Origin of the sequence: Mycetohabitans endofungorum (genome assembly GCF_002927045.1) — a bacterium.
Classification (GTDB): domain Bacteria; phylum Pseudomonadota; class Gammaproteobacteria; order Burkholderiales; family Burkholderiaceae; genus Mycetohabitans; species Mycetohabitans endofungorum.
On the sequence record NZ_PRDW01000012.1, the window covers coordinates 1 to 106,439 of the forward strand.

The 106,439-nt window shown below is 60.8% G+C and carries 106 protein-coding genes and 21 pseudogenes; 76 read left to right on the plus strand and 51 right to left on the minus strand.

The genetic code is table 11. The features are described from left to right. The 5 genes from B0O95_RS11725 to B0O95_RS11745 form a co-directional block, all read left to right on the plus strand. Positions 1 to 1,588, plus strand: a 1,588-nt coding sequence (locus B0O95_RS11725; protein ID WP_146064062.1) for an alpha/beta fold hydrolase, incomplete at its 5' end; no start/stop codon positions are given. Continuing rightward, a complete protein-coding gene (locus B0O95_RS11730) occupies positions 1,575 to 1,895 on the plus strand; it encodes a pyridoxal-dependent decarboxylase (RefSeq protein WP_146064063.1) in 321 nt (106 codons plus the stop codon). The genes B0O95_RS11725 and B0O95_RS11730, both read left to right, overlap by 14 nt. Before the next feature lie 52 nt (positions 1,896 to 1,947). Next, positions 1,948 to 2,277 carry a DUF3597 domain-containing protein gene (locus tag B0O95_RS11735; RefSeq protein WP_323073526.1) on the plus strand — a complete coding sequence of 110 codons (330 nt, stop codon included), beginning with the start codon at positions 1,948 to 1,950 and terminating at the stop codon, positions 2,275 to 2,277. Positions 2,278 to 2,377: 100 nt separating this feature from the next. Further along, the gene (locus B0O95_RS16585) at positions 2,378 to 2,839 is read left to right on the plus strand and encodes a rubredoxin (protein WP_104078060.1); all 462 of its coding nucleotides are present in this window, start codon (positions 2,378 to 2,380) and stop codon (positions 2,837 to 2,839) included. Positions 2,840 to 3,018: 179 nt separating this feature from the next. Further along, entirely contained in the window at positions 3,019 to 3,402 is a 384-nt protein-coding gene (locus tag B0O95_RS11745; RefSeq protein WP_104078061.1) for a DUF4399 domain-containing protein, read from the plus strand. Positions 3,403 to 3,498: 96 nt separating this feature from the next. Here the strand turns inward: B0O95_RS11745 and B0O95_RS11750 are convergent, their stop codons facing one another. The 5 genes and pseudogenes from B0O95_RS11750 to B0O95_RS11770 all read right to left on the minus strand — a co-directional run bounded on the left by B0O95_RS11750 (position 3,499) and on the right by B0O95_RS11770 (position 8,235). Continuing rightward, the gene (locus tag B0O95_RS11750; protein WP_104078139.1) at positions 3,499 to 4,836 is read right to left on the minus strand and encodes an ATP-binding protein; all 1,338 of its coding nucleotides are present in this window, start codon (positions 4,834 to 4,836) and stop codon (positions 3,499 to 3,501) included. Positions 4,837 to 4,839: 3 nt separating this feature from the next. Beyond that, positions 4,840 to 5,000, minus strand: a pseudogene (locus B0O95_RS17225) (winged helix-turn-helix domain-containing protein); the annotation flags it as partial. A 313-nt stretch (positions 5,001 to 5,313) separates the two neighbouring features. Further along, positions 5,314 to 5,626: pseudogene (locus B0O95_RS11760) on the minus strand (hypothetical protein); the annotation flags it as partial. A 1-nt stretch (position 5,627) separates the two neighbouring features. Beyond that, the gene (locus tag B0O95_RS11765; protein ID WP_104078063.1) at positions 5,628 to 6,824 is read right to left on the minus strand and encodes an amino acid aminotransferase; all 1,197 of its coding nucleotides are present in this window, start codon (positions 6,822 to 6,824) and stop codon (positions 5,628 to 5,630) included. Between the two features lie 31 nt (positions 6,825 to 6,855). Beyond that, positions 6,856 to 8,235: an amino acid permease gene (locus tag B0O95_RS11770; RefSeq protein WP_104078064.1), complete on the minus strand. Its 1,380-nt coding sequence runs from the start codon at positions 8,233 to 8,235 to the stop codon at positions 6,856 to 6,858. 186 nt (positions 8,236 to 8,421) lie between these two features. Between B0O95_RS11770 and B0O95_RS11775 the strand changes: the two genes are divergently transcribed. Continuing rightward, positions 8,422 to 8,892 carry an Lrp/AsnC family transcriptional regulator gene (locus tag B0O95_RS11775; protein WP_104078140.1) on the plus strand — a complete coding sequence of 157 codons (471 nt, stop codon included), beginning with the start codon at positions 8,422 to 8,424 and terminating at the stop codon, positions 8,890 to 8,892. Here B0O95_RS11775 and B0O95_RS11780 read toward each other — a convergent pair. The 3 genes from B0O95_RS11780 to B0O95_RS11790 form a co-directional block, all read right to left on the minus strand. Then, positions 8,858 to 9,802, minus strand: coding sequence for an alpha/beta fold hydrolase (locus tag B0O95_RS11780; RefSeq protein WP_233203320.1), 945 nt, complete (start codon positions 9,800 to 9,802; stop codon positions 8,858 to 8,860). The two genes, B0O95_RS11775 and B0O95_RS11780, sit on opposite strands and share 35 nt — an antisense overlap. Before the next feature lie 7 nt (positions 9,803 to 9,809). Continuing rightward, positions 9,810 to 11,414, minus strand: a complete 1,605-nt coding sequence (locus B0O95_RS11785) for a benzoate-CoA ligase family protein (protein ID WP_104078065.1) — start codon at positions 11,412 to 11,414, stop codon at positions 9,810 to 9,812. A 114-nt stretch (positions 11,415 to 11,528) separates the two neighbouring features. Continuing rightward, positions 11,529 to 11,996, minus strand: coding sequence for a DUF4863 family protein (locus B0O95_RS11790; RefSeq protein ID WP_104078066.1), 468 nt, complete (start codon positions 11,994 to 11,996; stop codon positions 11,529 to 11,531). 181 nt (positions 11,997 to 12,177) lie between these two features. Here B0O95_RS11790 and B0O95_RS11795 point away from each other — a divergent pair, with 181 nt between their 5' ends. The 5 genes from B0O95_RS11795 (at position 12,178) to B0O95_RS11815 (ending at position 18,124) form a co-directional block, all read left to right on the plus strand. Beyond that, positions 12,178 to 13,143 carry a helix-turn-helix transcriptional regulator gene (locus B0O95_RS11795; RefSeq protein WP_104078067.1) on the plus strand — a complete coding sequence of 322 codons (966 nt, stop codon included), beginning with the start codon at positions 12,178 to 12,180 and terminating at the stop codon, positions 13,141 to 13,143. Between the two features lie 117 nt (positions 13,144 to 13,260). After that, positions 13,261 to 14,931: a 2,3-epoxybenzoyl-CoA dihydrolase gene (gene boxC, locus B0O95_RS11800; protein ID WP_104078068.1), complete on the plus strand. Its 1,671-nt coding sequence runs from the start codon at positions 13,261 to 13,263 to the stop codon at positions 14,929 to 14,931. Between the two features lie 50 nt (positions 14,932 to 14,981). Next, positions 14,982 to 16,409: a benzoyl-CoA 2,3-epoxidase subunit BoxB gene (boxB, locus tag B0O95_RS11805; protein ID WP_104078141.1), complete on the plus strand. Its 1,428-nt coding sequence runs from the start codon at positions 14,982 to 14,984 to the stop codon at positions 16,407 to 16,409. 22 nt (positions 16,410 to 16,431) lie between these two features. After that, positions 16,432 to 17,643 carry a benzoyl-CoA 2,3-epoxidase subunit BoxA gene (gene boxA, locus B0O95_RS11810; RefSeq protein WP_104078069.1) on the plus strand — a complete coding sequence of 404 codons (1,212 nt, stop codon included), beginning with the start codon at positions 16,432 to 16,434 and terminating at the stop codon, positions 17,641 to 17,643. Positions 17,644 to 17,845: 202 nt separating this feature from the next. Further along, positions 17,846 to 18,124, plus strand: a complete 279-nt coding sequence (locus tag B0O95_RS11815) for an HU family DNA-binding protein (RefSeq protein ID WP_104078070.1) — start codon at positions 17,846 to 17,848, stop codon at positions 18,122 to 18,124. 39 nt (positions 18,125 to 18,163) lie between these two features. On the opposite strand, the gene B0O95_RS16590 is transcribed toward B0O95_RS11815, so the two are convergent. Next, positions 18,164 to 18,367, minus strand: coding sequence for a hypothetical protein (locus B0O95_RS16590; RefSeq protein ID WP_104078071.1), 204 nt, complete (start codon positions 18,365 to 18,367; stop codon positions 18,164 to 18,166). 201 nt (positions 18,368 to 18,568) lie between these two features. Here B0O95_RS16590 and B0O95_RS11825 point away from each other — a divergent pair, with 201 nt between their 5' ends. After that, a complete protein-coding gene (locus tag B0O95_RS11825; protein WP_104078072.1) occupies positions 18,569 to 19,270 on the plus strand; it encodes an ABC transporter ATP-binding protein in 702 nt (233 codons plus the stop codon). Between the two features lie 109 nt (positions 19,271 to 19,379). On the opposite strand, the gene B0O95_RS11830 is transcribed toward B0O95_RS11825, so the two are convergent. After that, a complete protein-coding gene (locus B0O95_RS11830; protein WP_104078073.1) occupies positions 19,380 to 19,781 on the minus strand; it encodes a GreA/GreB family elongation factor in 402 nt (133 codons plus the stop codon). Positions 19,782 to 20,098: 317 nt separating this feature from the next. Here B0O95_RS11830 and vapB point away from each other — a divergent pair. From vapB to B0O95_RS11850, 4 genes and pseudogenes are all read left to right on the plus strand, one after another. Beyond that, positions 20,099 to 20,268 (plus strand): annotated as a pseudogene (gene vapB / locus B0O95_RS11835) (type II toxin-antitoxin system VapB family antitoxin); the annotation flags it as partial. Between the two features lie 119 nt (positions 20,269 to 20,387). Then, positions 20,388 to 20,639: an AbrB/MazE/SpoVT family DNA-binding domain-containing protein gene (locus B0O95_RS11840; protein ID WP_104078074.1), complete on the plus strand. Its 252-nt coding sequence runs from the start codon at positions 20,388 to 20,390 to the stop codon at positions 20,637 to 20,639. Further along, positions 20,633 to 20,983: a type II toxin-antitoxin system ChpB family toxin gene (locus B0O95_RS11845; protein WP_104078075.1), complete on the plus strand. Its 351-nt coding sequence runs from the start codon at positions 20,633 to 20,635 to the stop codon at positions 20,981 to 20,983. Before B0O95_RS11840 ends, B0O95_RS11845 begins: the two co-directional genes overlap by 7 nt. Before the next feature lie 434 nt (positions 20,984 to 21,417). Further along, entirely contained in the window at positions 21,418 to 22,218 is an 801-nt protein-coding gene (locus B0O95_RS11850) for a Fic family protein (protein WP_104078076.1), read from the plus strand. On the opposite strand, the gene B0O95_RS15585 is transcribed toward B0O95_RS11850, so the two are convergent. Continuing rightward, positions 22,209 to 22,442: a hypothetical protein gene (locus B0O95_RS15585; RefSeq protein WP_146064064.1), complete on the minus strand. Its 234-nt coding sequence runs from the start codon at positions 22,440 to 22,442 to the stop codon at positions 22,209 to 22,211. The two genes, B0O95_RS11850 and B0O95_RS15585, sit on opposite strands and share 10 nt — an antisense overlap. Before the next feature lie 8 nt (positions 22,443 to 22,450). Next, on the minus strand, positions 22,451 to 22,828 hold the full coding sequence (locus B0O95_RS11855; protein ID WP_233203322.1) for a PIN domain-containing protein: 378 nt from the start codon (positions 22,826 to 22,828) through the stop codon (positions 22,451 to 22,453). A gap of 157 nt (positions 22,829 to 22,985) precedes the next feature. On the opposite strand from B0O95_RS11855, the gene B0O95_RS17230 reads away from it, so the two are divergent. Continuing rightward, positions 22,986 to 23,189: a DUF6900 domain-containing protein gene (locus tag B0O95_RS17230; RefSeq protein WP_416171941.1), complete on the plus strand. Its 204-nt coding sequence runs from the start codon at positions 22,986 to 22,988 to the stop codon at positions 23,187 to 23,189. A 294-nt stretch (positions 23,190 to 23,483) separates the two neighbouring features. On the opposite strand, the gene B0O95_RS11865 is transcribed toward B0O95_RS17230, so the two are convergent. Beyond that, complete coding sequence (locus B0O95_RS11865) at positions 23,484 to 25,493, minus strand: sigma-54-dependent Fis family transcriptional regulator (RefSeq protein WP_104078144.1); 2,010 nt, start codon at positions 25,491 to 25,493, stop codon at positions 23,484 to 23,486. An 887-nt stretch (positions 25,494 to 26,380) separates the two neighbouring features. On the opposite strand from B0O95_RS11865, the gene B0O95_RS15590 reads away from it, so the two are divergent. Then, a complete protein-coding gene (locus B0O95_RS15590; protein ID WP_146064065.1) occupies positions 26,381 to 26,626 on the plus strand; it encodes a hypothetical protein in 246 nt (81 codons plus the stop codon). Positions 26,627 to 26,903: 277 nt separating this feature from the next. Here the strand turns inward: B0O95_RS15590 and B0O95_RS16595 are convergent, their stop codons facing one another. Beyond that, a complete protein-coding gene (locus tag B0O95_RS16595; RefSeq protein WP_233203323.1) occupies positions 26,904 to 27,467 on the minus strand; it encodes a site-specific integrase in 564 nt (187 codons plus the stop codon). 158 nt (positions 27,468 to 27,625) lie between these two features. Here B0O95_RS16595 and B0O95_RS17235 point away from each other — a divergent pair, with 158 nt between their 5' ends. Continuing rightward, entirely contained in the window at positions 27,626 to 27,763 is a 138-nt protein-coding gene (locus tag B0O95_RS17235) for a DUF378 domain-containing protein (protein ID WP_146064069.1), read from the plus strand. A gap of 448 nt (positions 27,764 to 28,211) precedes the next feature. Next, positions 28,212 to 28,538: a hypothetical protein gene (locus B0O95_RS11885; protein ID WP_104078078.1), complete on the plus strand. Its 327-nt coding sequence runs from the start codon at positions 28,212 to 28,214 to the stop codon at positions 28,536 to 28,538. 59 nt (positions 28,539 to 28,597) lie between these two features. Here B0O95_RS11885 and B0O95_RS17240 read toward each other — a convergent pair. The 4 genes and pseudogenes from B0O95_RS17240 to B0O95_RS11900 form a co-directional block, all read right to left on the minus strand. Beyond that, positions 28,598 to 28,759, minus strand: a pseudogene (locus tag B0O95_RS17240) (IS256 family transposase); the annotation flags it as partial. A gap of 54 nt (positions 28,760 to 28,813) precedes the next feature. Further along, positions 28,814 to 29,149: a hypothetical protein gene (locus B0O95_RS17245; RefSeq protein WP_370641784.1), complete on the minus strand. Its 336-nt coding sequence runs from the start codon at positions 29,147 to 29,149 to the stop codon at positions 28,814 to 28,816. 290 nt (positions 29,150 to 29,439) lie between these two features. Next, the gene (locus B0O95_RS11895) at positions 29,440 to 29,748 is read right to left on the minus strand and encodes a type II toxin-antitoxin system PemK/MazF family toxin (RefSeq protein WP_463605578.1); all 309 of its coding nucleotides are present in this window, start codon (positions 29,746 to 29,748) and stop codon (positions 29,440 to 29,442) included. Positions 29,749 to 29,762: 14 nt separating this feature from the next. Further along, positions 29,763 to 29,987 carry an antitoxin MazE family protein gene (locus B0O95_RS11900; protein ID WP_104078146.1) on the minus strand — a complete coding sequence of 75 codons (225 nt, stop codon included), beginning with the start codon at positions 29,985 to 29,987 and terminating at the stop codon, positions 29,763 to 29,765. 481 nt (positions 29,988 to 30,468) lie between these two features. Here B0O95_RS11900 and B0O95_RS17065 point away from each other — a divergent pair, with 481 nt between their 5' ends. Further along, positions 30,469 to 30,621, plus strand: coding sequence for a hypothetical protein (locus tag B0O95_RS17065; RefSeq protein ID WP_158249490.1), 153 nt, complete (start codon positions 30,469 to 30,471; stop codon positions 30,619 to 30,621). A 364-nt stretch (positions 30,622 to 30,985) separates the two neighbouring features. On the opposite strand, the gene B0O95_RS11915 is transcribed toward B0O95_RS17065, so the two are convergent. Continuing rightward, the gene (locus B0O95_RS11915) at positions 30,986 to 31,318 is read right to left on the minus strand and encodes a hypothetical protein (protein ID WP_104078081.1); all 333 of its coding nucleotides are present in this window, start codon (positions 31,316 to 31,318) and stop codon (positions 30,986 to 30,988) included. A gap of 16 nt (positions 31,319 to 31,334) precedes the next feature. Then, entirely contained in the window at positions 31,335 to 31,760 is a 426-nt protein-coding gene (locus tag B0O95_RS11920) for a hypothetical protein (RefSeq protein ID WP_104078082.1), read from the minus strand. A gap of 427 nt (positions 31,761 to 32,187) precedes the next feature. On the opposite strand from B0O95_RS11920, the gene B0O95_RS11925 reads away from it, so the two are divergent. Continuing rightward, on the plus strand, positions 32,188 to 33,534 hold the full coding sequence (locus B0O95_RS11925; protein ID WP_146064066.1) for a hypothetical protein: 1,347 nt from the start codon (positions 32,188 to 32,190) through the stop codon (positions 33,532 to 33,534). 185 nt (positions 33,535 to 33,719) lie between these two features. Here B0O95_RS11925 and B0O95_RS11930 read toward each other — a convergent pair whose 3' ends face one another. Continuing rightward, positions 33,720 to 34,628, minus strand: coding sequence for a J domain-containing protein (locus B0O95_RS11930; RefSeq protein ID WP_233203325.1), 909 nt, complete (start codon positions 34,626 to 34,628; stop codon positions 33,720 to 33,722). 577 nt (positions 34,629 to 35,205) lie between these two features. On the opposite strand from B0O95_RS11930, the pseudogene B0O95_RS11935 reads away from it, so the two are divergent. From B0O95_RS11935 to B0O95_RS11975, 8 genes and pseudogenes are all read left to right on the plus strand, one after another. Further along, a pseudogene (locus tag B0O95_RS11935) lies at positions 35,206 to 36,540 on the plus strand (sigma-54 dependent transcriptional regulator); the annotation flags it as partial. A gap of 606 nt (positions 36,541 to 37,146) precedes the next feature. Next, positions 37,147 to 37,398, plus strand: a complete 252-nt coding sequence (locus B0O95_RS11940) for an acyl carrier protein (protein WP_104078085.1) — start codon at positions 37,147 to 37,149, stop codon at positions 37,396 to 37,398. Continuing rightward, positions 37,395 to 38,654, plus strand: coding sequence for an acyl-CoA dehydrogenase family protein (locus tag B0O95_RS11945; protein WP_104078086.1), 1,260 nt, complete (start codon positions 37,395 to 37,397; stop codon positions 38,652 to 38,654). Before B0O95_RS11940 ends, B0O95_RS11945 begins: the two co-directional genes overlap by 4 nt. 741 nt (positions 38,655 to 39,395) lie before the next feature. After that, positions 39,396 to 40,205 carry a Crp/Fnr family transcriptional regulator gene (locus B0O95_RS11955; RefSeq protein ID WP_104078088.1) on the plus strand — a complete coding sequence of 270 codons (810 nt, stop codon included), beginning with the start codon at positions 39,396 to 39,398 and terminating at the stop codon, positions 40,203 to 40,205. A 23-nt stretch (positions 40,206 to 40,228) separates the two neighbouring features. Continuing rightward, complete coding sequence (locus B0O95_RS11960; protein WP_104078089.1) at positions 40,229 to 41,605, plus strand: undecaprenyl-phosphate glucose phosphotransferase; 1,377 nt, start codon at positions 40,229 to 40,231, stop codon at positions 41,603 to 41,605. A gap of 146 nt (positions 41,606 to 41,751) precedes the next feature. Further along, on the plus strand, positions 41,752 to 43,032 hold the full coding sequence (locus tag B0O95_RS11965; RefSeq protein ID WP_104078147.1) for a polysaccharide biosynthesis/export family protein: 1,281 nt from the start codon (positions 41,752 to 41,754) through the stop codon (positions 43,030 to 43,032). 70 nt (positions 43,033 to 43,102) lie between these two features. Then, complete coding sequence (locus tag B0O95_RS11970) at positions 43,103 to 45,439, plus strand: polysaccharide biosynthesis tyrosine autokinase (protein WP_104078090.1); 2,337 nt, start codon at positions 43,103 to 43,105, stop codon at positions 45,437 to 45,439. Further along, complete coding sequence (locus B0O95_RS11975; RefSeq protein WP_233203327.1) at positions 45,423 to 46,640, plus strand: glycosyltransferase family 4 protein; 1,218 nt, start codon at positions 45,423 to 45,425, stop codon at positions 46,638 to 46,640. Before B0O95_RS11970 ends, B0O95_RS11975 begins: the two co-directional genes overlap by 17 nt. A 94-nt stretch (positions 46,641 to 46,734) precedes the next feature. Here B0O95_RS11975 and B0O95_RS11980 read toward each other — a convergent pair whose 3' ends face one another. After that, entirely contained in the window at positions 46,735 to 48,780 is a 2,046-nt protein-coding gene (locus B0O95_RS11980; protein ID WP_104078091.1) for a sigma-54-dependent Fis family transcriptional regulator, read from the minus strand. A gap of 575 nt (positions 48,781 to 49,355) precedes the next feature. Between B0O95_RS11980 and B0O95_RS11985 the strand changes: the two genes are divergently transcribed. Then, the gene (locus tag B0O95_RS11985) at positions 49,356 to 50,099 is read left to right on the plus strand and encodes a response regulator transcription factor (RefSeq protein WP_233203329.1); all 744 of its coding nucleotides are present in this window, start codon (positions 49,356 to 49,358) and stop codon (positions 50,097 to 50,099) included. 30 nt (positions 50,100 to 50,129) lie between these two features. Here the strand turns inward: B0O95_RS11985 and B0O95_RS11990 are convergent, their stop codons facing one another. From B0O95_RS11990 to B0O95_RS12005, 4 genes are all read right to left on the minus strand, one after another. After that, a complete protein-coding gene (locus tag B0O95_RS11990) occupies positions 50,130 to 50,339 on the minus strand; it encodes a dodecin (protein WP_041754685.1) in 210 nt (69 codons plus the stop codon). Between the two features lie 206 nt (positions 50,340 to 50,545). Next, the gene (locus tag B0O95_RS11995; protein ID WP_104078093.1) at positions 50,546 to 52,141 is read right to left on the minus strand and encodes an efflux transporter outer membrane subunit; all 1,596 of its coding nucleotides are present in this window, start codon (positions 52,139 to 52,141) and stop codon (positions 50,546 to 50,548) included. Next, entirely contained in the window at positions 52,138 to 55,329 is a 3,192-nt protein-coding gene (locus B0O95_RS12000) for an efflux RND transporter permease subunit (RefSeq protein WP_104078094.1), read from the minus strand. The genes B0O95_RS11995 and B0O95_RS12000 overlap by 4 nt, the downstream gene beginning before the upstream one ends. Continuing rightward, positions 55,326 to 56,531, minus strand: coding sequence for an efflux RND transporter periplasmic adaptor subunit (locus B0O95_RS12005; protein WP_370641788.1), 1,206 nt, complete (start codon positions 56,529 to 56,531; stop codon positions 55,326 to 55,328). Before B0O95_RS12005 ends, B0O95_RS12000 begins: the two co-directional genes overlap by 4 nt. A 179-nt stretch (positions 56,532 to 56,710) precedes the next feature. On the opposite strand from B0O95_RS12005, the gene B0O95_RS12010 reads away from it, so the two are divergent. After that, the gene (locus tag B0O95_RS12010; protein ID WP_104078096.1) at positions 56,711 to 57,361 is read left to right on the plus strand and encodes a TetR/AcrR family transcriptional regulator; all 651 of its coding nucleotides are present in this window, start codon (positions 56,711 to 56,713) and stop codon (positions 57,359 to 57,361) included. Positions 57,362 to 57,380: 19 nt separating this feature from the next. Here B0O95_RS12010 and B0O95_RS12015 read toward each other — a convergent pair whose 3' ends face one another. From B0O95_RS12015 to B0O95_RS12035, 5 genes are all read right to left on the minus strand, one after another. Further along, positions 57,381 to 57,599, minus strand: coding sequence for a DUF2795 domain-containing protein (locus B0O95_RS12015; protein ID WP_104078097.1), 219 nt, complete (start codon positions 57,597 to 57,599; stop codon positions 57,381 to 57,383). A gap of 113 nt (positions 57,600 to 57,712) precedes the next feature. After that, positions 57,713 to 59,050 (minus strand): C45 family autoproteolytic acyltransferase/hydolase, encoded by a 1,338-nt coding sequence (locus B0O95_RS12020; RefSeq protein WP_104078149.1) that lies wholly within the window; start codon positions 59,048 to 59,050, stop codon positions 57,713 to 57,715. 75 nt (positions 59,051 to 59,125) lie between these two features. Beyond that, entirely contained in the window at positions 59,126 to 60,859 is a 1,734-nt protein-coding gene (locus B0O95_RS12025; protein ID WP_104078098.1) for a ClcB-like voltage-gated chloride channel protein, read from the minus strand. A gap of 17 nt (positions 60,860 to 60,876) precedes the next feature. Beyond that, positions 60,877 to 61,638 carry a glutathione S-transferase gene (locus B0O95_RS12030; RefSeq protein ID WP_104078150.1) on the minus strand — a complete coding sequence of 254 codons (762 nt, stop codon included), beginning with the start codon at positions 61,636 to 61,638 and terminating at the stop codon, positions 60,877 to 60,879. A 143-nt stretch (positions 61,639 to 61,781) separates the two neighbouring features. After that, positions 61,782 to 62,879: a YeiH family protein gene (locus B0O95_RS12035; protein ID WP_104078099.1), complete on the minus strand. Its 1,098-nt coding sequence runs from the start codon at positions 62,877 to 62,879 to the stop codon at positions 61,782 to 61,784. 110 nt (positions 62,880 to 62,989) lie between these two features. Between B0O95_RS12035 and B0O95_RS12040 the strand changes: the two genes are divergently transcribed. Then, positions 62,990 to 63,865, plus strand: coding sequence for a LysR substrate-binding domain-containing protein (locus B0O95_RS12040; protein ID WP_104078100.1), 876 nt, complete (start codon positions 62,990 to 62,992; stop codon positions 63,863 to 63,865). Between the two features lie 228 nt (positions 63,866 to 64,093). Here the strand turns inward: B0O95_RS12040 and B0O95_RS12045 are convergent, their stop codons facing one another. Beyond that, on the minus strand, positions 64,094 to 64,777 hold the full coding sequence (locus B0O95_RS12045; RefSeq protein ID WP_233203332.1) for a phosphatase PAP2 family protein: 684 nt from the start codon (positions 64,775 to 64,777) through the stop codon (positions 64,094 to 64,096). A 150-nt stretch (positions 64,778 to 64,927) separates the two neighbouring features. On the opposite strand from B0O95_RS12045, the gene B0O95_RS12050 reads away from it, so the two are divergent. Next, positions 64,928 to 65,293 (plus strand): DUF3022 domain-containing protein, encoded by a 366-nt coding sequence (locus tag B0O95_RS12050; protein WP_233203334.1) that lies wholly within the window; start codon positions 64,928 to 64,930, stop codon positions 65,291 to 65,293. A gap of 284 nt (positions 65,294 to 65,577) precedes the next feature. Here the strand turns inward: B0O95_RS12050 and B0O95_RS12060 are convergent. The 3 genes and pseudogenes from B0O95_RS12060 to B0O95_RS12070 form a co-directional block, all read right to left on the minus strand. Further along, a pseudogene (locus tag B0O95_RS12060) lies at positions 65,578 to 66,193 on the minus strand (P-loop nucleotide/nucleoside kinase family protein); the annotation flags it as partial. 67 nt (positions 66,194 to 66,260) lie between these two features. Then, on the minus strand, positions 66,261 to 66,404 hold the full coding sequence (gene cydX, locus B0O95_RS17250) for a cytochrome bd-I oxidase subunit CydX (RefSeq protein WP_104078152.1): 144 nt from the start codon (positions 66,402 to 66,404) through the stop codon (positions 66,261 to 66,263). Positions 66,405 to 66,545: 141 nt separating this feature from the next. Next, complete coding sequence (locus B0O95_RS12070) at positions 66,546 to 67,031, minus strand: universal stress protein (RefSeq protein ID WP_104078153.1); 486 nt, start codon at positions 67,029 to 67,031, stop codon at positions 66,546 to 66,548. Positions 67,032 to 67,316: 285 nt separating this feature from the next. Here B0O95_RS12070 and ribA point away from each other — a divergent pair, with 285 nt between their 5' ends. The 4 genes from ribA to B0O95_RS12090 all read left to right on the plus strand — a co-directional run bounded on the left by ribA (position 67,317) and on the right by B0O95_RS12090 (position 69,801). Next, positions 67,317 to 67,946, plus strand: coding sequence for a GTP cyclohydrolase II (gene ribA / locus B0O95_RS12075; RefSeq protein WP_104078154.1), 630 nt, complete (start codon positions 67,317 to 67,319; stop codon positions 67,944 to 67,946). Positions 67,947 to 68,135: 189 nt separating this feature from the next. Further along, a complete protein-coding gene (locus B0O95_RS12080; protein ID WP_104078104.1) occupies positions 68,136 to 68,411 on the plus strand; it encodes a plasmid mobilization protein in 276 nt (91 codons plus the stop codon). Next, positions 68,411 to 68,608, plus strand: a complete 198-nt coding sequence (locus B0O95_RS12085; protein WP_104078105.1) for a hypothetical protein — start codon at positions 68,411 to 68,413, stop codon at positions 68,606 to 68,608. Before B0O95_RS12080 ends, B0O95_RS12085 begins: the two co-directional genes overlap by 1 nt. A 44-nt stretch (positions 68,609 to 68,652) precedes the next feature. Continuing rightward, a complete protein-coding gene (locus B0O95_RS12090) occupies positions 68,653 to 69,801 on the plus strand; it encodes a glycosyltransferase family 9 protein (RefSeq protein WP_104078106.1) in 1,149 nt (382 codons plus the stop codon). A gap of 78 nt (positions 69,802 to 69,879) precedes the next feature. Here B0O95_RS12090 and B0O95_RS12095 read toward each other — a convergent pair whose 3' ends face one another. Next, positions 69,880 to 70,464 (minus strand): OmpW/AlkL family protein, encoded by a 585-nt coding sequence (locus B0O95_RS12095; protein ID WP_233203345.1) that lies wholly within the window; start codon positions 70,462 to 70,464, stop codon positions 69,880 to 69,882. A 198-nt stretch (positions 70,465 to 70,662) separates the two neighbouring features. Further along, positions 70,663 to 71,550 (minus strand): LysR substrate-binding domain-containing protein, encoded by an 888-nt coding sequence (locus B0O95_RS12100; RefSeq protein ID WP_104078155.1) that lies wholly within the window; start codon positions 71,548 to 71,550, stop codon positions 70,663 to 70,665. Positions 71,551 to 71,751: 201 nt separating this feature from the next. Here B0O95_RS12100 and B0O95_RS12105 point away from each other — a divergent pair, with 201 nt between their 5' ends. The 8 genes from B0O95_RS12105 (at position 71,752) to B0O95_RS12140 (ending at position 80,129) form a co-directional block, all read left to right on the plus strand. Further along, positions 71,752 to 72,507, plus strand: coding sequence for a sulfite exporter TauE/SafE family protein (locus B0O95_RS12105; protein WP_104078108.1), 756 nt, complete (start codon positions 71,752 to 71,754; stop codon positions 72,505 to 72,507). 77 nt (positions 72,508 to 72,584) lie between these two features. Continuing rightward, a complete protein-coding gene (locus B0O95_RS12110) occupies positions 72,585 to 74,147 on the plus strand; it encodes a 4-hydroxyphenylacetate 3-hydroxylase family protein (protein ID WP_104078109.1) in 1,563 nt (520 codons plus the stop codon). Between the two features lie 11 nt (positions 74,148 to 74,158). Further along, positions 74,159 to 75,235: an aromatic ring-hydroxylating dioxygenase subunit alpha gene (locus tag B0O95_RS12115; RefSeq protein WP_233203335.1), complete on the plus strand. Its 1,077-nt coding sequence runs from the start codon at positions 74,159 to 74,161 to the stop codon at positions 75,233 to 75,235. After that, positions 75,228 to 76,634 carry a diaminobutyrate--2-oxoglutarate transaminase family protein gene (locus tag B0O95_RS12120; RefSeq protein WP_233203337.1) on the plus strand — a complete coding sequence of 469 codons (1,407 nt, stop codon included), beginning with the start codon at positions 75,228 to 75,230 and terminating at the stop codon, positions 76,632 to 76,634. The genes B0O95_RS12115 and B0O95_RS12120 overlap by 8 nt, the downstream gene beginning before the upstream one ends. Beyond that, positions 76,631 to 78,070, plus strand: coding sequence for a SidA/IucD/PvdA family monooxygenase (locus B0O95_RS12125; RefSeq protein ID WP_104078112.1), 1,440 nt, complete (start codon positions 76,631 to 76,633; stop codon positions 78,068 to 78,070). The genes B0O95_RS12120 and B0O95_RS12125 overlap by 4 nt, the downstream gene beginning before the upstream one ends. Beyond that, positions 78,030 to 78,677, plus strand: a complete 648-nt coding sequence (locus B0O95_RS12130; protein WP_158249491.1) for an FMN-binding negative transcriptional regulator — start codon at positions 78,030 to 78,032, stop codon at positions 78,675 to 78,677. The genes B0O95_RS12125 and B0O95_RS12130 overlap by 41 nt, the downstream gene beginning before the upstream one ends. Next, entirely contained in the window at positions 78,667 to 79,737 is a 1,071-nt protein-coding gene (gene zapE, locus B0O95_RS12135; protein WP_199180502.1) for a cell division protein ZapE, read from the plus strand. Before B0O95_RS12130 ends, zapE begins: the two co-directional genes overlap by 11 nt. Positions 79,738 to 79,739: 2 nt before the next feature. Then, positions 79,740 to 80,129, plus strand: a complete 390-nt coding sequence (locus tag B0O95_RS12140; protein WP_233203338.1) for a tautomerase family protein — start codon at positions 79,740 to 79,742, stop codon at positions 80,127 to 80,129. 108 nt (positions 80,130 to 80,237) lie between these two features. Here B0O95_RS12140 and B0O95_RS17255 read toward each other — a convergent pair whose 3' ends face one another. The 3 genes and pseudogenes from B0O95_RS17255 to B0O95_RS17260 all read right to left on the minus strand — a co-directional run. Continuing rightward, complete coding sequence (locus tag B0O95_RS17255) at positions 80,238 to 80,621, minus strand: integrase core domain-containing protein (RefSeq protein WP_416171942.1); 384 nt, start codon at positions 80,619 to 80,621, stop codon at positions 80,238 to 80,240. A gap of 187 nt (positions 80,622 to 80,808) precedes the next feature. Further along, positions 80,809 to 81,117 carry an MFS transporter gene (locus tag B0O95_RS12155; protein ID WP_104078117.1) on the minus strand — a complete coding sequence of 103 codons (309 nt, stop codon included), beginning with the start codon at positions 81,115 to 81,117 and terminating at the stop codon, positions 80,809 to 80,811. Positions 81,118 to 81,198: 81 nt separating this feature from the next. Further along, positions 81,199 to 81,386 (minus strand): annotated as a pseudogene (locus B0O95_RS17260) (EmrB/QacA family drug resistance transporter); the annotation flags it as partial. Between the two features lie 61 nt (positions 81,387 to 81,447). On the opposite strand from B0O95_RS17260, the gene B0O95_RS12160 reads away from it, so the two are divergent. Both B0O95_RS12160 and rpsU read left to right on the plus strand, forming a co-directional pair. Continuing rightward, on the plus strand, positions 81,448 to 81,735 hold the full coding sequence (locus tag B0O95_RS12160; RefSeq protein ID WP_104078118.1) for a hypothetical protein: 288 nt from the start codon (positions 81,448 to 81,450) through the stop codon (positions 81,733 to 81,735). A gap of 110 nt (positions 81,736 to 81,845) precedes the next feature. Next, complete coding sequence (gene rpsU, locus B0O95_RS12165) at positions 81,846 to 82,058, plus strand: 30S ribosomal protein S21 (protein ID WP_076794254.1); 213 nt, start codon at positions 81,846 to 81,848, stop codon at positions 82,056 to 82,058. Positions 82,059 to 82,077: 19 nt separating this feature from the next. On the opposite strand, the gene B0O95_RS12170 is transcribed toward rpsU, so the two are convergent. From B0O95_RS12170 to B0O95_RS17265, 4 genes and pseudogenes are all read right to left on the minus strand, one after another. Next, entirely contained in the window at positions 82,078 to 83,022 is a 945-nt protein-coding gene (locus B0O95_RS12170; protein ID WP_104078119.1) for an AEC family transporter, read from the minus strand. Positions 83,023 to 83,375: 353 nt separating this feature from the next. Further along, positions 83,376 to 85,823 carry a mechanosensitive ion channel family protein gene (locus B0O95_RS12175; protein WP_233203339.1) on the minus strand — a complete coding sequence of 816 codons (2,448 nt, stop codon included), beginning with the start codon at positions 85,821 to 85,823 and terminating at the stop codon, positions 83,376 to 83,378. Positions 85,824 to 86,296: 473 nt separating this feature from the next. Beyond that, a complete protein-coding gene (locus B0O95_RS12180) occupies positions 86,297 to 87,649 on the minus strand; it encodes a 2-hydroxycarboxylate transporter family protein (protein WP_104078121.1) in 1,353 nt (450 codons plus the stop codon). A gap of 333 nt (positions 87,650 to 87,982) precedes the next feature. Beyond that, positions 87,983 to 88,132 (minus strand): annotated as a pseudogene (locus tag B0O95_RS17265) (hypothetical protein); the annotation flags it as partial. Between the two features lie 141 nt (positions 88,133 to 88,273). Here B0O95_RS17265 and B0O95_RS17270 point away from each other — a divergent pair. From B0O95_RS17270 to B0O95_RS12215, 8 genes and pseudogenes are all read left to right on the plus strand, one after another. After that, entirely contained in the window at positions 88,274 to 88,480 is a 207-nt protein-coding gene (locus B0O95_RS17270) for an MATE family efflux transporter (protein ID WP_370641786.1), read from the plus strand. A 411-nt stretch (positions 88,481 to 88,891) separates the two neighbouring features. Beyond that, positions 88,892 to 89,167 (plus strand): annotated as a pseudogene (locus B0O95_RS12190) (IS5/IS1182 family transposase); the annotation flags it as partial. After that, positions 89,163 to 89,378, plus strand: a pseudogene (locus tag B0O95_RS12195) (dihydroxy-acid dehydratase); the annotation flags it as partial. The pseudogenes B0O95_RS12190 and B0O95_RS12195, both read left to right, overlap by 5 nt. 95 nt (positions 89,379 to 89,473) lie before the next feature. Then, a complete protein-coding gene (mscL, locus tag B0O95_RS12200; RefSeq protein WP_104078124.1) occupies positions 89,474 to 89,953 on the plus strand; it encodes a large conductance mechanosensitive channel protein MscL in 480 nt (159 codons plus the stop codon). Positions 89,954 to 90,061: 108 nt separating this feature from the next. Next, positions 90,062 to 90,413, plus strand: a pseudogene (locus B0O95_RS16610) (divalent metal cation transporter); the annotation flags it as partial. Between the two features lie 86 nt (positions 90,414 to 90,499). Then, positions 90,500 to 90,550 (plus strand): annotated as a pseudogene (locus B0O95_RS17075) (hypothetical protein); the annotation flags it as partial. A 77-nt stretch (positions 90,551 to 90,627) separates the two neighbouring features. Next, the gene (locus tag B0O95_RS16620) at positions 90,628 to 90,846 is read left to right on the plus strand and encodes a hypothetical protein (RefSeq protein ID WP_233203340.1); all 219 of its coding nucleotides are present in this window, start codon (positions 90,628 to 90,630) and stop codon (positions 90,844 to 90,846) included. A gap of 427 nt (positions 90,847 to 91,273) precedes the next feature. Then, entirely contained in the window at positions 91,274 to 91,624 is a 351-nt protein-coding gene (locus B0O95_RS12215; RefSeq protein WP_104078125.1) for a hypothetical protein, read from the plus strand. A gap of 107 nt (positions 91,625 to 91,731) precedes the next feature. Here the strand turns inward: B0O95_RS12215 and B0O95_RS15890 are convergent, their stop codons facing one another. Then, positions 91,732 to 91,881, minus strand: a complete 150-nt coding sequence (locus B0O95_RS15890) for a hypothetical protein (protein WP_158249493.1) — start codon at positions 91,879 to 91,881, stop codon at positions 91,732 to 91,734. Between the two features lie 182 nt (positions 91,882 to 92,063). Here B0O95_RS15890 and B0O95_RS12220 point away from each other — a divergent pair, with 182 nt between their 5' ends. Continuing rightward, a complete protein-coding gene (locus B0O95_RS12220) occupies positions 92,064 to 92,684 on the plus strand; it encodes a uracil-DNA glycosylase family protein (RefSeq protein ID WP_104078126.1) in 621 nt (206 codons plus the stop codon). 138 nt (positions 92,685 to 92,822) lie between these two features. On the opposite strand, the pseudogene B0O95_RS16625 reads toward B0O95_RS12220, so the two are convergent. Then, positions 92,823 to 93,011: pseudogene (locus tag B0O95_RS16625) on the minus strand (hypothetical protein); the annotation flags it as partial. A gap of 392 nt (positions 93,012 to 93,403) precedes the next feature. Between B0O95_RS16625 and B0O95_RS12235 the strand changes: the two are divergent. The 4 genes and pseudogenes from B0O95_RS12235 to B0O95_RS12250 all read left to right on the plus strand — a co-directional run bounded on the left by B0O95_RS12235 (position 93,404) and on the right by B0O95_RS12250 (position 95,301). Then, on the plus strand, positions 93,404 to 94,027 hold the full coding sequence (locus B0O95_RS12235) for a cupin domain-containing protein (RefSeq protein ID WP_104078127.1): 624 nt from the start codon (positions 93,404 to 93,406) through the stop codon (positions 94,025 to 94,027). 25 nt (positions 94,028 to 94,052) lie between these two features. Next, entirely contained in the window at positions 94,053 to 94,442 is a 390-nt protein-coding gene (locus B0O95_RS12240; RefSeq protein WP_104078128.1) for a DUF488 domain-containing protein, read from the plus strand. Between the two features lie 178 nt (positions 94,443 to 94,620). Next, positions 94,621 to 94,806: pseudogene (locus B0O95_RS12245) on the plus strand (hypothetical protein); the annotation flags it as partial. Between the two features lie 141 nt (positions 94,807 to 94,947). Beyond that, positions 94,948 to 95,301, plus strand: a complete 354-nt coding sequence (locus tag B0O95_RS12250; RefSeq protein WP_104078129.1) for a DUF4148 domain-containing protein — start codon at positions 94,948 to 94,950, stop codon at positions 95,299 to 95,301. 242 nt (positions 95,302 to 95,543) lie between these two features. Here B0O95_RS12250 and B0O95_RS16630 read toward each other — a convergent pair. Beyond that, a pseudogene (locus tag B0O95_RS16630) lies at positions 95,544 to 95,729 on the minus strand (AraC family transcriptional regulator); the annotation flags it as partial. A 255-nt stretch (positions 95,730 to 95,984) separates the two neighbouring features. Here B0O95_RS16630 and rraA point away from each other — a divergent pair. The 7 genes and pseudogenes from rraA to B0O95_RS16145 all read left to right on the plus strand — a co-directional run bounded on the left by rraA (position 95,985) and on the right by B0O95_RS16145 (position 99,056). Continuing rightward, a pseudogene (rraA, locus tag B0O95_RS12260) lies at positions 95,985 to 96,524 on the plus strand (ribonuclease E activity regulator RraA). 15 nt (positions 96,525 to 96,539) lie between these two features. Beyond that, the gene (locus B0O95_RS12265) at positions 96,540 to 97,004 is read left to right on the plus strand and encodes a gamma-glutamylcyclotransferase family protein (RefSeq protein ID WP_104078130.1); all 465 of its coding nucleotides are present in this window, start codon (positions 96,540 to 96,542) and stop codon (positions 97,002 to 97,004) included. A gap of 259 nt (positions 97,005 to 97,263) precedes the next feature. Next, entirely contained in the window at positions 97,264 to 97,374 is a 111-nt protein-coding gene (locus tag B0O95_RS16635; protein WP_233203341.1) for an ATP-binding protein, read from the plus strand. 45 nt (positions 97,375 to 97,419) lie between these two features. After that, positions 97,420 to 97,509, plus strand: coding sequence for a hypothetical protein (locus B0O95_RS17275; RefSeq protein WP_416171943.1), 90 nt, complete (start codon positions 97,420 to 97,422; stop codon positions 97,507 to 97,509). A 194-nt stretch (positions 97,510 to 97,703) separates the two neighbouring features. Then, positions 97,704 to 98,030: a type II toxin-antitoxin system RelE/ParE family toxin gene (locus tag B0O95_RS12280; protein WP_104078131.1), complete on the plus strand. Its 327-nt coding sequence runs from the start codon at positions 97,704 to 97,706 to the stop codon at positions 98,028 to 98,030. Beyond that, entirely contained in the window at positions 98,027 to 98,362 is a 336-nt protein-coding gene (locus B0O95_RS12285) for a helix-turn-helix domain-containing protein (protein WP_104078132.1), read from the plus strand. Before B0O95_RS12280 ends, B0O95_RS12285 begins: the two co-directional genes overlap by 4 nt. 448 nt (positions 98,363 to 98,810) lie before the next feature. After that, a complete protein-coding gene (locus tag B0O95_RS16145) occupies positions 98,811 to 99,056 on the plus strand; it encodes a hypothetical protein (RefSeq protein WP_233203342.1) in 246 nt (81 codons plus the stop codon). A gap of 228 nt (positions 99,057 to 99,284) precedes the next feature. Here the strand turns inward: B0O95_RS16145 and B0O95_RS17280 are convergent. Next, positions 99,285 to 99,383 (minus strand): annotated as a pseudogene (locus B0O95_RS17280) (hypothetical protein); the annotation flags it as partial. A 452-nt stretch (positions 99,384 to 99,835) separates the two neighbouring features. Here B0O95_RS17280 and B0O95_RS16640 point away from each other — a divergent pair. The 3 genes from B0O95_RS16640 to B0O95_RS12315 are packed head-to-tail and all read left to right on the plus strand — an operon-like array spanning position 99,836 to position 100,706. Further along, positions 99,836 to 100,138 (plus strand): hypothetical protein, encoded by a 303-nt coding sequence (locus B0O95_RS16640; RefSeq protein ID WP_233203343.1) that lies wholly within the window; start codon positions 99,836 to 99,838, stop codon positions 100,136 to 100,138. Next, positions 100,135 to 100,422, plus strand: a complete 288-nt coding sequence (locus B0O95_RS12310) for a CopG family ribbon-helix-helix protein (RefSeq protein ID WP_104078133.1) — start codon at positions 100,135 to 100,137, stop codon at positions 100,420 to 100,422. Before B0O95_RS16640 ends, B0O95_RS12310 begins: the two co-directional genes overlap by 4 nt. Then, entirely contained in the window at positions 100,422 to 100,706 is a 285-nt protein-coding gene (locus tag B0O95_RS12315) for a type II toxin-antitoxin system RelE/ParE family toxin (protein ID WP_104078134.1), read from the plus strand. Before B0O95_RS12310 ends, B0O95_RS12315 begins: the two co-directional genes overlap by 1 nt. Positions 100,707 to 100,803: 97 nt before the next feature. Here B0O95_RS12315 and B0O95_RS12320 read toward each other — a convergent pair. The 3 pseudogenes from B0O95_RS12320 to B0O95_RS15615 all read right to left on the minus strand — a co-directional run. Next, positions 100,804 to 100,936 (minus strand): annotated as a pseudogene (locus tag B0O95_RS12320) (tyrosine-type recombinase/integrase); the annotation flags it as partial. A 45-nt stretch (positions 100,937 to 100,981) separates the two neighbouring features. Beyond that, positions 100,982 to 101,214 (minus strand): annotated as a pseudogene (locus B0O95_RS12325) (transposase); the annotation flags it as partial. A gap of 82 nt (positions 101,215 to 101,296) precedes the next feature. Continuing rightward, positions 101,297 to 101,506 (minus strand): annotated as a pseudogene (locus tag B0O95_RS15615) (IS3 family transposase); the annotation flags it as partial. A gap of 634 nt (positions 101,507 to 102,140) precedes the next feature. Between B0O95_RS15615 and B0O95_RS16150 the strand changes: the two are divergent. From B0O95_RS16150 to B0O95_RS12355, 5 genes and pseudogenes are all read left to right on the plus strand, one after another. Further along, positions 102,141 to 102,302, plus strand: a complete 162-nt coding sequence (locus B0O95_RS16150) for a hypothetical protein (RefSeq protein WP_199180506.1) — start codon at positions 102,141 to 102,143, stop codon at positions 102,300 to 102,302. Positions 102,303 to 102,738: 436 nt separating this feature from the next. After that, on the plus strand, positions 102,739 to 103,551 hold the full coding sequence (locus B0O95_RS12340; protein WP_104078137.1) for a ParA family protein: 813 nt from the start codon (positions 102,739 to 102,741) through the stop codon (positions 103,549 to 103,551). Next, on the plus strand, positions 103,552 to 104,433 hold the full coding sequence (locus B0O95_RS12345) for a ParB/RepB/Spo0J family partition protein (RefSeq protein WP_104078138.1): 882 nt from the start codon (positions 103,552 to 103,554) through the stop codon (positions 104,431 to 104,433). It begins immediately after the preceding gene. Between the two features lie 750 nt (positions 104,434 to 105,183). Continuing rightward, positions 105,184 to 105,327 carry a hypothetical protein gene (locus tag B0O95_RS16155; RefSeq protein ID WP_199180507.1) on the plus strand — a complete coding sequence of 48 codons (144 nt, stop codon included), beginning with the start codon at positions 105,184 to 105,186 and terminating at the stop codon, positions 105,325 to 105,327. A gap of 555 nt (positions 105,328 to 105,882) precedes the next feature. Next, positions 105,883 to 106,397: pseudogene (locus B0O95_RS12355) on the plus strand (transposase); the annotation flags it as partial. Positions 106,398 to 106,439 lie beyond the last annotated feature (42 nt).

The following is a 106,439-nucleotide window of genomic DNA, read 5'->3' on the forward strand; positions in this document are numbered from 1 at the left end:
TGGCCGGCCGATTGCGAACACGCGCGTTTATTTGCTCGATGCGCACGGCCAGCCGGTACCACTGGGTGCGGTCGGTGAACTGTATATTGGTGGCGTGGGGGTGGCGCGCGGCTATCTGAACCGCCCGGCGCTGACCGACGAGCGTTTTGTGCCGGATCCGTTCTCCGATGACGCTAATGAGCGGCTGTATAAGACCGGGGATGTGGCGCGGTATTTACCGGACGGCAATCTGGAGTTTGTGGGGCGCAACGATGACCAAGTGAAGATTCGCGGCTTTCGCATTGAACCGGGCGAGATCAAAGCGTGCTTAACGGCGCACCCGCAAGTGCGCGACGCGGTGGTGCTGGCGCTGGGTGAAGGCCAAGATAAACGGCTGGTCGCGTATGTGCAGGCCGAAGCGGACGAGCACCTGGCGAGCACGCTGCGTGCACAGGTGGCGGCGAGCCTGCCTGAGTATATGGTGCCTAGCGCGTTTGTGCGGCTGGACGCGTGGCCCTTGACACCGAACGGCAAGCTGGATCGGCGTGCGCTGCCCGCACCGGATGACGACGCGTTCGCGCATCAAGCGTATGAAGCGCCGCAAGGCGAGCTCGAGACGACGCTGGCGACGATTTGGGCGGAGCTATTGGGTGTCGAACGTGTGGGGCGGCACGACAGCTTTTTTGCGCTCGGCGGCCACTCGCTGCTGGCCATGCGCCTGATCAGTTGTGTACGTACAGCGTTAGGGGTTGACCTTGCTATTCGTACGCTGTTTGAGACGCCCACCCTCGCAAGCTTAGCACGCCATTTAGCTAAGCGTGACGGGATTCAGGAAAACTCGTTTTCCGTTCTGCTTCCGCTTAAACCCACAGGCAGCCGTACTGCTCTTTTCTGCATTCACCCCGGATTAGGTTTGAGCTGGAGCTATATGGGGCTGTCCAATTACCTTTCCCCGGATCAGCCCCTTTATGGCTTGCAGGCTCGCGGGTTCGATGGAACAAGCCCGCTTGCGTCTACCCTTGACGAGATGGTGTCAGACTATCTTGAGCAAATGCGCCGCGTTCAGCCCAAAGGGCCTTACTGCCTTTTAGGATGGAGCCTCGGCGGCAATGTGGCGCATAGCATGGCTGTCCGACTCGAACACCAGGGCGAAAAAGTGGCGTTGCTGGCGTTACTAGATAGTACCCCTTTTGCGGGCAAAGCTTTTGAAGAGCAAGGAAATCAAATTGACCAGGTGATGATTAGAAATGTGTTCGCTCACCACTATGGCAATGAGTTAGTCTCGGCGATGGACGAGCATTTATTGGAAAACACTGAGAAAATTGCAAAGAATAATGGGCGTATCGTAAGAGATTATTCTCCATCACAGTACGGCGGTAATGCGCTATTGTTTCGAGCCACGGTAGCGGAGGCGGGATGTGAAACACTAGTCACGCCTGATGCGTGGAACCCTTATGTGCGCGGGAATATCGAAGTTTGCAATGTCCACTGCAGTCATGGAGCAATGCTCAAGCCGGAATCGACTGCCTTCATTGGTCCCATCCTAGCCCGCAAGCTAAATGAATTGGAGAATCAACAAGCTCAAGGACAGGTGAATGCGGTACGATAAACTTTACAGTGCAGAAATGCTCAATATCCTTAAGCGAGAATTCCTCGTATCGGAGCGCGGGCACTATTCGCTGCGCAAAGTCGCGGATGTGCTTGGGATCGGTTGTGATCACCTGCTCCGGATTTCTGTGGATGCAGCGGACCGAATCCGCATTGACGCATTGCGCGCGGCCGTGCGCGACCTGCAGCGCCGCAATATTGGTCCGATGACGATCGTGGGCATGGCGGGAACTACCGAGATGGGCGCTATCGATCCGCTCGATGCGCTCGCCGATGTGGCGCGTGTTTTAAGTCTGCGGAGGCGATGACGATCTTTGATGATATCGTGAGCAAGTTGCTGCGTAGCGCGAGGCCAGATACGTGCATCGTTTCGCCGGAACCCGCGCCGGACCCGGCAGCCACTATGGCGTCGATGTCAGCGCCGTGCTGGACGCCCGGGTGCGCGAGAGCGGGCGGGTGCTGGATTGGCGGCGATCGTTGACCGATCTGTTGGCCGCGCTGGATATCGACGACAGCCTTGAGCAGCGCAGCCGGCTTGCCGGCGAGTTGGGCTGCAACGGCCCGATTGACGACCCGGCGACGATCGAGCGGCTGCACGGCAAGCTGATGCATGCGCTAGCCGCCAATGGCGGAAAAGTCCCCCGCCGTTCTATTGAGCGGCGCGGTGTTGCGGATAACGAAACCGATTGACAACGCCAATGACACAATCTAACTGGACGTTGCCGATAGAATATCGGCTTCGCGCTGGCGGCCAAGGTGTCGCGTTTCCCTCCTTGTCACGATTTTCCATATGTATAAGAAAGGCGCTGTTGTCGAGATTCAATTCACCGCCAACCGGCTCAACGACCATGCAGGGGAGCCTTACTGGATCGACCTGGACCCGGACGAGGCGGCGGCTCTGTATCGGCAATTGCACGCCAGGTTTGCTAATGCAACGCCGCAGGCTCAACCGCTTATCGTATCGCTGGATGCACCGGCGGCCGGACACGACCCGGCGCGTGACGCACCACGTCAGGCGGGCCCCGCTGCACGGCTCGATACCGCCGCAGCGGTCCAGCCGGCTTCGGCGGAGCCCGACGTGGTCGCGTTCCGGCAATGGGTCTGCGTGATCTGCGGCTGGGTCTATGACGAGGCGTACGGCGCGCCGGACGACGGAATCCCGCCAGGGACCCGCTGGGACGACGTGCCGGCCGATTGGCGGTGCCCGCTTTGCGACGTTGGCAAGGCGGACTTCGCGATGGTCGAATTCTGACCGATATCAATCGGTGTCACGATTCACCGGCATGCGTCGGGGAGGCCCGGCAGGCTTGCATGGCATATTTTGCACAGCGCGGCTGAAGCCGGCCGTGGCCGATCGGTGCGGTCGCATTCCGCGTTGTTTTCTTGTCATGAGGAGCAATCCGTCATGATCCGTGTCTTGGTGAAGTTGCTGTGCCGTACTACGCTATCGTCAGCGCTGTCCGCGGGCTGGTCGCCGCGCATGCCGACGGCGTGAGCTTTGTCGAGCCGAAGGATGGCGCGCGGGTTAGCAATCCCGTCCATCTGAAGTTCGCGGTGGAAGGGATGAAGGTCGCGCCGGCCGGCAACATGACCCCGGGAACCGGCTACCATCACCTGCTGATCGACGCTCAAGCGCTGCCCAACGGTGAAGTAGTGCCGGCCAATAATCATTCGATTCACTACGGCAAGGGCCAGACGGAAACGGACGTCATGCTGCCGCCCGGCAATCATACGCTGACGATGCAGTTTGCCGACGGCGCGCATCGCTCGTATGGGCCCGAAATGAGCCAGACGATCAAGGTTCACGTCAAGTAAACTTGACGGGAAACTGCTGGATGCATTGGTGAACGCCATGCCGCTGACAGTTTGACACATTCGCGGTGCTTTCGCCGAAGCGGCCCGAAGACCGCTTCACGCCGCGGCGGGTGCTCGCTCCGTCAGCGATTGTTGGGGCTCCTCGCCCGGTAGCGCAGGCAACGTCATGACAAAGCGCGCGCCGCCGAGCGCACCCTGTTCGAGCCATACGCGGCCGCCGTGCAGCAGCGCGATGCGTCGCACGATCGCCAGTCCCAAGCCGAAGCCGCCGGTTTGTCGGTCGCGGCTGGAATGCGGCCGGTAGAACGGCTCGAATACCCGTTGCCGATCTTCAATGGGGATGCCCGGGCCGTCGTCCTCGACAGCAAGCTGCAGCGCGCCATGCGCGTCAGTCGTCGCGCTCAGCGTGATGTTGGTGCTTGCATAGCGCAGGCCGTTGCGGACCAGGTTCAATAACGCGCGGGCAACCAGCTTTGGATCGCATACGTGTCGCTGTGGCGCACCCTGCGTCGATACCGACAGCGTCAGCCCTCGGTCGCCGACGTCATGCGCGACGCTGCCGGCGACGCTGTAGAGCAGCTCGTCAACCGCCACGCACATCGGCGTCTTGTGCGGTGCCAGCTGCTCAAGACGGCATAGCGTTAGCAATTCGGTAACCAAATCATTGAGTTCCCGCACGTCGGCGTGCAGTGCGTCGTGGCGCTCGCGCTGGCGCTCAGGTGAGTCCGGCGATGCAAGTAGTGCCAGCCCAAACTCGAGCCTGGCCAGCGGCGTCTTCAGCTCGTGCGAAATACCGTACATCATGTCACGTTGCTGCAGGATCGAGGCCTCGATCTGCTCAGCCATCTCGTTGAATTGCCGTGACAGCGCATAGATATTGGATTTGCTGGATACCTGGGCCCGCGTGGATAGCTTGCCTGCGCCGAATGCACGGGCAGCGGCCTCGAGTTTGCGCAGATCGCGCCAGTGGTAACGAATCCATGCCCCAACGGCCAGCAGCATGGCGAGCGCGATAAATCCGTATGCGTAGATCTGGATGTCCAAATTGGTCAGCTCCTCCGGATTGGCGTGCACGATCATGCCGTCCGACAATGGCATGTAGTAATGCTTGTTATCCATGCTCAGCACGATTTTGCCGGCACGCAGTCCGCTCAACTGCCGCGCGTCGAGCAACCGCTCGACGTCCTGCCATGTCATGAAGCTGAAGCCCTCGGTGCCATGCTCGCTCAGTTCGCGTAGCGCCACGGTGCGCTGATCGCCGGCGTGCCGCTCGAGATAGTCGGTCAGCAGGAACGCGTAGGTGGTCAGCGAATTGCGCGCCTGCTCGCTGGCGCGCTCATGAAAAATGCGAACAAACGACACGTTGACCAATGCGATGGCGGCGCCCGCGACGACGATGACGGCCAAGTACAGATGGATCAGCGAACGAAGCATTGACTCCTCCCACGCGAACGGGCTGAATAGGTAGCCGCGTCCCAGATGGTCTTGATCTTGCGCGGCGCTGACGTAGCGTCTGCGAAGCGTCGCCTGAGTGGTGAGATGTTGGAATTGACGGAACGGTCCAGTGTGCCGAATTCGATACCGCGCAGTGCATCCAGCGCGACGTTCCCGCGCCGGACCCCATGGACCAAGAATTTGTCGCTGTCGAGGATCTCGCGCACCAACTGCGCGAGCTGGTCGTCATCCTCAATTAGCAGGACCTTATGTTTAAGCGGTATGTCTTCCATGGTCTTTTTTGTGTCGCACCGGCCGATTCTATCCGGCCTAGCGGTGCCATGGATAGTGCGCAGACAGCCCAGGACAACCAGTTAAACGTCTGCTCTCCCTGGCGTTACCGCTGGCCACGTTGCCTGTCGCGCCACCGACTCATGCCGAGAACACCTATACGATCATGGCCGGTGGCGGTGTAGACTATTCGCCGTTTTGCGCCGACACGTACACCATCTGGGCGTTGTCGCCCAGCAGAAACGCGTGGTTGGCGTCGGCCGACCGCGCGCAGGTAGTTCCACAGAGACGTGACGCGGCGCAGCTTGCGCAAATCCTCGCGGCAGCATAGCCAGAAGCGACGCGTGACGAATACTTCATCTGCTAGCACGGGCATGATCGCCAGATCGGCCTTGCGCGTGGACAGGATCACGAAATGCGGCACCGGCAGCAAGTCGATCGAGATGTCGGGATGGTGCGCGCTAAAGCACGTCAATTGTGGTGACAGGAAAAAACAGCCGTCACGCGCGCAGCACGCTCGCGATGGCGTCGGCGACCGCGCCGACGTTCTGCTCGTTCAGGCCCGCAACGCACATCCGCCCGGAGCGAACCAGATATACGCCGTGCTCGGTGCGTAGTCGGTCTACCTGCGCGGCGCTCAACCCGGTATAGGTGAACATGCCGCGCTGTTGGATATAGCGCGACAATGTATCGTCGGCGACACGGCCCTGCAACCGCTGGTGGATTGCACGACGCATCGCGGCAATGCGCTTGCACATCGACGCGAGCTCGGACTGCCACGACGCGCGTAACGCCGGCGTGCAGAGCACCCTGTGGACCACCTTAGCGCCGTAGGTCGGTGGGTTGCTGTAGTTAGCCCGTACCGCGCCGGTTAGCTGCCCGAGTACGCGCGTTGCCTCGTCAGCGGATTGGCATACGACGCTCAGGCCGCCGCAGCGTTCGCCATACAGCGAGAAGTTCTTCGAAAACGAGTTCGCGACCAGGCACGATAGGCCGCGCGCGGCTAGCTCTCGCACCGCGAAGGCGTCATCGTCCAGATCTGTGCCGAAACCCTGGTACGCCATGTCGACGAACGGCAACAGCTCGTTTTGCTCAATTAGCGAGATGACCTCGCGCCATTGGTCGCGGTCCAGGTCGACGCCGGTCGGGTTATGGCAGCACGCGTGCAGTAGCACGATGTGGCGCTTCGGAATCGCGCGCAACGCATCGAGCATCGCGTCAAAGCGCAAGCCGCCGGTGGCGCCATCGTAGTACGGGTAGGTGTTCACCGTGAAGCCGGCGCGTTCGAACACCACACGGTGGTTTTCCCAACTGGGGTCGCTGATCCACACCTGCGCGTTGGGGAAGGTGCGTCGCAGGAAGTCTGCACCGACTTTCAACGCACCCGAGCCGCCCAGCGTCTGCAGCGTCGCGATGCGCCGACCGGCGCGCGCGCCGCATGCGTTGCCGAACACCAGCTGCTGTACTGCGTCGCGATAGGCAGGTAGTCCCGACATTGGCAGGTAGGGACGTGGTCCGATCTCGCCGGCCAGCGCATGCTCCGCATCGCGCACAGCAGCCATCACTGGCAGCTTGCCGTGCGCGTCGAAATAGATGCCGATGCTCAGATTCACCTTGTCGGCCCGGGGGTCGGCCTGGAAATCTTCGTTGAGCGACAGGATCGGATCACCGGGAAACGCTTCGACGTGCTCGAACATGGAATATCCTGAAAAGGTAAGACGTTATCGCTTAGAGGTCCCCGGATATCGCCAACGGCGCACCGGGCCGGCGAAAGCGATAGCTTATCGCTAACACCGCCAGCCAGACAGGAATCAGGTAGACTGACAGGCGCAACGGTGGCGTGCGGTACATCACGACTAGGATCGCGGCAAGGAACGTCAGGCACAGATAGTTCGTGAACGGATGGCCGACGCTGGCGAAGTGGCTCGTCTGGCCAGTCCTGCGCTTGTGCTGCCGAAAACGCAGGTGGATGATGCTGATCATGGCCCAGTTGATCAGCAGCGCCGATACCACGAGTCCCATCAACAGTTCAAACGCCCGGGCCGGCATCACATAATTGATTACCACGCACACGCCGGTGATCGCCGCCGATACCGCGAGGGCGGCGACCGGCACGCCGCGCCGGTTCACCGTGCCGAGCGCGCGCGGCGCGTTGTGTTGCCGAGCGAGCGAGTACAGCATCCGACTGTTGCTGTAGACCCCGCTGTTATAAACCGACAGCGCGGCGGTCAGTACCACGACGTTGAGCACGGTGGCCACCAGGTTGCTGTTCATCGCGTGGAAGATCATCACGAACGGGCTGCCGCCGCTGGCGACATTCTGCCATGGATAGAGCGACAGCAGCACGGCGAGCGCGCCGACATAGAAAATCAGGATCCGGTAGACGACCTGGTTGGTGGCGCGTGGGATACTGTTGTGTGGATCGTCAGCCTCGGCAGCCGTGATGCCGACCAACTCCAGGCCGCCAAACGAGAACATGATCACTGCCATCGACATCGCCAGACCATTGGCGCCGTTCGGGAAAAAACCACCGTGCTGCCACAGGTTGGCAATGCTCGCTTGCGGGCCCGCCGAGCCGGACAACAGCAAGTAGGCGCCGAATATGATCATGCCGGCGATCGCGGCCACCTTGACGATCGAGAACCAGAATTCCACCTCGCCGTATGATTTCACGCTGCCCAGGTTGATCGCGTTGATTAGCACGAAGAACGCCAGCGCCGAGGCCCACGTCGGCACGCCGGGCCACCAATATTGGATATAGATGCCGACCGCCGACAACTCGGCCATGCCCACGAGGATGTACAGTACCCAGTAGTTCCAACCGGACAGGAAGCCGGCGAAGCGGCCACAGTACTTGTCTGCGAAGTAACTGAACGAGCCGGCGACCGGCTCGTCGACCACCATCTCGCCAAGCTGCCGCATGATCAAAAAAGCGATGCCGCCGGCCAATGTGTAGCCTAGCAATACTGACGGTCCCGCCATTTGGATCGTCTGCGCGATGCCCAGGAACAAACCGGTGCCGATGGCGCCGCCTAGCGCGATTAACTGGATATGCCTGTTTTTCAATCCACGCTTGAGCGCGGTATCTGTATTGTCTGCTACTGCCATGTGTCCCTCTATTTTTGTGGAATGAGACGCGGTGCCGCGTCGGTGGGGGTTGTCGGCCGGCCGCGCGGCCCTTGAGTACAGGCTGAGTTTATCGAGTGTGCCGGGAAATAGTATTGTGCAGTCCGCCGGGGCAAACCCTCGCTTATGCTATAAAGTTTCGTGTTTTGCAAAGAACGGGAAATCCAAGTGCAGATACTCAAGCTCGATCGTACAGACCGCCGGTTATTGGGCATACTACAGGAACAGGCGCGCGCTTCAAACTTGGAGCTGGCTGAGACGATACGGCTGTCGCCGGCGCAGACGCTGCGCCGCCATCGGCGCCTGGAGGAACTCGGTTTGATCAAACGGTATGAGGCCCGCCTCAATGCACCGCAACTGGGCATTGGCGTCGTCGCGTTTATCCATGTGACGATGGAGCGCGGACATATCCACAACATGGCGCGGTTTCGCGAACTGATTGCCGAACTCGCGCAGATACAAGAGTGCTTTTCAGTAACAGGGGACATCGACTACGTGTTGAAGGTCGTGGCGCGGGACTTAAAAGCGTTGTCGGCGTTTCTACTCGATACGCTGCAGATCCCGGGCGTGAGCAAAGTGCGCTCAAGTGTATGCTTGGACGAGATCAAGTGCACGAGTGCGTTGCCGCTCGAGCTGTGAGCGTGGCGCAGCAAGGCGACCGTGGTGGTCCGCTCAAGCTTGTGACGGCGCAAACAAAATCCGCGATCACCCGATTGAGTTCGGCCGGCGCGTCTCGATGCGGCGAATGGCCGCAGGAGGGCAGCTTGGCCAGCTGCGCGTGGCGGACGTTGTGCTGGATCATATCGATCTGCGCCATCGTGCCGTACTTGTCGTCGTAGCCGTGGATCGCCAGCAGGTGGCATTGGATGCGCGGTAGTACGCCGGTGATGTTCCAGTCACGGAACGCCGGATCCAGCCAGATGTCGTTCCAGCCGTAGAATGCGGAATCGACATCGTCGTGGTAGCGCGCAAGCTTGCCGCGCAGTCTCTTGCGCTCGTAGTCAATCTTCATTTGCGCGATGCTGTCCACCGATACCTGCTCGACCATCACGTGCGGCGCGATGACGACCGCACCGGCCAGTGCGTTAGGAAACGCGCTGGCGTACAGCAACGCGATTGAGCCGCCGTCGCTGTGCCCAATGAGCCACATCCGCGCTTGCTCGCTCGCGTCGATGCCTAGCGCATCGAGCAGTGACGGCAGCACGTCGTAAGCTTGCTCGTGCATGAACTGCACGGGCCACTTAACGCCCGGCTCGCGCGGCGTGGAGCGTCCGTAGCCGGGCCGCGAATAGACCAGTGCGCGCCAGCCGAGCGCGTCGCACAGCGTTTGTGGCCAGTCCCTCCACATCGCCACGCTGCCCAGTCCCTCATGCAAGAATACCGCGATCGGCGCGTCGTAGCGCGTGCGGTTCAGCCAACGATACTCGATCTGCAGCGCGCCGTGCGTCGCGCCGGCGGGCAGCTTCGTTAGCCCGCCATCGGCGGTGACTTGGCCTGGTGTGCCGGCTTCGGCGGTGTGCGCCTTCGCGGAACTTGCGCAATGATGCATGGAGACCTTAGGTTTGTGCTCGCAACTTGAAGCGTTGGATTTTACCTGTTGCGGTCTTCGGCAACTCGTCGACGAACACGATTTCGCGCGGAGACTTGTGCGGCGCGAGCCGTTGCTTGACGAATGCCCGGATCTCGTCGGCCAACGCATTCGAGGCACTCACATGAGCCTTGAGCACGATGAACGCGCGCATCTTCAGCAAACCGTCGCACTCGGCGCCGACGACGGCAGCCTCCAGCACCGCGTCATGATGCATCAGTGACATCTCGACCTCGACTGGCGAGACGTATTGGCCGCTGACCTTGAGCATGTCGTCGCTGCGGCCCGCGTACACATAGCGGCCATTGGACTGGCGGCGGAATTTGTCGCCGCTACGCAACCAATCGCCGAGGAACGTCGTACGGGACTGCTCGCGGTTGCACCAGTACATCAGCGCCGCGCTGGGGCCCTTGACAAACAGGTCGCCGACCTCGCCGTCCGCGACGGGCGCGCCGGTCTCGTCGCGTAGTTCGACCTCGTAGCCGGGCACCGGCGTGCCGGTGGTGCCATACTCGACGTCGCCCGGCCGATTCGACAGGAAAATATGCAGCATTTCCGTCGAGCCGATGCCATCGAGGATCTCGCAACCGAAGTGCGCGCTGAATCGCTCGCCAACCGCCTTGGGCAGCGCTTCGCCGGCGGACGTGCAAATGCGCAGCGCAACCTGCTCGCGTGCGGGCGGGCGCGGGCAGGCAAGCATGTTCGCGTACAGCGTGGGCACGCCATAGAAGATCGTGGCGCGATGCCGCACGAGTCGTGCGAACACCGCGTTTGCATTGGGGCGTTCGGCCATCAGCACGGTGGTCGCGCCGACCGAGAGTGGAAATGTCAGCGCGTTGCCCAATCCGTAGGCGAAGAACAGCTTGGCCGCCGAGAATACGATGTCATGCTCGCTGATGGCTAGCACTGACTTGCCATACAGTTCCGCGGTCCAGTACAGGTTGGCGTGGGTATGCACGGTACCCTTCGGCTTGCCGGTCGAACCAGACGAATAGAGCCAGAACGCGATGTCGTCGCGGCTACTGCGGATCGGCTCGGCCATGGGCATCGCGGTGTCCAGCAAGTGTTGCAACGTGGGCGCAGCATCATGGTGGGACGCTGGCATCGCACCGTGGTTGACGCCGCTGACAATTAGCTCGCATGAATCGGCCTGTGCTTGGTCCAGTGCTGGCAGGACGGCGGGCAGCAGTGACGCGGAAGTAATCACGATGCGCGCGCGGCTGTGCGCGATCATGTACGCGTATTCGCTTGGGCCGAGCAGCGTGTTGGCAATGACCGGTACCACACCGGCATAAAGCGCGCCGAGGAGCGCGATCGGCAACTCGACGGTGTCCAGCATCACCAGCAAAATCCGCTCTTCCGGCCGCACTCCCCGCGCGCGCATGACGCTTGCGAAGCGGCGTGCATGCTCCTGCAGCGCCCCATAAGTCAGTGTACCGGCGTCGTCGATGTAGGCCAGTCGCTGCGCGCGTTGGCGATTCAGTTCGAACAGATGCGTGGCGAAGTTGAACTGGGCCGGCGGCGAGCTGGCCGAGATCGTCGCGCCAGCGTGGGACTCTCTTAAGGCTTGCATTTTTCCTCCGACAATGACGCGAAAGGGGACCATGACACGCCAACGCGCAAGCGCGCGCACGGCAGGCGCACGAGCGGCGGACCGCCGCGCATGCCGTGCAGCCTGGTGTGCCAATCAGGCGGGGGAGAATTCGATTGCGCCGTGGGGCAGCAGATACATCACCAGCGCGCGGCCATTCGAGACCGTTGGTCGATGCCCGCTGCCGGGATCGTAGACGCACCAGCCGGCAGCGTGGCCGTCAAACGTTGCGTTCGGCGTGAGCGGCATGATCAAGTCGATCTCGCCGTGCGGATGGACGTGATGTGGGCCGGCCACATCGGCCATATCGACGACATCGACGGAGAAGTCGCCAATGCTGGCGTCGGGTTTGAAAATCCGGCCATAACGGATGCCTGCGTGTTCGCGGTTGCACATCCAACCCTGTGCAACGCCGGCCCGACAGGCTTGCGCCAACTCGCGGTATTCGGTGCTTTCTGGCGACCAGCGGGCATTGAGCCAGCTGGCCAGCGCGCCGTCAAGTTCACGTCCGGCCAACGGTTCCGTTACACGCGCGATCATGCGGTGAAAGTCTTGTGGCGACATGCGAGTCTCCGGGTTAGCGTTGCGGGCGTCGGTCAGCGGCGCCAGTATGCTGCCGTGATGCGATGCCGGTGGCTGGCCACGGTTATCATTCAGTACGATGGGGATGAAATTAGTCGTTGAGCATGCTGTTGTCAAGCAATATAGTGCATATATCGTGACAGAGTGACAAGCGTGGCTGAAGATGAAACGCAGTGATACATCGCGGCTTGCCGATGCGTCCGTGGAGCACGCTCCCGAGTTGCCGGCCAACGACGGTTCGGGTGCCGGACGTGACTCGCGCGATCCGTTCCTAACTGCCATGGGCGAGCGCGTGCGGTTGCTGCGGGCGCGACGCGGGATGACGCGCAAGAGTCTGGCGGCTGAAACCGGCCTGTCGGAGCGGCATCTAGCGAATTTAGAGTCCGGCGTCGGTAACGCTTCGGTGCTGGTGTTGCGCCAGATCGCGCTGGCTTTGAACTGCCCGCTCGCGGAAGTGATCGGCGACGAGACCACGTCGTCGGCCGAATGGCTATTGATTCGCCAGTTGCTGCACGGGCGTGATCCGGCGTCACTGCAGCGCGCACGCGTGGCGCTCGCTGACTTGTTCGAGCAGGTGCGGCGCGACCCTGACCGGAACCATAGGCTCGCGCTGATCGGCTTGCGAGGCGCCGGCAAGTCCACGCTTGGCCGGATGTTGGCGCAAGAGCGCAAGGTGCCGTTTATCGAGCTAAGCCGGGTGATCGGGCAGTTAGCCGGGGGCTCCCCGTCCGAAATTCACTCGCTATATGGCGCTAACGCGTACCGGCGCTATGAGCATCGCGCACTGGAGGCGGTGATCGCCGAACATCCGCGCGCGGTGATCGCGACAACGGGCGGCCTTGTGTCAGAGCCGGCCACGTTCAACGTGCTGCTCGCGCATTGCTTCACGATATGGCTGCAGGCTAGTCCGGACGAGCATATGCGTCGCGTCATCGCCCAAGGTGATCTGCGCCCAATGTCCGGCAGCAGCGAGGCCATGGAAGATTTAAAGCGGATTTTGGCGGGGCGCGGTGAGCTGTATGGCCGGGCCGACCTGAACTTCGATACCAGCAACAAGACGTTGGCCGATGCTTATTTGCAGTTGCGCGATCGGCTGGCCGTACGGCTGTCGGAGGATCATGAATCGTGAGCATCTGAATAATAAAATTGGTCTATGAAGTAAAATTCGTTTTCCGTCTTTGAATTGGTGTTAATGTGCACTATAGTTCAAAAAAACAATCGTGTACTGCCTTGTTCGGAGACGCCTATGGCCACGCTGGAACCCGTTGCTGCTCCCGTCGACTTTCGTACCGATCCGTCGCGCTACAAGCACTGGAAGCTGTGCTTCGACGGTCCAGTGGCGACGCTGGCGCTCGATGTGGACGAGGAGGGTGGCATTTGCAGCGGCTATAAGCTCAAACTCAATTCCTACGATCTGGGCGTGGACATCGAGCTGCACGATGCATTGCAGCGTATCCGCTTCGAGCACCCCGAGATACGCGCCGTCGTGCTCACGAGCAGCAAAGAGCGGGTGTTTAGCTCCGGCGCGAACATTTTCATGCTCGGCATGTCATCGCATGCGTGGAAGGTCAACTTCTGCAAGTTCACCAATGAAACCCGCAACGGCATCGAGGATGCATCGCGCCATTCGGGGCTGAAGTTTTTGGCCGCCGTGAATGGTGCGTGCGCCGGTGGTGGCTACGAGCTAGCGATGGCTTGCGACGAGATCTGGCTCGTTGATGACCGGGCATCGTCTGTCGCGTTGCCGGAGGTGCCGCTGCTTGGCGTGCTGCCTGGCACCGGTGGCCTCACGCGGCTGACCGACAAGCGCAAGGTCAGACACGACCGGGCCGATTTGTTCTGCACTGTGGTGGAGGGCATTCGAGGCGAGCGCGCGAAACAATGGCGGTTGGTCGACGAGGTGGTCAAGCCTAGCCAGTTTGAGCAGGCAGTCAAGGCGCGCGCGCTTGAACTGGCGGCACAAAGCGATCGTCCCTGCGACGCGCGGGGCGTCGCATTGACCCCGATCGAGCGCAGCACCCGCGACGACGGCATCGCGTACCAGACGCTCGAGGTCACGCTGGACCGGGCCGCGCGCATCGCGACGTTGACCGCGAAGGCGCCGTGTGGGCCGCAGCCCGCGGACATTGATGCGATCGTTGCGGCCGGGGCCAACTGGTGGCCGCTGCGGTTCGGCCGCGAATTGGATGATGCGATCCTGTCGCTGCGCACGAACGAAGGCGAGATTGGCACGTGGATCCTAAGGACATCGGGCGATGCGCGGGCTGTGCTCGACGTCGATGCCGCGCTCGTGAGCCATCGCGATCATTGGTTCGTGCGCGAGACGATGGGCTTGCTGCGTCGCACGCTGGCGCGCATCGACGTGTCATCGCGATCGTTGTTCGCGCTGATTGAATCCGGGTCATGCTTTGTCGGCATACTCGCCGAACTCGCGTTCGCGGCGGACCGCTCATACATGCAGGCGCTGCCGGACAACCCGTCGCAGCAGCCGGCGATCATGCTGTCTGAGGCCAATTTCGGCCTGTACCCCATGGTCACGCGGCAGTCGCGGCTGGCGCGGCGCTTCTACGGCGACGACGCGTTGTTCGAGGCGCTGCGCGACAAGATCGGTATGCCGGTCGATCCGCTGGAGGCAGAACGACTGGGTCTAGTCACCGCTGCGCCCGACGACCTGGACTGGCCCGATGAGATCCGCATCGCGCTCGAGGAACGCGCCGCGATGTCGCCGGATGCGTTGACCGGCCTGGAGGCCAACCTGCGCTTTAACGGGCCCGAAACGATGGAGTCGCGGATCTTCGGACGTCTCAGTGCATGGCAGAACTGGATTTTCAATCGCCCGAACGCGGCCGGCGACAAAGGTGCGTTGAAGGCCTATGGTAAGGGCGCTAAGCCTCAGTTCGACGTCGGCCGCGTTTGAGGCGAGTTGCTGGCGCACGCATGCAACGTTTTTTGATCAAGGAATCGATCATGTCTTCGATCAACTACAGCGACAAGATCCCCAACAACGTCAACCTGGCCGATGACCGCGTGTTGCAGCGCGCGCTCGAGCAGTGGCAACCGAATTTTTTGTCGTGGTGGAATGACATGGGGCCATACGGCAGTCAACTCGACGACGTCTACCTACGCACCGCGGTGAGCGTCGAGCCCGGCGGCTGGGCCCATTTCGACTATGTCAGAATGCCAGATTACCGGTGGGGTATTTTTTTGGCGCCTGGCGAGCCCGATCGTAAGATCCACTTCGGCGAGCACCGCGGCGAGGCGGCGTGGCAGGACGTGCCCGGCGAGCATCGCGCGCACCTGCGGCGCATCATCGTCACGCAGGGCGATACTGAGCCCGCGTCAGTCGAGCAGCAGCGGCACCTCGGGCTAACCGCGCCGTCGCTGTACGATTTGCGTAACCTGTTTCAGGTCAACGTCGAGGAAGGCCGGCACCTGTGGGCGATGGTGTACCTGCTACACCGCTATTTCGGTCGCGACGGCCGCGAGGAAGCGGAGGCGCTGCTGGAGCGCCGCTCCGGCGACGAAAATAATCCTCGCATCCTTGGCGCGTTCAACGAACGCACGCCGGACTGGCTGGCGTTTTTCATGTTCACGTACTTCACCGATCGCGATGGCAAGTTCCAACTGTCGGCGCTGGCCGAATCGGGCTTCGATCCGCTGGCCCGCACGACCCGCTTCATGCTGGCGGAGGAGGCGCACCATATGTTTGTCGGCGAGTCTGGCGTGTCGCGGGTGATTCAGCGTACCGCCCAGGTCATGAACGCGCTGCGTACAGACGATGTGAGTGCACTGCGGGCGGCGGGCGTGATCGACTTGCCGACAATCCAGCGCTATCTGAACTTCCATTACTCGGTGACCATCGACCTGTTCGGCGCAGACCAATCATCCAATGCCGCGGCGTTCTACTCACTAGGCCTGAAGGGGCGTTTTGAGGAAAGCAAGCGGGATGACGATCATCGGCTCGATACACAGCACTACCGGCTGCTCGACGTGCGCGACGCTCAACTGGTCGAGCGCGAGGTGCCGATGCTCAACGCGATGAATGAAGTGCTGCGTGACGACTATATCAAGGACTCGATGGCCGGCGTTAACCGTTGGAACAAGGTGTTGGAGAAGGCGGGCATCGAGTCGAGACTGAGTGTGCCGCACAAGGCATTCAACCGCAAGATCGGCTCGTTTGCCGGCGTGCGCGTGTCGTCGGACGGTCGGGTGATCGACGAAGCCGAATGGGCGGCCAACGAGGCGAGTTGGCTGCCGACGCCGGAGGATCGCGCGTTCGTGGCCTCGCTGATGGGCCGCGTGGTCGAGCCGGGCCGGTTCGCAAACTGGATCGCGCCGCCGGCGATGGGCATCAACCGGCAGCCCATCGACTTCGAATATGTCAGGTTCAATTGACCGCTGGAATGCGCCGGCGCCAATGGCTATGCTGAATCAACACTTGATCGATCCGCAGATTTGCATCCGTTGCAACACGTGCGAGGAGACGTGCCCGAATGATGCGATCACGCACGATGCGAACAACTATGTCGTGAAGGCGCAGGTCTGCAATGGCTGCATGGCGTGTGTGCCGCCGTGTCCGACCGGCGCGATCGACAATTGGCGCCAAGTGTCCGAGGCCGATGCGTACAGTATCGACGCCCAGTTTGCCTGGGACGAACTCCCGTCTCAACAGTCGACCGCCCAGCAGGGCGCCGGCGTGAGCGTCCCGCACCGGTTGGAACATTTGTTGGATAGCGGCAGCGACGTGCTGCGGGGCGCCAGTGCGCCGCCGTGGTCGGCGGCCAGACCACATGTGAACTTATATACACAGAATGCGCCTGCTACGGCAGTCGTGGCGGGCAACTATCGCTTGACGAACGAGACTGCCGACAGCGACATCCATCACATCGTGCTGGACTTTGGCACGACGTTCTTCCCCGTACTCGAAGGCCAATCGATCGGTGTCGTGCCGCCGGGCGCTGCGCCCAACGGCAGGCCGTACCACGCTCGCCAATATTCGCTGGCCAACCCGCGCGACGGAGAACGGCGCGGCTGCAATAACGTATCGCTCACGGTCAAGCGCGTGATCCGCGATCACGATGGCAACCCTGCCCGCGGCGTGTGTTCGAATTACTTGTGCGATCTGCGCAAAGGTGACCGGTTGGCGGTGATCGGTCCATTCGGCAGTACGTTCCTGATGCCGAACCATCCCGGTTCACACCTATTGATGATCTGCACCGGCACGGGCGCCGCGCCGATGCGTGCGATGACCGAATATCGCCGCCGACATCAATGCGACGGCGCGGCCGGCCGGCTGATGCTGTTCTTTGGCGCACGCACGCCGCAGGAGTTGCCGTATTTCGGGCCGCTGACGAATTTGCCCAAGGGTTTCATCGATGCCGACCTTGCGTTCTCGCGCGTGCCGGGACGGCCGAAGCGGTACGTGCAGGATGCCCTGCGCGAAAGAGCGGCTGACGTGGGACCATGGCTGGCGGACCGCAATACCCATGTCTATGTGTGCGGCCTGAAGGGAATGGAAGAAGGGGTGTTGCTCGCGCTTAGGGACATTGCACAGCGCCATGGATTGGATTGGCAGCGGGTATGGGCCGACCTCAGACGTGAAGGACGCCTGCATTTGGAAACCTATTAATCGGCGGCGACCGCGCTACGTTAGCGCGCCCCATGTCGCGATGAGACGGTAAATTCGACTGTTGACCGGCGCGCTCAATCTATCCATGTGTAGCGACCGGGGAAAATTTACCGTTGTGCGTCGACAAAGGAACGTATGGCTTTTACCGCTTGTCTGTTCATCGCCGGGGCGGTGAGCCTGCGGCATCATTTGACGGAGAATCATGAACAAACAGGAACTCATCGATGCGGTCGCAGTGGCGACCGGCACCAGCAAGACGGCGATTGCTGACACGATCGATGCGATCATTGGTACCGTGACCACGACGGTTGCCAACGGCGAAGCCGTGCAATTGATCGGATTCGGCACGTTCGGCACGGGCGCCCGGGCAGCGCGTATCGGCCGCAATCCGGCAACGGGGGCGCAAATGCAGATCGATGCAGCCAAGACCGTCAAGTTCACCCCCGGCAAGGCGTTCAAGGACGCGGTGAACGCCGCGTGACGCCGCGCTGCTCGCAGGCATGTCTACCTGCGCTCGATGTCAAAACAGCTGCTTACCCAGGCCGGACAGGCTGATCCATTTGACCGTGCTTCTCAACGTCCGCCCTGTTTCATCGATCGATTCGATCATCGCGCGCTGTCCGCGGGCTTCGGCGACGACGCGCACGATCCGCTGTCGATAGCGCATCAGCGCGCCGATAGGCGGACATTCGATGTTCTTTCGTCTTTTGACGGGCTTGGGCATACGGGCGAGGATGCGAGCAGGCAAACGCGGCCGGATTATCGCACGCTCATCGATAGCCTGGCGGCCATTTCGGCCGGCGCGGTCGCACGTCGGGTCCCGCGCAAGCTGTCTTCATCGCAGGCCCGAGTCCCATCGACGGACGCCGATCGCGTCCCGCTGCGGGCATTGTTCGATTGCGCAAGTTATTTTGGGGGAGGAGTGATGCTCAGGCTGGAGCAGGTGCACACGCACTACGGCGCAATCGAGGCGCTCTCGGGGGTGTCGCTGGAGGTCCGGCGCGGCGGGATCGTCACGCTGATCGGTAGCAACGGGGCGGGTAAGACAACGCTGATGATGACCGTATGCGGCACGCCACGGGCATCGAGTGGGCGGGTGCTGTTCGATGGGCAGGACATCACGGCACTGCCCACGCACGAGATTATGCGTATGGGACTGGCGATTTCGCCGGAAGGAAGGCGCGTGTTTTTAGGCCTGACCGTCCTCGAAAATCTGAAGATGGGGGGCTTCTTCGCGAGCCGGCATGAGATCGACGCAGGGCTTGCGCACGTGTACAAGCTCTTTCCACAACTGGAGCGCCGCATGCACCAGCGCGCGGGCACAATGTCGGGTGGCGAGCAGCAAATGCTGGCTATCGGGCGCGCGCTAATGAGCCGGCCCCGATTGCTGTTACTGGATGAGCCCACGCTTGGGCTTGCGCCACTGGTGATCGCGCAGATCTTCGATATCATTCGCGCGATTCGCGACGAGGGCGTGACGGTGTTTCTGGTCGAGCAGAACGCGAACAAGGCACTGCAGGTGGCCGATCGCGGCTACGTATTGGAAACCGGCCGCGTGATGCTGGCCGATACCGGCGCGAATCTGCTGGCCAACGAACGCGTCAAAAACGCGTACCTCGGCGGCTGATCGCGCGGCGCGCCTGACGGCACGATCACACCTGACGGCACGGCCACATCCGGCGGCACGGTCACACCCGGTGGCACGGCCACGCCGCCGGACCGGTGCGGCCACGTGGTCAAAGCCGATAGTCGCCAGCCGCCTCGGGCTGGAACACGATCTGCTCGACCTTTAGCGTTTGCGGTGCCCCGCTAGGGGGCGTCACACGCAATTCGTCGCCCGGTGTCGCGCCGAGCAGCGCGAGGCCGACCGGCGAGAACACGTTCAACCGTCCTTGCGAGAAGTCGGCGTCCGGTGGGTAGACGACGGTCCACGTCATGTGTTCGCCGGACGACGGATTCGACAGCGTCACAGTCGAATTCATCGTGACGACGCTCGGGTCGATGTTGGTGGCCTCGACCACGGCCGCGCGCTCGAGCAGGGCGTCGAGCATCGCCTGGTAGCCGGATTGTGGGCTCGCTTGCGCCGCATGGCGCTCGAGTCGGCCGACGTCGGTTTCTGTCAAATAGCAGGTCTTCATCTCGTTTCTCCAACGCAACGAAAAGTCAAAGAGTTGGGTGCGCCCGGTACCCGCCCAGGCAGCGGCTGAAACAGGGGCCGCTCAGTGCGAGTGCCGGGCCAATGAAAGCGGTGCCGCGGCGATGTATCGGAGCAGGTCGGTACCGGGTCGGTCCGTCCGGATCGCGCGCGCGTCTGCCGCCACGCACGTGGCGTGGCGACGTCGCAAACGCATCGGGAACAGGAACACGCGCATGGCGGGGCTCGACCGGAGAACGGAGAATGAAGAAAACAACACGATGCTATCACAGCGTGCTGTATCAGGTCGCTGTGCAAACCGTGCGTACTGTGTCTATTTCAAAAACAATGCGAATCAGACGATCCGCATTCCCAAGGATATGCAATTTGAGGACGTCACGGAACTGGAAATCCGGCGGGAAGGAAGCACGATCTTGCTGCGTCCGGTGCGGGCAAATTGGACTTCGTTTGCCAATGAGGCTAAAGCCGAGAAATACTACTAGCCTGGCCCTGTCTTGACGCAGCGCTTCCGGTATCTTCATTGAAGATGCAAAGTGCTTGCCAATCTTGTTGTGTGTTTCTACAATGGATAAACATTCAGGAGGTCGTGATGGAACTCAAGATTCAAAAATGGGGCAATAGCGCTGCAGTTCGTTTGCCGAGTGTGCTGCTTGAGCAGATCAACGCGTCGGTCGGCAGTTCGCTCAATGCCGACGTGCGCCCGGATGGCGTGATGCTGACCCCGGCCCGCCGCAAGTATTCGCTGGACGATCTTGTTGCCCAGTGCGACACGAAGGCGGTTTTTGCGGGCGACATGGCGGCATGGGGCGAGGTCAAACCGGTGGGACGTGAAGCATGGTGAGGCGGGTCAAGTTCGAGCGGGGCGATATCGTGCGCGTGAGCCTGAATCCGACTGTGGGGCGAGAGCAGCAAGGCGATTTTCGCCCGGCGCTCGTTCTATCTCCGGCGGCGTTCAACGCCTTAGGCGTGGCGCTCGTTGCCCCGATCACCCAAGGCGGCGAATTGGCTCGCTTTGCTGGCTTCGCCGTACCGCTTTGCGGTTCTGGAACCGAGGCGCAAGGTGTTGCGCTCGTCAACATGGCGCGTATGCTCGACTTGGAGGCGCGCGGCGCACGTAAGGTCGAACGCGCATCGGTCGAAGTGGTTGAGGACGCGCTGGCTCGGCTTCAGGCGATTATCGAGTGAGGAAAACGCGATGAGCAACGAGTTCTGGAACCTGACGTACGCGCTGGGCAACACGCAGCGATAGGTCGGCGACGCGAACAATCCTCAAGCGCGCTAATCCGCGATGTAAGGCGCTTCCCTATTGACAAGAACGGCTGGCGTGTCTGGACCGAGCATCATAAGATAGGCGAGCGGCTGTACGAGAGCGGGCGCGAAAAGGTGCATTGCCAGGCGGCTCAGTGGTAATGGAAAACAGCAGCCCGTTACGCAATGTCAGCGCCGAGCAGGCCGAGGTGTCGCTTCGCGACTCGAACGCTAGACTCGCGCTCAAGCCTTGACGTCAGAAGGGGCGAGGCCTGCGGCATTCATGTCATGGGTATGGAGCCCGTCGGCGCTACAAACCGCAAGATTTCGCGTGCAGACGTGGCAGGTCAAAATTGTGATGAGAGAAAGTGATGGATTCGTCTCTACAGCCGATGCTGGAAGCTGTTAACGTCGCCAAGGCGAAGCTTGATGCGGCGCGTCCACTGCCGCTGCATACGGTCGCATCGCTGCGCGAAAAGCTGATGCTGGAATGGACGTACCACTCGAACGCAATCGAAGGCAACACGCTGACGTTGCGCGAGACGAAGGTGGTGTTGGAAGGCATTACGGTAGGGGGCAAGTCGCTGCGCGAGCACTTCGAGGCCACGAACCATCGCGACGCTATTCTCTACGTTGAGGAGATCGTCGCGAAGAACGAGGCGTTGTCCGAATGGCAGATCCGTAACATTCACAGCCTCGTGCTGAAAGGGATCGATGACAAAGAGGCTGGCCAATATCGCCATGAGAACGTGGTAATCGCAGGCGCTAGCACGACGCCGCCGGACTTCCTGCATCTGTCGGCCGAAATGGCCGCGCTCATTGACTGGCACGCGCAAGCGCAGACGGTGCATCCTGTCACGCGTGCGGCCGAGCTGCATACACGGTTTGTAAAGATCTACCCGTTTGTGGACGGTAACGGCAGAACGGGGCGACTGTTGCTAAACTTCGAGTTGATGAAGTTTGGCTATCCACCTGCCGTTATCCGTAAAGAGGATCGCCTTGCTTACTACGACTCATTGGATGAGGCGTGCATGACAGGCGATTACAGTGGCATTACGCGGTTGGTCGCTGCGTCGGTTCAGCGTGCTCTCGACGCATACCTTGATGTGCTCGGTCTGCGTGAGAATCACCGGCCAGACGATAAGCCGCCGTCACCCGGTTTTCAGATGTAAAGAAAACAATCGGATCGGAAAATGCGTGCTACGCGCGCCTGAATGCTGAAAGTCCACGCGCCGATTTTTACAAGGGCGTCTCGCAGTGTGGGCAGTTTTCCTGGACAAAAAGCCAAGAGCTTTGCCCAAGTCTTGGTCTGGCCGTGCTGAGTTTCTACTTCGAGAATCCGTTTAGCGTCGGCGCTGCGCACATCACTGGCGACTTCAGGCAGGTCACCATGCATCAGCTCTCTCAATCTTCCATCATAAGGCTCGGTATACGCATGAACTCTCGCATGTTACGTGTCATACGAGGTTTCGTGCGCGGGTCTGACCGGCGATTAACACATCGTAGGGGCCAATGGGGGGCTTGCGGCTGCAAGCTGTGCGCGAATTTCGCCGCATGCTGCGCATCCTCTCGATCGAACGCCAGCGTCTCTAACTGCAACGCTTCAATACGTGCGAGATTGGCATCGATATGCTGGCTTTTATAAGCACCGTAGAATAGTTCACGAGCGACGATTGATGGTAAGCCAAAGTCCTTGGGGGAATGCGCTTGTAGTCGCGTCAGTAGGGTTGGTTTCCCTTTCAGAATTGCGATGATCGCATTCGCACCGAGCAAGTATTTCATTGGAACACATCTAAACCTGCGCGTGTTTGCCCGATGGGCTGTTTAGCTGTATCCATGATGTGCCTCGTATGATAGGTACCAATAGTATCTATCGCTATAGCGAAAAAGCTGGAATGGGAACCTTGGATGTTATCAGTCACAGCGTGAGGCAATGACGATGGTAGTGCTTAAGCTCAACAGGTTGCTGGAGACGATCGCATGCGAGCATCTGGACATTCCCACGCTCAAAACGCGCTACTTGGATCGCCTTGATTTTTACGACGTTGCTCTCTGCTGTCTTCGGTCAGCGCTGCTTACGGCCTTCGAGGTCGAGCGTGCAGAAAGCGGAAGCTGCACACCGTACTTCGCCCTCGACAGTTAAGGCTGTTGGCATAGCATACTGCGTATTTCGGTGAACGTGATCAGCCATTTCGGTTGAACGTGATCAGTGGTTCCAATTGTACGGGTGCAATCTTTACCTCGCGTCGTCATCTACTGAGAGCTTGGCAAGCCGGGGGCGTTCATGTACGGCAGTAACATCATCCCATGAGGCAACACGCCGGCCAAGATGATTGTCGCTGTCCACCTACACTGATCGCATGAATCGGACGCAGTGAGGGCAAACATGGATAGGTCGATGGAGCAGCGCGCGGTGCGCGGCGGCTCCGCTGCGGAGTCAATTATCGGTCGAAGGACTGGACGCGCCTGCCACGCTGGGCATCTTGCGATAGATCGTATTGCGCGATACCCCGAGCGAGCGGGCCGCGGCTGACACGTTGCCGCCATGGCGCGCAATAGCGGCGGCGATCGCACAGGCCTCGACGTCCTGCAGCCGCGCGTGCAGCGGCAACGGGGCGGGGCCGCCGACGGCATCCGGGCCGACAGCCAAGGCACGCGCATCGCCTCGTGCCGGACGCAGGTCTTCGAAGAAATCGTCCGGCAGATGCTCGCGCCGGATCACGCCGTCATCTTCTACCATCGCGGCTGCCGTGCGCAGCAGATTGCCTAGTTGCCGGAAATTGCCGGGCCACGTGCATTGCTCGAACAGCTTCATCACATCACTGTCCACACTCAGCGGCGGTGCGCTGGCGGCGCTGTGCCCCGACTCCAGTTGCAGCATGCGTTGCACGACCGGTGCGAGGTCGGTGCGCTCACGCAGCGGCGGCAATTTGACGACCAGTCCATTGAGCCGGTAGTACAGGTCTTCACGGAAGCGGTTTTGCGCGATCATCTTCCGCAAGTCGCGATGGGTGGCGCAAACGATTGCGATATCGACCGGGATCGAGCGGCTCGATCCGAGGGGGTTGACGACGCGCTCTTGCAAGACACGCAATAACCGGACTTGCAATGGATGCGGCATGTCGCCGATCTCGTCGAGAAATAACGTGCCGCCGTCGGCCTGCAGCAGCTTGCCGACCGAGCCCTTGCGCCGGGCGCCGGTGAACGCGCCTTCCTCGTAGCCGAACAATTCCGACTCGATCAGTGTCTCCGGAATCGACGCGCAGTTCACGGCAATAAACGGCCCATCGCGGCGCGGCGAATCGTTGTGGATTGCCTGCGCGAGCAACTCCTTGCCGGTCCCCGTCTCGCCGTTGATCAGGACCGGGATGTCCTTGCCGAGCACCTTGCGGACCTTGGCGATCACCGACGCGACTTGCGGATCGCCGGTGTCGAGGTGGCTCAGCCGCGATTGCAACGCCGGCGCCGGAGGGGCCAGGCGGGTCGTGCTCCGCGCCGTGGCGCTCAACTGGGCGCCGGCCTCGTGCGGCGACGCGGTCGGCGTGACCGGCGCGTGTTTGAACTCGACGCGCGCGCACACCACCGCGCCGTTGTGCAGATTCATTGGCACCGGCTGTCCATGGTAATGGCGTACCGTGTCCAGCAGTTGCGCGCTGGTCACGCCGAACAGCGATGACAATGTGTGTGCACGCAGCGCACTGAGCGGCAGGTTCAGCTGAAACTGCGCGCTGCGGTTCGCGGACAGAAAGCGGCCATCGCTGGTGAACGCGGCGATGCCTTCCATCAGTGTGCCGAGGAACTCCGCGCGCGCATGGAAGGCGACTTGCAGCGTCTCGCGGAAGGTGCTGGTGAACAACTGGTTTTCGATCATTTGCACCGACATCTTGGCTAGCGCCATCGTGTGCTGATGGTAGCTGCGGTAGTCGCCGGTCACATCCAGCACGCCGATCAGATCGCCGTATGGGTCGAGGATCGGCACGCTGGAGCAGGTCAGGAACCGGTTGGCTGCCAGGTAGTGCTGCTTGCCATGCACGACGATTGGACAGCGCTCGGCGATCGCGGTGCCGATCGCATTGGTGCCCTGTCGGTTCTCGGCCCAATTTGCGCCAGGGCGCAGCGCGACTTTTTCGGCGCGCGCCAGGAAGTCGTCGTCGCCGATTGAGTGCAGGATCAGCCCGTGCGCGTCCGTCAGCACAATCATGCTTTGCGTGTTGATGATTTGTTCATGCAACGTTTCCATCACCGGCATCGCGTGTGCGCACAGCATTCGGTTCTGGTCGCGCTTCAAATTAAGTTCGGGGCTGCTCAGCACGTCGTAGTCCGGGCGCGCCAGTTCGCGCAATCCATAGGTTTCGGAGCGCTCGTGCGACTTCTGGATCGATGGGGTGAGCCAGCCGAACTCGCTCGATTGCGAGGCGGTAGCGGCATAACGGGCATCCTCTGCCATGGTCTCCTCCATGTGCGATTCTGGTCATATCGCCGGAACGCCGGACCGGGGAATTTTGCAATTCCATGCCGAAAATTCGACTTGACATGGGCTGTCGGATCGTGTTAATCGTGGGCCCGGCAATGCGAAGTGTAAACAGTACCGTGGAAGTGGGGGCTGCGCCAGTCGCGTGGGATTCGGTAAGACCATGATGTGCCCGTGCGTGTCGTGCGAGCCGTGTTTGACGCAATTAGCGCAGTCGGCGCGTGCATGCGCTGGATTAGAGATCGACGACGAGTCCGCGAATGGCCGCCATGGCGGAGCCGCTTCGAGGAAAATGGCTCTGTGCGGTGAGGACGATCGACGTATTGCGCAGTGGCTGGCGCATACCGTCGCTCGCAGCGAGTGAGATCACTCGGTCGCCCCCATCGGTCGAGAGGCAAGCAGGCAGTGCAGCATGGCGCCAGCACCGGATTCGCGGTACAGCGCCCTTAAGCCCGAGTGTGATCAACCCTTTGACGGCAGGGAAGCACAGCATGGCACGCATTCAGAAGATTAAGCGAAGCGTTGCCACCTGACTGCTAACGGCGAACCGCATGCCGCGAAGCCGCACAGGGATCGAACTCGTGCCGCTGCGCATAATTCGGCGCTGCGCATAATCGCGAATATGCGAGGCTTCGCATAATCACGAATTCCGGCCGCCCCTCAATATCGGCGTGGCCGCCCTTGTCGCCCGCAGATTCACACAAAGTGTGGAAAAGCCAGTTTCAACTGATTGTCCGGGCCGTCTCCACAACACAATACAACGTGAAAAGCCCTCGGTGGGTGTGGTACGCTGAACCAGGCCTGGGCCAGCCATAAGAGCTTTCGGCCGAACACTTTGATGAAAATGCCCAGGAGATCTATAGATGCCAACCTTATTTCTCGAAAACGGCAATACGGAAGCGATGGTCCCGCAAATCCTTAGCCAAGGTTACAGGCAATTGATTGCTAATATTTGCCAACGGTATTTATGGGTGTTGTCTCCCGGCGATGCGATTATTCTTCCTTCCGCGGGAAATCAGGAGCATATTCACTATATTGAGAAAATATGCCAATATCGAGATGCGCGACAGGAAGCCGGGCGATTCGATCGCTACCGGCGCAAGACATGACGCCTGAAACCCCTACTCCATTTACATGAAATGGCTAATGGCGTGGCATTCTATCATGGTGATGAGATAATAATTATTATCGAACTCAGTTGGCTGGTCGTGCAAAGCATCACCAATCTGGTGGTAGAGCCGGCCAACATCGAACAGCTACCCGAATTTGCGGTATCACCAGTACCCTCACGCTCTCCACGGGTCAATAACGGTGATACCACAATCGACAAAACCCTTGTATTGTGCGTTGCCAACGTCGCCTCCTGTGACCGTGTGATGGCCGCGATCATCGCATCAAATTGGCTGATGGGAATGCCTGCGCTTTTGCGTGACGCGGCGCCGCGGAAGATACGCTTGATCGCGTCATGCAGGGCTGAGCGCGACAGGGCGCAGCGCGGGCCTCGAAAGGGCACGACCAGCGACGTGTCCTCGGCCCGGCGGGACAGTGGGGCAGACCACACGCCTGCCGGTAGCGGGCCAACTCGACGATCAGTTCTGGCGACGCGGGCACGATTCGCGCGCGTTGCCTCTTACCCAAAATCTCGAGCCACCACTGGTCCTGTCCGTCCGGGCCCAGGCGTCGCGAGAAGTCGCCCATGGTGCCGCTGGCGACCTCGGAAATGCGCAGACCTTGTAGATAGAAGAGCGTAGTCAGCCAACGGCAGCGGGCGGAGTACGCGCGCTGCGCCGCCGTTTCCTGGGGCAGCTGCTCGACAAAGTGTTTGACGTCGTCCCACAGCGAGACCAACATGTAGCGCGTGACGCGTGGGGCCGAGCTCTTGGCGCGCTGGCGCAGCAGCGCCATCGGGTTGCCGCGCAGGTAGCCGGCGTCTACCAGCCAGGTGAACATGCCGTTCAGAATGGCCCGCGCTTGCCGCTAGCTGGCTGCGGACAGCGGCCCGTTAAAGGGCCGCCAGCGTGCATCGCCGCGGGGATATTTGCCGCCCATGGACCTGTCGTTCTTGCGCGACACCCAGCGGCTTAGGAGTTGCGGGTTGACCAGGGGTAATTTTCGGCGTCAGATCGATATTGGCCCGCGCGGTCTATGCACTGGTGGGATTATCAGAGATCTACTGTCTCGTCAGGGCTTTCACTGCATCGAAGGTCAATGAGTTTGGCAGGATGGACATGCGCCGTCCGGACTAACGGCATTCGCGTCTTACTCTGAGCTGCTACGAAGGCGGTCAGAACACCGCTTAATTGACTTGGCTTGGCACGGCGAACTCCCGCCAGTTCTCCTATTGAAGCGCAATGAAGATATTAATATTAATTGCGCTAAATGCGGGGAATTTAGGCGCTCGCGTCGGTGGATATGCGCTTACCGAGCCTTTTGTCCCTCACTGCGGCGGCTAAGCGCACTTTAGTAATTTAGTAATGGTGAGTTGAGCGGTACCTATTTTCCTTGAAAAGCGCGTGTTTTTTTCTATCGTTCTTTTAGGCTGTTGCTTGCTAGACGCCTCCTTGCCAAAGCAAAGGTGGTAACTGCAGCAGCGCCGCATCGCGATCAATGAAGCATGTTATTCGTATTGCCAACTGCCAGAGCAAGCCAACCGCTTCAGCGTAACACGAAGCCAATGCTGATAGGAGAGATAGGATGTCGGACAATCTACTGCAGGGCGGTATCAAAAAAGCCGCAGACAAGGTTCAGGAAACCGTAGGTGATACGCCGGGCGAAGGCGAGTTGAAAAAGGTTACGCAGAAGGCGCACGAAACCGTGGATCAGGCAGCCAACCAGGCCGACCAAGTGACTGACCAGCTTCGTCAAGCCACGACGTCTGCACAAGTGGCTTATGAAGGCATGGTAAAAGGTCTGCGTGCCATCGTCATAAACGAGCCAATCAAGGTGTTGGTTATCGTGGCGGCACTTGGCTTTGCGAGCGGTGTACTATGCACGCGTGGTGGGCACCGTTCACGGATTTAGCGGTGGCAGGTAGAGGGGATGTGTCAGGAATCTTGTGTGCCGAGGTTGGTTAAAAGATCTCAGCTCATGGCGTTCGTGAACCGGTCGCCGAACACAATGGCGAACTGATTGAGCGCCTGACGCCAAGTGATAGGCGGCATCTTCCAATCCTTTTCGATGTTGCGCAAGGCCAGATACAGCAGTTTGCTGGCGGCTTCGTCGCTCGGGAAGTGGCCGCGGTTCTTCAATTCGTTGAACACCTTCAGTCAGAACTTGGCGCCTTCGGTTTGCTCGATCTACAAGCCGAGCACTTGCTTGCGGCCGTCGGCTCGGATCCAGCGCCAGGTACACCGCACGCCACTGGGCGTGATCACCGTCTGGGGGCGGGTCCCATTGCGATAATTGCCATCCTTGCCTTGCTCGACTTCGCTTTCCAGGTGGTGCGTCAGTTCCGCCGCGAGCATGCGCTGGGCCAGTTGCTTCTTCAGTTGCCCGGCTAAGCCCGATTCGCCCAGAATCGACTCGGCATCCTTGCTTTGCACCTGCGCCAGCAGTTGATCAATCAGTTCATTGGGAAACAGCTTCGGCGCCTTCGGGTTCTTGCTCTTCTTAATCACTGTTGCTTCGGTCATAGCACGTTTATTTCCGTTATCGTCTCATGACCTTGGCACACTAAAATTCTGACAGGCTCGTTTTGACTCTGGCGATGCCGAGGACGACGCTCAAGAGGCGCCGCGGTGACCCAACGCTATATGCTCGAGACGAACATTTGCTCGCGGCTCATCGCAGACGAACGGCCTGCCCACCCGAAGTGCTCCCCGGTGCCCCTGTCTCGGAATCATCAGCTCGTTGAGTCTGCCATCCCGGTGTGACTCAAGCAAATCAGTCTTTGGGCTTCCCGGGGCGATTCACTTGAGCAACTTCACTTTGCGATTCCTAGGAACACGGCCAAACAACGCTCGACCTCTACCATTGCATTTGCATTAATACGTCCGAAGGCTTGCCCGATCTTGTCACGCTTCACGGTCATGGCCTTGTCTACCATTACTTGCGAAGGTTTCTGTAGGCCGTTTTCTGCGCTAGGCTGAACTGTAATGCGAAACAACGGCGCGGCAACCAGTGTGCTTGTCACTGGCAGTACTGTCACAGTTGCCTGCTCCTCGAATTGATCGGCCTGAATCACTAAGGCGGGACTTGGCTTACCAAAGTCGCCTTGCACGGCGATGGTCACGAAGTGGCCTCGCATCATTCCGTCCAGCCATCCACGTCGGCTAAAGTTTCATCCATAAAGTGCTGCATGCTCGTATCGGCCATGTCCGCTTGAGCAGCTAGGCGAGACTGGCGACGACATTCTTCCGCAAAATCTGAGCGGCGTGTGTCTGGCACCCAAATTTGTACTGGGCGAAGCCCAGCCATGCGCAGGGCCTTGCGATGCTTTTGAACCCGTGCATTGACGTGCGTGCTTACCATGCGGAATGCCTCCTTACTCGTTACATGAAACATAGTGGTCGCATTATTCGTGACATGCAACGAGTTGCGAAGAAAGGGACTACTTTTGCCCAACCTCAGGAACTGAAAATCCTCCCCACTTCTTATCAGACAAGGCATTCAGGGAAGTGGGGCGACACGAATCGTCAATCGGTCTATGTTGCGGATATGGGAAATCGAGTGCCGGCAAGGCGCGCTGCAAGACATGGCCGCGCGCGCGTTTTGAGCTGTTGTTTGGTCAGAGCGGCTCGTCCAGCAATCGCTGGAGCAAGACCTTGAACCCGCAGACGTAGGCAGACGTCTACGGCTGGTGGCGCCTGCACGAGCTGACTGTTGACCTGATCTACGTCGAGATTCGCCGAGGCAGCCGCACGACGATCAACAATAAACTAAGTTCTGGAAGGACGCACACGCGCGCAACGATGTGCTGGCCGCGGCGCTGTCCGCGCCGGTCGCTGACGCGATGCTTTTGCTCTGGGCGCTTGCCGTTGAACACAGTGAGCAGGCGTTCGCCAAACGCAGCGAAGAAATTGAGCGCGAGGCTCGGCTCACTGAAGTCACCGCCAGCATTCTGACGGGTAAGAAATTACATGAGGCAACAGGCTCCGCTCGGTAGTAAAAAACCTGAGTCAATGCGCCCGTACAACGACGACGCTTGTCAGGCCTCGACGGGTTTATCGTCGCAACAACGGCGTTGCCGTGCAACAGATCAAAATGCGGTTATGCATCGGCGATGCGGATCGTCGGGTATGGCTTCTTTCTTGCGCGCCTGGATGGTAGAATGCACTCCGCCCTTTCCCGGGGTGATGAAATTGGTAAACATAGCGGACTTGACAATTTGAGTGCACGGCCGGAAACGGTCGATGTAGAACCCTTCAAATTCGGCGAACCCCCTGGCATATGAGCCGAGGCAACGCCGAGCCAAGCCCGTGGGGCCCGCTGGGCCTTGCAGGAAGGTGTAGAGACTAGACGGAGGGCGCCTAATGCGCGATACCGCGGTAATACAAGCGGCATCGCGCGATGGCGAAGGCATAGTCCAGCGCACGAACGTCGGCCATCGCGAGGCCGGCGGCGCCGAAAGGCGTGGTGTGAAGAAAATCCGCCGCTTCACGGCTTGCCGGTTCGAGTCCGGTCCCCGGGACCAACGTAAAAAGCTTGCGGCTATGAAACTTGCCGACTTCAGGACATCGCAGCTTGTCGAGTGGCGAGATGCGAGACTGAAGCGAGTTGCGGCGTCTTCGGCGAACCGCGACATCGACCTGATTCGCAATGTGTTCACGGATGCCCGGCGGGAGTGGCATTGGCTCGACCATAATCCCCCCGAGGGATTCAAGATCTCAGGCGACGGTCCGCCGCGCGAGGTCCGGTATCGAAGTACGCCCACATATTGGCGGTTGATCCCGGCATTGATGACGAAGTAAGCTGAGTGGTCGTGTCGGGCGTAAAGCCGGATCCGGCGACATAGACGTTATCAGCCATATTGCCGATCAGTTCGCCACTGGTGCCCTCAGTGATTGGATCCCAAACGAGATTGCCGTATTGATCGTAGATGACGTGTTGATAGGATCCGGCCTCCAAGATCAATGCGTGCTCAGCCGCATCCAGGATGAGCGGCTGCGTATTGAGAATCGACTGTGCAGGGTCTTGCCAAGTGACTTTGGGAGTCGTCGTGTTGGGGATAGCCTTCGAGAAACCAGAACAGCCGCGCCTTGGGCACTTCGAGGGGCGCGGCTGGCGCGGGTTCATTCCCTGCATCGCTGTGCATTGCCGCCTATGGGTTACTTGTTGCACACACGCCGCGACACGTACCTGATTCCATCGCCACGCTGCGCTGGCGCATCGCTGCCCACATCGCCAGACAGTTACAGCGATGTCCGTTTGCAGCATTCGCCTCGGAAATTTGTGACACAGTAAGCCTATGTAAGCGGTTTCGATGTGGCTGACGGTTTCGATCTTAGCGCTGCGCGTGTCAGGTGGTGAGCAATGTACGCTGCATAAGGAATGGTATATTCGCTGCGCGTACGTTTGTATCCCGAGGCATGCTTGAAAGCTAGATATTTTTATATAAACTCCGTAAATGGCCTTAGCCGCAATCGACCGAAAATGGTGGTGCTGTCTTTTGTAATGCATCAGTGTTTCATCCTGGCGCCTTTAGGAATATAAAATAGGAAACCAAATTAAAATGAGCAGTAAGCTTAAAACACGTCAATTGGGTGCGGTTTCTGCCATCATAACTACGGTTGTGGCGGCAATGGTTCTCAACGCATGTGGCCACGACAATCTCGAGGCCGCCAACGATAGTGCGGCGGAGGTCGGGCCGAAGTCGTTCTCAACTTTCCAAAGCGTCACGCGTACACCGCAAGCGGTTGGTGCGCAGATACAAACCGCCATGTTGGGCCGCGACGTCGGCACACAAACGGATGACGGGGAGACGGTTACTGACAGTTCCTCCATTCTTGCGGTTCAATCAACGCTGAGGGAGTGGGGCGAGGAGAACAATGTTACATCGCATCATCAGTTGCAGCTCGACGGCAAAACGCTCAGCTATAAGGCGACGGTCGGCACGATGCTTGTCGGTGATGCCCAAATGCAATACATAGCTTACGCAAGAACCGACAGTAAGAGAACACGTCCGATCACTTTCTTTTTCAGTGTCTCTGCGCTGCCCCCGGTTCTTTTTGCTCAATTCTTGTTCGGATCGTTCGGTCCTAAAATAGGACAACTTGGAGAGGACGGTCGCCTGGCAATCGTTGACAATCCGGCGACGTTGCTTGATTCGTCCGATTTAGTTTTTTTTAGTGCTCGCAGTGATTGTATATCGGGTTGGAAGGAAGGGTTTAAAAAACCATTAATGGGTTTTTTTAGAAATTTCTTAATACAAGAAGGGCGTGAGCAATCTCGCAAATTTTTATTTGTACGTGGCATTGGCCATGAAAGTTTTACTTCTATGATATTGAGCGAAAATCCAGGTATGTTTACTGGTATAGCCATGATGCCAGCAGTCACGGACGCAGAGATAGGTTGTTATCACCAAAGCAAAAACCGAGTTACTTTTGAAGATTTGTCATACCAATGGGGAGAGGCTTGGCGTAGATACACAGAGGACGAACTTAATGTGTGCCCCACACCTACTTTTTGTAGGAACACCGCATCGGCTTTCAATGCTGGGACAACGGATGGCTATGAACGTGATGTCGACATGTCTTGGCAGCAGCCCACGCTGCGCGTTTTCGTAGGCTGCCGCAATGATGCGCAGAAGGAAGGCATGATCCAGTATCTCGATAAGATAAAGAGGGATGGTTACTCGTCTTTCCCATCATTTAACATGCAAGACTACATGGTAATTGTTTCACCCAATAGAGAGCAAGACGCGGCGGGGCAAGACGAGGCTAGTGCCCCCTATTTTGATGGGCCGTCTCTGTTAAAGTTGAAGGAAAATTTAGCTTGGCTGTATCAAACCGATGAAGAAGAACAGGATTTTCCGACTCCGCCTAGCTCACCTATAAGACAGCGAAATGTTCGGTTTTGAAAGGCCTGGAGTACCTCATATAGAGATGTATGTCATTGAGCGGCATCGTCCAGCCAAGGACGACTGTGCCGCGAGCAGCATGACGGTCAACCAGTGCGGAGGCGTGCGTTTCAGCGATACTAGCGTCAGTTCGATGTGCGGGCCTGGCCGCGTCCGGCTCGACAGTCATAGTCGGGAAGCGGTTCTCACTGACTGCCTCGGCGGACCGGGCCTGCGCGGCGCGCGAACCGACGTGGCGGGTTCACGAAGAAGGTCGGTTGCTGCTGACGGCCGGCAGGCGGCGTACGCGGCGCAGCCGTGCCGCCGCGTACGGAGCGGATCGGCGCCGCCGTATCAGCGTCGTCGCGCGGATGACGTGTGTCTCCCGTTGGGGGCGTATCGTCGCGCGCGGTACGCGCCAGCGCGCGCAATCGAGCGAGCGCAGCATGCATTTCGGCCAGCGCAGGATCGGCTTCGGGCGCGGCCGCCGCAGCCCCGACCGTACTGCTGCCATTCGGTGATGGCCGGCCGTGCCCGGCGGGGGCCGAGTTCTCGTCTGCCGGTGCGCCTGGCGCCCGGTACGCGTCCTGTCGGCCACCTGCTGAGCCGTGTGTGTGGGTCGGCGCGACAAGCGTGCCACTGCCATATGTTCCATGTTGGCGAGACACGAAGTTTGAGCGCAGCGGTGCGTCGTCGATGCTCAGATCGGCAATCAGCACGGCGGCGGCGATCGCAGTGCCGATGCCAGCCATCCAATGCGAACGTGACACGCGTCGCACAGCTCGACGCGCGCGTGGCGCCATGCGCGCGTTGCGCAGGAACAGGCGCGCCCACTTACTCCACCGCCACAGCGGCGCTGGTCGATGCTTGCCGTGCGACTGCGGCGCAATACGGCGCACGCTGGCATGCAAGGCAAGATCGTATTCGGCGCGGCACAATGGGTTGGTCAACGCAACGTACGCGTCGTTGATCCGCTGGAATTGCGCTTGCGCATAGTGTTCTCGCCCGCGGTTGCGGTCCGGGTGCCACTTCATTGCTGCACGCCGCCACGCTGCCTTAAGCTCGGCTGGCGTTGCGTGAGGCGTGACTCCCAGGATGTCATATAACGTTCTCATCGCGGAGTTCTTGGTCGGCACGCCGCGCCCGTTGCGTACCGGGGGTTTTACGGATGCAGGGCACGAACGTCTGTGTGCAAACGCCCGCTGGCAGGCTGGCGGTTTCACGTGAGGTGCCGCCGCTTCGCACCGTTTTCCCCTTTCCTGCCGTAAGCCGCTGGCTAATTCGGACGGATGCTCGGCTTATCGGACACGCTTGGGGACAGAAATGTTTCGATTGGTAACCCGGGATGGATGCACAAGCATAGCCAAAACAAATCTGGCCATTGCAGCGGTCGCGAAATGGGGCCGTCGCGGCGCGAACGCGCCAATGCGATACCGGATTTTTGTGGGCATGCGGAAGATACAAAGATTTACAAAGCGTCGGCGCCCGTAACGCTTCGACGCCATAATGATGCCGGTGCTCGCTTACCACGGGTTTCGTATCAGCGGTCTCGTACGCAATCCGCCATGACGGCATGGCCGTCATCCGGGGTATGGCCGTGCAGGTTGGACCGGCGCGGCGGTACGCTCAACGATGAACAGGTTCGCCGTGGCAGGGCGTCACGCGTTATCCTATCGATAAAGGGCAGAGTGAATGAACAGCGGACACAGGCGGCAGCTCATCTACGTGACGCGGTCAGCGGACCGTGCGCTACAACGATTGCTGGCCCGACATGGATGGACCGTCGCGATGTGCGATACGGCGCGTCAGGCCGAGCGCTTGGTGAACACCACCGGTGCACGCGTGGGCATCTTTGATGTCAGCAGCGGCTTTGATGATGCGATCGCGCAGTTTGAACCTGTGCTGCTTCACCCGGACATGATGTGGGTGGCCACGCCCACCGCCGCGCAATTGGCGGCGGCGCACGTGCGCCGATGTGTGCGCAGCCATTGTTTTGATTTTGTGGCGATGCCGGGCCCCGCGCAATTGGTGGTGGATGTGGTCGCACGCGCGTACCAGATGGCCGAGCTTGATGTGGGAGACGACGCACCGCGTGTACAAGGCGAGATGATCGGCGCCTGCGAGGCAATGCAGCAATTGTTCCGCGTGATTGGCAAGGTCGCCAATACTGATGCGCCAGTGTTGATTTTTGGCGAGTCAGGCACGGGCAAGGAGCTTACGGCCAAGTCGATCCACGACCAGTCGATTCGCGCAACGGGGCCGTTCGTTGCGATCAACTGTGGTGCGATTCCGCCACATCTGCTGCAATCCGAACTATTCGGCTACGAGCGGGGAGCGTTTACCGGCGCGAATCAGCGCAAGATCGGCTACGTCGAAGCGGCCAATGGCGGGACGCTTTTTCTGGACGAGATCGGCGATCTTCCACTCGAGAGCCAAGCGAGCCTGCTGCGCTTTTTGCAGGAGTGCACCATACAACGCCTGGGCGGACACGATCCGATTTCGGTGGATGTGCGAATCATCTCTGCCACGCACGTCGATTTGGAGGCGGCGGTGAGCGCAAGGCGCTTCCGTTCAGACCTCTATCATCGATTGTGCGTGCTTAGGCTCGAAGAGCCGCCGCTGCGCGACCGCGGTCGTGATATCGAGTTGCTTGCGCGGCGCATGTTCGAGCGCTATCGTGGCGACAGTCCGCGGCACCTACGCGGCTTCTCTGCGGCGGCGCTCAACGCGATGTATCGTTATTCGTGGCCGGGCAACGTGCGCGAGTTGATCAACCGAGTGCGCCGCGCGATCGTGATGGCCGAGGGACGGGCGATCACTCCCGTGGACCTGGAACTGGAGGATGTCCTCGAGCAACGGGCACCGACGCTGGCGGTCGCTCGCGAGGACGCCGAACGCCGCGCGATCGAAGAGGCGCTCGCGCGACATCGGAACAGGCTTGCCGGCGCCGCGCAGGAACTCGGCGTGTCACGTGCCACGTTGTACCGTCTGATGCTCGCGCACGGCATGCGCACGCGCCGGGGCCAGGATGATACCCGATCGAGGCCGTCGCGCGCCGTGTCGTTGACGCTCGCAACCGGCCGAGAGCCGACCGTTGACGGCCGGGCCAGACGGGCTCGCGCCGCGCCGCACGCGGCGCATCGGCCGGAGCGGACGTCGGGCGACACTGCCTGTGCGGACGACGCGGTGGTGCGCGATTTCGGTCTCCACTGGTTGTGTTCATCGACGAAAGTCCGGGCTGACGCCACGTCGCTGCGTGCGCATCGGTGCAATCCATGGCTTCCCGGTGGCCCGCATGCCGGCGCCGATATGCTGCCCGGCCCCGACGAACGTAGCTGGCACCCCGTTTTCGACCTTGCCGGCAGCGGTCGTCGCACAATGTTCGACGAGGCATTGAACGACACTGCCAAGGACGCCCGGCCCCTGCAGCGCAATTGACGCGCTATTGCTGCTGATACGCGTCGTACGGGCGCGCCCCGGTCCCCAGGCCGGCGGCGGCGCCGCGACTTTGTTCGCAAGCGTACTGAATGCAATGCCTCTCAACGGATTAAATCGTTTCGATTATTAACGAATCTTTAAGAGGCAGGCTCTGCCGCCGCCGAGTAGCGGTGCCGGGCCATACCTGGGGACACCATGAATAGCAAGTTGCGAGAAATTCTTGCCCAATGGGCCGACCTGGACGTGCCCATCGCGTCCCTGCCCGACGATGCCAGCCTGTACGATGCCGGTATGTCGTCGCTGGCCACCGTCAAGACCCTAATGGCGATCGAAAACGCCTTTAATATCGAAATTCCGGACGAGTGGCTCACGCGCGAGTTGTTTACGAGCGTTGCTTCGTTGAGCCAGGCCATCAAGCAGCTCCAGTCCGACGAGGCAGCCGCATGATGGTGGCGCCCGGGCGGCAGAAAGCGTTAGCGATCGCGCGGGGCCCAACGCGGGCGATGCCGGCCAGGGTCGGCGGCGTGGACCGCACGAGTTCACGGCGATGGTCTGGGCCGGTCTCGGCCGAATATGCCCACCTGCAGCCGTTGCTGTGCATCGCGTCTGAACATGCCACCGATGTCGATCGCGACGCGCGCTTTCCAACCGAGGCGCTGGGCGCGTTGCGCGAAGCAGGCCTAATGTCATCGCTGGTGCCGGCGCCGCTGGGCGGAGCCGAAGCATCGCTCAAGGCCGTTGCAGGTATCTGCGAGGTGCTGGCGCGCGCCTGTGCATCCAGCGCAATGATGTTCGCGATGCACCAGGCGAGCGTCGCGTGGCTTGTGCTGCATCACGAAGCGCATGATGCCAGTCGCGCATTGCTGCAGCGACTGTGCGCTGAGCAAATGCTGTTCGGCATTGCCGGCATTGCCGGCATGGCCGACCTGGCCCCGGTCGAGGGCGCCGCCGGTGGGCCCGGGCCCGCGTTGCTGCAACACCATGCGGAGCAATTCACACTGGTGATCGACGGCACGACGATCCCGTATGGTGCTTACGCGGACGGCCTGTTGCTGCCGGCGGGCGAAGACGGATTCGTCGCCGCGCCCAAGGAGCAGTACAAGCTGGAGCGGCGCGAAAGCTGGGATGCGCTCGGCATGCGAGGATTGTGCAGCGACGAATTCCGCGTGGTCGTCACGGGCGAGCCGGGACAGATCCTGCATACAGCGCGGGACGGTGCAGGCAACCTTCATGCGATTGTTCAATTGCTGCACAGCGCCGTCTGGGTCGGCATCGCTGCTAGCGCATTGGAACGAGCACAGGCCTACTCGAGGGGGCAAGGCGAGGCGCCGCACGCGTTGATGCCCGGCGCCGCCCGTCTTGCCGAAGCCAATGCGCTGTTGCAGATGATGCGCGCGCATCTGGGCAGCGCACTGGAGCAGGCCAGCAGCGGTCCGGGCGGCTTGCCGCCGCGGGGCCCCGCCTTCGTCGACGAAATGCAGGTGTTGAGGACCGGGGTATCGAGAAGCGCACTGGCGCTGGTCAACCACGCGATGATGGTCTGCGGGATGGACGGTTATCGCAACGATACCGATGTCAGTGTCGCGCGGCATCTGCGCGATTTGTACGCTGCGCCGCTCGGGTTGGGGTCTGCCCGCAACGCAGCAATTGCTCTTGCCTCCGCCTCCGACGTCACGCCGTCGAGCGATATCCTCCCCGATTAATCCCCGCTGTATTGCGCGGCGTACCGCCGCGCTCACGGTTCGCGTTTCAAACTGTAAATTCGGTGTCGATGGTGTTACATCGACGCCATGGATCCCGATTGAAAGGGTGGCGTCTGCGCCATGACTGGTAACTATTACACGAATCTAAGGTTTGTCGTTTCGGTATTTGGTTAAATTAATAAAAATTATTAATAATCAAATGGTTGTGCATGAAGTGTGGGGTGGCAAACATAGGCTGACGTCGGCTTGGCAATTCAGATTTGAAACAGTTTTGTGTGCTCTATAGCACCGCATTCCGAGCGTCGATCCGGTGCCTCGACGGGGTGTTTGGTTATGCCAAATGAGTCTTAACCCGCGCGCAGAAAAGGGATAAGCGGTAAAGCGCACATTTCGAGTCGGGTCACGCCGATGACGCAATGCAACATCTGGTGTGTCCCGCGACCCCTAGTCTGTTCACAAATGCGACGCTTTTGGGCGGTGCAGCGGTATCGAGGCTACGTGCGTCACGCGCAGACCGTTATCAATCAAGGACTTCTGACCTAGTGGCACACAACTCGCTGAATCAAGGCCATGTCCTCTCAAGAGGGCGACACGGCAACGTGACAGAAAACGTTCAACAGGCCGCGGATCCGAGGTCAAGGTAAAGATTGCAGCGGTTGCAATTGTCCTTGGATCGTGATCAGCGAAATTCGACGCACACTCCGCTGCGTTTGCGCAGCATAGCCAAACCGGAACACGAATATGCTCTACCCCAGAGACGATCTGCATGCGAACCACTTGCTCGGCGCCTTGACCGAGGAGGACTGGCGATCACTCGAGCCGCACCTCGAGCTGGTTCGCGTCAAGAGCCCGCAGCTGCTTTGCGATGCCGACGAACCGATCCGGCACATGTATTTCCCGACGACTGCGGTGATGTCGATGTTGTACCTGATGGAGGACGGCGCGACGGTCGAGGTTGCGGCGATCGGTAACGAGGGCGTGGTTGGGGTGCCAGTGCTCACCGGCGGCGGTACGATGCCCAGCCGCGTCGAAGTGCGCAGCAGCGGTTTTGCATACCGCGTGTCCGCCAGCGTGTTCCGAAAGGAGTTCGAAAAGTCGATGGGTATTCATCGGCTGATGCTGTTGTACATCCAGGCGCTGATGACGCAAATCGCTCAAAGTGCGCTATGCAACAGACACCATTCGGTCAATGAGCAACTCTGTCGCTGGCTACTGCTGGCGCATGACCGCTTGTCCACGGACGAACTGGCGGTCACCCAGCAGATGATTGCGAACATGCTGGGGGTACGTCGCGAGGGGGTGACCGAGGCGGCCGGCAAACTGCAGGAAGCAGGTTTGATAAGACAACGCCGCGGGCATATCACTGTGCTTGACCGGCATGGCCTCGAGGCGCGTGCATGTGAGTGCTACAGCATGATCCGCCGAGAATTTGATCGGCTGTTGCCACGTGCCGACGATGTCGTGGCGCTGGAGCGCTCACGCACGGTTGCGCCGGCCGACGCACGTGCGCTGCGCACGGTCGGCTACGTGCGTGTGCTGCAAACCGCCTAAGCGCTTGCGCGGAGAAATTCACGATGCTAAGAATCGTTGCAAGGCTATCGGATGTCTTGCTCGTTGCGGCTGGCGCATGGTTGGCGCATGCGTTGCGCTACAACGGCTCATTCGACCTGACTGACGCGGAGCGCTCGCTGGTGGCGCTGTCGTGTGCATTGACGCTGCTTGTCTTCCCGCCACTGGGTATCTACCGCTCGTGGCGGGGACAGACACTGTACCGATTGTTGTCACGCGTCACGCTTGCCTGGTTCGCGGTGGTCGTGCTCGGCTTGTGCTTCATCTTCACGCTGCACCGCAGTAACGACATCTCGCGTCTGTGGCTAGGCACGGCGGTGTTGACCTGCGGCGCGTTGCTGCTCGCGGGCAAGTTGTTTATCCATGCGGTATTGCGCAAGGTCCGGCAAAGCGGAAAGAACCAACGTTCGGTGATCATCGTTGGCACCGAAAGCTATAGCCGGGCCGTTCTCGACCAGATGCACGCGGCGTCGGAAGCGGGTTTTCGGCCGGTGTATGTGTTTGACGATAGCGGCACGGTGCCTTCGGCGTGTATTGGTGGCGTACCGGTACTGACGGACTTCGCGCAACTCGCCAGCATCGTGCGTGCCGGCGGCATCGATGAAATGTGGCTTGCGTTGCCATTGTCGCATGAGCGCGCGATCCAGCGCATCGTGCGTGAGTTTCGCCACGATTTCGTCAACCTGAGGTTTCTGCCGGACGTGCGAAGCATGACGCTATTCAGCCAGTCGGTTACCGAGGTGTTGGGCATGCCGGCGATCAACCTGGCGGCCAGTCCGGTCTCCGATCCGCAATTGTGGCCCAAGTTGGTGTTCGACCGGTTGTTTGCCTTGGCCGTGCTGGTGCCTTTGCTGCCGCTGTTCATTGTGCTAGGCATTGCGGTGAAGCTCTCGTCTCCCGGCCCGGTATTGTTCAAGCAAAAGCGCAAGGGCATCGATGGACAGGAATTCGAGATCTTCAAATTCCGCACCATGCGTGTGCACCAGGAGCAGCATGGTGTGGTGCGTCAGGCCTCGCGTAATGACTCACGCATCACCAAAGTCGGCGCGTTTCTGCGCCGCACGTCGCTGGACGAGCTGCCGCAATTTCTGAACGTGCTGCTGGGCCAAATGTCGGTGGTTGGCCCGCGGCCGCATGCAATCGAGCACGACGACCTGTACAAGGACTTGATCGACGGCTACATGTATCGCTACCGTATCCGCCCGGGGATCACCGGATGGGCTCAAGTCAATGGTTACCGCGGTGAGACGCGCAAAGTGGAAAAGATGGAAGCGAGAGTCAAATTTGATTTGTTCTACATACAAAACTGGACATTCTGGTTCGACATCAAGATTATCTTGATCACGCTGGTGAAGGGTTTTGTCGGCCGCAACGCATTTTGAGCCGTACCGTTCGATATGACGCACGTCGGTCCGGTGGCCCGACGCATTGCTGCTGGATGAAGTGGAAAGAAAATCTGCGCCCAAGGCCATACGCCGCGCGTGTCGCGCGTTTGCTCCGGCCAGCTGCGCAAAAAGGAGAAACGAAGATGTTGAAGCGCCTTATGTGGATGGCCGCCGCAATGACGGTGGCATTGTCCGGCTGTGTGTTGGCCCCGGGACCGGCATTGGACTCGAGCCGCATGCACGACGATCTAAGCAAACCAACTGATACGACGACCTACGACGTGAACTTGATCACGCCGAAACTCGTCTTCAAGCTGAAGGAGTCGGACGCGGCCGATGCACGCGCGCGCGAGGCGAGCCTGCACGCGATGCCGGCCGATGAGGTGAGCGATTACCGGGTCGGGGTGAACGACGTGCTGGGCATTACCGTATGGGGGCATCCGGAGCTGACGCAAGGCGGCAATGCGGCGACGGCGCCGCTGCCGGACACGGGCACGCTGCAGGGCATGGGCAGCTTGGGGGCCGGCCAGCAGCAGCCGCAAAGCGCATTCAGTACCAATGGTCCGGGTGAGCTTGACGCGCAGGGCCAGCGGGTCGCCGCCGATGGCACGATCTTCTTTCCGTCGCTGGGCCGCGTGCGGGTCCTGGGGCAGAGCACGGTGCAGATCTCGCGGCTGTTGTATGACCGCTTGAAGGGCCGTCTGAAGGACCCGCAGATTGACGTGCGCGTGATCCAGTATCGCAGCCAACAGGTACAGGTGACCGGCGGTGTGAAAAATCCCGGGCAGTTGTCGCTGACCGGCTCGCCGATGCGGGTGATCGATGCGATCAACCGTGCCGGCGGTGGTAATCCGGACGCGGATTTGCAGCGAGTGCTGGTGTCGCGTGGCGGCAAGGTGATCACGATCGATGCGACGCGAATCCTGAACCGGGGCGACATGCGGCAGAACATCGTGTTGCAGAACGGCGACATTGTGAACGTGCCGGACCGGACGCAGAACCGCGTGTTCGTGATGGGCGAGGTGCCCAAGCCGCAGACGGTGTTCATGAACCAAGGCCAGTTGACGTTGGCTGACGCGCTGACCGCAGCCGGCAGTATTGATCCGGCCGGGGCGAACCCACGGCAGATCATCGTGATCCGCCATCCCAATCCGCCGCTCACGCAGATTTCCAACGGGCAGGATGGCCTGGAGGAGGGCTTTAAGAAGGCCAGCTATGCGCCGGCCGATAACAAGCCGGAGATCTTTCGACTGGACATGACACAGGTCGACGCAATGATGCTGGCCACCGAGTTCGACATGAAGCCGCTGGACGTAGTCTACGTCGGCACCGCACCGGCTGCCCGCTTCAATCGCCTGCTTGCGCAAATCCTGCCTTCGGCCGAATCGTTCTATCTGGTCTGGTCGGTGGCGCACAACCGCTAACCCTCTATCGACGCAGACACCCTGGGCATGATTCGAATTGATGGCAACGAGCGATAACTGAGGATTTCACATGGAAGCGCGACACATCGACATGGGCTATTTGCCGCCGTCGGGCGCAAGCGAGGGGCTCGTACCGCGAGACTTGGTTCGCGTGATCACTGACAACCTGTGGGCTGTGGTCGGCATCGCGGCGGTGATCACGGCGCTGGCGAGCGCGTACGCGTTCTTCGCCACGCCGCTGTATTCAGCAGACACCCTGGTGCAGGTCGAAGTGCCCAAGCAAAACGAGCTGGCAGACCTGGTCACCAAACAGCCAAGCCAGAATAACAGTTCGCTGAACGGACCACCGACGCAGACCGAGATGGCGATCGTCACCAGCCGCGCGGTCCTCGCCCCGGTGATCGCTCAGTACAGGCTGGATGTGCTCGTGACGCCGCATCGGTTTCCGGTGCTGGGCAAGATCGCCGAGGCGCTGGCCACGCGCGGCGAGCCATCGCGGGCGTGGTTTGGCCTGTCTAAGTACGCATGGGGCGGCGAGCTGGTGGATATCGCCCAACTGAACGTACCGCGCGAGTTGCAGGACAAGAAGCTTGAACTCAAGGTATCCAGCGCTCGGCGTTATCAGTTGCTGGACGAACAAGGCAATCTGCTGGTGAACGGTGTCGAGGGGCAACTGGCGCAAGCCGGCCCGGTATCGATGCTGGTCGAACGGCTGGCGGCGCGCGACGGCGAGACGTTTACCGTCGAGCGTCTGAACGAGGTGACGGCGGTACGGCGCTTCATTAATCAGCTCAAGGTCGTGCAGGTTGGCAAGGAAACCGGCATCGTGCAGATCAGCTACGAGAACAGTGATCCGGCGCTGGCTACGGCGGTGGCCAATGCGGTGACGCAAAACTACATCGGCTCGCGTGTCACGCAGACACAGGAAGAGGCGAGCAAGATGCTCGCGTTCATCAACAACGAGCTGCCGCGGCTGCGCGACGACCTAAAGCAGGCTGAGGCGCAGCTGCAGTCGCATCGGGTCGCGTCCGGCTCGATGCAGGCGACGACCGAGAGCCAGAGCTACCTGCAAGGCAGCATCGAATTTGACCGTCAGATTGCCGCACTGATCCTGCAGCGTACTCAACTGCTGGATCGGTTCACGCCGCAAAGTCCAGAAGTCAAGACGGTCGATGCGCAGCTGGCGCAGTTGCGTGCGGCCAAGGGCAAGTTCGAGTCGCGTTTTGATTCGATGCCGAGCGCCGACCGGCAATCTGCCGATCTGGCACGCGATGCGAAGGTGGCCGAGGAAATCTACGTGGCGATGGTCAATAAGGCGCACGAGCTGTCCGTGTCGCGCGCCGGCACGGTAGGCAACGTGCATGTGATAGACACCGCGGTGCAACCTTCCACGCCGGTCAAGCCGCGACGCGCGTTGATCATTTCGGCTGCAATCGTGCTCGGCCTGATGCTCGGGGTGCTGTATGTGATATCGCGCCGCTATCTGTCGCAATCGGTCAGCGAGCCCGAGCAAATCGAAGGCAAGCTGCGCCTGCCGGTGTTCGGTGCGGTATTGTTCAGCGACGAGCAGGTGCGGCTGGCGCGCACGCCGCCGCTGCCCGTGCTGCCCAGGGCACGCGAGCCGTCGCTGCACGGCGACGCGCGCGGCGCGACGGCGCTGGTGGCGTCGCCCGATGCGGCGGCGGGTGGGGATCAGCCGCGTCCGCACGCCGGCGGGCTGCTGGCGGTCGCGCGTCCACGCGATGTCGCGACCGAGGCGCTGCGCGGCATCCGCACGATGCTCAATTCGAAACTGCTCAGTGCCACGAACCGGATCGTGATGGTGACCGGCGCGACGCCTGGCACCGGCAAGAGCTTTATTTCCGCCAATCTCGCTTTGCTGTACGCGCAAGCGGGCAAGCGCGTCTTGCTGGTCGATGCGGATCTGCGCCGCGGCCGGTTGGGTATACATTTCGGTTTGCCAACAGATACGGTGGGGTTGGCCGAGCTGCTCGGCGACGGATTGGCGCCGGAACAGGCGATCCATCCGACCAGTGTGGCCAACCTGTCATTGCTGCCGGCCGGCGCACGTCCCGGCAACCCGTCAGAGCTGTTGGCGATGGAGCGCATGACGGAGCAACTCACGCAGTTCAATGAGCGGTATGACTTGGTGTTGGTCGACACGCCGCCGGTGCTGGCGGTTGCCGATGCGTCGATCGTCGCCGGCTACGCAGGCGCGACGGTGCTGGTGATGCGGGAGAACGCGCAGACTGAACTGGAAGTGCAGGAAACGCTTAAGCGCTTGGGTCGGGCCGGTGCCCAGGTGGCCGGCGCGATTTTCAACGGAATGTCGGCGCGCCGCAGCGACCGCCGCAGCTACGAGTACATCTACGCTTATACGCGGGAAGGCGATGCGTCGGCAGCCTGAGCGCGAGTGTTCGCATGGCGGTACCGAGCCGCTGGCGGCCGTCTCGCCGCCGCGCGTGCAGCCCGCCGCTGGCGGCGGCACGCTGGCCGGTGAACGCAGTCACGCGGCGCCGTTACCGGCGCCCATCGCGATCAACGGCAAGTTCACATCGCAGCGGCTCACCGGCGTACAGCGCGTGGCGCGCGAACTGACCGCGGCGTTATCGCAGCAGTGCGGCACACTCGCTGCGTCGCCGCTGCTGCTAGTGCCCCGCGATCACATAGACAGCGAACTGCCGGCCGCCACACCGCGGCGCGTGGTGCCGCATCTGCGCGGCATCCTCTGGGAGCAGCTCGCGCTGCCGTTCGCTGCTGGCTCTCGCATGCTGCTCAGCCTGTGCAACATCGGCCCGCTGTTCAAGCGCCGCCAGGTCCTGATGATCCACGACGCCGCCGTATTTGACTTGCCGCAAGGCTACTCGACCAAGTTCCGCCTGTGGTATCGCTTCGCGTTCACGCTGCTCAAGCGTAACGTGCAGCATATCCTCACGGTCTCGTCGTTCTCAAAGGAGCGCATCGCTGCGCGGCTCGGCGTGCCGCCCGAGCGCATTTCCGTGATTCCGCCTGGTGTCGACCACTTTGACCGACTCGAGAGCGACTATGCCGTGCTGCAGCGGTTGAACCTATCGTTTGACCGTTTCGTGCTGATCGTCGGCTCGCTGGCGCCGGGCAAGAATCTCGCACGCACGCTGGAGGCGATTGCGTTGCTCGAGCGCAAACATCCGGAGCTTACGTTCGTGATCGTCGGCGGGCAGAACGTGAAGGTGTTCGGTTCATCGTTACCGCGCGTTGCCAGCGCTGCCAAGCACATCGTCTGGGCTGGCTACGTCAGCGATGGCGAGCTCAAGGCGTTGTACGAGAATGCGGCATGCTTCGTGTTTCCGTCGTTGTACGAAGGGTTCGGCCTGCCGCCGCTCGAGGCGATGTACTGTGGCTGTCCGGTGATCGTCTCGCGTGAGGCGTCGCTGCCCGAAGTGTGTGGTGACGCGACGCTTTACTGCGACGCGCATGATGCGGCTGACATTGCAGCGAAGATCGTCGAGCTGATGGGCGACGTTGAGCAGCGCCGCGCGATGCGCGAGAAGGGCCGCGCTCATGCGCAACAGTATCGTTGGGATACGTCAGCGAGCCGCTTGCTGCGAGTGCTGCGCCAGTTCGGATGATGGCAGCGCCGCGGCGCACGACAGCCTGGCGGCGGACCACCGCCCGCGCGTGCTCGTGCGGCGCTCGCTCGGCATCGCCGCCGCGCGTGTTACGTCAGCCGGCCTCGCCAGAGCGGGGGCGGGCGAGGCCCAGCTTGGCCAGCCGCCGGTACAGTGTGGCACGCGACATGCCCAGTGCACGTGCGGCGCGTGTTGCGTGCCAGCGATGCTCAGCCAGTGCGTCCAGGATCCTGGATCGCTCGATGGCCAGCATATCGTAGGCGTGTGTGTTACCGAACCGCTCGCTTGTTGCATCGCCGTTCGTGGCGTGCCATGCGATGCCTGTGTGCGGCGGGTGCGGACGCGGTGATTGCGCCAGGATATCGAGCTGCGAGCGGACATCGGCCGGCAGGTGCGCTGCTGTGATCAGCTGCGTATCGCAAAGCAGGCACGCGTAGCGTAGTACGTTGCGCAGTTGCCGGACATTGCCCGGCCATGGGTGGCGCGCCAGCCGTGCGAGCAGCGTGCTGTCGAGCGTGAGCGCACGGGGCACACGCCGCGCCTCGTCCTGGAATACAGCGACGATCACATCTTCGATATCGGCTCGATCGCGTAGCGCCGGCATCGTCAGTACGACGCCGCTGAGCCGATAATACAAATCCTCGCGGAACCGCCCGGAGGCGACCATCGCGCTCAGGTCGCGGTGGGTCGCGCAAATCACGCTTAGATCGACCTGCACTGGCGTATCGGCACCCAACGGTAACACCTCGCCTTCGGCGAGCACGCGTAGCAGCCGCGTTTGCAGATCGATCGGCATGTCGCCGATTTCATCGAGGAACAGCGTGCTGCCGTCGGCTTGCGCGATGCGTCCGCGCGCGCCTTTTGAGCGTGCGCCGGTGAACGCGCCAGGCGCGTAGCCGAACAACTCGCTCTCGATCAGCGATTCCGGAATGGCGCCGCAGTTCACGGCAATGAAGGGCTGTTTGCTTCGTTCGCCAGACGCATGGATGGCCTTAGCGAACATTTCCTTGCCGGCGCCTGTTTCGCCTAGGACCAGGATGGGCAGGTGTTCGCCCGACAGTCGCAACGCGATGCGCGCATTGCGCGCAATCACCGGGTCACGGCTGTCGAGAAATACGCGCATCGACGGCGGCGCCGCCCGCACCGATGCATCGTCGGCTGTGCGAGGGAGTGCCGGAAAGCTTAGCGCCGACGGCTGCCACGCCGACATGCCTGCCTGCGGCGCGCGTATCCGCGCGTACAGCATATCGCCCGTGGCACGCGAGCGTAGCGCGGTCATTCGCTGCAGACCGTCGATGGGAAACAGGTCCGCGTCACGCACGTCGAACAGCATCGACAGATGCGCGGGCGCACCCGACGCGAGCATCGGAAACCGCTGCTTGGCCTCACGGTTTGCCGCGACAATGGCGCCACTGTCATCGAACGCAATGAGCACTTCCGGATTCACCTCGACGAAGTGCGGGTTGTCGTGACCGAACAACAGCCAGTACTGCGCTGTCTGTTTCACGAAGTATCCATCCTCGATCAACTGCGCAGTATGCCGTACCAGTTGATGGACGATGCTCTGGCTGTCCGCGCCATCGGGCGACTGCAGCGCGGACGCATCCACGACGCCGATCAGCTTGCCGTCCGGTGCGAGGATCGGCGCGGCGGTGCACGTGAGGGTCGTGAACAGTGAACGGAAATGATCGATCTTATGCACGGTCATCGGCACGCATTCGGCGAGCGCGCTGCCGATACCGCAGGTGCCTTGCTCGCGCTCGGACCAGCAGGACCCGATGTACAGCCCCACTTCCTTGTACTGACGGCGCAAATGCGAATCGACTCGGTAGTCGACCGTCACACCTTGCGCGTTGGCCAGCAGCACGCAGTAGCCTGCGCTGCGCAGCGTGTCATGCAGGCGCGACAGGTATTGACCGGAGGCGAGCAGGAAATCCTCTTCCTGTTGTTGGATCTGCTTAAGCTCGTACGCCGTCAGGATCCGCGGCGATGCCGGCGATGTCGGGTCGATGCCATACAGTTGTAGTGATCTGTGCCACGATGACAGCAGCCGCGGGTTGGTATCCGGAGAATCACTTGTGCCATTGCGGACTGCATCGATCACACGGTCCACGTGGGCGGTTTTCGGATCCCTTGCCATGAAGTCACCAGCCTTCAGCCGTCATACGCCTGATTGTTCTGTCGTATCCCGCAGACATTCGAGGCCCGTATTCCCCCACCCATCTTCCATTTGCGAATGTATCAGTGTATCGATGCGTGAGACACTGTGTGCCGAGCCCATGAATCGCCTTGCCGGCCCCGTCAATCGCGGCCGGCGGCCCAATGCGCGTACATCCCGCACTCGGCCGGCGGTGCTGCATGAGTCAAAAGTGTCTCAAGCCATCATTTGTATGTGAGGATGCCGAAACTCGTAAACGTTTGCAAGAGTTCGTTTTTCACGACAGCTCGACACCAATGGCATGGTCGTTGCTTTTAACAGCGTGAATCGGACGGCGATCGTTGCTCAGCCGTCAGGTAAATGAAATAAGTTGAAAGAATAATGAAATGTTAGCGTAAGTCGTTGCTCGCAGCAATGGGCTGATGTGGTTCAGTGCGACGCGGGCAGGCGCCACAAACTTATGGACTACTATGCTTTGTGCCAACGATCGAAATAGTAACCCGCTCCAGTTACCGCGTGCGGGACAACTGGACGCCCCGGCCAACGTCACGTGCCTGTTGGACGACGGCGCCGCGGGTTTGACCGTCGCAGTGCTGGCCCAGAACGTGGGGCTTCATGCGCGTGTCAGGACTGCGCTGCAGGAATACGGGATCGCTTGCCGCCCATTTGGCGACGACATCTCCCTGGTCCGGGCGGTATCCCGCCATGCATTCAGTGCGGTGCTGCTCGATGCGACGGCAGGTGTCGATCCGCTGCAGCCCATCCTGGCGCGTCGGCTGTGCTATCGCGCGCTGTTGATGCCGGTGATACTGGTTGGCGTGGCAGACGACGTGGCGAGCAGCAAGGCGGTACTCGAGTCGGGTGCCGATGACATCGTGTTGGCTCCAGTCAACGCGCGCGATTTGATGACCCGGCTGCAACTCGCGATACTACGCCATCGCCGCGACGCGCACGCGCGCGAAGGGCGGGAGCCTGTATTGCAGCGTGGCGAGTATCGGTTGGATCGGGGTGCGTGCACTGTATCGGTGCGGGACAGACAAGTGCGGCTTACGCCGCGCGAATTCGAGATCGCATGGATACTGTTCTCGAACGAAGGCGAATACGTCAGCCGTGAACATATCACGCGCACGATATGGGCTGGTTCCGACAAACGCGTTGATGGCGCCCTGGACCGACACATTTACAAGCTGCGCAAGAAGCTCGCGCTCAACGGCGAGAGCGGATGGGCGATTCAGCCGCTATACGGGCACGGATACCGTGTCGTCGCACTGGATGCCGCGGGGCCGCGGCAGGCGGCGTGAGCGGCACCACGTCGGCTTGGCAACAGCGGATCAGTCTTCGATGCGCAGTCCGACTTTGAGGCTGACCTGCCAGTGAATGACCTTGCCACTCTCGATATGGCCGCGCGTGTCGGTGACCTCAAACCAATGCAGGTTGCGCAAGGTCCGTGACGCTTTCTCGATTGCGTTCTCGATAGCGTGCTGGATGGATTGCGTCGACGATCCAGTCAATTCGATCTGTTTATACACGTGGTCGCTCATAGTTTTCTCCCGGCAAAGTGGACGACGCTGGCGGCGCGTCGTCGCGTTCAGTCTTGCATGCTTGTAGCACGGCGTATGCCAGCCGCCGCACGCGCCGCGCGTGTGGCATGATGGTGCGCCGACAAGGCACGACAAGGCACGAAAGGGCAGCGAAGCCAATCCGCGTAGCGCACGAACAGCTTGACGCCGCCGTAGGGCGAGCGGCGCTAGTGTTGTGCCGACGTATCGACGGTGGGCGAGCCTATCGCCTGGAACAACGATGCGGTATCTGCCAGCCGCGCGACGCGCGCGCGTATCGCATTGATACGCACCGAGTGCGCCTGCTGTTCGCTGGCGCGGACCGCCGATATCGGTAATGCCCCTAACTCATGGCGTTGTCTTGCCGCTTGCGCGGCTTGTTCGGCCGCCTGCTGCGCGGCAAGCGCGGCTGCCTGCGTGCGGGCATCCTGCTCCAGGGCGACAAGCGTATTAGCCACGTCACGGAACGCGTCCAGCACAGTTTGCCGGTACTGGTCGAGCGCCGCATCATAGGCGTGGAGCGCAGCCCTGCGCTGTGCGCGCAGGGCGCCGCCATGGAACAGAGGCTGAGTCAGACTTGTGCCGATGTTCCACAGACGACCGGCGGCACGGGCCGCCAACGGCCAACTAAAGCCGCCTTGACCCCACGATGCCGACAAGCTCAGGCTCGGAAACATCTGTGCGGTCGCGACGCCGACCTCGGCTGCCGCCGCCTGCACCGCTGCGTCGGCAGCGAGCACGTCCGGACGCTCGTGCAGCAGCTCCGACGGTAGTGATACGGGCACGGTGTCTGGCAAGGCGAGGCGGTCCAGCGCGAGGTCCTCGGGCGCCGCATCCGGCGTGCGGCCCATCAACACCGCCAGAGCATGCCGTGCCGCTAGCCATTGCGCGCGCAGTGGCGGCACTGCGGCCGCGGCCGCCTGCGCGTTTTGACGTGCATTAAGGGCATCGACCCGCGAGGCGGCGCCCAGTGCGACGCGCTTGTTCGTGTCGTCGGCTTCGGCTGCTGCCAATGCGGCGATGCGTTCTTGGGCATTCCATTGTGTGTGCAGCGACGCCGCGGCTAGCGCGGCGCTGACGATGTTGGCCGCGAGCGCGCGGCGTGCGGCGTCGAACTGGTACGACTGGACATCGACCTGCCGGGACAACGCTTGGTTAGCCAGCCGCGCTGCACCGAACAGGTCGATCGTGTAGTTCGCGCTAACTTGTCCGACAAAGGTGTTGTAGCGCAACGTCGGCGGCCCCTGAGTGGGCATGCCCAGCGCCCGTTGGCGCTGCACCTGCCCTCCGGCGTCGATTGACGGCAGCATGGATTCTCCGATCTGCGCACGCAGTTGTTCACGTGCGGCGGCGAGGGTTTTTTCCGCTGCCGCCAGCGTGGCGTTATTACGCAGCCCTTCGTCGACCCACGCGTTGAGGGTGTCGCACTGATACAGCATCCACCAGCGCGGCACGGTACGCGCGCCGAGCGCGAAGCGCTGCGCTACGCCTCCCGCCGTTACGCTCTGCGCTGCACCGGGCTGCGCGGCATAGTGGAGCGGCGCAGGTGGCGTGGGCCGTTCGCCCAGCGCGAATGCGCACCCGCCGAGCAGCGTGGCGCACGCCGCGGCGACGCATGCTGTCGTTACGACCGCCGCTCGCCTGTCGGTGACGCGGCGCGGATGGGGCCCGCAGGTGAGTGACGGGCGTAAGCTAGGCCTGCGCCTGGACATGAGGGACAAGCTCGGCACGGACTCCGGCGTCGGCGAGGGTGACCACAGCGCGCTTGGCAAACGGCGCATCATCGTGCCTCCTGCGGTGATTGGGTTTCGTCGTTGCGCACGCGGAACCACGTGGCGTACAGCGCGGGTAGGTAGAACAGCGTCAATACGGTGGCGCTGGTAATACCGCCCATCAGCGCAGTCGCCATCGGGCCGAAGAAATTGCTGCGCAGCAGCGGGATCAGCGCTAGCACTGCAGCGGCGGCAGTCAGTGTGATGGGCCTGAAACGGCGTACCGTCGCGCCGACGATGGCGGCAAGGCGGCCATGTCCTGCCGCGATATCCTGCTCGATCTGGTCGACCAAGATTACGGAGTTACGCATGATGATGCCGAACATCGCGATCACGCCGAGCAGCGCGACGAAGCCGAACGGCTGGCCGAACGCGAGCAGCGCGGCGACCACGCCGATCAACCCGAGCGGTGCGGTTAACACCACCATCATGACGCGTGAGAAGCTCTGCAACTGGATCATCAGCAAGGTCAGTACAGTGATGACCATCAGCGGCAGTTGCGCATTGATCGATGCTTGCGCCTTCGCGTTTTCCTCGACCGAGCCGCCGACCTTGATGCGGTAGCCTACCGGCAGCTTCGCACGCAGCCCCGCCAATGCCTTGTCGATCGACTCGGTGACGTCGATGCCCTGTGCGCCGCCGCGCACATCGGACTGCACTGTGATCGTCGGTTGCCGATCGCGCTCCCAGATCACCGCGTATTCGAGCCCGTATGACAGCCGCCCGAGCGTGCCGAGCGGCACCGGCCCGGACGGCGTGGGCATCGCTAGCGACGCGAGCGCCGATGGGTCGACACGCTCGTTGCGGGGCGCGCGCAAGTCTACCCCGATCAGCTTGTCGCGCTCGCGATATTGCGTGACAGTGTAGCCGGACAGCGACATCTGTAGGAAGCTAGCAATATCCTGCGACGATACGCCTAACTCGCGGGCCTTGGCCTGATCGACCGCCAAATGCACCGAGCGCTGCCCAGGCTCGTCCCAGTCGAATTGAACGTTGCGCGTGCGAGCGTCGTCCTGCATCACTGAGGCGACCTGCGTGGCGATTGCGCGTACCGTCGCGATGTCGTCGCCGCTGACGCGGAATTGCACCGGATAGCCGATCGGCGGGCCATTTTCTAGTCGGGACAGCCGCGTGCGAACACCACTGAAGTCGGTCGCGAGCTTGTCGTCGAGGAAGCGCGCGAGCGCGTCACGATCCTGGATGGACTTTGCGGTGACGACGAACTGCGCGAAGTTGGGCAGTTGCAGTTGCTGGTCCAGCGGCAGGTAAAAGCGCGGCGCGCCGCTGCCCACGAAGCTGATCGCATGGTCGATCTCCGGCCGCCCTTTGAGTAGTGCCTCGATGCGCTGCGTCTCCCGCAACGTCGCGTCGAATGATGCGCTTTCGGTCAGCCGCACGTCGATCAACAACTCCGGCCGGTCTGAACTCGGGAAGAACTGCTGCGCGACCAGACCGAAGCCGCCGAGCGCGACCACGAAAAGGACGAGCGTCACGGCCAGCACGGCGAAGCGGCGCTTGACGCACCAGGTGATCCATACGCGCAGGCGCGCGTAAAAGCGCGTGTCGTAAATATCATGCTCGTGCTCGGGCCCATTCCGTTGCTGGTGTCCGTGTACTTGCTCCTGCTCCTGTTCGTCTGCGTGCCCCCGCACTTCGGGAACAGCGGGCCGCTTGCGCTCGGGCAGCAGGTGATAGCCGAGCAGCGGGATCACGATCACCGCGGCGAGCCACGATAACAGCAACGCAATGGCTGATACCTCAAAGATCGAGCGGGTGTATTCGCCGGTGGCGGACTTGGCCAACGCGATCGGCAGGAAACCGGACACGGTTACCAGCGTGCCAGTGAGCATTGGAAACGCGGTGCTGGTGTACGCGAATGCAGCGGCTTTCGCGCGGCTCCAGCCTTGTTCGAGCTTGACGGCCATCATCTCGACCGCAATGATCGCATCATCAACCAGCAGGCCGAGGGCGAGCACCAGCGTGCCAAGCGACACCTTATGTAGCCCGATATTGAACACGCCCATCACCAGCGCGGTCACGGCCAGCACGATCGGGATCGAGATGACCACGACCATCCCGGTGCGCAGCCCGAGCGATACGAGGCTGACCACCAGCACGATGCCGACCGCTTCGGCGACGGCCTCCATAAAGTCGTCCACGGAATGCGACACGGCGTGCGGCATGCTGGAGACCTCGGTCAGCGCCACCCCGGCAGGCAACTGCGTGCGCAACTGCACGACGCGCGCGTCCAGCGCCTTGCCGAGCTTGATCACGTCGCCGTCTGGCTGCATCGTCACGCCGATGCCGAGCACCGGGCGGCCGTTGAAGCGCATCTGCGTGAGCGGCGGATCATCGTAGTCGCGGCGGATCGTGGCGATGTCGCCCAGCCGGAACGAACGGTTGTTGATGCGCACCAGCGTATCGGCGAGCGCGTCAACATGATCGTATTGGCCGCTCGGCCGCACGAATACGCGATCATCGGCGGTGGTCAGCACGCCGGCCGCCGCAACGGCGTTTTGCGTGTTGATCGCATGGGCGAGTTGTTGGGGGCTGATGCTGAGCCGGGACAACTGTGCGTTCGAAATCTCGATATAGATATGCTGGTTCGGATCGCCGAAGTAATCGACTTTTGCGACGCCGGGCACGCGCAGCAACTCGCCGCGCAGCTGGTCCGCATAGTCGTGCAGCTGTGCGGCGGAAAACCCGTCGCCCTCCAGCGCATAGATGTTTGTGTAGACGTCGCCGAACTCGTCGTTGAAAAATGGTCCCTGCACGCCGGGCGGCAAGGTGTAGGCGATGTCGCCGATCTTCTTGCGGACCTGGTACCACGTGTCCGGCACGGCCGAGGCCGGGGCTGAATCCTTGATCGCGAAGAACAGCAGCGACTCACCAGGGCGCGAGTAGCTGCGCAGGAAGTCAAGCTTTGGAGTTTCTTGCAGCTTGCGTGCGATCCGGTCTGTGATTTGCTGCTGGACCTGTTGGGCATCGGCGCCGGGCCACCTTGTCTGGATCACCATCACCTTGAAGGTGAACGGTGGATCTTCCGATTGCGACAGATTCCGGTACGACAGAATGCCGGCAAGTGTCACCAGCACCAGCACGAAGACTACCAATGCCTGGTGCCGCAGTGTCCAGGCGGACAGATTGAAGCGTCCTTCGTCGTACGAATGACCGGGCGGTTGGTATTGAGTGCCGGTCATAGCGAGAAATCCTCCGGATGCAGCGGCGCGACGGGCTTGACCTGCTCGCCCGCGCTGACCGTGTGCACGCCGCGTAGCACGACGCGCTCGCCGTCGGTCAGTCCGGCGCTGATCACCACGGTGCGCTCGGTGTAGTGCGACACTGTGACCGGACGCAGTTCCAGCGTGCCCACGTCCTGTTTGCGCGCGTCGCGCGACTGGCCGGTGTCGCGCGACGCGGCATTGGCACGAATCACCCATACCGCGGGGCGTTCATTTTGATGGAACAGTGCGGTGGCGGGCAGGACGATGTCATGGTTGACCGCACGCGCAGCGTCCGGCTGGAAGGCCACGCGGGCGGTCATGCCTAGGCGCACCGTGTCGGCGCTGCCGCGGGGCAGCGCGAGCGTAAGCTTAGCGCGATAGGTCCGGCTGGCCGGATCGGCGGACGGCGCCAACTCGCGCAGCGTTGCGGTGAACGTCTGCCCAGGCAACGCAGTAAGCGTGACGCTGGCCTTCGCGCCGGGACCGATGAAGGCCAGTGTGCGCTCCGGCAGATCGCAGATCACGTCCAGCGCGTCAGACCACGCAAGTTGGTAGACCGCTTGTCCGGCCGACAGGTTCTGTCCAGTGTCGGCCAGTTCCTGCGTGATCACCCCCGCGTGGTCGGCGGCGAGCGTGGTGTAGCCGAGCTGATCCTTCGCCAGCGCGGCTTGCTGAGCGGCGGCGTCGCGCTGCGCGAGGGCCGCGGCATGATTGTCCTCGGTTTGCTCGAGTTGTAGCTTGCTGATCAGGTTTGACTGCGCCTGCGCGCGGTCGCGCTCGAGTTGCTGTCGGGCGAACCGCAGTCGGTGCTCGGCCGCGCCCAACTGTGCGGCGGCGCTCGCGGCGTTCTTGCGCGCATCGGCGGGATCGAGTTGCGCGATGATCTGACCGGCGCGCACGGCCTGGCCCAGATGGACCCGGCGCTCGATCAGTTTGCCGCTGACGCGAAACGACAGCGGCGTCGAGAATCGCGCGGCCACTTCGCCGGGAACGGTTGTCACGGCAGCGGCGCCGGCTGTGGCGCTGTGCACAGTGGCCGCCACCACCGGTCGAGCCGGCACGTCGGGGGCGACACGGTCGCGGCACGCGTTGAGCAGCACGAGCGCGCCCAGCGCGCTGGCGACGGCGGTACTGCACGGCGCCAGGCGCGCGCGACGACGCGGGGCGGAATGCAGCAAGACGAGAGCTTTCACGGCAACTCCGGCGAGAGGCGGCGGACGCAATGAGCCGATGCGTCGCCCGGACACGCCTCTGATGCGCGTGGCACCGCACCCGCCCGCTGAATACTAGGTCGCATTTTAATGCACTGTTGTATCTGAATGCAAAGGCGTATTTACGTGGTCGATGGTGATACCATATGTCCATGTCGACGTCTCGTGCCCGCCACCGTACCCGGCTCACGCGAGAGCAAAGCCGGGAGCAGACGCGTCAGCGCCTGATGGACGCTGCGCAGACGCTTTTCGTGAAGAAAGGATTCGATGCGTCCAGCGTCGAGGATGTCGCTGCGGCAGCCGGCTACACGCGCGGGGCGTTTTATTCGAATTTCAAAGACAAGGCGGAGTTGCTGCTGGCGTTGCTTAAGCGCGATCACGGCCATATCCAGCAGGCGTTGCAGCGCATTTTTGATCTGCAGGGTAGCGCGCAGGGCATTGAGGCGCAGATCCTGACGTACTATAGTACGCTGTACCGCAAGAACAAGTGTTTCCTGGTGTGGATGCAGGCGCGGTTGCTGGCCACGCGCGACGCGAAGTTTCGCGCGCGGCTCAATGCGCTGTCGCAACAGACTCGCGCAGACATCGCGCATTTCATCGAGGCGTTCTCCGCGCGCCAGGGCGTCAGGCCGATCGTGCCGGCCGCGCAGCTCGCGCTTGGCCTGATGGCGCTGTGCGACGGCATCCAACTCTTCCATGAGTCGGATCCGTACGTGACCAACAAAATAACAGAGAACGTGCTGGCGGCGTTCTTTGGTGCGGCGGCGTTCAACCGTCGGGCGGCGGGGCCCCGCTGAGCGCCGCCGCGCGCATCCGCTAGGCGGACAGGCCGGGACCCGCCGCACTGCTGAGCCAGCGCGTGACCGACTGCGGATCCGGGTAGTCACGCTCGGGCAGTGCCTGCAGCGCGAGCAGCACGTCGTTGCTGGCGCCCGCCGAGTAGGCGGCGGCCACCAGCGCGTCGCGTGTGGCCGGGTAGCGCACATCGCGCAGTGTTTGGCTGATTTGCTGATCGATCGGGGCGGTGGCGCTCATTCGTCAGGTCTCCAGGCGCGGCAACAGGCGGGCGGCAGGCGCATTGGCGATGCCTGCAACCTGCGTGCCCGCGTTCCGCGAGGGCACGCGTCGTGCTGCGCGCCGCCATGCGGTCAACGGACCGCGTCGAATAGTGTCCACGGCTGGGACGCGCGATCGCGCATGTAACCGTTGAGCCAATTCCACTGTGGATGGCGACGCATAAACGCTTGTGCGTCGAACGGCCGGCCGCATGGGTGACCCCAGCGCGCCCACAATTCGAGCTGTATCGCCATGTTGCTGTCTACCACCTTGCCGTCGTTGGCGCCCCAAGGATTGAACGGACCATGATCAGCGCCGCCAAAGCGTGCGTCGTCCAGTTCCAGGTGGCCGCAGAGGGTGCGCGAACTCGGATGATCGTCGCGGTCGAGGTACACATCGTAATGGTCGGCGATCATTTCCTTGGCCAGTTCGGCATCGATTTGGCCGCGGTGCTTTTCCAACAGTTGCATCCAGCGCAGCCGGCGCGCACCATTGCGCCGCACGTCGTTGTAATCATCCCCCTCGCTGATGCATTCCTGGTTGCGGATCTTCAGGTCGTTGGCCGTATTGAAGCCGCTGTAAAAGCCGTCCTTGGTGATCTCGAACCCGGAATAATGCAGCCCGAGCTCATAGCGCGCGATTTCGCCGGTTTTGGTGTCGCCGAGCAGCCAGCTATTCACGTAGCCGCCATTGTTGTCGATCGCAAAGCGCTCGCACCACGAACCGATGCTATCTGCGTACTGCGTCGCCTTGCGCGAGCGGTAGAACTCCGGCGAGCCGCAGGTGTTGTAGCCGACAAAATTGGAGATCGTCGTCTCGGTCACCATCAGGCCCGCTGACGTAATCCAGAAGTCCGTTAGGCTGGAGATGCAGCCGGGCAGCCCCTGCATTAGGATCCGGTTGCCCTCCTCGGGCACGATATCGAAGATCACGTTGAACGCATCGCCGGCCGCATAGCGGTCCCATGAGTTGTGTGCCATCACGATGCGACCATCGCGCGTGGCGCTGCCGGTTGCAATGAACGCACTGCAATGATGGCCGAGGCGTCCGCGCCATGGCTTGCCGGCGAGCTGCGGCCGTGTTTGGCTAACATGCGCGGGCCACCAGCTTTGCAGCAGATCCATGTAGCCGTTCCAGGCGAGCACCTGTTCGTAGGGCACCTGCGCGCCATCGGCAATGCCGCGCATCTCGGCGGTGAACTCGTCATCGACACGGTCGGTGAACTGGTCGATTGCGGCGTTCACGAAGGTGTCGAACTCCTCGCCAGTGTCCCACTTGGCCAGGTATTGCGCGGTGCGGATCGCGCTGTTGATCTCGCGGGCAAGCAATTGGCCGTGTTGCAGGCCGCGCTCGTACGGCGCACCCTCGATATGCACAAAGATCCAGCCGGCCTGGTCGCGCCGTAGTGCAGGAGTTGATTGTTCGAACATGTCGCACCCTCCGAATCCATTGTAGTGAATCCGTTGCGCTTTGCCATCGCGGCGACGCGCCGCACGCGGCGCCACTTAGTTGCTGGCATTCATCCGGAAGTATGCCTGCAGCAGCGAGGTCTTGTAGACCACGCCCAGCAATTTAGGCGCCTGCGTCGATGCGACGACGGGCAGCCGCTCGCCTTGGAAGGCGAGAAAGTGCTGCAACGCGGCGGCAAGCGGCAGGTCTGGCGTCAGCGCGGCAAAATCTCGGCGCAGGTAGTCGCGCGCGCGGCGCTCGCGCGGACCGTGCTTGTCGAGCAGATCGGAGGTGATGTCCTTTAACGCGACCACGCCCTGGAACCAGCCGGCGGCGTCGACGATATAGATGTACTTGACTGGATATTCGAGAAATACTCGCGTCATGTCCGGTATGCTCGCGTCCAGACCAAGGATAGTGTCGGCTGGGCGCACGAGTTCGCGCATCTGCGTAGCCTTCAGGCGCAGCCGGTCACGCCGTTGGCGGTTGCGCCGCAGCGTGACCTCGTACATTGAGGTCTCAGCCAGGGCTCGCGCGATGAAATAGGCGATTACGCTGGCCAGCATCAACGGCAGCACGACCTGGTAGCTGAGCGTCATCTCGAAGATCATCAGGATCGCCATCAACGGCGCATGGGTTGCTGCTGCGAGGAAAGCCCCCATCCCGACGACTGCATACGCGAACGGCGCCGACGTGGCGAGCGGCAAGTGCGCATGGGCCGCGAGTCCGTAGATTGCGCCGAGCACCGCGCCAACGAACAGCGTCGGCGTGAAAATACCGCCGACCGCGCCTGAGCCGACTGTCGCGCAGGTCGCCGCCACCTTGAACACCAGTACTGCGACGAGCGCTTGCCAGGTCCACGGCTGGTGCAGGATGGCGTTCACCACGCTATAGCCGTTGCCCCACACTTGCGGTGCCTGGATTGATAAGGCGCCCACCAGTGCGCCGCCCAGTGCGAGCCGCCAGGGCAGGGGCGCCACCCATCGGCCGAGCAGCCGGCGCGATGCGTCTAGCAGGAGCAGGAACGCCGGCGCGAGCACCCCGCATAGGATGCCGAGTCCGACGAACCACAGCACTTCGAGGCCGGAGATGGCCGGAAAGGGCGGCATCTCGTAGGGCGCCTGGTAGCCGGACAATGCGCGCATCGTGACATTGGCGACCACGGATGACACGATGATCGGCCCGAAGCTCTCCATCGCGATCGAGCCCAGCACGATTTCGGTGACGAACAGCGCGCCGGCGATCGGGGCACTGTACGCGGACGTGATGCCGGCCGCGGCGCCGCACGCCACCAGCAAGCGCAGACGTTCGGGGGCAATGTGCATCAGGCGGCCGAGCAGCGACGCACTGAGCGCGGCAAGCTGCACCATCGAGCCTTCGCGGCCGATCGAGCCACCGGAGGCGATCGTGACCAGCGACGAGCCGCTGCGCCATAGGCTTTGCCGCACGGGCACTACCCCTTCGCCAATGGTAATCGCTTCCATATAGTCGGCATGGCCCTTGCCGTCCTCGTCGCGTTGGGCCGCCAGCAGTAGCATGCCGGCCACGGCGCCGCCGACGCTGGGCAGCGCGAGTCGCGCGTACCACGGCAGGTCGCGCGCGATCTCCACCAGTGCGCTCGCATCGGGGGCGACGAGCGATTCCAGCCAGTCGATGCCGAGGCGGAACACGACGGTGGCGGCCGCACCGACCAAGCCGGCGAGGGTAGCCCACAGCAGCATCGTATGCTCGTCGGACAGCCTGAACAGGCGTTGCGCGCGGGCGCACAGCTTGAGCAAGGAGGCTAGCACGGCGCAGTGACGATGGGTTAACGGGCGTCCAATTCTGCGTAGTGCCGGAACACGCACGACTCATTGTGCGGGATGCGGCGAGGCGACGCCAGGTACGCGGCGATGCGCGGCCGAGCGCGCACCGCTTCATGTAGCGCCGTGAGCTTCGGATACTGTGCCGCGAAGCGAGCGGTGGCACGCGGAAACGCGTAGCGCAGTCCATCGATGAGTTGGAACATCGATAGGTCTGCGTAGCTCAATGCCGCGCCGGCCAGATGCGCGCATCCCGCGGGGTTCTGTTCGAGCACACGCTCGAAATAGTGCATGAACTTCGGTATCCGGTTGGCGATGAAATCGGCGGCGCGCTGACGGGCGGCGTCGCGCTGCTGCTCGAAATACAGCGTGTTGGCGATCGGGTGGTGCGTGTCGTGTGCCTCGGTCACCATGTCGGCAATCGTCAGCTGCAGTCCGTGGATCCAGTGGCGCAGCGCTTCATCGGCGGGTGCCAAGCCGAGCCGGGGCCCCAGGTACAGCAGGATGTTAGCGGTCTGCGCGACGAGTGTTGTGCCGTCGCGCAGGAATGGGGGAGCGAACGGGATGCAGGGCTCGTTTTGGCTTTGCAGGATCGACATCATCGCGTCGATGCCGTGCTCCGTACCCTGCGGATTCGCGTCCTCGCGGCGACCGGACGGCGGCAGGCGCGCGACGTCGAGATAATCCGCGCCCGCCTCTTCGAGCGCTAGGCGGACGAATTCACCGCGGCCCTGCAGGCCCGGCCAGTAGTACAGTTCGTAGCTCATCATTACAGTCCTGGAACAGCGTGGCAACAGACAGCGGCCGCTGGAAGCCGGTGACCCGGCGCCCAACGGTCGCTGCACCCGCGCGACGCCGCAAGCCGGGCCGCGCCTGCCGTCACGATACCATTGACTGCTGAACTGCTGCGCTAGCCGAGCCAGCGCTCGATGCCGAGCGTCAGCGCGTAACCCCCGGCGATCAGCCAGAGCTGCAGCAACGCACCGGCGATCAGCGCGCGCGGCCCGGCCTCGCGAATCTGCGCGATCCGAGTTTCGATCCCGAGGGCGGTCATCGCCATCGTCAGCGCGAAGGTGTCCAGGCTATTGAGGATGTGTGACGCGTGCGACGGGATCACGTGCAGCGAGTTCACTAGCACCAGCACGAGAAAGCCGAGCGCGAACCACGGCACGGGCAACTTGCCGCGCCGCGTGCTACTGCCGGCCGGCTGCGCATCGCGCGCGGCACGGGCGATGAAGCCGGCGACCACGAAAATCGCCGGCACCAGCAGCATTACACGGGTCATCTTGACGATCGTCGCCACGTGTACCGTTTGCGCGTTGATCGCGCTGGCAGCGCCGACCACCTGCGCCACCTCGTGGATGGTGCCGCCGAAGTATAGGCCGAGTCCGGTCGCGTCCAGGTGAAGCCATCCGGCATTGGCCATTAGCGGATAGACGAACATCGACAGCGTGCCAAACAGCACCACCGTGCCGACCGCCATCGCACTCTTGTGCGGCTTGGATTGCAACGTGGACTCGAACGCGACGACTGCCGCCGCGCCGCAAATTGCGCTGCCCGCGGCCGTGAGCAGCGCGGTGTCCCGGTCCAGCTTTAGCCATCGGGTTCCGACCCACCAGCCGATAGCCAGCGTTGCAGCGACGACCACAACGGACATCGCCAGCCCGGCCAGCCCGACTTGCGCGATTTCCTGCAGACTGACACGTAGCCCAAAGAAGGCGACCGCGATGCGCAGCAGCTTGCGCGCGGAGAAGTTCACACCGGCGGCCCAACTGTCTGGCATGGCAACGCGCAATGCGTTGCCGTACACCGCACCGCACGCGATGCCCACGATCAGCGGGCTCATGCCGAGCCCGGCGATGGGCGGCCACGCGGCCAATTGGGTGACCGCGAAGGCGAACAGCGCGACGAACAGCACGCCGTTGAGCAGCCCGCGACGTGACGCTGCGACAGCGCCCGCTGGCGTGCCCCGCGACGGCGGGGAAGACTCGGAAATTAGGATGGACATGGCGTTCAAGTGACAGATGACCTCGATAATCCCATCCTAAATTGGATATATCGATATGAAAAATCGTCATTTAGAATGTAAAGTATCGGCTTATCTGATAGTTTGAGCGCATGACCCCTGATCAACTTTTGACTTTTGCCGCCGTCGCGGAACATCAGAACATTAGCCGGGCGGCCGAAGCGGTGCATTTGTCGCAACCCGCGGTGTCTGGACAGCTGCGGCTGCTGCAAGAGGAATTCGGCGAGCCGTTGTACGTGCGCGACGGCCGCGGCGTGCGGCTCACGGACGCCGGCCGGCAACTGGCCGTCCATGCCGCGCGGCTGCGCGACACATGGCGACAGGCGCATGCGCTGCGCGACGCGTTGCGAGGCCTGGAGCGTGGCACGTTGTGCATCGGTGCTAGTACGACGCCAGCCAGCTATCTACTGCCGTATCTGGTCGCGGAATTTCACCGGGCCCATCCCGATATCGAGATCCGCACCACCTATGGCAATACGAGCGATGTTTGTCATGCGTTGCAGGGGTTGGATATCGCGCTGATTGAAGGCGGTGTGCCCGCCGAGCTACCGGCCGACACGCGCGTGCATCCGTGGCACGACGACGAGATTGTCGCGATCGTGCCAGCCGGTCACCCGTTGGCCACTGATCGAGCCGCACCGTTGTCGCGGATCAGCCAGTTTCCGCTGATCTGGCGTGAGTCCGGCTCCGGCGTGCGGCACGAGGTCGAGCGCGCATTCGCGCGGGCCGGCGCGCTTGCGCGGGTCGCGTTGGAGCTGGCCGGCGTCGAGGGAGTGAAGGAGGCGGTGCGCGCCGGCATGGGCGTGGGCTTCGTGTCAGCGATGGCGATGCGGCATGAGGACGCGCGTCTGACCAGCGTGTCGCTGGCGCCGCAACCGCTGACGCGGCGTTTCTCGATCCTGGTCATGCACGGTTCGGCGGCATCGCGCGCGGCGCTCAAGTTCCTGGCCATTTGCGGCATCGATTAGGGAGCGTCTTCGTGCCGTGATGTGCAAGGCCCGTACGGATCATTCCAGCATCAATCAGCGCTGACCTCGCGCCTTTCCGATGCGAAATTGGAACCGGTTCCAGAATTGGCTCCAAAACGCACTTCACCGCCTCCTACTGCGCGAGATGCCGGCATGCCTGTGCCACGCGGGGCACCGACGGTGAGCTGTGATGGTGCGTGCGTCAACACAGCGGCGCTGACGGTCCTCCTACGCCACCGCCCAGCCGCGCCGAATCAGCGCCGCGCACAGGAACCGATAGGGCGGCTCACCGCAGCGCACCAGTGGTGGCACGACCCATGGCGCGAGACGGTGAGCGAGCACAGCGCACCCCATGCCGAGCAGCATGCCGCAGCCGACATCCAGCGGGAAGTGGATGCCCGCATAGATGCGGGCCCAGCCGACCATCAACCCGGCCAATGCCAGGGCCGCTCCGGCCACCCGGGTGCCGGCGTGCAGCAGTAGGCTGCAGGCGACTGAGAAAGCGAGCGTAGTATGGTCGCTGGGCAGCGATGCGTCATCGACGTGGGCAATCCATGCGTGTCCCAGGCCGATCGCGAACGGCCGTGGGTGGGGCCACATTGCACCGATGATCTGGGCGATCCCAAGGCCGAGCGCGGCGGCCAGCGCGGCTTCGACGAAATGGCCGCGGCATGCTTGCGGGCGGCCGGCGGCACCGGCGGGGGGCTCGGCGTTTGTCAGGCGCACGCGACTCGGCACGCGCAACCAGCCGGCGACGAGCGTCGCCGGCATGGCCCAGATCAGCGCATTCGCGCAAAATGACATCAATGCGTGCATTGCCGGCGACGGCGCGCTCGCGTTGAGCAGCAGGAACAGCGTTTGATTCAAAGATTCCATTGATAGGTGCGGCACGATTTCAGAAATGACAAGCATCTGAGGATATCGCAACCACCTTAACGTGCGCTTAGGGCCGCGGCCACGGCAAGCTTGGCGCGGCGGCGAGCTTCACAGGGCTGAAGCCATCCCGACTTGCATGCGTGGCTGATTGTGATAGCCTCGGCACTCTTTCAAAGCCCCACGTCCATGGCCCGTCCGCCTTTTCTCTTTAACGATCCGCTGCGCGAGCACCTTGCCCGGGTCATCAGCGACCTGCTGCCGGAAACCGCTCACTTCACCGATACGCAGACCGAGGGCGGTCATCCGGCGCTGCGCATCGATTGGACAGTCTCGCCCTTTTCGCGGCGGCACTCGAAGGTCACGCTCGACGTGGTGTTCGTCGATTCGAGCCTGGCGCGCTATGCGGCCGCACCGCTCAACGAGCGCGCGCGGGCCGAAGCCGTGCTGCGCGCCTATGTAGAGGCGGTGATCGGTTCGATGGAAGAGCAGTATGCGCTGGGCAAGGAGACCGAGCCGGTGTCCGAGGTCGAGCTTGGGCGCGAGTTCGCATAACGCGCGCCGCATGAGCGTCACGCTTATCGACGAGGTGTCGGAAGTCGTCGTCATATCGTCGTGACGGCTCGTCATAACACGCTGTTTTGTGTCTCGGATCCGAACGGCACGGTGTCTACACTGAGCGCATCGCTACGACGTTCAGTAGACACAGGACGAAAATCGCGCTTGTCGGCGCTGGCTTGATCGGCCATACCATTGCACGGTTGTTGCAATTCACCGAGGATGACGAACTCAATATGGGACAGTCGGAGCGGAAACTCATCCCGGCGTAAACGGCGGCCTGCCGGCAGCGGGGGTGGCGGGCTCAGCGGGATGGGCTGGCGCGAGGAGCCGATCCCGCAGCGCACGCCGGTCCGCGTCGCATGGTGCACTATTGTCGAAAATCAGCAGTTGGGGGTAGTCGGCAGGATCGGGCTCGAAACGTCGCTGACGGTAGGTTTCCCAATGCGCGAGCTTGTACGCGTCATTGACGTTCGCGCGCCGCACGATGCGCTCGTGCGCGATATGTTCCGGCACGCTGACCCAGACCCAGCGCACGTCGACGTGCGCTGGCACGCGCAGCCAGCCGCGATCGAAGATCCGCCGGTTGCGTACCTCCCGTGACAGGGGGCCGACGACGATTGCGCTGATGCCCAGCGACACGTTTTCGCGTGCGGTGTCGAGCAGCCCCTGGTATTCAGGGTCACGCAATGTCTGAAGATAGACCGGGCTGTCGCGGTCGTTTGGGTCGTGCGTGAGCGCTTGCATCGCGACTGCGCTGTAGCGGCCGTACAGCGTGTCCTTGTCGAGCAGGCACAGCGGCTCGCGCGTGGCGTCGAGCAACGCCGAGACCAGTTGCTTGGCCAGCGTGGTCTTGCCCGCGCCGGCGTGCCCGCAAAAGAAAAGCAATCGTGTCATCGTAGCGGCCGCCCGCAGCCCGCCCGGTGCAGCGCAATCGGCGCATGCGCGGGGCGGCTCATGCGGATCAGTCGTGCCAACGACAGGCACGACCGTCCAGCGAGTCGGACCGCATCCGTGCCAGGTTCCTTTCGTTTTCCAGCCACATCGCGTTGATCACGCCGAAGCCCAGCGCCACGCCGATACCCAGTATCCAGCAGAAGTACCACATTGCAGTTTTCTCCATTGGGTTGGATGCTGCCGCGCCGGCCGGCCGCAGCGGGACACAACCGTGCCCGATGGAGTAATGATGACCGCGCACGCGTGCGTACGCAAGCATCACGATGCACGATGCGTAGGGCAGTGGGCGGCGTTAACCGTTCGCGGTGGTCGACGGCGCCGCTTGCGGCACGTGGCTTGTCGAGGGAATCAGCAACACCGGTAGCTGCGCGAGCCGCAGCGTCTGTTCCGCCACGCTGCCCAGCAACAGTCGGCGCACGCCGCGCCGTCCATGGGTACCGAGCACGAGCAGGTCCGCGTTGAACGCCTGCGCCGCCTGCACGATACACTCGGCAATCCCTTCAAAGGACGATGTCGTCAATATCTGCGGTGTGCCGGTGATGCCTCGAGCACGCATCGCGTCAGCCGCCTCGTCGATTACGCGTTGGCCTTCCTCAGTCTGCGCGCGCATGACGATTGACGGGTCGTAGCCGGGCACCGAATAGTAGAGCGGGACGTCGTCGACGACGAAGACTGGCTGGAGCTGCGCGCCCTCGGACGCTGCAAGATCGAGCGCGGCGTTGAATGCATGACGCGAGGTGTGGCTGCCGTCGATGGCCACGAGGATGCGATGGTACATGCTGGCGTTCTCCTGGTGTGATGGACCATTCGTGCGCCCGGGCGTGCGCGCGCACTCATGCATTATCGCCGCAAAGGGGAGTGCGCAGCGTGTGCCGCTCCCGTCCACGGGCCTGCCCGCCTCGTCGTGCGCTGCCTGTTGTTGCAGTGCGCGGCATGGGCGCGCATCGCACCGGAGCATGGGCGCGCCGCTCACGCGGCATACGCGGCCGTGGGACGATGTTGGCCGCGACGCGGTAGACTTGCATCCAAAGCCCCTATGGCGGTGCGAATGATCGAGGTTACGATGCAGCAACAACATTTTGACGAGGCCAGCGAATGCGCGGCGCACATTGCCAGCGCGACGCTGCCGACCCACTATGGGACTTTTGCGTCCCACGTGTTTCGCGTCAGGGGCGACGGCACGGAGCACTTGGCACTGGTCATGGGGGAGGTGCGCGCGCGCGAGGCGGTGCTCACACGGCTGCATTCGGAGTGCCTGACCGGCGACGTGCTCGGCTCGTTCCGCTGCGATTGCGGCGAGCAGTTGGACGCGGCGCTGCGCCACATCGCGGCCGAGGCGGCAGGCGTACTGCTGTACCTGCGCGGACACGAAGGACGCGGCATCGGATTGTCGAACAAGATTCTCGCGTACGCACTGCAGGAGCAGGGCCGCGACACGGTCGATGCAAACCGAGACCTCGGGCTGCCCGACGATGCGCGCGAATACGATTCAGCTGCCAGCATCCTGCGCTGGCTCGGGGTGTCGTCGGTACGATTGATGAGCAACAATCCGGACAAGTTTGACACGCTACGGCGCCATGGCATTCCCGTGCATGACCGCGTCGACCTCGCCATCCCGATGCGCGAGGAAAACGAACGCTATATCTGGACCAAGCGCAAGCGCTTTGGCCACTATTTCAGCGAGAACGAATAGGATACGTGCCAGGTCTGCGAGCACCTATCTGTCAACGTTGGCCGGCACCTCGAACGAAGTTCTCGCCGGCGTTGGAAAACCGCAGGCCGAGTGCGTGTTAGAAGCGGCATCTGTCGCTGGAATAATGCTTGATTTCGTGGTGTGATCGGCTATGATGTACATACCATGTGCATGTACATAGGGAGTGAAATGGCAGCGGCTACCGAGCGCATTGTCGTGCAGGTAACGACGGTTCAAAAGCGTGCGATTGCGCAAACGGCCAAGCGTCTCGGATTAAACGTGAGCGAGCTGATGCGTCAAGCGGCGCAGGGCTTCACCCCGACCGCAGACGAGGCAGAAATCCTTGCATTGGTCGAACACGTGAATGCGTCCACGAAGGAAGCGAATGATGCACTCGATGACGCTCTGTCATTTGTCGCGGAGTCGAACAAGCGTATCGAGGCGATGACGGGGAGCAAGCAGTAATGGGGGCGACCGACAAGGTCTGGGACGTGCTCACAACCTTTATCAAGATGAACGACAAGGTTGTGTTGCTTGCCGGTACAGTCAAAGAGCAGCAGGCGAAGATCGAGAGCCTGACCGAGCGTGTGATTCGCCTGGAGGCGACGCTGGAGCTGTTGTTGCGCGCAGGCGCAGATAACAAGAAGCTGCCGTGCTCGTAAGCAAGGAAACAAAGTAGGAGAATCGTTGTCTGGACCGGCACGCCGTGACTACGCTTGACGAGGTTTGCGCACTGTCGAATCCCGGCTCGCTGCTGTCGCCACACGCCCACGTGGCGGCCTCATATGACTTGAAGGTGACCGGCAAGCCGGCACATGGCTACCAGCCATTGTCGGCGGTAAGCCGGATCCGCAATGCAAATGCGGCGCCCTTCACGATCGACTATCGCCAGCAAACGCATTTGCATGTAGTTAACGGCATGGGCGTCACGCTCGGCGACTCGATTATTGGATTGAGCGCGCTTGACGCAATCCGACGCCTGCATCCGTCGTTGTCGGTGACGATTTATCGGCCCGCCCATGCGCCGGATTACGTGAAGCAACTGTATGCATTGGCGGCACCCCGCTTCGGCGACGTGATCGACTTGCCGGTGCCGCTCGACTCAATTCCAGCCACCGAACTTGCCATCGACGTTGGTAACCATCTTTTCTGGCCCGGCTTTGCGACCCTGCCGATGATTGATTTTTTCCTGTTCGCGCTCGGCATGGCGCCCCACACCGTGCCCGCGCGGTACAAGGCGAACGATTGGCTTACCACGCTGACATTACCGGCTCCCGGCGGGGTGTGGTGTGCACGTGGCTACACGTTGCTTTGTCCGGAGGCGAGCACGCCGGTGCGCAGTATCCCGGCCGTCGTGCGCGTGTCGATCGTCGATGAGATGTGGCGCACCTTCGGCTTGCCGGTGCTGGGCTTTGGCGCGCTGGAGCACGATCACTATACGGATATTGCCGTGCTGTCGCCCGATACGGCGAGCTTTCTGAGCTGGATTGCCCATGCCCGCCACGTGGTGACCTCCGACACGGCCGCGGTACACGTGGCGGCAGGCTTTAGCGTGCCAAGTACCGCGTATTTCACGACGATCGCACCGGCGCTGCGCGTGCGTGACTATCCACACTGCAAGGCGCTCGCGCTGGACGTGCCGGAATTGGATGGAGTGCAAGTGAGCGAGCGGGCCGCCGACTTGCGTCGGGTCGAGCGTGCGTACCACGAATGGTATGCGGCCCGCGGCAACTGGTTAGCAACCCGTGATCGCGCGCCGGGGCAGCTGCTGTTGAGCCAACCGGAGCAGGGCCAACTGGAACCGGGCCAATCGGAACTGGCCCTGCCGGAATTGACGCCTATCGGGCTGGGCTAAGCGGCGCTGAGTCCGCCCACGCTGAGCGTAACCTGCGCCGGCTCGCTCAGCCGACCCGTCGATCGTGCAATTAGCGCCTCAGAAGCGCACCCCGACGCCGATGCCCACCACTAGCGGGTCGATCTTCAACGAGCCAAGCTGCGTGTCACCGATCGATGCGCTGGTGCGCATCCAGATCTTTTTGATGTCGGCGTTGACGAAAATGCTCTGGGTCACTTGCACGTCCACGCCAGCCTGCAGCGCCGGGCCGAAACTGGAGTGCTTGATTGACACCGGTGTGCCGCCCGCATGCAGCCCATCGTTATAGAAATAAGTGTAGTTCAACCCGGCGCCCACATACGGGCGGATCTTGCCGGCCGGATTGAAGTGATATTGCAACAACAACGTGGGCGGCAGCACGTTGACACCACCCAATGCGCCGATGTTGGACGTGACCTGGTGCCGCGATGTCCCAAGGATCAACTCGATGCCGATATTGCGTGTTGCCATGTACGTGAAATCGAGTTCCGGAACGATCGCATTGTTGACCCCGGTGCCGAGTTGGCCGAGCGTGCCGCCGGCCGACACGTCGGGCTGAATGCTAATCGCACGCACGCGGGCCAGGATATCACCTTGCTCGGCATGGACGGGCGCCGCGAATACGACGGGCGTTGCAAGCAGCATGCCGGCTGCGATACGGAAAAGTGCGTTCATGGTGTAGTCTTCTTGTGCGATGTTGTGAGTGGGTCATGCATATTGTCGAACGGACGTTCACGCCCTGTATTGACGTGAGTCAATACCCATGCTCGCGCCGGGTAAGATCCGAGCGACGCGCTCGTCGTACAATGGCACGCCACGCCCACGCCGGCGCGATGACCGTGCTCAGTTTTTTTCTGTGATTGCCGCCACGAATGCCTGGACGAGTGCGGATGCATTGCTCCGATACAGCATCGCAACGACAGTGGTATTGCCGGTGCCGGCCAGCCGAATGAAGCGCACGCCTGCTGGCGCGATTAAGCGCATGCTTTCTGCGACCAGTGATACGCCGAAACCCGCTTCGATCAGACTCAGTTGCGTCGTCTTGCGTGATGTCACGCGAGCCGAACGCGGAAAGTAGCCGTTTTTCATGCACAATTCTGCGACACGAAAACTCAGCCCTCCTCGTTCATGATGCGGCAGTGACACGAACGGCTCCTCGCGTAGCTCGGCAATCGAGACTGCTTCGCGTACCGCAAGCGGATGCGTGGCGCCGACGGCGAGCATCAGTGGCTCAGAATAAAGCTCGTCAGCACGCACACCGGGAAATTCCAGATGAACAGGCAGTCGTACAAAGCCGACATCGTTCACGCCTTGCTCGATACTCGCCATCTGTTCTTCTGACGGCATTTGGGACACCTGCGCTGAAACGTGCTCGTTGGCGTCAAGATAGCGTCGAACGCGTTCTAGTAAGGGTCCAGCGAATGGCACCGAGCTTGAATGGACCAGGCGGATTATGCCTTGCTCGCCACGATTCGCATGACGCGTCTGTACAAGCGTTTCATTGAGGTTGAACAGTACACGCTTTGCGCCATCATACAGCGCCTTCCCAGCCCGGGTCAGCTCGATCCGACGCGCACCGCGCACGAGTAGCTGCACTTGTGCCGTTGCCTCTAGTTCCTTGATCTGCCTGCTCAATGCGGATTGCGCGATGAAAAGCCGCTCGGCGGCAAGACTGTAGCTGCCCGCCTCGACGATTTCCACAAAGTAACGCAGTTGCCGTAGCGACATCATTTTCATGCCTTATTGAGATAGCACGTTGCCAAAATGATATTGGTTGGCCAAAAATTAGCGCGATATATTGCCTGCGGATTTGGCGGTTAGGTTAAATAATTGGGCTGATAAATAAGGGTCATAACATGTTCCGTAATGGCTTTCCCTACTCCGAGTGATCGATGCGGAACACCGAAATAGCAATAAATCAAGGGGCCACAATTGATATTCGATCTGACTGTAACGCATTTGTTCATCGTATGGTTAGGGATCGCATTAGCGTATGTCGTGTTCGGCATGACTGGGTTTGGCACTGCGCTGGTGGCTAGTCCGCTGTTGGCCCAGTTCATACCGGTATCGCATATTGTCCCGCTGCTCGCATTGCTGGATTTTTGTGCGGCCACCACGAATGTGGTGCGAGACGGCAGAAAAGCCGAGCACGGCGAATTGAAGCGACTGGTTCCTTTGATGGTTGCCGGCAGCGGAATCGGTGCGGTGATCTTGTTGGTGACGAAACCGGATCTGCTGTTGCTGCTGCTTGGGACTTTTGTGATCGGTTACGCAGCATACTCGTTAAGTGGCTATCGGCCAATGACACAATTGAGTTCATGGTCGTCGGTGCCTTTCGGCCTCGTTGGTGGCATCTTTAGCGCGTTATTTGGCAGTGGCGGTTTTATTTATGCGATTTATCTGCAGGGACGGCTTGAAAACAAGGAGCATATCCGCATCACGCAAACCACGTTGATTGGATTGTCGACGCTTACCAGGCTGGTGATGTTCCTGGTGGCCGGCGTCTACGCCAACCGCAGTCTGCTGCTGCTCGCGGTGCTGCTCGCGCCAGGCATGCTGGCCGGCGTGTGGATAGGACGCCGCATTACGCTGAAGCTCTCGCGTGAGCAGTTCGTCAAGCTGGTGAATAGCGTCATCCTCGTATCCGGCGTGTTTTTGTTGGTGCGGTATTTTTCGTCAATTTCATAGGTCATACCCGGTAGGATCGGGCGGTTCCATGGCGCTGTAGGCAGTCGCGGTTAGATTCAACGTTACCAGGAGTATCCATGACTCAAAGCACATCCGCAGCATTGAAGCTGGAAGCTGCTGAGAAGGACGAAATGTTGACGGCTGACGAGTATCTCGCCAGTCTCGACGACGGCCGTGAAGTGTTCATCTATGGTGAAAAAATTCGATCCGTCACGCAGCACGTGGCATTTCGCAACAGTGCGAGATCCATCGCTCGGTTGTACGATGCGCTGCATGCACCGGCGTCCCGAGACACCATGACGACACTGGATCCGTCCGGTTATCGCACGCATCGCTATTTCACCCCAGCGCGTTCGGCCGACGACTTGCTGCGGGCCCGCGCCGCAATCGCCCACTGGTCGCGGCTATCGTACGGCTTCATGGGGCGTACGCCCGACTACAAGGCGGGTTTTACCGCAACGTTGCTGTCCGATCCTGACTTCTATGATCCGTTCCGCGACAATGCGATCCGCTGGTATCACGAGACGGCGCGCAAGGTGCTGTTCATGAATCATGTCCTGGTGAATCCACCGGTGGGCCGGGCCAAGGCGATTGACAGCATGCGTGACATCTATCTACATGTGGAGAAGGAGCGTGACGACGGTATTGTCGTGCGCGGCGCCAAGATGGTGGCGACCAGCGCGGCGATATCGAATGCTACGTTCGTGGCACAAAACAGTGCAACGCAGTACCAGCAGGGTCGGGAGGAGGATTTTGCGCTGTGCTTTATCTTGCCGATGAGCACGCCAAACTTGAAGATTATTTGTCGGCGCTCATACGAAGCGTCTTCGTTGAGTCCGTTTGACAATCCATTGTCCAGCCGTTTTGACGAGAATGATTCGGTGCTGATTTTTGATGGTGTGTTCGTGCCATGGGAAAATGTGTTGATCTACCGGAACATACCGAAGGCGCGCAGTTTCTATTCGGCCTCGGGATTCCTGAATCGTTATCCGTTGCAATCCGGCACGCGGCTCGCGGTCAAATTGGATTTCCTATGCGGCGCGTTGATTAAGCTGCTCGAATCGAACGGCAGCTACGAATTCAGGGGAGTGCGTACGAAGGTGGCCGATGTGGTCGGCTGGCGCAACGCGATGTGGGCGATGACCGAAGCGATGTGCATTGCGCCGGAAAAGCGCAGCGACGGCTCTGTCGTACCGCGGCTCGAAGTGGCGGCGACAGTGCGGCACTTCGGCGCGCAGGTGATGACCCACATCAAGCCGATTTTCGACACGATCCTCGGTGGCTCGCTGATCATGCAGGTGGCCAGCTTCGCGGACATGCGCAATCCAGAACTGCGTGGACTCATCGATACGTACTATCAAGGCACCGATTCGAGCGCACAGGAGCGGCTCAAGCTTGTGAAGTTGCTGTGGGACGCGATCGGTAGCGAGTTTGGCGGCCGGCACGAGCTGTACGAGTACAACTATGCGGGTAACCATGAGCAGGTACGGCTGGACATGCTGAACCATTCCACCGCATGTGGCGCGATCGACCAATGCAAGTCGATCGTCGAGCAGTGTCTTGCCGATTACGACATCGATGGCTGGCGCAATCCGTCATGGCAGTTTGACGGCCAGCGTGAAGCCTACCCGTTTGCGTGATGAGGTTAACAATGATCTATTCTGGGAAGTGGGACCGGGATGCGCTCGACTACCGGGCGCTGCGCGACCAATGGCACGTGGTCGCCCACTCAGACGAGGTGGCACGCGATATGCCGCTCGCTGTGCGCTTGTTGGGCGAGGACTTGGTGCTGTGGCGGGACCATGCCGGCATCAACGCGTGGCTCGATTATTGCGGTCATCGTGGCGCGCGGCTTTCGCTGGGCTGTGTGCGCGATGGGGAAATTGAGTGCCCTTATCATGGATGGCGTTATGCGTCGTCGGGACAATGCACGAAGGTGCCGGCGCATCCGGACCAAACGCCGCCCGCGCAGCGGCTTGTTCGCGTGTACCGTGTAACCGAACGCTACGGGCTAGTCTGGGTCTGTGTCGGACAACCGGCAGCCGACGTGCCGCCGTTCCCCGAATGGGATGACGCGAGCTTCCGCAAGGTGTATGCGGGACCTTACCGCTATCGGGCAAACGCATTGCGCTCAGTGGAAAATTTCCTCGATGCTTCGCATTTTCCATTCGTGCACGCGAATCTGAACGGCGATCCAAATTGTCCCGATAAAATTGAGGGCTACGAAGTTAAAATGACGGAAAACGGCCTCGAAACATCGGAAATCGAGGTATTTCAGCCGTATGGCGATCACCGTGGGATCCCGGTTACCGCTCGCTATATCTATCACGCTTTTCGGCCCACGACTGCCTATTTCTCGAAGAAGACCGGCGTTACTGAACGCTTTTGCACGTTTTTGAACGCGACGCCCGTTGACGAGGACGAGTGCGTGATACAGCTTATTGTGGCGATTAACTTCGGTGAAGACTTGAGCGACGCACAAATCCTCCAGCGCCAGGACCGGGTGTTTGAACAAGATCGCCACATCGTCGAATCGCAGCGTCCCTATCGGCTACCACTGGACTTGCGCGAAGAGATGCATGTGCGCAGCGACCGCCTTGCGGTGGAGTATCGACGCTGGTTGCGTGCGCTGGGTGAGGCCGCAACAGCGGACTGCGGTGTGCGCCAATCTGCTGGCGTGCAGCAGCATACCAGGAGTGAGCATTCAAAGGAGTCGTATCATGCATAAGCAGACGCTGGACGCATTGTCCATGCTCGAGCATTGTGAGTCCAATGCCCGTACGTATGCGCGCTCGATAACTCGCGTCCTCACGCGAGCAGAGCTTGCGACAGTCTACGATAGTGAGGGCCGTCAATATTTGGACTGCCTCGCGTGCGCCGGCGCGCTGCCGTTGGGTCACAATCACCCTTACGTCATGGAGCGGGTCAGCCAGTTTCTCGCATCGGGTCACATCCTGCAGGCACTGGACATTGCGACGCCGGCGAAGATCGAATTTGTCGAAGCGTTATATCGCGTATTGCCGCCGCAGTTTGCCAACGACGCCAAGCTTCAGTTTTGTGGGCCGACCGGCTCGGACGCGGTCGAGGCGGCGATCAAGCTATTCAAGACGGTCACGGGCCGGCGGTCGGTACTGGCGTTTCATGGCGCGTATCACGGCATGACGATGGGCGCGTTGAGTTTGATGGGCAACCGGGGACCGAAGGAAAGCGTAGCCGGGGCGATGGCGGAAGTACATTTTTTGCCTTATCCGAATGCCTATCGATGCCCGTTCGGCGTTGGCGGTGCACAAAGCGATACGTTGTCGTTGGCGTATATCCGCCATCTTCTTGAGGATCCGGAGAGCGGCATCACGAAGCCAGCGCTGATCCTGCTGGAAGCGGTGCAGGGCGAGGGCGGCTGCATTCCGGCCAGTGCCGACTGGTTGACCGGATTGTCCGAGCTGGCGCTGCGTCATCAGATTCCGCTTGTCATCGATGAGGTGCAGACCGGCTTCGGTCGTACCGGCACGATGTTCGCGCATGAGGTGGCTGGCATCATACCCGACGCGATCGTCATGTCTAAGGCAGTGGGCGGCGGTTTTCCACTGTCCGTGCTCGCCTATCGGCGCTGCTACGACGGTTGGCGACCCGGTGCCCATGCGGGGACGTTTCGCGGCAACCAGATCGCACTGGTCGCGGGTGCAGCCACACTCGAATTTCTACGCTCGCACGGCATCGCGCAGCAGGCAGCTGAGCGCGGGGCCAGGCTGCGCTCCGGCCTTGAATCGTTGCAACGGCGCTACGCGTGTATCGGCGACGTGCGTGGCCGAAGCCTGATGCTCGGCGTCGAGATCGTTGATCCGCACGGTCCGCCGGATGCGCGTGGATTGCCGCCAGCGGACGGTGAACTGGCGCGGCGCATCAAGCATGCTTGCCTGGACGAAGGCTTGATCATTGAGACGGGAGGACGTCACGGTGCGGTGCTGCGGCTGCTGCCGCCGCTGGTCATTACAGAGGCTGAAACGGACGAAATACTCGCTCGTCTCGAACGAGCGTTGTCGACGGTGGCCAGCGCGGTGGATGCGCCGTTGCTTACCCCCGCCGGTATCGGCCGCAACGCTCACATTTCTGTATCGGAGACCTTATGAAAGCAGGACACGACGCCGCCACGGCGCTTGAACCTTGCGTTCACGATGTGATTGGAATCGGCTTTGGTCCCGCCAACATTGCGCTTGCCGTAGCGATCGAGGAGTTGACCGACGGCCTCGACGTTTTGTTTCTCGAAAAGCGCGATGCGGCGTGCTGGCAGCAGGGCATGCTGCTGGAGGAGTCGGACATCCAAAACCATCCACTGCGCGATCTGGTCACGCCGCGCAATCCACGCAGTCGCTATTCATTTACCAATTTCCTGTTCGAGAACGGGCGATTATTCGAGCATTTGAATCTCGGGCTATCGTTTCCATTGCGGATCGAATATGCGCAGTACGTGCAGTGGGTGGCCGGCTTCTTCGCGCATCAAGTCAATTATGGCGTGGACGTGACGAGCATCGAGCCGGTCATCGACGCGCTCTCTGGACTGCTGGATGGCTATGTGGTGCGCGATTGCACTGGCCGCACATGGCGGGCTCGCTCGGTCGTCGTCGCGCCAGGGCGTACGCCGAACGTGCCGATGCAGTTCGCCGGCTTTGACGATCCGCGCATTGTCCACTTAAATGACTATCTTTTTGCGCTGCGACGAGCGTGTGACGGCGGCCGCAAGCCGCGAATCGCGGTCATTGGCGGTAGCCAGAGCGCAGTTGAGATTTTGCTGCACGCGTACGGTACCGGCTCGTGCGCGTCGGTTGTTGGCATCACGCGTAACTTTGCGTTCCGGCAGAAGGACACGAGTCCGTTTTCCGACGAGGTTTATTTTCCTGAATTTGTCAAAACATTCTTTTGTGCGGACCAGGCAACGCGCAATCGGTTGCGCGCGGAACTGATGCCGACCAATTATGCTTCGGCGGACAAGGACGTACTCGATGCGCTGTACGTCAAGCGCTACGTGAACCGAATATTGGGACGTGACGGTCTGGCGATACGGACCAATACGTACGTCGATGCTGTGACAGTCACAGAAGATGGGATTCGTCTGGCGCTCGTCAACTCGGTGAGCGGTGAGCATGTGCTCGACTGCTTCGACCTGGTTGTCCTGGCAACGGGCTTTCTTGATATTGGCGACGGTCCGAGGTACGAGCCCTATCCACCGCTGCTGCGGCAGCTGGCGCCGCTGCTCGATTTGAGCCGCGGGCACCTGGAGGTGTCGTTCGACTACCGCGTGCATTTCTCGTGTGCAGTGGCGCCGGACGCACCGCTGTATTTAAACGGGTTATGCGAGTCATCACACGGCATGGGGGACTCCGGCTCGTTCAGTCTGCTAGCGTTGCGCTCCGAGGCCATTGCGCGGTCGCTCTACGCGCAGCTGTCGCGCCCCGCGGCACGCGCCGGCTCGAATGCAGTCGTGTCTTCTGCCACGGCCACTGCGGCCATCCATGATACGGACAAAAATGGAACTTCTAGCGAATCGACCCGTTTCGTTTCATTATGATGCGTTCCGCTTTACTGATCCGGAGCGGATCGACGCGATCATCGACAGTTTTCCGCTCGCGTTGATTGTCAGTACGGACGCGGAGCTATCTCACGCGAGCCATATCCCGCTTTTCCGCGAGCGCCAGTCGCGCAATCTATTCGGTCATGTCGATGCGGCAAACCCTCAGTTCTGTGGTGTCAAAACGACACGTGCGCGTATTGTGTTCACCGGACCCGATAGTTATATTCCGCCCGAAGCATACGTGACACGGCAACTTCCGACGTGGAACTACGTGGCCGTCCATCTGGTGGGCTCTGTGCATGTTGTGACCGACCTGGCGCAGAAGATCGACGTGCTGCGCGAGACGGCGGCCCGCTTGCAGCCCGACGATGCGCGATGGCAGTTCGACGCGAATGATGAACGGGTGGCGCGGTTCGCACCGGGCGTGCTCGCGTTGCGCGTGCACGTCGAGCATGAGGAGGCGCGCATCAAGCTTTCGCAGGACAAGGGCTTAGAGGACCAGTATGCGGCGCTCGACTGCCTGTTGTCCACGCGCGCGCGTAGTCTGCGGCCGCTGCTGGAGACATTTCTGCTGCCATGGGAAGGGGCCGCGCATGCTCGATGACGCGCAGGTCGTAGCCTCGCTTCGCGGCAGCGGAATCGATCCGGACGCAAGCCAGCGTCGGGCGATCGAAGCGTTATGCATGCTGCTCGTGGCACCGGGTCGGCGCTGGTTGGTTGGGCTGCACCGGTTGCATGGCGTGTATTGTCATGGTCTACCCGGACGAGGCAAGAGCATGGTCGTCGATGCGGTTTTTCAGCTTGCGCCAGGATCGAAGCGGCGGATTCATTTTCATGAGTTTTTGCGGGACATCAATTGCAGGCTTGTGAAGGCGCCGCGCAGTAGCGATCGGCTCGCGGACGTCGCGAAGGCTTGGCTGCACGGCGTCGATCTGCTGTGCTTTGATGAATTTCACGTGCATGACATCGCTGATGCGTTTCTCATTGGGCGCTTTCTGACGACCGCCATCGCCGAGGGCGTGCGTATCGTGCTCACATCGAACTACGCGCCGGACGATCTGCTGCCGAACCGGGAATACCATGCGCGTTTCGCACCGACGATCGATATGATTAAGCGTCATTTCACGATCGTGCACTTCGATGGACCGCGCGATTACCGGTTCAGTGATGGGGATACCGCGCAGCCCCGGTTCTTCTCACCGCTTGCGCTTGCTTGCGAGCCGTTGCGCGCCATTTTTGTCGCTCGGGAAGGCGAAGCTGCGCTGCAACCTGGCGTTGTGGAGTTGGCTGGTCGGTCGTTGTCGGTGAGCGCCGCGGGTGAGTCAACGGTGTGGGTGGATTTCGACGTGCTTTGCGTGGCGCAGCGTTCGCATGTCGATTACCTGGCGATGGCTGATCGCTGGCAATGGGTCATCATCGACAACGTCCACGCAACGGCACTGGAAAATCCCGATACATTGCAGCGTCTGGTGTGGTTGATCGACATCCTGTACGACCGCAAGTGCGGCGTCTGTATCGCATCGGACATTGCGATCAGCGACGCGCTTGATGGTCTCGAAGGTGCGCATGATTTATCGAGGACAGTCAGCCGCCTTGCCGAGATGCAGTCTCGTGCCTACGCTTGTTTTACCGAAAATCCACCTATTATTGTTCAGGAAAACTGATCATGCCCATCATCAAAATCGAAGAGCAGCGGCCTCGCACAGCGGACGAGAAGGCCCGGCTCGTTGACTTGCTGTTTAGCGTGCTTCGACAAACACTGGGTGTCAACCCGAACGAGTTGCAAGCGAGATATCAGACGTTTGAACCAGAGGATTTTTATCCGCCGACGGGTGCCGGCGAGTATCTAGGGATCGAGATCACGCTGTTCGCCGGACGCTCGCTCGATGTCAAGCGCCGGCTTTACGAACGCGTTGTCGCGGAAGTTGCGCAGGCGCGCCAGGTTAATCCATCCCGCATCCTCGTTCTATTGCGTGAAGAGCCGCTCGACAACTGGGGGTTACACGGCGGGCATGCCGCCACGGACCTGAAGTTCGATTACGCGATTGCGATATGAAATGCGATGAACCCGGCTCGGCGGGTTCCGACGCCGGATCGACGCACGTGCCGGCAGGCGCTTTCCCATCGGCCGGTATTGCGTTCTGGTGCCAAGGCACCGGCCTTGTCATATCCGCCGTCGATCGACGACAGCTTGCCTCCCCGACGTTATGGCGCATGCTGGAGGCAGCGCGGCGATCGCATCAAGGTGCTGCTTGCGCGGCGGACGCCCCCGGCCCTGAAGGCGGTGACGAGCATGTGTCTGATGAGTAGCCGGTGAGGTCGCGCGATCCATGACCATGTTCGGGCGGTCGTGACGGTAAGTCCACATCCAGTCGGTCGCGAAACGCTGCACGTGGTCCAAGTCTTTCCAGTGGTACAACGACAGCCATTCGTACCGCGCGCTCCGGTTGAATCGCTCGACATACGCATTGTGCTGAGGTTTGCCCGGCTTGATGTAGCCAAGTCTGATGCCATACTGCCGGGCCCATTCGGTGATCGCCGTGCTCAGGTATTTGGGCCGTTGTCACACCGAATCGCTTTCGGCCTGCCACGCTAGCTGATGATCTGCCGCAGCGCATGGATCACCCACTGCGACGGCGCCGAGAAGTCGATCTCGATGTCGAGCGCTTCGCGGTTGAAATCGTCGATCACGTTGAACAGCTGGAGCGCCACCGCGAATAGTGACGGCTGTAGTATTAAGTCGATTTTTGCGGCCCGCTGGGCTTGAGCAGCAATGTGAGCGGAATGCAGGCCGCCAGGGTAAGGCTGAGCAGATAGAGCGTCTGCGAATAGGTGATCACGATCGCCTGCTGCTGGATCTGTGAACTGAGTTGGCCCAGCGCCTGCAAGTGGGAATAAGCCGCGTCGCCAGTGCGGTGAGCCAGTTCCAGCACCGAACTGGTGTTGACCGATTCGCGAATCATCGCGACGCCGATGGCATCGCCGGTTTCGTCTCGCGACACGGCGGTTATCGAGGCTTGATTCAGCGGCATCATCGCGAGCATCTGGACTGTGCCGCGAAGCAGTTACGACCCGTGAAATCGGGCCTGACGCTTTGCGCGGTCAGGCCGATGTCGAGTATGCAACGACATCAAGTATCCCGTCGAGTTCCAGGTGCCTTCGGTGCCGGCCGCGCCGAATTCCCCTGAATTTGCGGCGGCGCAAAGTTCGTGATTGAAATGTCCAGCGCCGCCATCAGTGCGCCGAGCACGCCCGCCGTGACGGCGATCCAGTCGATCGTCGCGTGGGCCCGATATTCTCGGAGCACCAGAATACCGGGACTCGCTCCGTGATTTGCGTGTATAGTGGCCGATGTCCCCTGCCGAGGAGCAACTATGTCGACACCGCTGCGACTTCTATACAAGGGGTTCGAGCTTCGTCCGCTCGTTTTCGCGCGCCAATTCAGCCGTTTCGACGGTCACTCGCGCTATGCTGAAGGTTATGATGTTGCCGTGCGCATCTGCCGTCTGGGAACAGACGGCGCCGTGGGCGCGGGCCGCGTGTTCAAGGTCGACCAGGAACATGTGTTTGCCGATTTCGGCGTGGCCCGACGTGCTGCCTGTCAGCAAGGACAGGACATCATCGACGGCAAGGTGGACGGCGCGTCGGTGATCGACATGTGAGCGGGCCAGCCGTTACTTGCTTTGGCTGATGTTTTGTACGAGCATGCGGCGCCTTGGGTTTCGCACAGGCGTGCGATACCTTTTTCTCCCATTGAACTTAAAGGAATGATTTGACCACTGTTATCCCGAAGCCTAATGAGCCCGTCGAGGTTGCACTCCGGCGTTTCCGCCGTTCGATTGAAAGCACTGGCTTGATCAAAGAGTTGCGTGCCCGCACGGCATATGAAAAGCCCACCGCAGAGCGCAAGCGGAAGAAGGCAGCCGCCGTGGCGAGATTGCGCAAGCAGATTCGCCGCTCCTTGCCGCCCCGGAAGTTGTATTGACCCTATCGCGTGCGGCGAGTCAGCCGCCCGGTGCGCGCATCCAATACAGCAGCAGCGACAGCGACACCAGGGAGCCCATCGTGGACAGCAGGATCGTCTGCGCCGTCACGGCGGCTTCGCGGCGGTAAAACTCGGCTAGCATGTACGGCCCTGTGCCGGTGGGCAACGCGGCGAGCAGCACGGCGACGTCGGCCAGCGGCGTGGCGAGAGCGAATACGTGGACTGCCAGCCACCATGCAAGCATTGGTTGCACGAGTAGCTTGACGCCGGTAAACACGAGCGCCGAGCGGGTAGCTCCGGTTGCTGGTCGGGGCTCGGCCAGGAACAACCCGAGGCTCACGAGCGCGCATGGACTGGCCGCGCCGCCTAGCAGTTTCGTGAACGCGGTCAGGCCGGGCGGCAGCGCGATCGCGGCACCGGAGACGAGCGCGCCGACGACAGGTGCCATGGTTAGCGGATTTTTCACGAGTGACCACGCCACCTTCGCCGCGAGCTTGCGCGGCGCGCGTTCATTTTGCACGCCGATTTCTATTAGCACGATCGCAAAGGTAAACAGTACGCAGGTGACGATGACCGTAGCGATCGTGGTCGGCGCAAGGCCAGCATGGCCGAACGCGAGCAGGACAAGGGGGAAGCCGAGATAGCCGGTGTTCGGATAAGACGCGGCGATCGCGTCAACGCTGGCGTCTGCCAACTGTCGCCCCGCCATCAACCGCGCAGCCAACACGATGGCGAACACCGCGGTGCAGCTGACAGAGAACGTGGCGACCAGCGCCGGGTTAGTCAGCTGCGCCCAGTCCGAATGGGCGGTGATGTCGAAAAGCAGCGCTGGCAGCGCGAGCCGTACAACAAAGCGGTTCAATTCGGACGCGGCCGTCGGGCCAAGCAGTGCGCGCCGGCGACACACGAAGCCGGCAAAAATCAGTGCGAAGACGGGAAGCAGGATGCCGAGCGTCGATAACATCGCGAAGCCGTAAATTGAGTTGGGCTGGAAAGCCGGTCGCGACAGGTTAAGCGGTTACAACGATACAATCCAATTCAGAATGTGATGGTCGGCGATGCTTTTTGCATCGTGATCGACGTCAAGCCGCTTCGTTATTGGGTTGCGCTCGCGCAGCCCCCATTTCGCGCGGGTGGCCGCGCGACTGAACCGGCTCCCCCGGAGCCGGCAGTTGGGCGCGCTAGAGGCGGCGCTGGGTGTAGAGTGGATCGAGCGCTCGCCACACAACGTGACGCCAGCGGTGGCGTGAGAGCGCTTCTATACGGACCGGACGCAAAGGCCGTTCTCATCGCGCATGTGCCGCGCAATGCGCAATTCTACTGGTTCGGGGACGTGCCCGCGTCCGGCCCGCTCGGCTGCGTGGCCGTCGCGCGCGCATCGATTACGAAGTTGCGCTGTGGATTGGCCAACTCGATGCCCCGTTCCGCGAAACGACTCAAGATGCGCCGGTTGAATTCACGCTGAACCGGCCAGCGACGGGTATCGCGGCACGCGATCTGACCGACCAGCGTAATGCTCGCGCCATCGATTTGGTCGACGCCCCAGAAGCTGAAGTCGGACAAGATGCCATCCTTGAACTTGTCATCGTTGCGCAACTCGGCGCCGATATCGACCAGTGTCTGGATCGCGTACTGGACGTCTGCTCCTGCTGCGATCACTACCTTCACCGCGGCGTTGCCGATGCCGCGATTGGTGTTGTTGACCGTCGTGACAGAGCTGAATGGCACCGTGTACAGCGAGCCGTCGCCGCCGCGCAAACGTACAGTGCGGATCGACAAATACTCGACAGAGCCCGATACGCCCGCGACCGTCACCCAGTCGCCGACCTGCATCGCGTTTTCCATCAATAGGAAAATGCCGGTGATGAAGTCTTGCACCAGCTTTTGCGAGCCGAATCCGAGCGCGACGCCGAAGATGCTCGCGCCGGCCAGCAAGGGGCCCGTGTTGACGCCGATTTGGCTCAGCGCGGTGAGCCCGACGATCATCAGGATCGCGATGAACAGCGTGGTACGCAGCATCGGTAATAGCGTGCGCAGCCGCGCCGCCCGGATCACGTCGCCAGCCGCCGTCCACCGCTTGAGCCGCCGCTCGGCTCCTACGTTCGCGATCTCCCAGATCAACACTGCGACCAGCGCCGCAATCGCGATCGTCACCAGCGCCGAGCCAAGCCGGTTGCCGATTGGATTGTAGACAAGGAACGTGCCGACGTGCAGTCCCCATATCGACAGCAGCACCAACAAAGTTGCTACGCCGATCACCACGGACAAGGCTTGACGCAGCAGCGGATAATAGCGGTACGCACGTCGACGTCCGACGCTGGAAGTGCTGTTCTCCACGCCTTGTCCAAACACGCGTCCGAGCGCGCCGAACGCGACAATGGCGACGACGCGCGCGGCGAGCAGCACAGCGAGTGACAGCCCGCCCAGGTGTAACACCATCTCGTAGCCGTTGCGCACGTCGAGCGCCCAGACCAGCCACAGCGCGAGGATCACGAATACCGTCGAGCCTGCCCAGATGTCCGCCAGCCAGTGGCCCAGGTACGCCAGCGTTGGCCGTTTCGTGAAATAGCCACGGATCGTGCGCGCCACCGGCACCCGGCATTGTAGGATTGCGATCGCCGCCATGATGTGTACCGTTAGCGCCACCAGCTTGACCAGTGCCAACTGCGCTTCCTGCGTCATGCCGAGCCGGCCGGCAGCGCCAGCCAATGCTCCGCCGGTCCCTGCGACGATCACCATTCGAGTCATCCAGCCTTGCGCAAACGACGCCCAGCGATCCCGCAAAGGAAGTAGCCGCAGGTGTGGCGCGTTGGGCGCAAAAAAGAATGCGCATGCGAGCAACACCGCCCGTCCAATCACGTACGCGTCAACGACCACGCCCACCGCGCTTGCCGCTTGCGTGTGGGAATCGTCCAACACGGACAGCAGCATGGACGCACACAGCGCAAATGCGGTTAACGGCGCCGCGCCAAGCAACAAATGGACCAGCGCGCGGGGTAGCACTTGCAAGCGACTCCAATGATGTGCCGCATGCGATGCGGGCGCTCGCGGTGCGCCTGCGTCGCCGGGGCGGATGCGACTTTGGGGTGATGGAGTAGGCGGCTCATGCGGTGTGGCGTGATGAGCCGCCAGCGCGCTGCGTGAGCGCTGCACTGCCCTTCGCGCCAGCAGTTCAAGCATTAGTGACGGCACCAGCGCGGCAAACAGCAGTTCCAACAGCGCTAGCAACGCATGCCTACCCTGTGGGCTGGATAAATGCCACGCCCACCATTGACGCACGGACGGAAAGTCGAGCAATGCCGAGCTTGACAGGCGCACGCGCTGCCCGAAAGTGGAAGCGGATTGTGCGATGTGCCGCGATAACTGTGTCACCAGTCCATCCGCGTCGAGCGCCTTGGTCAGCGACCCAGCCGGACCACTGGCGGCCGACGGCACGCTCGCGGCTACGGTAGGGGGCGGCGAGGCCGGGCTTGCCAGCGTGCCTGCCGCGGCGATCGCCCGCAGCGTGTCCTCGAACTGAGCGCGGCGCCGAGGATCGTTCAATACTTGTAGAGCGGCATGCGCCTGCTCCGGCGTGAGCGCGACCACGGCGTTGCTTGCTGGCGTGCCAGATGACGGTGACGGAGCGGCGCTAGCCGCGGGGGCGGGCGCCGCGCTCACTCGCACTGCGACAGACAACGCGACGACCATCACCGCGAATACGATAGCAACCCAGGCAAGCCGACGGGCGGGTTGGCAAAGTGGCGGGCAAGAAAAAACGGGCATGGCAGTGATTCGAAAAGGCACAGATCGACTACGACAGCGTTCGCGCAGAGGAATTCAACCTCGACGCCACTTCAGACCAATGCAGCAACATGTCGATATCCTATTGCCGCGGTACGCTACGTTGCAACAGATGGTCGGACGCCCCAACAAAACCGGCGCCGATCAGCTAAGCATTTTCTGACATTCGAATCATCAAGTGATTTTCTCCTGTTTTCAAGCCGGGCCGGCTTTGGCAGATAAATGCTGGGCAAAATGGCGTCGGCTCGAGGGTCATCGTAGCCGGCGTGTTAGCTGCAATATCCAGCTGTTAAGTCATATCACCCTTGACGCAACTGTACACGTATTACACACGCGCAGCTCACGCAGCGTTATTAAATATAATTTAATTGGTCTCTATATAAATCGTGTAATATTTGTTTTAGTTAAGATTATTTTAGGTCGCTGGCGCATACAGAACGCGTTCATTTTGCGCATCAAACACCTTGGCTCAACAATAACAGCGCTACCATCACTGTAAGCGCTCCACCGATCCGCGTGGCAAGTTGCGCAAACGGCATCAATGGCAGACGGTTGGCCGCGGTGAGAATCGCCAAGTCCCCGACGCTGCCCATGCCACTATGACATGCGTTGACCAACGCGCTTTCAATCGCTGGCAGCCCCGTCCAACGTCCGACGAGAAAGCCGGTTGTCATCAGTACGAGCACCGTGACAAGCGCTGTGACAAGGTGCACTGGACTCAGAGCGGCAATGACTGCATCCCATGGCATCAATGTGATGCCAACGCCACATAGCAGTGGATAAGACACCGCACATGCGAAGAAGCGATAATTCCAGTGCGCGCCATGTTCGAGGTGAGTTGGCACGGCACCGAGTAGCTTAATCAAAACGGCGAACCCTAGCATGCCGATCGGTGCGGGCAAGCCCGTGAAATGTTGGATAACCAGGCCAGCAAAATACAAGCTGATGGCAATCGTTGCGGCCGCCGCAATGTGCTCAATGGGAACAGCCTTGCGGCATAACAGTGTAGTGTTATCCGCCGTCGTCAGCCAAGCTTGGGTGTCTTGGGACCAACTTCGGCTGACTCGATGCAGTATCGCGGCACCAGAGATGGCACCTAAATTACCTAGTACGATAGCCGGCACCACTTGCGCGAACAATTGGCCTTGTGGCTGTTGTAATAACGCGGCATAGCCGATTGTAAGAGGAATTGCACCTTCGCCGATTCCGCCGGCCATAATAGGTACAACAATGAAAAAGAATGTATCGTGCGCACTCAAGCCGAATCCAACGCCTGTTGCGGTGCCAGCCAATGCAGCCGTCACTGAACCGGCCACAACGGGGACGCAAAATCGCACAATGCCTTTGATCAATACTTGTCGATCCATACCCAGTAGGCAGCCCGCGATCACGAGTATGCAGAATAAATAGAGAATATTCGTTGCCGCCCACAGCTCGCGGATTGAAACAATCAAGTCTGTTGGCAACCATTGGTGATGAGTCAGACAAGAGGGTAATAATAGTGTCACAATCACCGGACCACCCATGTGACGCAGCACAGGCATCCGGGCGCCGATTTCAAAGCAAGTGAACCCGACAACTGCAAGCGCGGCGATAAGCACTGGTAATTCGCTCGGTAGCTTCTCAAGCGCAACAAGTGCACTTAAGCATGCGAGGATGAGCCCATACGCTGGCACTGGGATAATGCCAATATGTCGCTTCATCAGCCATTGCCAACACGCAGAGGCACAGAAGCCGCGAAAACGGAAAAGCAATACTTGACGAAGAAACTGCCGAGTCGAGCGAGCAGCAATAGGCGGCATAGCCATGGCTTGGCTCCTTGATCAGAATTTTGTATTGCCCCCTTCTCACGGGGACGCGAATCGATCGAGTTCGGCAAACTGAGCGCAAGAAACTGGCCTGGCCGAGGTACGGCCAGCCCTGGTCCGAGTGCAACGTTGGCCGTGTGCTTTCGATCGATCAATCGCTTGTTTAACATCTTCCCTACCATGTTGAACAACGGGGTTGCGAAGTTTCATAGATGAAGATTTTGCCGTTGTATAGGTCCAAGATCGGTGCAAAATACAGCTTCTGGCCTCCCATTTGCGTTTCTCACGTCGGTTACGTGCTTTGGGTTGAGACGTTGCACATTGAACTGTCGCTCAAGAAGGTTGAGCGTATTGTGACCTTTGTACGCTCGGTTTTTCTTCATTCGAACGCAGCTCTTTAAGCCTCAGTTCAGCCATTAGGCGCTGGATAGCCTTACGGTTGATTGCAATGCCATCTTGAAGGATCGTGGCTGTAATGCGCTGATACCCGTATCGCTATGCGCTCTCTATGGCGGTCTTGTTCACTTGGCCTCGAATTCAGGAGGGGGTTCGTGCAATCTTGGCGCTGCCGTTCCGCTGTTTGGCGGCCACCTGTCTTTTATCGGTATAGGTTTGATCAATGTAATGCTCGCAGGTCAGCTTTGCGCCCATGTCCTCGTCACAGTGACGATCGGATCAAGCGTCTGGATGCTAGCCGTCCTTGTGCTAAACGAGCTGATGATGGCGCTACAGGCTTTGGTGGCACAACTTAAAGGCGCGGGCCGACCCGCTGAAGTGGGACCACTTTCCTGCAAACGCTGTGGGGCAGCATTATGCTTAATCTGTTTTTGACGGCGCTTGAATGTTCCTTGAGATAATTTTTAATTCAATTAATTGAGGCGACAGCGGAACTGGTCCGGAATGCACGCAATTTTCTATATGCTATATGCTATATGCTATATGCTATATGCATTGCTTGGCCTGCGCTTGGTATTTTAGACGCTTGTCGATGACTATTTGAAGGGCTGTCAATGGCGCGGCAAACTTTCAAATTTAATTTAATTTGATTGGATTTGTGCTGGCAGGTCCAATTGGATACGTGTTAATGTATAGTGTATTTGGTTTGCCAACGCTTGGTGCAGTTGGCAATGGAATAACAGGTGGCATCATTGCTTGGGTACAAACGTTCACCTTTCTTGTTTATATTTATCGTAAGGGTTTTTATTTTGAGTTGAGGCGCCAAGTGGTCAGTGTAATGCCTAATCATCGAGCCTGAGGCGGGTGATCGTCGATACGACGGTGATGGAAAGGCAATTGCGCATCTCACCGATTTGCGCCTTCTTGAACGTTGCGGGGAGCATCTGGTGAAAGCCGCGGCCCGGCACGGGCTGAAGTTGCAGTAGGACTACAACCGCGAAGCGTCGCGTCTGGCGAGTCAGATCAGCCGCTATGCGCATGCGAAGCAATACAAGCGGAGGAAGGAAGCGCTTTGGACCTTGCATTCTGCATTCGCGTGTAATGCGTGACGTCGAGCGGCAACCTGGCGCCCGACGGCGCCGTCATCAAAACCGGTGCCGCCGATCCAAGGCTGCTCGTGCATACGGGGTCGGCCGTCGTATTCCGCGACTACAACGACATGGCCGCCCGTATCAATAGCGACGCGCTGTCCGTGGACGAGCACAGTGTGATCGTGCTTCAGCATGCGAAGCCGGTTGAGGCGCCGGGAATGCCTGGGTGGGGACAGTTGCCGTCAAGTTGATCCGTATCCGAAGATTCACTGACGCAGGTCGACCGAGCCGGGCACGCGGATCGCTTGAGCGCCCGGGATATATTCCGGAGTACGAGATGGCCCAATTCATCCAAGAATTCAAGCAGTTCGCGATCAAAGGCAACGTGATGGACCTGGCCGTTGGTGTGATCATCGGCGGCGCGTTCTCAACGATTGTCAATTCGGTGGTTAAGGATTTGATCATGCCAGTCATCGGCGCTGTGACGGGCGGGCTGGATTTTTCAAACAAGTTCATCCGTATCGGACACGTTCCTGCCACGTTCAGGGGCAATCCCGACTCGTACAAAGATCTGCAGGCGGCAGGCGTCGCGGTGTTTGGCTACGGGGCATTCATTACAGTGGTATTGAATTTTCTGATCCTGGCGGTGATCGTCTTCTTGCTCGTCAAGGCGGTGAACGAGTTGCGCAGGTTGGATGCGCATAAGGTTGAGCAGACGCCTGTCGCTCCTGCGCCGCCGCCCGAGGATATCCTACTGCTGCGTGAAATCCGTGATGCTCTAAAGCGTAGCGACGACGGCGGCGTCGATCGCACGTAGGGCGCTCGACGCTGTTGGCCTGGCTTAGTAGTAGTGGGCAGCCAGTCATCCCCGCTAACGGCGCGACAATCGACATCGGCACGAATACTGCTCTCCACCGCTGCCGTCGGCGACCTCGCCTTCGCGCTATTCAGCCTGGGCATCGTCGGCACGGGGTTGCTCGCGTTACCCGTGCTAGCGGGCTCGGCGGCATATGCGGTGGCGGGCACGCTGAGATGGCGCAACAGTCTGGCATTGGATGTCAGGCTCGCAAAGCCATTCTATGGGGTCATCGCTGTTGCGATACTGGTTGGGGTCGCGCCTGACGTTTACACGTTTCGATCCGATCAGGGCGCTGTACTGGAGCGCCGTAATCAACGACTTGACGGCCGTGCCAATCATGGCGCTGCTGCCAACGGTCCGCGACGCACGACTGCGCAGCGATCTGCAGGCCCAGTGCATCGTCCAAGGGAGCCCATGATCATTCAACCGCGCATGCGGGGCCGCTTTTGCGTCACCACGCATCCGGCAGGCTGGGCGGCCAACGTGCTTGAGTAAATCGACTACGTGACCCGGCACCGACTGCTCAGCAGTGGCCCGACGCGGACACTGGTGCTAAGCGCGTCGATCGGCTATGGCCTCGCTTCGCGCATCGTCGCCTCGTTCGGTGGGGTGCCGCCACCGTCGGCGTGTTTATGGAGCGGGCCGGCAGCACGGCGAAGTTGGGCACCGGGGGCTGGTACAACACCGCGGCGTTCGAACAGGCGGCGCGCGGCTACTACGCGCGCAGTATCAACGGCGATGTGTTCTACGATGCGCTCACGAAGCGCGTCATCCCCCTGTACGACATTGATGCCGACAAGAAGTGGGTCCGCGACACGGTGAGCAAGTGTGGCGACCCAGACCGGAATTGATTCGACCGTTGCCGTGATGGACTGGAAAACTGGCAAATGTGGATTGACGCACCCCTCGGCCAGGCATGTCCACGGTGCGAAGATGACCGTGTTCACGTACCTGAGCGCCTCCGTAACCTATAGGCGCGCGCTGCATGCCACAAGTCGCAGGGTGGCAGCCGCAGTCGCAAGGCGGGAGGGGGCGCGCACGGGGGCGGTCGCAGGGTGTCCGTCGCGGGCCGCGCGCTGCGAGCGGCAAGCCGGTACGGATATTGCGTCTGCCTCCGTGCTTGACGCGTCGCGTCGAACCGTGGCGTCCGGATTGGCGCTTTGAAACAGCATGGTGGCGGGTACAGTATCGATTGTGGGGGACCACGCCAACACCCGTGCCATTTCACTTCCAGGGCGATGTAGTTTTTCCGCAGTCTGGGACCACGAAGGTAGGGAGATGAACAACGGCTTGAATTCACGAGATACCGGCGTCGAGCACGCTCGCACGTCGGTTGCTGCTACGCTGCGCGACGCGGCCTGGCAGGGTAGCCACGCACGTGCGCCGCAGCCCGCCACGGTACGGCTCACAGTACGCGCATCGACAGGCGAGTTGCGGATCATTGCCGTATGGGCAGCGTTAGGCGCCTATGCCAGCCACGTTACGCAGAGTCGGATCCGCTGCAACCGCAAACTCGCCATCGACGTACTGGAACTGAACTTTCGCGACATACCAGATGCTGCGCTCACGGACATCGCAGCCTATCTGTCCGCGGCGCCGTGGGTACGGGACGCGCGCGTGCAATGGTGATGCCGACACACATCGGCTGCACAGCCGCGGCGGCGCGCGCCAACCCGATGATGGCGGGCCGTCCGCGGTGGCCCGAAGTGCACGCTGCTGACTGCGGCAACCGTGGGCTAATAGCTGGCCCCGGACGCCGGCCTGTCCGTGCTGCCCGTGCCGCCGGGCGTGGCCCCGGAATTGTCGGCGCGCTTACATCCTTCAATGCCAGTGGTCAGCGCGGCCATAAACGTGGCAAATAGCAGGTAGACAACGTGTCGTTTCATCGCGAGTTCTCCTTTGACGAGTGTCGCAACGAAAGCTGCAATATACGTACCCGGGTACTCACTCCACGAGCCCCAGGGCGCCGTGTTTCTTGGGCACCGTTGCCGCGGCGCGCGGCGATGGCGCCGGGCTTGCCGCGGGTGTATGCTGCCCGCTGGTCTGGTGTAATGTGTGTTGAAGCAGTATGAAGCTTGTGCAGCCCCATTCCCGATATGCGTCTCTGGACATGTTGCTGCGCGACGTACGCGCATGCCGTGTCTGTGATGCGCAGTTGCCGGCCGGCGCGCGGCCGGTGGTCAGGGCCAGCCGCGAGGCGCGTCTGTTGATCGTCGGCCAGGCGCCGGGGGCAAAAGTCCATGCGTCCGGGGTGCCATGGAACGACGCCAGCGGCAAGCGGTTGCGGGGCTGGCTCGACATGACCGAGGCCGAATTCTACGATGTATCTCGCGTCGCGATCATTCCGATGGGCTTCTGCTACCCGGGTCGGGGTGCGAGCGGGGACAACCCCCCGCGACCGGAATGCGCGCAATTGTGGCTTGAACAGCTACTGTCCCATTTGCCACGGATTGAGTTGACCCTGTTAGTTGGACAATATGCGCAGCGCCATTTCCTCGGCGCACGGCGTAAGTCGTCGCTGACCGAGACGGTCCGCGCGTGGGCCGAGTACGCCCCCTCGTATGTGCCGCTGCCGCATCCGTCGCCGCGCAACCAATTATGGCTTAAGCGCCACCCGTGGTTCGCCGAGCAAGTGCTGCCGATGCTCAAGCAGCGCATCGCGGCGTTGTTCGGCACGTCACCACGCTAGCGGACCGTGACGGGCGCCGCGTCGTTCGGTCATCGACGTCTGAAGCCAACTTCATGCCATCGTGGCACGCCTCGATGGCAATGCGGCGTATAGCGCCTGTCTGAGATGCGCCGCGGTCGCCGCGCCTTCGCGCCGGTATCAACGAGGTCGTGCCTCGCGGCCCCGGCGCGGATGCGGCATGAAGCGCAGCGGCGGACGGCGGAAACGCTGGCGACGCAGCTCTTCGTCGAAAAGCGCCAGTGACAGCTTGAGCAGGTCGCTGCGCCTGACCAGTCCGAGTAGCCGGCGAGAATGCGGATCGTCGACGACCGCCAGCCGCTCGAGCCGCAACGCCGCTTTGTTGGCATGGCTCGACCGAGCAGCGCCGATGCGAGCTGCCGGCAGTGGCGACGAACCGAGGATGTTCCAGGATGCCGCGCTGTGGCGTGCCGCGGTGATAATCCACAAGCGATGGAATGCAGAAAAGCGCATCATAGACGTTGCATGGTAGGCGGCGCTGTGCTCGCTGCGGCGCGATGGGCGTCGTGCGAGGCCGGTGCAGATCGGCCCAGCAGGCGATTGTGCCAGTGAACGCAAGATTTTGCAGTCCAACGTGCAAGGTCGCTCATGCAGGCCGCGCTGGCTAGGGCGCCGCGACCTGGTACGAACCGTGCATCTGCGCTGGCAATGCGCGATCAATAGAAAAACCGGATCGGACGAAGACTCGAAGGAGCACCGTTATGCCACGTCTTTTCTACTTACGCCGCGCGCCGCGCGGCTTCGGCGCCGAGGGCGAAAGCCATGTCCGCCGCAGCGGCGCAACTTCGGCGCGTCCGCCCGGCGTGTCGTACGCTCCTGTGCCCACGCCCGAAGCGTTCATGTTGCCACCGAACGACTGGGTACCGAACAACGACCGCCTGCCGGTGTTGCTATACCGCGCAGGACTCAGTCCATACGAGTACGACTTGGCGACGCGTTTCGAGGCCACCTTTGCCCGCTATGGCTGGCCACCGCGATGGCGTGACGGTATCTACGATTTCCCGCACTTTCACTCGACCGCACACGAGGCGCTGGGCATCGCGCAGGGCGTGGCCAGCGTCGAGTTGGGCGGCCCCGGCGCACGCAAGGTGCAACTGGAGCGCGGCGACGTGCTCGTGCTGCCAGCGGGCACAGCCCACTGCTGCCTGTCGGCCAGCGAGGATCTGGTGGTGGTCGGCGCTTATCCGGCCGGGCAGCAGTGGGACATCTGCCGAGGACCATTGTCGGATGCTGCGGTGCAGGCCATGCGCTCGCTGGCGGTGCCGAATAGTGATCCGTTGGGAGGGGTCCACGGCCCATTGACGCGTTTGTGGGGCACGAGATGACGCACTGACGCAACAGGAGTGAGCGATGAGCATACGGATCGTGCAGTTGGGATCGCCGCGCGCCGATGATGAGGGCTTGCGCATCGGCACGGTGCGCAGGCCGCCACGCGGCGTGCCCAAGGCCGAATTTGCCCGATGTAACTACTACGACGTGTGGTTGCCGATCTTGTCACCGGACGCAGACGGCGTGACGCAGGCGAAATCGGCGCGCAGTCAAACCGAATGGAACGCGTTTGCCCGTAGCTTTCGTGCCGCCATGAACAGTGGTGACGCTAGCAAGGTGCTGGACGTGCTCGCCGCGCTTTCCAAGTCGACAAATTTCTCGATCGGCTGCTATTGCGAGGACGAAAGCCGTTGCCACCGCAGCATTCTGCGCGAGCTGCTGAAGGTACGCGGCGCGCAGATTCGAACGTAAAGCGACGGCCGGCAGCGAACCCGCTCGCGGCCAAGTCCTCGGCACGTCGGATAAGGGCCACGTCGCAAGCGGGACACCTCACGCGCGGGATACATCACAACGTCTATGGCCCAGCCTTCGCCAACAGCCGTACCTCGCCCACGGCAAGTGGCTCGTGTATGCTGGCGTGCATGATCAAGCCATGTCCTATCGGCGTGCATGGCTGCTGCTCGACGAGTTGAATCAGTCGCTGAAGTCCCCGGCGACCGTTTCAGGGCACGGCGGACAACGGGGTGGAGGCTGCACGCTCACGGCGGTCGGCGAGCAGACCGTTCATCTGTATCAGGATATCGAAGTACAAGTGACGCTGCGCAAAATAGATTGATGCGCTGAAAATGTTTAGGCAGCCTAATTGAGGTGATGCATCCTGAAATTGTTTCGAAAAAACTAATTCAGTGTCTCAAAAATAGGCATTTACCCTAGTAATATTAATCTCTAGACTGCAACTGTCGTCTCAAGCAATTCGATGGGATACCTCAATAACAGTCCGGAGGTTCATGATAAGTCCATATTCTATGCTGCTGTGGCTGCTACGGTCCTCGCTGCGCCGATTACTTCCTTTGCTCAGTCGAATGCACCATTGAACCGAGCCCAAGTGCAGGCCGAGTTGGTCCAGCTCGAAAAGGCTGGCTATCAGCCGGGTTTCGCAAGCCCGTATTACCCGGCCGATATCCAGGCGGCAGAAGCTCGCCTGTCCGCACAGCAAACGTCGTCAGCCGGGGGCCTCGCGACTGGGGCTTCGAGCAGTGGTGCAGGCAATGCCGCCGTGCCGTCGCATGAACCGGCAAACGAGATCAACTTGGTCTACTTCGGCCAGTAAGCGGCCGAGCGCAACCGGCCGACGGTCCGCGCGCTTAATAACATTGATTGCAGTAACCTCCACCGTCCGGCGACGGGCGGCATGCCCAGGCACCCCGCCTGGGCTTTTTTTCCATCCGGCTTATCCTCGCGAAACGCGGTCGGGTTTTTTTGCATGCTACCAAGGCAGTTTGGGGCCACGACCGGTAGGAGCGGGATATCGTTGGACAGTCGCTTAATATAGCGTACGGTACATTGCTTGGTTCGCGCCCAAGGTACTGCCCAGCCCCGATTCGAGTAAGCCAGTTGCGCCCACGGATGCGTATGGCCCGCAAAACCATGGCCGGCCGGCATGGGCCGGGACCTGATCCGGATCGGATGATCGCGGGTCGGCACGTGATGTGGCGGGATATCGGTCATCACGAGGGCCGGGGTGTCGGCAAAGAGCATGGCACTGACAACGGCACAAACAAAATGAAATAATGGCGCAGTTTCGCAGCAATTTGGCTCGCTGATAAATGGTGTCATGATGGTGGCTGGGTGACGCTTATACCATACGCGGACACGCACCGGCACTGGCCGGCCGATTCATGCGTTGAGTGGCTGTTTTTTAGCTTCATCCGCCTGGATGCCTTCACTGTCGCGGCCCGCGCACTATGCTAGGGGGCGAGCGGCCCGGCCGTGCGCCCGTGCTGGTGAAAGCCCATGGCGTGCAAGCGGCATCGGGCCGCTCTTATTCCAGGAGATACGGTGACAACGTTCGCCACCCCAGATCTGTGCGATGCCCATGAAGACAGCTTGGCTACCGGCATGCTGCGTGTGCTGGCGTCGGTTTTCCGCGCCTTCGGGCGGGCGAGCACGTTCGCCGGGCCGGCATCGACGCTGAAGGTGTTCGAAGACAACATGCTGGTATGCGCGGCGCTGGAGGAAAAGGGGAGGGGTGGGTGCTGGTGGTCGACGGCAGCAGCAGTGTGCGTTGCGCGCTCGTCGGCGGCAACCTCGGCATGCTCGCCGAGAAAAATGGCTGCGCTGGCATCCTTGTTTACGGCACGGTGCGGGACACACGCGAGTTGGACGCATGCGAAGTCGGCATTCGCGCGCTCGCGGTGCACTACACAGCGCAGCCCAAAATTGGGGCATCGGCGAACGGGACGTTGCCGTCGCGCTCCCTAGTGTCACGATCCGGGGGGAGAGATCTACGGGGAGGCGGATGGCGTCCTCATCTCTACCACGAAGCTAACTTGAGCGAGAGAGACCATTATGCTGAACGTCTTTGTCTACGGAACACTGCGTGAGAACGAGGCCAACGATATTGGCCGTGCCGCCCAACGAAGCGGCACCGTGCAGCCGCGCTGGCTTGGCCGAGGCAGCGTGAAGGGCACGCTGTACGACCTCGGCGCGTATCCGGGCTTGGTGCCCGATACAGCGGCCGGTGAGGTCTACGGCGACGTGTTCGAGATCGACGAGGCGCTGTTACCGGTGTTGGATAAGATCGAGGAGGTATTTCCGCACCATCCGCGCGAGTTTCAGCGCAACCTGATTCAAGTTCAGCTCAACGGCAGGCTGTTGCCGTGCCAGTTCTATCCTGTCGATGCCGCCTCGACGGTAGGGCGCACGCCCATTGAATGCGGCGACTGGGTTGCCCACCGCCGGATGCGCGATCACGGTGCTCAGCCAGGCGAGGCTGACGTTGCGCTGTCCAAGGTGGCCGAGAACGCGGCGTAGCCGCAAGCCGTGTATGCCGGGCGGGACCGACCGCCCTGCCACCATCCACCCGTTTCGGGCGACAGCAGATGCGTCAGGTGGCGCACGAACGGACTGCACACCGGAGCACCAGGCTTCAGGATCAATCGCGCGGCTTACGACGAGTTTGTGCGCGAGATCGTCATGCGCCGTAGCCGGCGCAACGCGGCGGCGTTCCGCATCGAGGGATGCGGCAGATCTCGACAGCCGGGCTAGTCGGGGCATCGAGCGCTCGCAGATCATGAGCTTAGCCTTGGGCGAATGGGTCAGCGCCGGCCATTGCATCCTGATCACCGGGCCGACGGGTGTCGGCAAGTCCTGGTCAATGGACGAAAAAATCAGCTCATCGTGACCGCGCCAACTACAATCTAAACTGCGTAACACAATGGTGACGCTGATGCTGGAGAACGGAGCGGACGTGCGGTTCGTACAGATAATGCTGGGCCACGCGCAGCTACGTACACACAGGTGGCGATCCGGGAGCTGAAGGAGATTTACACGGCGACGCACCCGGCGCGCCTGGAGCGGCCAGAGCAGCAAGAGATCGAAGTGGCGAAGCCTGCGCGGTCGCTGCATCAGGTGTATGGAAAGAGAGAATCGAAGTGAAGAGCGGGCACGGATTATTGGCTGAACTGGAAGCGAAATTGGTATAAAAGTTTATAAAATTAGGTCCGGAAAGAAATCCGCTGGATTGGCTCATCCTACGATGACATCCTTGAGTTCCCGGCTGAGGTTCGCCGGGAGGCGGGCTTCCGACTGGGTCGAGTTCAAGCGGGGCTGGATCCTGAAGACTGGAAGCCGTTCGACGACGTGAGCGCAGGGGTACGGGAGATTCGCATCCGGGATGCGAGCGGTATTTATCGGGTAATGTACGTGGTGAAGTTCGAGGAAGCGATCTACGTGTTGCACTGCTTCCAAAAGAAGACGCAAGCGACGCCGAAGCCCGACAAAGAGATCGCAGCGGCTCGCTATTGGGCGATTGTCCGGGAAAGAAAGGGACAAAGATGAGCAAAGTTGACACGCGTGCCCGGCATGTCACGAAGCCGGGAGCAAATCTGTTCGTAGAACTCGGCTTCGCACCTGACGAGGCGCAGCGGTATCAACCCAAGTCGCAAGCGCTCATCAGTCAAACGTTGGCGCTCAAAGAGCAACTCATGGGCGAGCTCGCGTCGTGGATCGACGTTCATCACCTCAAGCAAGCGGAGGCTGCGCAGATATTGCATATTACGCGGCCTCGTGTGTCGGACGTGGTAAACAAAAAGGCGGGCAAGTTCACGATCGACACATTGGTAGACATGCTGGCTCGCGTTGGCAAGCCGGTCAAAGTCATCGTGGGCTAAATTTCAAGCTATTTTTTAGGTCGTTCTCGATGCGGTATTGAGCGATGCGCGATGCATAAAAGTCTACGAGATGAGGCCGTCCTCGTTTTGTCCATTGGGCGGTATGGGCGGCGCATCGCGCCAGTGCATTTTGTGACGAGCCACCGTCTCGCGATGCCGCGTGTCCTCTTCCTAGTGTAGGTATTGGCTCGTAGTGGTCAGCAACACGTGATCGCGACGCAAACGATGAAATGGTCTTGGAAACCGCGATCAATGATCGAGCCTATACGCTTGTGACCTATAACGTCCGGGGTTTTTTACCTGCGGCTGGCCGGTTTGGTCTGCGTGTTGCACGCCCTGGCGAATTACTGAAGGAGATACGTTCATAAGTAAAACCTCTTATCCACTCAAGCTTCTCGCTTCAGTGAAATCGGCTGCGCAGCAACTCGCGCGTGAAGATGGGATGTCATTGGATCAGTGGATTGCCGTCGCGGTCGCGGAAAAGATTGGCGCAGTTGAAACAGCCGCGGCTTTCCTCAGCCGCAGGGCCGGCCATGCACAACCAGCAGACTTATTGCCTTTTCTGGACAAGGGGGCACTGAGACGCCCCCCGCTGGCGATGAAATGTCCGTTTAAGCACGTTCTGGGCAGTATGGCAGGAAAAGCGCTCGCACCGGTTGGCGAAGTTTCTCAAAGTGATGACGGAATGGGTTGAACTCGTCCCCGAAACCTGTTTTTGGTGTCGGTTGCCACTCTGGGTGAGCCGCAATCTTGTTAAGAACAGGGGGCGCCGGCAATCAGCGCTGTGGCTGCCGAGCAGGGGGCTTGACCGGCTCCGTGTCGCCCCAGTTCGATGGCCGCGCACCGTCTCGTGGTGCCGCGTGTCTTCTTCGTGCAAGTACAGGCTCGTCGTGGTCAGCGACACGTGCCCGAGGTTATTGCACACCGCGCGCACATCAAGGCCGGCGTCGGCCTGATGCGAGCCGGCCGTATGCCGCAGCCAATGCGCCGAGGCGCGCCAGCTCGTTGGCCCAGTCCGCAAACGCGAGCCCGCGCGCAGCCATGATCATGAGCTGAGCACACTAAAAATCTGACAGGCTCGTCCTGCAACATGGTTTTGTCCAGCCGACAGGGCTGCCATCAGTCGCTTAGGCTTCGCGTTCTCCTATTTGGAGAGCGACAATCATCTTGGCCGGCGCATTGACTCAAGATTTTTGCTACCCAGCGGAGCCTGTTGCCTCATGTAATGTGTTACCCGTCAGAATGCTGGCGGGGACGACTGATGGCGAGGCGGCTCAGCATGTCAATACGACGGGAATGGATAGAGGCGGTCGGCGAGCGGTACCACCGTTCTGATCGGAGCGAGAAGCGCACAATACTGGACGAGTTTGTCCAGGTGACGGGATATCACCGCAAGCACGCCATCCGTGTGCTGTGCCGCGAGCCTGTGCCGCCGAGGACGAAGCCCGGCCCCAGCGACGCTACGACGATCAGGTGCGGGCCGCGCTGATCACGCTGTGGGAGGCGGCCGATCGAATCTGCGGCAAACGACTGAAAGCGCTCATTCCAACGCTGACCGATGCGATGACACGGCATGGTCACCTGAAGCTATCGAAGCAGGTTCGCCAACGGCTGAGCCAGATCAGCGCTGCCACCATTGACCGGCTGCTGCATGACGTGCGCGAAAAGGCTTTCGCGGGTCAACGCCGGGGAACATTGCCGCTGGGTAGTGCGTTTCCAGTACCACAAAATGTGTTACAATGCACCTCTAAAGTAATACAGAAGAGGGTATCATGAGCGAGGCAACCTTTACTTTTCGAGTCGATGAGACGCTAAAAAACGAATTTTCGACGGCGGCCAGAGGCCAAGATCGCACCGGCGCGCAACTGCTACGCGATTTCATGCGCGATTATGTGCGTCAGCAGAAGGAGGCGTCAGAGTATGATGCTTGGTTGCGTGCTAAGGTGAAAAAGTCCCAGACTTCGGCGAAGGCCGGTAATCTGATTTCGGCCGCCGAGGTTGAAGCCAAGTTCGCGGCTCGGCGCGCCGCGACACGTCGCCGTATCGAAGCGGCTAAGTGATGGAGTTATTTTGGACGCCAGAGGCAATGCAGGATCGTGAAGCGATCTATGGTTACATCGAGGCGGATAACCCGGTCGCCGCATTGGCCATCGATGAATTGATTTCGGAAAAAGCCACACTTTTAATCGATCATCCCAGTCTGGGGCGGCTTGGTCGCGCTGCCGGCACCCGTGAGCTAGTAGCACATCGGAATTACATTGTGGTTTATGATGTGGCCGGCGACAGGGTGCGGGTGTTGAGCGTCGTGCACGTTGCTCGCCAATGGCCCCCAGTTTGGGAATAGGCGCGAGATTACGCAAAGCGTAGGCACTGGAGATCGCCAACAGCGCGCCATTATTGAGCTAAAGTGCCGGGCTAATCGATGCGGTTTTAAGTTATCCATGCCGGGCAGTCACGCGCATCGCGCGCAGATCGAGGCCGACGTTGGCTTGATGCGAGCCGGCCGTATGCCGCAGCCAATGCGCCGAGGCGTGCCAGCTCGTTGGCCCAGTCCGCAAACGTGAGCCCGCGCGCGCAGCCATGATCATGAGCTGGGCACACTAAAAATCTGACAGGCTCGTCCTGCAACATGGCTTTGTCCAGTGACAGGTCTGCCATTAGTCGCTTAAGCTTCGCGTTTTCCTCTTCGAGTTGTTTCAACTAGCGTAGCTCCGATGGGCCGAGGCCGCCAGTTGTAAAACGCCGCATCGCTGATGCCAATCTTGCGGCACCACTTCCGCCATCGGCGCGCCCAGCTTTGCCTGCTTCAACGCAAATGCAATCTGTCCTTCAGCATGCTTGCTTTTCTTCACAACATGACCTTCTGTTTGTCACGGTTGCCTCATGCCAGATTTTTTATACTTCTGGATGTCCCAATTTTTCGGCGTAGCCTCAGTGATTCCAGCCGAAACCCTTTACGTTGTACAGAAAGCACAGTTCGAAGCCCCAGTTGTGGTGGTTGCCAGTCAGTCGCAGCAACCAGTTCGCAATCTTGTTGTTCTTGGCATTGCGCAGGGCGACGTACCAATAGCAGCTCTGGCTGATCCCGAACGCCTTACATGCTAGCCGAATCGATATGCTTAGGTTAGACATCGCGTGCATGGCTACCTCGTGCCGGCGATATAGCGTTGGTCTTTTTTGCGAGTGCTGTGAAACGATTTCGGCCTTGTGCCCGTGAATCTCGACTTCTTCATTGCGTAGAATTTCTTTAACGAAAAATTTTACTTCTGAACCCAACGACTTTTGGGGGGTCACCATGGCAATGGGTTAGCGTGCCCGGTTCACCTTTATAAGCCGGTACCCTTCCGGCGGTGCGGCCTTTGTCTCTCGGGCGAACCAAGCTGCTGTGTAAGAGAGTATGTCGCGCTCCATCGCCGGTTGGCGGAAATTACGGCTCAGTCGCGTTAGTTCTTGCCTCTCAGCCGTGGTCGTCCCGTCATGGCGCATGTCTGTGTGCCGATCGGCCCGCATGACCCGGTTGATGAGGTTCTGTGCCGTCGGCTTAAACTCGCATGCCAATTCATTAAGCATACGTCAGGCCTTTACCAGCGCCACCATCTGCGCCTGCAATTTTCCCAGGTATGGCTTCTGATGTTTGCCCATTTCGTTACCTTCTCTTTAAAAAAGTAGTTGTCCGTTTTTGCGAGTCAACTTCACATTTGGTACCGAATGCCTGCACCGAGTTTCTGAATACCTGGTTCGGGTGATAAACCGGCTTGGCCGTGGATACAGCTTTGAGATGTTGCGCGCAAAAATTCTCTATGCGAAGGGCGTGTTCAAGCGGACGAACAGCCTGTCTAAGGTGGAGCGGCGCGTGAAGCGACGTACGATCGACGACATGATGCGAGATGGCGCGCCGGACGGAGCGATGCAGATGGTCTTCGAACCTGCTTGTCATTGACGAGCCCGCGAAGGCACCGCGCGAATGGTTGCCAGCAATACACGAGCCGAAAGACTGTCGCGTGGACATACCGACGCTAGCGCTGTTGATCGAGGAAGGCGTAATCTGATTCGTTTAACCGCAAAGTACGGATACCATTTTTTTACTGCCCTTCTTCGCCCTGCGCTGCCCGGTGGTTCAGCTATGCGCGGTTTTCTGAAAATGAACAGATATGGGCCGCGCGTCACATGTGACTTGAAATACGGCATTTCCCGAAACTAAAACATATGTGGCCTCGTGGAACGTGCTCAACGTCTGCACGATTTCGAGACGGCAGCGGAAACACGCGGTTTCCGTCGCCTCACAGCGACAGTGTCCAAAGTTTGGACCAGGCAAGGATTTACTTCTACCGAATGCGAATGTATTGTGCACGGAAATCAGATGTAATGCACACGAAATGACCTTTTTCAAACAAACAAAAGTTTTTGACGTGACGAACCACAAGGGTGGTGTCGGCAAGACGACAACAACGATCAACCTCGCTGACGGCTTTGCCAGCAACGGACTTAACGTTCTCGTTGTCGATTTGGATCCGCAGGCGAACGCAAGCCTGCATCTTGGGAAGGAGCACCCGAGCACGGTGACGGTGACATCGGCTGAGCTTCTGCTTGGAGGCGTCGATATTCTTCCAAGAGCGGTTCATGAGACCACCCACATTGACGGTGTTTCATTGATCTACGGGTCGCTTGCCCTTGGTAAAGCTGAAGATGAACTGAAAGATCAAACTCCGCGGCCGTGCGAAGAACTTCGTATGAAGTTGGAGCCGGCGGACGGCATCTACGATGTGATCCTGATCGACTGTCCACCAAGCCTCAAGCTGCTCACGAGTAACGCTATAGCCGCCGCTACTCATGTCATTGTTCCGGTTGAGTCAGGCTCCCAGTACGGCCTGTACGGTGCCGAGGACTTGTTAAAGCACATAGAAAAGATTAAGCGCGTCAACCCAACGCTCAAGCTTCTCGGCGCCCTGCTTCTCAAGCACGATGAGCGTCAAACAGTTTGTAAAATGCTCGGGAGCACCGCAGTTAAGACATTCGGACAGATTTTGCCGGTAAAGATTTCGACGAGCACGAAGGTGAATCAGGCGGCAGTCATGCAGCAAAGCTTGCATGCGTTGGACCGCTCGTCAAAGGTGGCACGCGAGTATCGTCAGCTGTCGAGCGAGCTTATCAAGATGCTCGGTCTCGAGGCGAAAACTGTGGAGGCGTAGATGGCAGTAAAAAATTTGAAGGCGATGCTTGAGGCGAAGGCGGCTGAGAACACCCAGCGGCACCATGAAGCAAGCCATACGAGCGATTTTGACGTGGGTCGTCAGCACATGATGGTTCCGGTCGACAAGATCGAGCCGAATCCGTTCCAGCCGCGTACCGTCTTTAATGAGGCCAAGATACGCGAGCTCGCGACCACAATTAGCGCTGACGGGCTAGGGGAACCGGTGCTACTGCGTCGTAAAGGTGGCGGATACCAGCTCATTGCTGGTGAAAGGCGCTGGCGAGCGGTCAAATTGCTGAACCACCCGACGATCGAGGCGCTTGTCATTGATGCGGACGATGCGAAGACTGCAATACTTGCGCTTGTGGAAAACTTACAGCGCGAGGATTTGGCTGACTTCGAGGCGGCACTCGGAATTAAGCTAGTGATGGATCGGTTCCCTCAGCGATCCAAGCTTGCGGAGTACTTGGGTATCGAGCGGTCGGATCTTTATCGCTATCTAGCGTTTCACGCTCTGCCTGAGTTTGTCCAGGAGCGGTTGCGGGCGAACCCAGCATTGCTCGGTCGCGTGGCGGCTGCGGATATCGTCAAGGTACTGAAGGAAGGTGAGAGTGCTCCCGATCTCATTCAGCGGCTCGATCAAGCCATCACCCTTGTAGAGCGAGGACGGCTGGATCAGACTAAGGTCGCCAGTCATATTGCGAGAACGTGCGGTGGTGGTGTCTCACTAGCTCAAAAAACCCCTTTGATGTCAAATGGCAGCAAAGTTGGAACTTTCGCACGCGACCATAAGAACATTGTGGTTAAGATAGCCGTTGGGGCACTATCTGATGAAAAAGCAGCCGAGCTGAAAAAATTCATCGTTAAGTTGCTTGGATAGCGAGTCCGGGTTTTAACTTGTCCAAAGTTTGGACAGGGTGGTAGGGGCCTTTTTTGCGACCTCTTGCATTGGAATGTCTTGGTTCATGGCTCGTGTCCAAACTTTGGACAACGCGTTTAGGTGCTATGGGACAGCAGCGCATAGGTAAGGTAGGCTATGCCAGCAGCCCAAAAAGCTGTACCGAATGCCAGCATTTCGTCTATCGGATGCAGCCTTGATCGCAGCATATGCTAAGAGAGCAAGGCAATTACACTTTGGAATGGAAACCGAACGCATAGCGGGCCGGTCCGGTTGGCGAAAGCGAACGGCTTAGCCTCGATGTGACTGGTGACTGTCTTGTGCGGGCTGCTGAAAAGATACGGGCCGTCGCTCGGGAGCTGTCACAGGTGAGCACCAAGTAGTCGGAGAGGGTGGCTGTGACCTGCCTGATTTCTTCGGACCGTTTCAATTCAGGTAAACATCGTGGCTGTTCAATCTGTTTGCATTACGAGGGAGTATGGCTGCGGCGTATTCAATACGCAAACAGAGGACGTGCGCTACCGGGTTCATCGAAAAATCAGCAGACCGCTCCATCTTGCCGATGGCGACTATTAAGAGTATTGGCAGAGGTGGCTGATGTTTTTTCTTCGCTCGCTTGCTGAACAGGTGCAACGGCTTGAGAAGAAGTGGAGCGCGAGGAGACTGTGCTGGCGTCTGCCTGCGCTGTCCTTACAGATCGTCGAGTTTGCCCGGTAGCACGGACAAATCACGATGGCCGAGGCGATCAAGCTCGCTGGTAGCAGTCGCAATACATTGAAGCAACACTTCCGCGATTTAGTGGAAAGAAGTCATCTGGAGCCGCACGGCAGTGGGCACGGCGCGTGGTACGGCCTGAAATGGCGCGGCTCGCAATGACTTTCGAGTTCTGCTTGGCTTTCCAAGTTCCGCGTTCGCTCTGTCGTGTGCTTCCAAAGCCGTGCCGGAGGCGCCTAATCAGATCGACGTGAGGTGGCCCCGAACGCAGCGTCGAGAAACTACTCGAGCGCACGGTACTGTCTTGCCGTGTCCCCCTTCGTATAGATCGTTGTAAACGTTGAACTGACGTGTCTTAGCTCCGCGTGCACGCTCCCAAATTGCCGCCCGCGCTCAGCAGCACGGTTCGCATGCGTATGGCGTAGCAGTAGACGCCTTGTGGGCTGGCCGCTGCTCCCGGATAGGCGTGCTCGAATCGACGAGGGCCTGCGCAAAGCGCTTCTTGTGCAGTAGGACCAGCGCATCTGAAGCGAGGAAGGGGCCTATTCTCAAGTGGCCGACGAGCGGGGTATCGTTCGGTGCTGCCATTAACCGCGGCGGCATGTGTACGGGCCGTGCATAACATGCCGCCGGCAAACATTTGCCCAGTTGACCTGCCCGGCGATTTTCGGCCCAGTTGAAACTTGAGAGAATGGCTTCCAACGGAGAAAGGAAGGCATGAAGAAGAGCCGGTTTATGGAAGAGCAGATGGTTATGATCCTGCGCGAGGCGGACAAGACGCCGGTCGTGGAGGTAGCGAAGAAGCACGGGATCAGCGAGCAGACAATCTATAACTGGCGGCAGCATTTGGGCAGCTCTGGAAGCTGCGGACGTGAAGCGGCTGAAGCAGCTTGAGCAGGAGAATGCACGACTCAAGAAGATGCTGGCCGAGCGTGATCTCGAATTGGACGTGATGAAGGAGATCAACGCAAAAAAATGGTGAGCGCGCACGCGCGTCGCAAGCAGGTTGCCTACGCGAAGGCGCGGGGGCTATCGGAGCGAGGCGCGTGCGCGCTGATGTCGGTGGCAAGATCGGCGCTGCATTATGAATCGAAGCTGGCCGGGCGGGATGCTCCGGTGCTTGCGGCAATGAGCATCCTGTCGGCGCAGTATCCGCGCTACGGCTACCGCCGCATCCAGATTTTTCTGAAGCGGCAGGGTCACATCCGATGAGCGCTGATCGGGCATGGCGGTGATGGCGTCTGGCAGGCTTGCAGGTCCCGCGCAGGCGGCCT

Bases quoted from the DNA above. Each gene is read 5' to 3' on its own strand.
- B0O95_RS11730 (WP_146064063.1), top strand. From the start codon at position 1,575: ATGCGGTACGATAAACTTTACAGTGCAGAAATGCTCAATATCCTTAAG.
- B0O95_RS16585 (WP_104078060.1), top strand. From the start codon at position 2,378: ATGTATAAGAAAGGCGCTGTTGTCGAGATTCAATTCACCGCCAACCGG.
- B0O95_RS11750 (WP_104078139.1), bottom strand. From the start codon at position 4,836: ATGCTTCGTTCGCTGATCCATCTGTACTTGGCCGTCATCGTCGTCGCG.
- B0O95_RS11765 (WP_104078063.1), bottom strand. From the start codon at position 6,824: ATGTTCGAGCACGTCGAAGCGTTTCCCGGTGATCCGATCCTGTCGCTC.
- B0O95_RS11770 (WP_104078064.1), bottom strand. From the start codon at position 8,235: ATGGCAGTAGCAGACAATACAGATACCGCGCTCAAGCGTGGATTGAAA.
- B0O95_RS11780 (WP_233203320.1), bottom strand. From the start codon at position 9,802: ATGCATCATTGCGCAAGTTCCGCGAAGGCGCACACCGCCGAAGCCGGC.
- B0O95_RS11785 (WP_104078065.1), bottom strand. From the start codon at position 11,414: ATGCAAGCCTTAAGAGAGTCCCACGCTGGCGCGACGATCTCGGCCAGC.
- B0O95_RS11790 (WP_104078066.1), bottom strand. From the start codon at position 11,996: ATGTCGCCACAAGACTTTCACCGCATGATCGCGCGTGTAACGGAACCG.
- B0O95_RS11795 (WP_104078067.1), top strand. From the start codon at position 12,178: ATGAAACGCAGTGATACATCGCGGCTTGCCGATGCGTCCGTGGAGCAC.
- boxC (WP_104078068.1), top strand. From the start codon at position 13,261: ATGGCCACGCTGGAACCCGTTGCTGCTCCCGTCGACTTTCGTACCGAT.
- boxB (WP_104078141.1), top strand. From the start codon at position 14,982: ATGTCTTCGATCAACTACAGCGACAAGATCCCCAACAACGTCAACCTG.
- boxA (WP_104078069.1), top strand. From the start codon at position 16,432: ATGGCTATGCTGAATCAACACTTGATCGATCCGCAGATTTGCATCCGT.
- B0O95_RS11815 (WP_104078070.1), top strand. From the start codon at position 17,846: ATGAACAAACAGGAACTCATCGATGCGGTCGCAGTGGCGACCGGCACC.
- B0O95_RS16590 (WP_104078071.1), bottom strand. From the start codon at position 18,367: ATGCCCAAGCCCGTCAAAAGACGAAAGAACATCGAATGTCCGCCTATC.
- B0O95_RS11825 (WP_104078072.1), top strand. From the start codon at position 18,569: ATGCTCAGGCTGGAGCAGGTGCACACGCACTACGGCGCAATCGAGGCG.
- B0O95_RS11830 (WP_104078073.1), bottom strand. From the start codon at position 19,781: ATGAAGACCTGCTATTTGACAGAAACCGACGTCGGCCGACTCGAGCGC.
- B0O95_RS11840 (WP_104078074.1), top strand. From the start codon at position 20,388: ATGGAACTCAAGATTCAAAAATGGGGCAATAGCGCTGCAGTTCGTTTG.
- B0O95_RS11845 (WP_104078075.1), top strand. From the start codon at position 20,633: ATGGTGAGGCGGGTCAAGTTCGAGCGGGGCGATATCGTGCGCGTGAGC.
- B0O95_RS11850 (WP_104078076.1), top strand. From the start codon at position 21,418: ATGGATTCGTCTCTACAGCCGATGCTGGAAGCTGTTAACGTCGCCAAG.
- B0O95_RS15585 (WP_146064064.1), bottom strand. From the start codon at position 22,442: ATGCATGGTGACCTGCCTGAAGTCGCCAGTGATGTGCGCAGCGCCGAC.
- B0O95_RS11855 (WP_233203322.1), bottom strand. From the start codon at position 22,828: ATGAAATACTTGCTCGGTGCGAATGCGATCATCGCAATTCTGAAAGGG.
- B0O95_RS17230 (WP_416171941.1), top strand. From the start codon at position 22,986: ATGGTAGTGCTTAAGCTCAACAGGTTGCTGGAGACGATCGCATGCGAG.
- B0O95_RS11865 (WP_104078144.1), bottom strand. From the start codon at position 25,493: ATGGCAGAGGATGCCCGTTATGCCGCTACCGCCTCGCAATCGAGCGAG.
- B0O95_RS15590 (WP_146064065.1), top strand. From the start codon at position 26,381: ATGCCAACCTTATTTCTCGAAAACGGCAATACGGAAGCGATGGTCCCG.
- B0O95_RS16595 (WP_233203323.1), bottom strand. From the start codon at position 27,467: ATGTTCACCTGGCTGGTAGACGCCGGCTACCTGCGCGGCAACCCGATG.
- B0O95_RS11885 (WP_104078078.1), top strand. From the start codon at position 28,212: ATGTCGGACAATCTACTGCAGGGCGGTATCAAAAAAGCCGCAGACAAG.
- B0O95_RS17245 (WP_370641784.1), bottom strand. From the start codon at position 29,149: ATGACCGAAGCAACAGTGATTAAGAAGAGCAAGAACCCGAAGGCGCCG.
- B0O95_RS11900 (WP_104078146.1), bottom strand. From the start codon at position 29,987: ATGGTAAGCACGCACGTCAATGCACGGGTTCAAAAGCATCGCAAGGCC.
- B0O95_RS17065 (WP_158249490.1), top strand. From the start codon at position 30,469: ATGCTTTTGCTCTGGGCGCTTGCCGTTGAACACAGTGAGCAGGCGTTC.
- B0O95_RS11915 (WP_104078081.1), bottom strand. From the start codon at position 31,318: ATGGTCGAGCCAATGCCACTCCCGCCGGGCATCCGTGAACACATTGCG.
- B0O95_RS11920 (WP_104078082.1), bottom strand. From the start codon at position 31,760: ATGCAGGGAATGAACCCGCGCCAGCCGCGCCCCTCGAAGTGCCCAAGG.
- B0O95_RS11925 (WP_146064066.1), top strand. From the start codon at position 32,188: ATGAGCAGTAAGCTTAAAACACGTCAATTGGGTGCGGTTTCTGCCATC.
- B0O95_RS11930 (WP_233203325.1), bottom strand. From the start codon at position 34,628: ATGAGAACGTTATATGACATCCTGGGAGTCACGCCTCACGCAACGCCA.
- B0O95_RS11940 (WP_104078085.1), top strand. From the start codon at position 37,147: ATGAATAGCAAGTTGCGAGAAATTCTTGCCCAATGGGCCGACCTGGAC.
- B0O95_RS11945 (WP_104078086.1), top strand. From the start codon at position 37,395: ATGATGGTGGCGCCCGGGCGGCAGAAAGCGTTAGCGATCGCGCGGGGC.
- B0O95_RS11955 (WP_104078088.1), top strand. From the start codon at position 39,396: ATGCTCTACCCCAGAGACGATCTGCATGCGAACCACTTGCTCGGCGCC.
- B0O95_RS11960 (WP_104078089.1), top strand. From the start codon at position 40,229: ATGCTAAGAATCGTTGCAAGGCTATCGGATGTCTTGCTCGTTGCGGCT.
- B0O95_RS11965 (WP_104078147.1), top strand. From the start codon at position 41,752: ATGTTGAAGCGCCTTATGTGGATGGCCGCCGCAATGACGGTGGCATTG.
- B0O95_RS11970 (WP_104078090.1), top strand. From the start codon at position 43,103: ATGGAAGCGCGACACATCGACATGGGCTATTTGCCGCCGTCGGGCGCA.
- B0O95_RS11975 (WP_233203327.1), top strand. From the start codon at position 45,423: ATGCGTCGGCAGCCTGAGCGCGAGTGTTCGCATGGCGGTACCGAGCCG.
- B0O95_RS11980 (WP_104078091.1), bottom strand. From the start codon at position 48,780: ATGGCAAGGGATCCGAAAACCGCCCACGTGGACCGTGTGATCGATGCA.
- B0O95_RS11990 (WP_041754685.1), bottom strand. From the start codon at position 50,339: ATGAGCGACCACGTGTATAAACAGATCGAATTGACTGGATCGTCGACG.
- B0O95_RS11995 (WP_104078093.1), bottom strand. From the start codon at position 52,141: ATGATGCGCCGTTTGCCAAGCGCGCTGTGGTCACCCTCGCCGACGCCG.
- B0O95_RS12000 (WP_104078094.1), bottom strand. From the start codon at position 55,329: ATGACCGGCACTCAATACCAACCGCCCGGTCATTCGTACGACGAAGGA.
- B0O95_RS12010 (WP_104078096.1), top strand. From the start codon at position 56,711: ATGTCCATGTCGACGTCTCGTGCCCGCCACCGTACCCGGCTCACGCGA.
- B0O95_RS12015 (WP_104078097.1), bottom strand. From the start codon at position 57,599: ATGAGCGCCACCGCCCCGATCGATCAGCAAATCAGCCAAACACTGCGC.
- B0O95_RS12020 (WP_104078149.1), bottom strand. From the start codon at position 59,050: ATGTTCGAACAATCAACTCCTGCACTACGGCGCGACCAGGCCGGCTGG.
- B0O95_RS12030 (WP_104078150.1), bottom strand. From the start codon at position 61,638: ATGAGCTACGAACTGTACTACTGGCCGGGCCTGCAGGGCCGCGGTGAA.
- B0O95_RS12035 (WP_104078099.1), bottom strand. From the start codon at position 62,879: ATGTCCATCCTAATTTCCGAGTCTTCCCCGCCGTCGCGGGGCACGCCA.
- B0O95_RS12040 (WP_104078100.1), top strand. From the start codon at position 62,990: ATGACCCCTGATCAACTTTTGACTTTTGCCGCCGTCGCGGAACATCAG.
- B0O95_RS12045 (WP_233203332.1), bottom strand. From the start codon at position 64,777: ATGCTTGTCATTTCTGAAATCGTGCCGCACCTATCAATGGAATCTTTG.
- B0O95_RS12050 (WP_233203334.1), top strand. From the start codon at position 64,928: ATGGCCCGTCCGCCTTTTCTCTTTAACGATCCGCTGCGCGAGCACCTT.
- cydX (WP_104078152.1), bottom strand. From the start codon at position 66,404: ATGTGGTACTTCTGCTGGATACTGGGTATCGGCGTGGCGCTGGGCTTC.
- B0O95_RS12070 (WP_104078153.1), bottom strand. From the start codon at position 67,031: ATGTACCATCGCATCCTCGTGGCCATCGACGGCAGCCACACCTCGCGT.
- ribA (WP_104078154.1), top strand. From the start codon at position 67,317: ATGCAGCAACAACATTTTGACGAGGCCAGCGAATGCGCGGCGCACATT.
- B0O95_RS12080 (WP_104078104.1), top strand. From the start codon at position 68,136: ATGGCAGCGGCTACCGAGCGCATTGTCGTGCAGGTAACGACGGTTCAA.
- B0O95_RS12085 (WP_104078105.1), top strand. From the start codon at position 68,411: ATGGGGGCGACCGACAAGGTCTGGGACGTGCTCACAACCTTTATCAAG.
- B0O95_RS12095 (WP_233203345.1), bottom strand. From the start codon at position 70,464: ATGCTGCTTGCAACGCCCGTCGTATTCGCGGCGCCCGTCCATGCCGAG.
- B0O95_RS12100 (WP_104078155.1), bottom strand. From the start codon at position 71,550: ATGATGTCGCTACGGCAACTGCGTTACTTTGTGGAAATCGTCGAGGCG.
- B0O95_RS12110 (WP_104078109.1), top strand. From the start codon at position 72,585: ATGACTCAAAGCACATCCGCAGCATTGAAGCTGGAAGCTGCTGAGAAG.
- B0O95_RS12115 (WP_233203335.1), top strand. From the start codon at position 74,159: ATGATCTATTCTGGGAAGTGGGACCGGGATGCGCTCGACTACCGGGCG.
- B0O95_RS12120 (WP_233203337.1), top strand. From the start codon at position 75,228: ATGCATAAGCAGACGCTGGACGCATTGTCCATGCTCGAGCATTGTGAG.
- B0O95_RS12125 (WP_104078112.1), top strand. From the start codon at position 76,631: ATGAAAGCAGGACACGACGCCGCCACGGCGCTTGAACCTTGCGTTCAC.
- B0O95_RS12130 (WP_158249491.1), top strand. From the start codon at position 78,030: ATGGAACTTCTAGCGAATCGACCCGTTTCGTTTCATTATGATGCGTTC.
- zapE (WP_199180502.1), top strand. From the start codon at position 78,667: ATGCTCGATGACGCGCAGGTCGTAGCCTCGCTTCGCGGCAGCGGAATC.
- B0O95_RS12140 (WP_233203338.1), top strand. From the start codon at position 79,740: ATGCCCATCATCAAAATCGAAGAGCAGCGGCCTCGCACAGCGGACGAG.
- B0O95_RS12155 (WP_104078117.1), bottom strand. From the start codon at position 81,117: ATGCTCGCGATGATGCCGCTGAATCAAGCCTCGATAACCGCCGTGTCG.
- B0O95_RS12160 (WP_104078118.1), top strand. From the start codon at position 81,448: ATGTCGACACCGCTGCGACTTCTATACAAGGGGTTCGAGCTTCGTCCG.
- B0O95_RS12170 (WP_104078119.1), bottom strand. From the start codon at position 83,022: ATGTTATCGACGCTCGGCATCCTGCTTCCCGTCTTCGCACTGATTTTT.
- B0O95_RS12175 (WP_233203339.1), bottom strand. From the start codon at position 85,823: ATGCCCGTTTTTTCTTGCCCGCCACTTTGCCAACCCGCCCGTCGGCTT.
- B0O95_RS12180 (WP_104078121.1), bottom strand. From the start codon at position 87,649: ATGGCTATGCCGCCTATTGCTGCTCGCTCGACTCGGCAGTTTCTTCGT.
- B0O95_RS17270 (WP_370641786.1), top strand. From the start codon at position 88,274: ATGCTCGCAGGTCAGCTTTGCGCCCATGTCCTCGTCACAGTGACGATC.
- mscL (WP_104078124.1), top strand. From the start codon at position 89,474: ATGGCCCAATTCATCCAAGAATTCAAGCAGTTCGCGATCAAAGGCAAC.
- B0O95_RS16620 (WP_233203340.1), top strand. From the start codon at position 90,628: ATGGAGCGGGCCGGCAGCACGGCGAAGTTGGGCACCGGGGGCTGGTAC.
- B0O95_RS12215 (WP_104078125.1), top strand. From the start codon at position 91,274: ATGAACAACGGCTTGAATTCACGAGATACCGGCGTCGAGCACGCTCGC.
- B0O95_RS15890 (WP_158249493.1), bottom strand. From the start codon at position 91,881: ATGAAACGACACGTTGTCTACCTGCTATTTGCCACGTTTATGGCCGCG.
- B0O95_RS12220 (WP_104078126.1), top strand. From the start codon at position 92,064: ATGAAGCTTGTGCAGCCCCATTCCCGATATGCGTCTCTGGACATGTTG.
- B0O95_RS12235 (WP_104078127.1), top strand. From the start codon at position 93,404: ATGCCACGTCTTTTCTACTTACGCCGCGCGCCGCGCGGCTTCGGCGCC.
- B0O95_RS12240 (WP_104078128.1), top strand. From the start codon at position 94,053: ATGAGCATACGGATCGTGCAGTTGGGATCGCCGCGCGCCGATGATGAG.
- B0O95_RS12250 (WP_104078129.1), top strand. From the start codon at position 94,948: ATGGGATACCTCAATAACAGTCCGGAGGTTCATGATAAGTCCATATTC.
- B0O95_RS12265 (WP_104078130.1), top strand. From the start codon at position 96,540: ATGCTGAACGTCTTTGTCTACGGAACACTGCGTGAGAACGAGGCCAAC.
- B0O95_RS16635 (WP_233203341.1), top strand. From the start codon at position 97,264: ATGAGCTTAGCCTTGGGCGAATGGGTCAGCGCCGGCCATTGCATCCTG.
- B0O95_RS17275 (WP_416171943.1), top strand. From the start codon at position 97,420: ATGCTGGAGAACGGAGCGGACGTGCGGTTCGTACAGATAATGCTGGGC.
- B0O95_RS12285 (WP_104078132.1), top strand. From the start codon at position 98,027: ATGAGCAAAGTTGACACGCGTGCCCGGCATGTCACGAAGCCGGGAGCA.
- B0O95_RS12310 (WP_104078133.1), top strand. From the start codon at position 100,135: ATGAGCGAGGCAACCTTTACTTTTCGAGTCGATGAGACGCTAAAAAAC.
- B0O95_RS12315 (WP_104078134.1), top strand. From the start codon at position 100,422: ATGGAGTTATTTTGGACGCCAGAGGCAATGCAGGATCGTGAAGCGATC.
- B0O95_RS16150 (WP_199180506.1), top strand. From the start codon at position 102,141: ATGTTGCGCGCAAAAATTCTCTATGCGAAGGGCGTGTTCAAGCGGACG.
- B0O95_RS12340 (WP_104078137.1), top strand. From the start codon at position 102,739: ATGACCTTTTTCAAACAAACAAAAGTTTTTGACGTGACGAACCACAAG.
- B0O95_RS12345 (WP_104078138.1), top strand. From the start codon at position 103,552: ATGGCAGTAAAAAATTTGAAGGCGATGCTTGAGGCGAAGGCGGCTGAG.
- B0O95_RS16155 (WP_199180507.1), top strand. From the start codon at position 105,184: ATGGCCGAGGCGATCAAGCTCGCTGGTAGCAGTCGCAATACATTGAAG.